Origin of the sequence: Roseivivax halodurans JCM 10272, from assembly GCF_000521785.1 — a bacterium.
Classification (GTDB): Bacteria; Pseudomonadota; Alphaproteobacteria; order Rhodobacterales; family Rhodobacteraceae; genus Roseivivax; species Roseivivax halodurans.
The window spans coordinates 280,480-394,816 of the sequence record NZ_JALZ01000001.1; the positions used below are offsets into that span (position 1 = coordinate 280,480).

The 114,337-nt window shown below is 67.7% G+C and carries 99 protein-coding genes and 2 tRNA genes (2 of these 101 running past the window's edge); 51 read left to right on the plus strand and 50 right to left on the minus strand.

All coding sequences use genetic code 11. The annotated features are described in order from the left end of the window. Nucleotides 1-3,252: the 5' portion of an efflux RND transporter permease subunit gene (locus tag OCH239_RS01320; RefSeq protein ID WP_037257523.1), read on the minus strand. It extends 555 nt beyond the left edge of the window; 3,252 of the gene's 3,807 nt are visible here — the first part of the coding sequence; it begins with the start codon at nt 3,250-3,252; its stop codon lies beyond the left edge, outside the window. Then, nucleotides 3,249-4,541, minus strand: coding sequence for an efflux RND transporter periplasmic adaptor subunit (locus OCH239_RS01325; RefSeq protein ID WP_037257525.1), 1,293 nt, complete (start codon nt 4,539-4,541; stop codon nt 3,249-3,251). The genes OCH239_RS01320 and OCH239_RS01325 overlap by 4 nt, the downstream gene beginning before the upstream one ends. Before the next feature lie 269 nt (nt 4,542-4,810). Between OCH239_RS01325 and OCH239_RS01330 the strand changes: the two genes are divergently transcribed. The 3 genes from OCH239_RS01330 (at nt 4,811) to der (ending at nt 8,370) form a co-directional block, all read left to right on the plus strand. After that, entirely contained in the window at nt 4,811-5,467 is a 657-nt protein-coding gene (locus OCH239_RS01330) for a tetratricopeptide repeat protein (RefSeq protein ID WP_037257527.1), read from the plus strand. Nucleotides 5,468-5,510: 43 nt separating this feature from the next. Further along, the gene (locus OCH239_RS01335) at nt 5,511-6,839 is read left to right on the plus strand and encodes a PQQ-like beta-propeller repeat protein (RefSeq protein ID WP_244430284.1); all 1,329 of its coding nucleotides are present in this window, start codon (nt 5,511-5,513) and stop codon (nt 6,837-6,839) included. A 73-nt stretch (nt 6,840-6,912) separates the two neighbouring features. Then, nucleotides 6,913-8,370 (plus strand): ribosome biogenesis GTPase Der, encoded by a 1,458-nt coding sequence (der, locus tag OCH239_RS01340; RefSeq protein ID WP_037257529.1) that lies wholly within the window; start codon nt 6,913-6,915, stop codon nt 8,368-8,370. Between the two features lie 78 nt (nt 8,371-8,448). Here der and OCH239_RS01345 read toward each other — a convergent pair whose 3' ends face one another. Genes OCH239_RS01345 through OCH239_RS01360 form a run of 4 tightly spaced genes read right to left on the minus strand, consistent with a single transcriptional unit; the run spans nt 8,449 to nt 11,423 of the window. Further along, a complete protein-coding gene (locus OCH239_RS01345) occupies nt 8,449-9,495 on the minus strand; it encodes a methyltetrahydrofolate cobalamin methyltransferase (protein WP_037257532.1) in 1,047 nt (348 codons plus the stop codon). Nucleotides 9,496-9,513: 18 nt separating this feature from the next. Beyond that, nucleotides 9,514-10,161, minus strand: a complete 648-nt coding sequence (locus OCH239_RS01350) for an HAD family hydrolase (protein WP_037257543.1) — start codon at nt 10,159-10,161, stop codon at nt 9,514-9,516. A gap of 9 nt (nt 10,162-10,170) precedes the next feature. Then, nucleotides 10,171-11,103 carry a methylenetetrahydrofolate reductase gene (locus OCH239_RS01355; RefSeq protein WP_037257546.1) on the minus strand — a complete coding sequence of 311 codons (933 nt, stop codon included), beginning with the start codon at nt 11,101-11,103 and terminating at the stop codon, nt 10,171-10,173. 14 nt (nt 11,104-11,117) lie between these two features. Then, nucleotides 11,118-11,423: a virulence factor gene (locus tag OCH239_RS01360; RefSeq protein WP_037257549.1), complete on the minus strand. Its 306-nt coding sequence runs from the start codon at nt 11,421-11,423 to the stop codon at nt 11,118-11,120. 197 nt (nt 11,424-11,620) lie between these two features. Between OCH239_RS01360 and OCH239_RS01365 the strand changes: the two genes are divergently transcribed. The 3 genes from OCH239_RS01365 to OCH239_RS01375 all read left to right on the plus strand — a co-directional run bounded on the left by OCH239_RS01365 (nt 11,621) and on the right by OCH239_RS01375 (nt 14,051). Beyond that, a complete protein-coding gene (locus OCH239_RS01365) occupies nt 11,621-12,733 on the plus strand; it encodes a Ppx/GppA phosphatase family protein (protein WP_037257551.1) in 1,113 nt (370 codons plus the stop codon). A 125-nt stretch (nt 12,734-12,858) separates the two neighbouring features. Next, the gene (locus OCH239_RS01370) at nt 12,859-13,611 is read left to right on the plus strand and encodes an RlmE family RNA methyltransferase (RefSeq protein WP_037257552.1); all 753 of its coding nucleotides are present in this window, start codon (nt 12,859-12,861) and stop codon (nt 13,609-13,611) included. After that, complete coding sequence (locus OCH239_RS01375) at nt 13,608-14,051, plus strand: hypothetical protein (protein WP_037257553.1); 444 nt, start codon at nt 13,608-13,610, stop codon at nt 14,049-14,051. Before OCH239_RS01370 ends, OCH239_RS01375 begins: the two co-directional genes overlap by 4 nt. On the opposite strand, the gene betI is transcribed toward OCH239_RS01375, so the two are convergent. Continuing rightward, nucleotides 14,021-14,623 (minus strand): choline-binding transcriptional repressor BetI, encoded by a 603-nt coding sequence (gene betI, locus OCH239_RS01380; RefSeq protein WP_037257556.1) that lies wholly within the window; start codon nt 14,621-14,623, stop codon nt 14,021-14,023. The two genes, OCH239_RS01375 and betI, sit on opposite strands and share 31 nt — an antisense overlap. 139 nt (nt 14,624-14,762) lie before the next feature. On the opposite strand from betI, the gene choW reads away from it, so the two are divergent. Next, nucleotides 14,763-15,599, plus strand: a complete 837-nt coding sequence (choW, locus tag OCH239_RS01385; RefSeq protein WP_037258093.1) for a choline ABC transporter permease subunit — start codon at nt 14,763-14,765, stop codon at nt 15,597-15,599. Then, entirely contained in the window at nt 15,596-16,627 is a 1,032-nt protein-coding gene (choV, locus tag OCH239_RS01390) for a choline ABC transporter ATP-binding protein (RefSeq protein WP_037257559.1), read from the plus strand. Before choW ends, choV begins: the two co-directional genes overlap by 4 nt. Nucleotides 16,628-16,687: 60 nt before the next feature. Here the strand turns inward: choV and OCH239_RS01395 are convergent, their stop codons facing one another. After that, nucleotides 16,688-18,058 (minus strand): M20/M25/M40 family metallo-hydrolase, encoded by a 1,371-nt coding sequence (locus OCH239_RS01395; protein WP_037257562.1) that lies wholly within the window; start codon nt 18,056-18,058, stop codon nt 16,688-16,690. Nucleotides 18,059-18,345: 287 nt separating this feature from the next. Here OCH239_RS01395 and hemA point away from each other — a divergent pair, with 287 nt between their 5' ends. From hemA to ispG, 3 genes are all read left to right on the plus strand, one after another. Beyond that, on the plus strand, nt 18,346-19,569 hold the full coding sequence (hemA, locus tag OCH239_RS01400) for a 5-aminolevulinate synthase (protein WP_037257565.1): 1,224 nt from the start codon (nt 18,346-18,348) through the stop codon (nt 19,567-19,569). Nucleotides 19,570-19,714: 145 nt separating this feature from the next. After that, nucleotides 19,715-21,397, plus strand: a complete 1,683-nt coding sequence (locus OCH239_RS01405; RefSeq protein WP_037257569.1) for a helix-turn-helix domain-containing protein — start codon at nt 19,715-19,717, stop codon at nt 21,395-21,397. 100 nt (nt 21,398-21,497) lie between these two features. Further along, nucleotides 21,498-22,631: a flavodoxin-dependent (E)-4-hydroxy-3-methylbut-2-enyl-diphosphate synthase gene (gene ispG / locus OCH239_RS01410; RefSeq protein WP_037257572.1), complete on the plus strand. Its 1,134-nt coding sequence runs from the start codon at nt 21,498-21,500 to the stop codon at nt 22,629-22,631. A 48-nt stretch (nt 22,632-22,679) separates the two neighbouring features. Here ispG and OCH239_RS01415 read toward each other — a convergent pair whose 3' ends face one another. The 3 genes from OCH239_RS01415 to OCH239_RS01425 are packed head-to-tail and all read right to left on the minus strand — an operon-like array spanning nt 22,680 to nt 24,789. Then, nucleotides 22,680-23,453, minus strand: a complete 774-nt coding sequence (locus OCH239_RS01415; RefSeq protein WP_037257573.1) for a transglutaminase-like domain-containing protein — start codon at nt 23,451-23,453, stop codon at nt 22,680-22,682. A gap of 38 nt (nt 23,454-23,491) precedes the next feature. Beyond that, the gene (locus OCH239_RS21595; RefSeq protein ID WP_051489126.1) at nt 23,492-24,037 is read right to left on the minus strand and encodes a glutaredoxin family protein; all 546 of its coding nucleotides are present in this window, start codon (nt 24,035-24,037) and stop codon (nt 23,492-23,494) included. Then, entirely contained in the window at nt 24,034-24,789 is a 756-nt protein-coding gene (locus OCH239_RS01425) for a DsbA family protein (protein WP_037257576.1), read from the minus strand. Before OCH239_RS01425 ends, OCH239_RS21595 begins: the two co-directional genes overlap by 4 nt. Nucleotides 24,790-25,163: 374 nt before the next feature. Here OCH239_RS01425 and OCH239_RS01430 point away from each other — a divergent pair, with 374 nt between their 5' ends. The 3 genes from OCH239_RS01430 (at nt 25,164) to prfB (ending at nt 30,291) form a co-directional block, all read left to right on the plus strand. Then, nucleotides 25,164-26,378: an N-acetylmuramoyl-L-alanine amidase gene (locus tag OCH239_RS01430; RefSeq protein ID WP_037257579.1), complete on the plus strand. Its 1,215-nt coding sequence runs from the start codon at nt 25,164-25,166 to the stop codon at nt 26,376-26,378. 83 nt (nt 26,379-26,461) lie between these two features. Beyond that, nucleotides 26,462-29,014, plus strand: coding sequence for a penicillin-binding protein 1A (locus OCH239_RS01435; RefSeq protein ID WP_037257582.1), 2,553 nt, complete (start codon nt 26,462-26,464; stop codon nt 29,012-29,014). 155 nt (nt 29,015-29,169) lie between these two features. Further along, on the plus strand, nt 29,170-30,291 hold the full coding sequence (prfB, locus tag OCH239_RS01440; protein ID WP_037257591.1) for a peptide chain release factor 2: 1,122 nt from the start codon (nt 29,170-29,172) through the stop codon (nt 30,289-30,291). Between the two features lie 24 nt (nt 30,292-30,315). Here prfB and OCH239_RS01445 read toward each other — a convergent pair whose 3' ends face one another. The 3 genes from OCH239_RS01445 to OCH239_RS01455 all read right to left on the minus strand — a co-directional run bounded on the left by OCH239_RS01445 (nt 30,316) and on the right by OCH239_RS01455 (nt 33,791). Next, a complete protein-coding gene (locus OCH239_RS01445) occupies nt 30,316-31,104 on the minus strand; it encodes a helix-turn-helix domain-containing protein (RefSeq protein ID WP_037257594.1) in 789 nt (262 codons plus the stop codon). Nucleotides 31,105-31,369: 265 nt separating this feature from the next. Beyond that, nucleotides 31,370-31,930, minus strand: a complete 561-nt coding sequence (gene ilvN, locus OCH239_RS01450) for an acetolactate synthase small subunit (RefSeq protein WP_037258098.1) — start codon at nt 31,928-31,930, stop codon at nt 31,370-31,372. A gap of 106 nt (nt 31,931-32,036) precedes the next feature. Then, entirely contained in the window at nt 32,037-33,791 is a 1,755-nt protein-coding gene (locus tag OCH239_RS01455) for an acetolactate synthase 3 large subunit (protein ID WP_037257598.1), read from the minus strand. Between the two features lie 405 nt (nt 33,792-34,196). Between OCH239_RS01455 and OCH239_RS01460 the strand changes: the two genes are divergently transcribed. Then, on the plus strand, nt 34,197-35,171 hold the full coding sequence (locus OCH239_RS01460; RefSeq protein WP_037257601.1) for a serine hydrolase domain-containing protein: 975 nt from the start codon (nt 34,197-34,199) through the stop codon (nt 35,169-35,171). On the opposite strand, the gene OCH239_RS01465 is transcribed toward OCH239_RS01460, so the two are convergent. From OCH239_RS01465 to OCH239_RS01475, 3 genes are all read right to left on the minus strand, one after another. Next, complete coding sequence (locus tag OCH239_RS01465) at nt 35,172-37,196, minus strand: ASKHA domain-containing protein (protein ID WP_037257603.1); 2,025 nt, start codon at nt 37,194-37,196, stop codon at nt 35,172-35,174. It abuts the gene before it with no gap. A gap of 104 nt (nt 37,197-37,300) precedes the next feature. Continuing rightward, nucleotides 37,301-39,163: an ABC-F family ATP-binding cassette domain-containing protein gene (locus tag OCH239_RS01470; RefSeq protein ID WP_037257605.1), complete on the minus strand. Its 1,863-nt coding sequence runs from the start codon at nt 39,161-39,163 to the stop codon at nt 37,301-37,303. Nucleotides 39,164-39,263: 100 nt separating this feature from the next. After that, entirely contained in the window at nt 39,264-40,718 is a 1,455-nt protein-coding gene (locus tag OCH239_RS01475) for an alanine/glycine:cation symporter family protein (RefSeq protein ID WP_051489179.1), read from the minus strand. A 190-nt stretch (nt 40,719-40,908) separates the two neighbouring features. Between OCH239_RS01475 and ndk the strand changes: the two genes are divergently transcribed. After that, nucleotides 40,909-41,331: a nucleoside-diphosphate kinase gene (gene ndk / locus OCH239_RS01480; RefSeq protein ID WP_037257608.1), complete on the plus strand. Its 423-nt coding sequence runs from the start codon at nt 40,909-40,911 to the stop codon at nt 41,329-41,331. Nucleotides 41,332-41,401: 70 nt separating this feature from the next. Here ndk and OCH239_RS01485 read toward each other — a convergent pair whose 3' ends face one another. Together OCH239_RS01485 and OCH239_RS21975 are read right to left on the minus strand one after the other, a co-directional pair. Then, nucleotides 41,402-41,809 (minus strand): DUF4112 domain-containing protein, encoded by a 408-nt coding sequence (locus OCH239_RS01485; protein WP_051489129.1) that lies wholly within the window; start codon nt 41,807-41,809, stop codon nt 41,402-41,404. Beyond that, nucleotides 41,809-41,982: a YqaE/Pmp3 family membrane protein gene (locus OCH239_RS21975; protein ID WP_037257610.1), complete on the minus strand. Its 174-nt coding sequence runs from the start codon at nt 41,980-41,982 to the stop codon at nt 41,809-41,811. Before OCH239_RS21975 ends, OCH239_RS01485 begins: the two co-directional genes overlap by 1 nt. 298 nt (nt 41,983-42,280) lie before the next feature. Between OCH239_RS21975 and cysS the strand changes: the two genes are divergently transcribed. From cysS to OCH239_RS01510, 3 genes are all read left to right on the plus strand, one after another. Then, nucleotides 42,281-43,645: a cysteine--tRNA ligase gene (gene cysS, locus OCH239_RS01500; protein ID WP_037257615.1), complete on the plus strand. Its 1,365-nt coding sequence runs from the start codon at nt 42,281-42,283 to the stop codon at nt 43,643-43,645. Next, complete coding sequence (gene cimA / locus OCH239_RS01505; protein ID WP_037257618.1) at nt 43,645-45,276, plus strand: citramalate synthase; 1,632 nt, start codon at nt 43,645-43,647, stop codon at nt 45,274-45,276. The genes cysS and cimA overlap by 1 nt, the downstream gene beginning before the upstream one ends. A gap of 108 nt (nt 45,277-45,384) precedes the next feature. Next, nucleotides 45,385-46,158: a squalene/phytoene synthase family protein gene (locus tag OCH239_RS01510; RefSeq protein ID WP_037257621.1), complete on the plus strand. Its 774-nt coding sequence runs from the start codon at nt 45,385-45,387 to the stop codon at nt 46,156-46,158. A gap of 4 nt (nt 46,159-46,162) precedes the next feature. On the opposite strand, the gene OCH239_RS01515 is transcribed toward OCH239_RS01510, so the two are convergent. Then, nucleotides 46,163-47,377: an MFS transporter gene (locus tag OCH239_RS01515; RefSeq protein WP_037257623.1), complete on the minus strand. Its 1,215-nt coding sequence runs from the start codon at nt 47,375-47,377 to the stop codon at nt 46,163-46,165. 85 nt (nt 47,378-47,462) lie between these two features. Here OCH239_RS01515 and OCH239_RS01520 point away from each other — a divergent pair, with 85 nt between their 5' ends. From OCH239_RS01520 to OCH239_RS01535, 4 genes are all read left to right on the plus strand, one after another. Continuing rightward, the gene (locus OCH239_RS01520) at nt 47,463-48,194 is read left to right on the plus strand and encodes a precorrin-6A/cobalt-precorrin-6A reductase (protein WP_051489131.1); all 732 of its coding nucleotides are present in this window, start codon (nt 47,463-47,465) and stop codon (nt 48,192-48,194) included. After that, a complete protein-coding gene (locus OCH239_RS01525; RefSeq protein WP_037257625.1) occupies nt 48,155-48,802 on the plus strand; it encodes a DNA-3-methyladenine glycosylase family protein in 648 nt (215 codons plus the stop codon). Before OCH239_RS01520 ends, OCH239_RS01525 begins: the two co-directional genes overlap by 40 nt. Then, the gene (locus OCH239_RS01530) at nt 48,799-49,464 is read left to right on the plus strand and encodes an alpha/beta hydrolase (RefSeq protein ID WP_037257632.1); all 666 of its coding nucleotides are present in this window, start codon (nt 48,799-48,801) and stop codon (nt 49,462-49,464) included. Before OCH239_RS01525 ends, OCH239_RS01530 begins: the two co-directional genes overlap by 4 nt. Before the next feature lie 277 nt (nt 49,465-49,741). Continuing rightward, nucleotides 49,742-50,326 (plus strand): HNH endonuclease, encoded by a 585-nt coding sequence (locus OCH239_RS01535; RefSeq protein ID WP_037257634.1) that lies wholly within the window; start codon nt 49,742-49,744, stop codon nt 50,324-50,326. A gap of 203 nt (nt 50,327-50,529) precedes the next feature. Here the strand turns inward: OCH239_RS01535 and OCH239_RS01540 are convergent, their stop codons facing one another. From OCH239_RS01540 to OCH239_RS01550, 3 genes are all read right to left on the minus strand, one after another. Next, complete coding sequence (locus OCH239_RS01540; RefSeq protein ID WP_037257636.1) at nt 50,530-51,078, minus strand: bactofilin family protein; 549 nt, start codon at nt 51,076-51,078, stop codon at nt 50,530-50,532. Then, on the minus strand, nt 51,068-52,375 hold the full coding sequence (locus OCH239_RS01545) for a M23 family metallopeptidase (protein WP_051489135.1): 1,308 nt from the start codon (nt 52,373-52,375) through the stop codon (nt 51,068-51,070). The genes OCH239_RS01540 and OCH239_RS01545 overlap by 11 nt, the downstream gene beginning before the upstream one ends. A 480-nt stretch (nt 52,376-52,855) precedes the next feature. Continuing rightward, nucleotides 52,856-53,317 (minus strand): peroxiredoxin, encoded by a 462-nt coding sequence (locus OCH239_RS01550; protein ID WP_037257638.1) that lies wholly within the window; start codon nt 53,315-53,317, stop codon nt 52,856-52,858. Nucleotides 53,318-53,443: 126 nt separating this feature from the next. Between OCH239_RS01550 and OCH239_RS01555 the strand changes: the two genes are divergently transcribed. The 4 genes from OCH239_RS01555 to OCH239_RS01570 all read left to right on the plus strand — a co-directional run bounded on the left by OCH239_RS01555 (nt 53,444) and on the right by OCH239_RS01570 (nt 59,783). Continuing rightward, entirely contained in the window at nt 53,444-56,686 is a 3,243-nt protein-coding gene (locus tag OCH239_RS01555; RefSeq protein ID WP_037257640.1) for a YhdP family protein, read from the plus strand. 6 nt (nt 56,687-56,692) lie between these two features. Continuing rightward, on the plus strand, nt 56,693-57,745 hold the full coding sequence (queA, locus tag OCH239_RS01560) for a tRNA preQ1(34) S-adenosylmethionine ribosyltransferase-isomerase QueA (protein WP_037257643.1): 1,053 nt from the start codon (nt 56,693-56,695) through the stop codon (nt 57,743-57,745). Nucleotides 57,746-57,830: 85 nt separating this feature from the next. Next, the gene (locus OCH239_RS01565; RefSeq protein WP_037257645.1) at nt 57,831-59,090 is read left to right on the plus strand and encodes an MFS transporter; all 1,260 of its coding nucleotides are present in this window, start codon (nt 57,831-57,833) and stop codon (nt 59,088-59,090) included. Between the two features lie 114 nt (nt 59,091-59,204). Beyond that, entirely contained in the window at nt 59,205-59,783 is a 579-nt protein-coding gene (locus OCH239_RS01570; protein ID WP_037257647.1) for a DUF924 family protein, read from the plus strand. 5 nt (nt 59,784-59,788) lie between these two features. On the opposite strand, the gene OCH239_RS01575 is transcribed toward OCH239_RS01570, so the two are convergent. Next, nucleotides 59,789-60,367 (minus strand): HD domain-containing protein, encoded by a 579-nt coding sequence (locus OCH239_RS01575; RefSeq protein ID WP_037257653.1) that lies wholly within the window; start codon nt 60,365-60,367, stop codon nt 59,789-59,791. A gap of 94 nt (nt 60,368-60,461) precedes the next feature. Then, entirely contained in the window at nt 60,462-61,115 is a 654-nt protein-coding gene (locus tag OCH239_RS01580; protein WP_037257656.1) for an alpha/beta hydrolase, read from the minus strand. Between the two features lie 186 nt (nt 61,116-61,301). Here OCH239_RS01580 and iscR point away from each other — a divergent pair, with 186 nt between their 5' ends. The 11 genes from iscR to OCH239_RS01635 all read left to right on the plus strand — a co-directional run bounded on the left by iscR (nt 61,302) and on the right by OCH239_RS01635 (nt 70,876). Next, nucleotides 61,302-61,763 (plus strand): Fe-S cluster assembly transcriptional regulator IscR, encoded by a 462-nt coding sequence (gene iscR / locus OCH239_RS01585; RefSeq protein ID WP_037257658.1) that lies wholly within the window; start codon nt 61,302-61,304, stop codon nt 61,761-61,763. 85 nt (nt 61,764-61,848) lie between these two features. After that, entirely contained in the window at nt 61,849-62,892 is a 1,044-nt protein-coding gene (locus tag OCH239_RS01590) for a cysteine desulfurase family protein (RefSeq protein WP_037257660.1), read from the plus strand. A 59-nt stretch (nt 62,893-62,951) separates the two neighbouring features. Then, the gene (gene sufB, locus OCH239_RS01595) at nt 62,952-64,496 is read left to right on the plus strand and encodes a Fe-S cluster assembly protein SufB (protein ID WP_037257663.1); all 1,545 of its coding nucleotides are present in this window, start codon (nt 62,952-62,954) and stop codon (nt 64,494-64,496) included. A gap of 68 nt (nt 64,497-64,564) precedes the next feature. Continuing rightward, a complete protein-coding gene (locus tag OCH239_RS01600; protein ID WP_037257666.1) occupies nt 64,565-64,879 on the plus strand; it encodes a heavy metal-binding domain-containing protein in 315 nt (104 codons plus the stop codon). 72 nt (nt 64,880-64,951) lie between these two features. Continuing rightward, nucleotides 64,952-65,704: a Fe-S cluster assembly ATPase SufC gene (sufC, locus tag OCH239_RS01605; protein WP_037257669.1), complete on the plus strand. Its 753-nt coding sequence runs from the start codon at nt 64,952-64,954 to the stop codon at nt 65,702-65,704. Next, nucleotides 65,704-67,005 (plus strand): Fe-S cluster assembly protein SufD, encoded by a 1,302-nt coding sequence (gene sufD / locus OCH239_RS01610; RefSeq protein ID WP_037257671.1) that lies wholly within the window; start codon nt 65,704-65,706, stop codon nt 67,003-67,005. Before sufC ends, sufD begins: the two co-directional genes overlap by 1 nt. 7 nt (nt 67,006-67,012) lie before the next feature. Next, nucleotides 67,013-67,495 (plus strand): hypothetical protein, encoded by a 483-nt coding sequence (locus OCH239_RS01615; protein ID WP_037257673.1) that lies wholly within the window; start codon nt 67,013-67,015, stop codon nt 67,493-67,495. Then, nucleotides 67,492-68,079 carry a hypothetical protein gene (locus OCH239_RS01620; RefSeq protein ID WP_037257675.1) on the plus strand — a complete coding sequence of 196 codons (588 nt, stop codon included), beginning with the start codon at nt 67,492-67,494 and terminating at the stop codon, nt 68,077-68,079. Before OCH239_RS01615 ends, OCH239_RS01620 begins: the two co-directional genes overlap by 4 nt. Further along, nucleotides 68,072-69,292 (plus strand): cysteine desulfurase, encoded by a 1,221-nt coding sequence (locus tag OCH239_RS01625; RefSeq protein WP_037257676.1) that lies wholly within the window; start codon nt 68,072-68,074, stop codon nt 69,290-69,292. Before OCH239_RS01620 ends, OCH239_RS01625 begins: the two co-directional genes overlap by 8 nt. A gap of 75 nt (nt 69,293-69,367) precedes the next feature. Beyond that, the gene (locus tag OCH239_RS01630) at nt 69,368-70,381 is read left to right on the plus strand and encodes a methyltransferase (protein WP_037257678.1); all 1,014 of its coding nucleotides are present in this window, start codon (nt 69,368-69,370) and stop codon (nt 70,379-70,381) included. A gap of 418 nt (nt 70,382-70,799) precedes the next feature. Continuing rightward, nucleotides 70,800-70,876 (plus strand) — tRNA-Arg (locus OCH239_RS01635). A gap of 226 nt (nt 70,877-71,102) precedes the next feature. Here the strand turns inward: OCH239_RS01635 and OCH239_RS01640 are convergent. Genes OCH239_RS01640 through OCH239_RS01660 form a run of 5 tightly spaced genes read right to left on the minus strand, consistent with a single transcriptional unit; the run spans nt 71,103 to nt 76,791 of the window. Continuing rightward, nucleotides 71,103-72,044 (minus strand): ABC transporter substrate-binding protein, encoded by a 942-nt coding sequence (locus OCH239_RS01640; protein ID WP_157577777.1) that lies wholly within the window; start codon nt 72,042-72,044, stop codon nt 71,103-71,105. 43 nt (nt 72,045-72,087) lie between these two features. Further along, nucleotides 72,088-73,086 (minus strand): ABC transporter permease, encoded by a 999-nt coding sequence (locus OCH239_RS01645; protein WP_037257686.1) that lies wholly within the window; start codon nt 73,084-73,086, stop codon nt 72,088-72,090. Beyond that, entirely contained in the window at nt 73,086-74,597 is a 1,512-nt protein-coding gene (locus OCH239_RS01650; protein ID WP_037257688.1) for a sugar ABC transporter ATP-binding protein, read from the minus strand. Before OCH239_RS01650 ends, OCH239_RS01645 begins: the two co-directional genes overlap by 1 nt. After that, nucleotides 74,594-75,736, minus strand: a complete 1,143-nt coding sequence (locus tag OCH239_RS01655; RefSeq protein WP_211241950.1) for a Gfo/Idh/MocA family protein — start codon at nt 75,734-75,736, stop codon at nt 74,594-74,596. Before OCH239_RS01655 ends, OCH239_RS01650 begins: the two co-directional genes overlap by 4 nt. Next, nucleotides 75,736-76,791 (minus strand): sugar phosphate isomerase/epimerase family protein, encoded by a 1,056-nt coding sequence (locus OCH239_RS01660; RefSeq protein ID WP_037257689.1) that lies wholly within the window; start codon nt 76,789-76,791, stop codon nt 75,736-75,738. Before OCH239_RS01660 ends, OCH239_RS01655 begins: the two co-directional genes overlap by 1 nt. A gap of 133 nt (nt 76,792-76,924) precedes the next feature. Between OCH239_RS01660 and OCH239_RS01665 the strand changes: the two genes are divergently transcribed. Together OCH239_RS01665 and OCH239_RS01670 are read left to right on the plus strand one after the other, a co-directional pair. Next, entirely contained in the window at nt 76,925-77,920 is a 996-nt protein-coding gene (locus tag OCH239_RS01665; RefSeq protein ID WP_037257693.1) for a LacI family DNA-binding transcriptional regulator, read from the plus strand. Nucleotides 77,921-78,320: 400 nt separating this feature from the next. After that, nucleotides 78,321-78,809: a LysM peptidoglycan-binding domain-containing protein gene (locus OCH239_RS01670; RefSeq protein ID WP_037257695.1), complete on the plus strand. Its 489-nt coding sequence runs from the start codon at nt 78,321-78,323 to the stop codon at nt 78,807-78,809. Between the two features lie 5 nt (nt 78,810-78,814). Here OCH239_RS01670 and OCH239_RS01675 read toward each other — a convergent pair whose 3' ends face one another. Beyond that, nucleotides 78,815-79,744 (minus strand): ornithine cyclodeaminase family protein, encoded by a 930-nt coding sequence (locus tag OCH239_RS01675; protein WP_037257698.1) that lies wholly within the window; start codon nt 79,742-79,744, stop codon nt 78,815-78,817. A 128-nt stretch (nt 79,745-79,872) separates the two neighbouring features. Here OCH239_RS01675 and OCH239_RS01680 point away from each other — a divergent pair, with 128 nt between their 5' ends. Beyond that, nucleotides 79,873-80,463, plus strand: a complete 591-nt coding sequence (locus OCH239_RS01680) for a hypothetical protein (RefSeq protein ID WP_037257701.1) — start codon at nt 79,873-79,875, stop codon at nt 80,461-80,463. 12 nt (nt 80,464-80,475) lie between these two features. Here OCH239_RS01680 and trpE read toward each other — a convergent pair whose 3' ends face one another. The 6 genes from trpE to fabI all read right to left on the minus strand — a co-directional run bounded on the left by trpE (nt 80,476) and on the right by fabI (nt 87,133). Next, nucleotides 80,476-81,990, minus strand: a complete 1,515-nt coding sequence (gene trpE / locus OCH239_RS01685) for an anthranilate synthase component I (RefSeq protein ID WP_037257703.1) — start codon at nt 81,988-81,990, stop codon at nt 80,476-80,478. A 2-nt stretch (nt 81,991-81,992) separates the two neighbouring features. Next, nucleotides 81,993-83,840 carry a peptidyl-prolyl cis-trans isomerase gene (locus OCH239_RS01690; RefSeq protein ID WP_037257705.1) on the minus strand — a complete coding sequence of 616 codons (1,848 nt, stop codon included), beginning with the start codon at nt 83,838-83,840 and terminating at the stop codon, nt 81,993-81,995. Between the two features lie 75 nt (nt 83,841-83,915). Continuing rightward, on the minus strand, nt 83,916-85,109 hold the full coding sequence (locus OCH239_RS01695; RefSeq protein WP_037257709.1) for an aminotransferase: 1,194 nt from the start codon (nt 85,107-85,109) through the stop codon (nt 83,916-83,918). An 89-nt stretch (nt 85,110-85,198) separates the two neighbouring features. Further along, entirely contained in the window at nt 85,199-85,702 is a 504-nt protein-coding gene (gpt, locus tag OCH239_RS01700) for a xanthine phosphoribosyltransferase (protein WP_037257713.1), read from the minus strand. A gap of 5 nt (nt 85,703-85,707) precedes the next feature. Further along, on the minus strand, nt 85,708-86,313 hold the full coding sequence (locus OCH239_RS01705; protein ID WP_037257716.1) for a LysE family translocator: 606 nt from the start codon (nt 86,311-86,313) through the stop codon (nt 85,708-85,710). Nucleotides 86,314-86,326: 13 nt separating this feature from the next. Beyond that, entirely contained in the window at nt 86,327-87,133 is an 807-nt protein-coding gene (gene fabI, locus OCH239_RS01710; protein ID WP_037257718.1) for an enoyl-ACP reductase FabI, read from the minus strand. A gap of 117 nt (nt 87,134-87,250) precedes the next feature. On the opposite strand from fabI, the gene pdxH reads away from it, so the two are divergent. The 5 genes from pdxH to OCH239_RS01735 all read left to right on the plus strand — a co-directional run bounded on the left by pdxH (nt 87,251) and on the right by OCH239_RS01735 (nt 93,239). Beyond that, nucleotides 87,251-87,856 carry a pyridoxamine 5'-phosphate oxidase gene (pdxH, locus tag OCH239_RS01715; RefSeq protein WP_037257723.1) on the plus strand — a complete coding sequence of 202 codons (606 nt, stop codon included), beginning with the start codon at nt 87,251-87,253 and terminating at the stop codon, nt 87,854-87,856. Between the two features lie 114 nt (nt 87,857-87,970). Next, a complete protein-coding gene (locus tag OCH239_RS01720; RefSeq protein WP_051489138.1) occupies nt 87,971-88,510 on the plus strand; it encodes a cold-shock protein in 540 nt (179 codons plus the stop codon). Further along, nucleotides 88,480-88,962, plus strand: a complete 483-nt coding sequence (locus tag OCH239_RS01725) for a DUF192 domain-containing protein (RefSeq protein WP_037257726.1) — start codon at nt 88,480-88,482, stop codon at nt 88,960-88,962. The genes OCH239_RS01720 and OCH239_RS01725 overlap by 31 nt, the downstream gene beginning before the upstream one ends. Before the next feature lie 47 nt (nt 88,963-89,009). Further along, nucleotides 89,010-89,086, plus strand: a tRNA-Pro gene (locus OCH239_RS01730). A gap of 481 nt (nt 89,087-89,567) precedes the next feature. Next, entirely contained in the window at nt 89,568-93,239 is a 3,672-nt protein-coding gene (locus tag OCH239_RS01735) for a vitamin B12-dependent ribonucleotide reductase (protein ID WP_037257729.1), read from the plus strand. A 150-nt stretch (nt 93,240-93,389) separates the two neighbouring features. Here OCH239_RS01735 and OCH239_RS01740 read toward each other — a convergent pair whose 3' ends face one another. The 9 genes from OCH239_RS01740 to OCH239_RS01780 form a co-directional block, all read right to left on the minus strand. Continuing rightward, nucleotides 93,390-93,977 (minus strand): c-type cytochrome, encoded by a 588-nt coding sequence (locus OCH239_RS01740; RefSeq protein WP_037257732.1) that lies wholly within the window; start codon nt 93,975-93,977, stop codon nt 93,390-93,392. Then, on the minus strand, nt 93,974-95,239 hold the full coding sequence (locus OCH239_RS01745) for a PQQ-dependent sugar dehydrogenase (RefSeq protein WP_037257735.1): 1,266 nt from the start codon (nt 95,237-95,239) through the stop codon (nt 93,974-93,976). The genes OCH239_RS01740 and OCH239_RS01745 overlap by 4 nt, the downstream gene beginning before the upstream one ends. A 252-nt stretch (nt 95,240-95,491) precedes the next feature. Further along, nucleotides 95,492-95,797: a hypothetical protein gene (locus OCH239_RS01750; RefSeq protein ID WP_037257737.1), complete on the minus strand. Its 306-nt coding sequence runs from the start codon at nt 95,795-95,797 to the stop codon at nt 95,492-95,494. Between the two features lie 97 nt (nt 95,798-95,894). Then, complete coding sequence (locus OCH239_RS01755; RefSeq protein WP_051489140.1) at nt 95,895-96,719, minus strand: universal stress protein; 825 nt, start codon at nt 96,717-96,719, stop codon at nt 95,895-95,897. Between the two features lie 55 nt (nt 96,720-96,774). Beyond that, the gene (locus tag OCH239_RS01760) at nt 96,775-97,191 is read right to left on the minus strand and encodes an Hsp20/alpha crystallin family protein (RefSeq protein ID WP_037257740.1); all 417 of its coding nucleotides are present in this window, start codon (nt 97,189-97,191) and stop codon (nt 96,775-96,777) included. 165 nt (nt 97,192-97,356) lie between these two features. Then, the gene (locus tag OCH239_RS01765) at nt 97,357-97,977 is read right to left on the minus strand and encodes a hypothetical protein (protein ID WP_037258117.1); all 621 of its coding nucleotides are present in this window, start codon (nt 97,975-97,977) and stop codon (nt 97,357-97,359) included. Between the two features lie 44 nt (nt 97,978-98,021). Then, a complete protein-coding gene (locus OCH239_RS01770) occupies nt 98,022-100,637 on the minus strand; it encodes an AAA family ATPase (protein ID WP_037257742.1) in 2,616 nt (871 codons plus the stop codon). Then, nucleotides 100,634-101,764 carry a metallophosphoesterase family protein gene (locus OCH239_RS01775; RefSeq protein ID WP_211241951.1) on the minus strand — a complete coding sequence of 377 codons (1,131 nt, stop codon included), beginning with the start codon at nt 101,762-101,764 and terminating at the stop codon, nt 100,634-100,636. Before OCH239_RS01775 ends, OCH239_RS01770 begins: the two co-directional genes overlap by 4 nt. 103 nt (nt 101,765-101,867) lie before the next feature. Next, nucleotides 101,868-103,022, minus strand: coding sequence for an AI-2E family transporter (locus OCH239_RS01780; RefSeq protein ID WP_051489142.1), 1,155 nt, complete (start codon nt 103,020-103,022; stop codon nt 101,868-101,870). Nucleotides 103,023-103,287: 265 nt separating this feature from the next. Here OCH239_RS01780 and purU point away from each other — a divergent pair, with 265 nt between their 5' ends. Beyond that, nucleotides 103,288-104,172, plus strand: coding sequence for a formyltetrahydrofolate deformylase (gene purU, locus OCH239_RS01785; protein ID WP_037257744.1), 885 nt, complete (start codon nt 103,288-103,290; stop codon nt 104,170-104,172). 32 nt (nt 104,173-104,204) lie between these two features. Here purU and OCH239_RS01790 read toward each other — a convergent pair whose 3' ends face one another. From OCH239_RS01790 to OCH239_RS01800, 3 genes are all read right to left on the minus strand, one after another. After that, complete coding sequence (locus OCH239_RS01790) at nt 104,205-105,260, minus strand: quaternary amine ABC transporter ATP-binding protein (protein WP_037257749.1); 1,056 nt, start codon at nt 105,258-105,260, stop codon at nt 104,205-104,207. A 10-nt stretch (nt 105,261-105,270) separates the two neighbouring features. Beyond that, nucleotides 105,271-106,308 (minus strand): ABC transporter permease, encoded by a 1,038-nt coding sequence (locus OCH239_RS01795; RefSeq protein WP_037257750.1) that lies wholly within the window; start codon nt 106,306-106,308, stop codon nt 105,271-105,273. Between the two features lie 105 nt (nt 106,309-106,413). Then, nucleotides 106,414-107,388, minus strand: coding sequence for an ABC transporter substrate-binding protein (locus tag OCH239_RS01800; RefSeq protein ID WP_037257752.1), 975 nt, complete (start codon nt 107,386-107,388; stop codon nt 106,414-106,416). A 342-nt stretch (nt 107,389-107,730) separates the two neighbouring features. Here OCH239_RS01800 and OCH239_RS01805 point away from each other — a divergent pair, with 342 nt between their 5' ends. The 4 genes from OCH239_RS01805 to OCH239_RS01820 all read left to right on the plus strand — a co-directional run bounded on the left by OCH239_RS01805 (nt 107,731) and on the right by OCH239_RS01820 (nt 113,499). After that, complete coding sequence (locus OCH239_RS01805) at nt 107,731-108,279, plus strand: PAS domain-containing protein (protein WP_037257754.1); 549 nt, start codon at nt 107,731-107,733, stop codon at nt 108,277-108,279. A 28-nt stretch (nt 108,280-108,307) separates the two neighbouring features. Continuing rightward, nucleotides 108,308-111,766 carry a chemotaxis protein CheB gene (locus OCH239_RS01810; protein WP_037257756.1) on the plus strand — a complete coding sequence of 1,153 codons (3,459 nt, stop codon included), beginning with the start codon at nt 108,308-108,310 and terminating at the stop codon, nt 111,764-111,766. Next, nucleotides 111,744-112,139 (plus strand): response regulator, encoded by a 396-nt coding sequence (locus OCH239_RS01815; protein ID WP_051489143.1) that lies wholly within the window; start codon nt 111,744-111,746, stop codon nt 112,137-112,139. The genes OCH239_RS01810 and OCH239_RS01815 overlap by 23 nt, the downstream gene beginning before the upstream one ends. A 79-nt stretch (nt 112,140-112,218) precedes the next feature. Then, complete coding sequence (locus OCH239_RS01820) at nt 112,219-113,499, plus strand: MFS transporter (RefSeq protein ID WP_037257758.1); 1,281 nt, start codon at nt 112,219-112,221, stop codon at nt 113,497-113,499. 6 nt (nt 113,500-113,505) lie between these two features. Here the strand turns inward: OCH239_RS01820 and OCH239_RS01825 are convergent, their stop codons facing one another. Beyond that, nucleotides 113,506-114,337 carry the 3' portion of a c-type cytochrome gene (locus OCH239_RS01825; RefSeq protein WP_037257760.1) on the minus strand. 266 nt of this gene lie beyond the right edge of the window, so 832 of the gene's 1,098 nt are visible here — the last part of the coding sequence; its start codon lies off the right edge, out of view — the gene reads right to left on this strand; the stop codon is at nt 113,506-113,508.

The following is a 114,337-nucleotide window of genomic DNA, read 5'->3' on the forward strand; positions in this document are numbered from 1 at the left end:
CTGTCCCATGACCAGCATTCCGATCAGCACGCCGGTGGTCGAAAGGACCACGGCGAGAAGGACCAGCACCGCGTTGTAGAGCGAGTTGAACTGCGCCAGCAGGATGATGAACATGAGGAAGAGGGCGGCTCCGAAGGCCTGGCCGAGGAAAGCCTCGCTTTCGGCCTGGTCCTCCTGATCGCCGGTCCATTCCCAAGCGATGCCGGGAGGGAGCTCCTGCGCCTCGAGCCAGCCGGTCAGCAGCGCGATGCGTTCGTTGGGGTTCACCGGGACGAGGTCGAGCGCGCCGGTCCGAAGGCCGGCGGTCACGCCTTCGAGCTGCGCGTCCTCGCCGAGCGCGACGAGTGCGAGGGGGCCGTCCGGCCCTTCGGTGGTCGCGTCGCCTCCGCCATCCGGAGCCGAGCGGAGCGTTGCGGCGACCGCGCCGTCCTCGTCCACCGCCTTGACGAGGTTCGGGAAGACATCGGCCTTCACATCGAAGTAGCGCTTCTGGTCGGTGCGGTTGATTTCGGCCAGTTTCTTGACCGGCTTGCGGGTGACGAAGTTCGAGAGCGGCACGAGACCGTCCGGGGTGCGGACCTTGAGCGTGTCGAGGGTCGAGAGCAGCCGCTCCTCCTCGGGCAGGCGCACGCGGATCTCGATCTCCTCGTCCGACGTGTCGACGCGCATTGTGTCCAGCAGGATCCCGCGCGTGACGAGTTGCACCATAGCGCCGACGGTGGCGACGTCGGCGCCGTAGCGGCCGGCCTTCTCGACGTCGACGTCGATCTCCCAGTCGATGCCGGGCAGGGGGCGCGTGTCCTCGACGAGGCGGAGGCCCGGTGTGGCGTCGAATTGCGCCCGCGCCCTTTCCGTCACCGCCAGAAGATCTTCCCAGTCGTCGCCGGTGATGCGCAGATGCACGGGCTTGGGAGAGGCGGGGCCCATCGCCAGGTTGAGGATCTCGGTCTCGATGCCGGGGATCGTCGCGAGCTCTCGCGAGAGCTCGGCGATCACCACGTCCCCGTCGAGGGCGGCGTCGCCGACGCGATCCTCCCACGGCACGGTCTCGAACTGGACCTGTCCGATCGTGTCCTTCGGAGCCTCGGCGCCGCCGGTATTGTTGTTGAGACCGCTCTCGCCGGCGAAGGCGAAGGCGGATTTCACGCCCGGATGGGCGAGAACGATCGCCTCGGCACGGGCGACGAGCGCGTCCTTTTCGGCGAGGCTGAGATTGCCGCGGGCCTTGACGTAGACGAGGGCGAATTCCGGCTCGCTTTCGACGAAGAACTCCACGCCGTTCTGGTTTTGGCCGTAATAGATGAAGACCGAGCCCACGAAGACGAAGATCGTGCCGATGGCGACGATCGGACCGAGCGGGTTGGTGGCGACGAGTGCGATGAACCGGCCGAAGAGCGAGCGGCGGTATCCTGCGGTCAGTCTCCCCGGCCGGCCGGGGCCGAGGATCCGCCGGCGCAGGCCGCGCGCGCCGTTCCCGATCCGTATGAACAGGGCCGCGAGCGCGAGGACGAGAAGCAGGCCCGCCGCGAGCGCCACCGCGACCGCGACGACAAACCCGAGGATCATCGCGAAGACGTGGGCGAAGGTCGGGATCACCGAGCCGAGCATGTCCGCGCCGTCGAGCGCGCCGAAACGGGCGACCATAGCCGCGGAGAGGCTGGGAGCCGTCCCGGCCCCGGCGGCGATTCCGAGCGCGGCAAGCGGCAGGAGCGCGAGATGGGCCAGAAGCGGCAGGCCGCCGATCTCGGCGGCACGGGTCTTGAGCCAGCGCTCGAGCCGGCCGACGACGCCGCCCATGACCGGCAGGTAGACGAGCGCGACGACGAGCGAGGCCGAGAGCACGAAGATCAGCGTGACCGGCAGCATGCCCATGAACTCGCCTGGGATTCCGGGCCAGAAGAGCATGGGCAGGAATGCGCAGAGCGTCGTCGCGGTCGATGAGACGACCGGCCAGAACATGCGTTTCGCCGCGTCGACATAGGCGTGCATCGGGCCGACGCCCTCGGCGATGCGCTTGTCGGCGTATTCGACCACGACGATGGCCCCGTCGACGAGCATGCCGACGGCGAGGATCAGGCCGAACATCACGATGTTCGAGACCGACACGCCCATGAGTGCGAGGAAGGCGAAGCAGAGCAGGAACGAGGTCGGGATGGCGAAACCGACGAGCAGCGCCGGGCGCAGGCCGAGCGCGGCGAGCACCACGATCATCACGAGCGCGACGGCGGTCAGGACCGAGCCCTCGAGCTGGCTGACCATCGAGGCGACCTGCCTAGACTGGTCGTTCGAGGTGCCGATCTCGACCGCGGCCTGCAGCTCGTGGGGCCAGCCCGCACGGGTCCCCTCGACGACGCGCTCGATCTCGGAGACGGTGTAGATGAGGTTGTAGCCCTTGCGCTTGACCACCTGCAGCGCGAGCGAGCTCTCGCCGTTGAAGCGCGAGGTGCCGGTGCGGTCCTCGAAGGTGAGGTTGATCGTCGCAAGGTCGCCGAGCGTGACGATCCGGTCGCCGTTCACCTTGACCGGCAGGTCGTAGACGTCGCGGGCGGTGTCGAAGGAGGACGGGATCTTGACCGCGAAGGTGCCGGTATCGGTCTCGACCTCGCCGGCGGCGATCAGCTGGTTGTTGTTCTGCACGACGCCGATCAGTTCGGCCGCGGTGACGTTGTAGCTCTCGAGCCGGAGGGGATCGATCAGCACCTCGAGCATCTCGTCGCGGTTGCCGGCGAGGCCCGCCTCGAGCACGGCGTCGAGGCCTTCGATGCGGTCCTGAAGGTCCTTGGCGATCCGCGTCATGGTGCGCTCGGGCACCGGGCCGGTGAGGTTCACGACGACGATGGGAAATTCCGAGAAGTTGATCTCGTTGATCGAATACTGCTCGGCGCCGGCGGGAAAGTCGGCCTGGGCGCGGCTCATGGCGTCGCGCACGTCAGCCATGATCTTGGTCTTGTCCCAGCCGAACTCGAATTCCAGCGAGACGCCCGCATAGCCCTCGGCCGCCGTCGCGCCCATGTCCTTCAGGCCGTCGAGATCCTGAAGCTCGGTCTCCATCGGCTTGACGAGAAGGCTCTCGCTGTCCGCGGCCGAGATGCCCGGGAAGGGGACGGAGACGAAGAGGGCGGGGATCTCTATGTCGGGCTCGCCCTCCTTCGGGAGCTGCCAATAGGCGAAACCGCCGACGACGAGGCTGAGCGCGATGAAGGCCATGACCATCCGCGCGCGCGCGGCGGCCCAGTCGACGATGCCGGTCATGGCACGATATCCTCGAAGGAGGGCAGGACGGCGACGCCGTCGGTGACGTATTCCTGTCCGAGCGTGATGACGTCCGCGGCCTCGGGCAGGCCCGAGACCCAGAGGCCGCGCGGCGTGTCGCGGATGATCTCGACCGGCACGAAACGGGCGGTGCCGTCGCCCGCGACGGTGCGCAATCCGAGCGCGCCCTCGTCGTTCAGCGTCAGCGCCGATTGCGGCACGAGATGCGCCAGGGCGCCGTCGCTCTCGATGGCGATCTCGGCGGTCTGCCCGGCGGAAACAGCAAGATCGGGGTTCGGCACCTCGATCTCGACCCGGAAGGTGCGGGTGGTCTCGTCGGCGCTGCGCGACACGAAGGTGACCTTGCCCGACACGGTGCCGCCCCCGGTAAGGCGGGCCCCGGCCGCGGCGCCGACCGTCACGCGCCCGATATCGGCCTCGGGCACGAAGCCCACGAGCTTGATCGGGTCGAGCTGCAGGATGGTCGCGCAGGCATCGCCGCCCATGCCGCCCGATTGCATCAGCGCGCCGAGTTCCGCGGTGTCGCTTTCGAGAAGTCCGTCGAAGGGCGCGCGGATCGTCAGCTTGTCGATCTCTTCCTCGGCGCGGGCGACCGCGGCCTCGGCCGAGCGGACGCGCGCTGCGGCGCCCTGAAGGCCCGACTTCGCCGCCTCGACACCGGCCCGCGCGGACGAGATCGCGGCCTCGGCGCTGCGCATCGCCGCGCGGGTGGCGGCGACGCGGGTCTGGGAGGCGAAGCCCGAGCCCGAGAGCGCGGTCGCGGCCTCGGAATTGATCCGGGCTTCCTCGAGCGCCGCCTCCGCTTCCGCGAGCCGGGCCTCCGCCTCGGGCACCCGGGCCTCGGCCTCTGGGCGGGAGGCGCGGGCCTCGGCCAGCGCGGCACGCGCTTCCTCGAGGCTGGCGGCGCGGGTGCCGGGATCGAGCTCGCAGAGGATCTCGCCCGCTTCGACGAAGGCGCCCTTGCGCAGGGGGGGCGACACGACCTTGCCGGTGGTCTCTGCCATCACGGTCACCTGACGCAGCGGCTGGGTCTCGCCGCGCAGGACCACGGCACTGTCGATCTCCTCGGCCGCGCTCTTCATCGCCATGACGCGGATCGCGGTGCCGGTTTCCGGCTCGGAGCCCGCCGTGGCCTCGGCCGGCACGGCATCCGCTGCGCCTGTGGCGCCCGGTCCGGCGAACAGTTCGGTCAGCCGGTCCCGCTCCATGACGAGTGCATAAAGGACGGCGGCGACGAGGGCGGCGAGGAGGATCGGAAAGAGGCGCATCGAAAGTCCTGTCCTATTGGCCGCGTGTCCCGGCCCGGATGCGGCCGCGCGGCCCCGGCGCTCCGGAGCGCCGGCAACGTCACTGTTACGCTAAACCGCCCGGTTTAGATGAGTGATCATCGGATTTTGTTCAATATGTCGCAACGTCATTTGGAACAATCGGAGTGATGCGGCCGCACGGCGATCGCTGTCTACACTGCTTGGCAGCGCTTCCACCCTCGGCTAAGAGGGCCCCGACGCTGTTTGCACTGGTTCGGAAGGGGGCGCGGGTGAGCAATCCCGACAGTTTCATCGACGAGGTCACAGAGGAGGTCCGCCGCGACCGCCTTTACCGATACCTCAAGCGCTACGGGTGGATCGCGATCCTCCTGGTCATCGTGATCGTCGGCGGCGCCGCGTGGCGCGAATACAGCGCCTCCCGCGAGGATGCGCGGGCGCAGGCCTTCGGAACCGCGGTGCTCGAGGCGCTCGATGCCGAGACGCCGACCGAGCGGGCCACGGAGCTTCAGGATATCGAGGCGCCAGAGGGCGGCGCGCAGGCCGTGCTCAAGATGCTGATCGCGGGCGAGCAGGCGGCGGCCGAGGATGCCGATCCCGAGGCGGCGCGGCAGACGCTGACCGAGGTCGCCACCAGCGGCGCGGCGCCGGTCTATCGTCAGATCGCCAGCTACAAGGCGCTCACGCGCGAGGGCGTGCCGGCCGAGGATCGCCGCATCGGCTTCGAGGCGATGGTGCAGGAGGGCGGCGCGCTCCGGCTCCTGGCCGAGGAACAGCTCGCCCTGCTCGAGATAGAGGCGGGGGATACCGAGGCTGCTCTCGAGCGCCTGGAGGCCATCCGGCAGGATTCGGAGGTGAGCCAGGGCTTGCGCCTGCGCGCCTCGCAGTTGATTGTCGCGCTTGGCGGATCGGTCGAAGAGGGCTCCTGAGAGAGACCCGGAACGTCTGATTGAGAAGAACGGGGACGGACACGTGCGCAAGCTCATGACACTCGCGGCGCTGACGGGCGCCACGCTCCTTGGGGCCTGCGGCGAGCGCGAGGTCATCCTGCCGGGCGAGCGCCTCGGCGTCCGCGAGGTCCTGCAGGGCTCGCCCGTCGATGCAGGGACGCCGGCGAACCGCGCGCTTTCGGCCGCCCTTCCGGGGCCGGTCGTCAACGGCGCATGGCCGCAAAGCCCGGTCAGCCCGCATGTGCGCACCGATCACGCGGCACTGTCGCTGCCGCTGGCACTGGCCTGGGCGACGGATATCGGTCAGGGGGACGTCAAGCGCCAGAGGCTCAACGTCAATCCGGTCACCGACGGTGCGCGGGTCTACACGATGTCGTCCGATTTTGTCCTGAGCGCGGTATCGGCACGCACCGGACAGGTGATCTGGAGCCGCACGCTGACACCGTCCCGCGACCAGAGCTATCAGGCGCAGGGCGGGGGGCTCGCGCTCGGCGGCGGCGCGCTCTTCGTCGCCTCGGGCTTCGGCGGGCTCTATGCGATCGACCCCGAGACCGGCGGCGAGAACTGGCGCCAGAACCTCGACGCCGGCGCGACCGGTGCGCCGAGCTACCGCGACGGCATGGTCTATGTGACCTCGGGCGACAGCATCGGCTGGGCGCTGCGCGCGACCGATGGCCGGGTGCGCTGGACGACCGAGAATGCCGAGAACATCGGCGGCGTTGCGGGCGCGCCCGCTCCGGCGCTCGGGTCCGAACGCGTCGTCTTCGGCTTCGGAGACGCCACGCTCCGGACCGCGTTCCGCGAGGGCGGCTACGCGCTCTGGTCCGAGAACCTCGCCGGGGGGCGCCGCGGCCGGGTCCTGTCGAAGATCGACGATCTCACGGGCGATCCGGTGATCGCCGGCGACACGGTCTATGCCGGCAACCATTCGGGGCGCTTCGCCGCCTTCTCGCTCGCGACCGGCGAGCGCCGCTGGGAGGCGCAGGACGGCGCTCTCGAACGCCCGGCGGTCGTCGGCAACTCGGTCTACTTCGTGTCCGATATCAACCAGCTCGTCCGGCTCGACCGCGAGACCGGCGCCCGCGTCTGGGCGCAGGAGCTTCCGGGCTGGCGTCCGAGCGCGCGGCCGTCGCGGCGGCGCGACAGTTCGGTCGCAAACCACGGGCCGGTCGTGGCGGGCGGACTGCTATGGGTGGCCTCCTCGGACGGAGCGCTGCGGGGCTTTGCTCCCGAGGACGGACGGCTGGCCGCGCAGGTGGCGGTGCCGGGCGGCGCAACCACCCAGCCGATCGTCGCGGGCGGCACGCTCTATCTCGTCTCCGCGGACGGGACACTGATCGCCTACCGCTGAGCGCGCGATCGCGGCTTTTCAGCGCCGCGCAAATCGGCTAACCCGTGCGCCTTCACCCAGGCGGAGCGATCCCATGTCCTTCACCCTCGCCATCGTCGGCCGTCCCAATGTGGGCAAGTCGACGCTCTTCAACCGGCTCGTCGGCCGGCGGCTGGCGATCGTCGACGACCAGCCGGGCGTCACGCGCGACCTGCGCGAGGGCGAGGCGAAGCTCGGCGATCTGACCTTCACGGTACTCGACACCGCGGGGCTCGAGGACGCGACCGACGATTCGCTTCCGGCGCGGATGCGGCGGCTGACCGAGCGCGCTGTGGACATGGCCGATGTCTGCCTCTTCGTCGTCGATGCCCGCACCGGGATCACGCCAACCGACGAGATCTTTGCCGAGATCCTGCGCAAGCGCGCCGGCCACGTGTTGCTTGCGGTGAACAAGGCCGAGGGGCGCAACACCGAAGGCGGCGTCCTCGAAGCCTGGAATCTCGGGCTCGGCGAGCCGATCCCGCTCTCGGCGGAGCATGGCGAGGGCATGCCCGACCTCTACGCCGCGCTGATGCCGCTGGCCGACGGTTTCGCCGAGGCGGCGGAGCGCGCGCCCGACGAGCCCGATCTTGGCCTGCCGGTCTCCGAGGAGGCGGACGAGGGCATGCAGGTGCCGACCCTCGAGAAGCCGCTGCAGATCGCCGTCGTCGGCCGGCCGAATGCGGGAAAGTCGACCCTGATCAACAAGCTCCTCGGCGAGGAGCGGCTGCTCACGGGACCCGAAGCGGGCATCACCCGCGACGCCATCTCGGTCATGATGGACTGGGAGGGCGTGCCGACGCGCATCTTCGACACGGCGGGCATGCGCAAGAAGGCCAAGGTGCAGGAGAAGCTCGAGAAGCTGTCCGTCGCCGACGGTCTGCGCGCGGTGAAGTTCGCCGAGGTCGTCGTGGTGCTGCTCGACGCCGCGATCCCGTTCGAGCAGCAGGACCTGCGCATCGCCGACCTCGCCGAGCGCGAGGGCCGCGCGGTGGTGGTTGCGGTCAACAAATGGGACCTCGAGGAGGACAAGGGCGCCAAGCTCAAGGAGCTTCGCGAGGCCTTCGACCGGCTTTTGCCGCAGCTGCGGGGCGCGCCGCTGGTGACGGTCTCGGCCAAGACGGGCCGCGGGCTCGACCGGCTGCGCGGCGCGGTGATCCGCGCGCACGAGGTCTGGAACACGCGCGTGCCGACGGCGAAGCTCAACCGCTGGCTCGGCGAGATGATCGAGGCGCATCCGCCGCCGGCGCCGGGCGGGCGGCGGATCCGCCTGCGCTACATGACGCAGGCCAAGACGCGCCCGCCGCATTTCGTGGTGATGTGCTCGCATCCCGACAAGATGCAGGATTCCTACACGCGCTACCTCGTCAACGGATTGCGCGCCGATTTCGACATGCCCGGCACGCCGATCCGGCTGGTGATGCGCGGGCAGGGCGCCCGGAACCCCTATCGCGGCAAGCGCGAGAAGAACGCGGGCGCGTTGCAGAAGCACCTCGACAAGCGCAAGGGCTGATCAAGCGGAGGGCGCTGGCGCGCGCGCTCTATGGCCGGGGGCAGGCCCCCGGACCCCCGTTGGCACCCAGCGTCGATCTCAGGCGCGGCGGCGGCGGCGTCCTTCGCGGCCGCGGGACGCGGTGTCGCCGGGGGCGCGGTTGTGCTGGATCCACGCCGCGCCGGACGGGTCGTTGTCGGTGAGGAAGTTGGCGGCCCGGATCGCCGTCATCTCGACGCCCGGCCGCGCCTCGGTCGAGCCGATCCCGAAGAGGCGGCAGAAGGTCTCGTCGTCCATGCCCTCGGGCAGCATCACGCCGGCCGCCTCGACCTCGGCGCGCTTCTCGGCGATCCTGGCCGGGGTCAGCGGCAGCGCGCAGGGGTTCATGATCGCCGAGGTCATGCCGCAGGCCATCGCCATCGGCAGGAAGGCGGTGTTGATGCCGTGCCGGTTCGGCAGGCCGAAGGACACGTTGGAGGCCCCGCAGGTGGTGTTGACGCCGAGCTCGTCGCGCAGGCGCCGCACGAGGGTGAAGACCTGCAGTCCTGCCGTCGCCATCGCGCCCACGGGCATCACCAGCGGGTCGACCACGATGTCGTGCGGCTTGATGCCGAAATCGGCGGCGCGCTCGACGATCTTCTTCGCGACCTGGAAGCGCACCTCGGGATCCTCCGAGATGCCGGTGTCGTCGTTCGAGATCGCCACCACGGGCACGTCGTATTTCGCGACCAGCGGCAGGACGTAGTCGAGCCGCTCTTCCTCGCCGGTGACCGAGTTGACCAGCGGGCGTCCGTTGCAGGCGGCGAGACCGGCTTCTAGCGCTGCGGGAACCGAGCTGTCGATGCAGAGCGGCACGTCGACGAGGCCCTGCACCAGCTCTATCATCTGCCGCATGAGCGGCGGCTCGGTCTCGTTGGGGTTGGGGTTCGAATTGTAGACGACGCCCGCGTTCACATCGAGAACCGTCGCGCCGCACGCGACCTGCGCCAGCGCGTCCGCCTCGACCGTGGAGAAATCCCCCGCCTCGAGCTCGACCGCGAGCTTTTTGCGGCCCGTCGGGTTGATACGCTCGCCGATCACGCAGAACGGCTGGTCGAAGCCGATGATCGCGGTCCGGGTCGCGGAGTGCAGCAGCGTGCGGGTCATGGGGCGGGCTCCCGTTGGTCAGAGGCGTTGGGCGATGAGGTCGTCGAGGGCGGGGCCGGAGAAATCGGCGATGGTGGCGTGCGCGCCTGCCTCGATCAGTCGGTCGTGCGGCAGGCTGGAGCGGAGCCCAATGGTGAAGGCCCCGGAGGAGCGGGCCGCGCGCAGACCCGAGGGGCTGTCCTCGAAGGCGATGCTGCGGCGCGGCTCCGTGCCGAGCTGTTCCATCGCGGTGGTATAGGGCAGGGGGTCGGGCTTCGAGCGCGGCAGCTCGTCGCCGATCACCATGACCTCGAAGCGGTGACGCTGACCGATCGCCGCCAGCATCGCCTCGGCGTTGAGGCGTGGTGCGTTTGTCACGACGCCGACCGGCCAGCCTTCCGCCTCGGCACGGTCGAGGAGGTCCGGAAGGCCTGGCATCGGCGCGACGCGTTCGGGAAGCAGGTCGCGGAAACGGGCCTCCTTCTCCTCCGAGAGCGCCTGTGAATCCTCGCCCGGAAAGTCCGTGCCGAAGATCGCCGCATTGTGCCGGCCGTGGATGTTGCGAAGGTAGTAGGCCTTGTCGATCTCGCGCCCGCGGCTCCTGTAGAGGTCGATGAAGACCTCGATATGGAGCGGGTCGGAGTGCAGGAGCGTGCCGTCGAGGTCGAAGAGAAGCGCATGTGTCATGACAGCGGGCTAGACGCCCGTCGCCCGGGCGGCAAGCGAGGCGTCGCCGCGCTGTTCTGCCATCCACTCCGCCGATGGCGCGATCCCGCCGAGCGGGAAGAGGTGGAATCCCGCGATATTGGTGCGCGGGTTTCCCGCCACGTGGCGGGCGAGGGCGCTCGCGACCTCTGTCGGGGCGTAGGGTTTCACGAGCTTGGTGACGTCCGCCGCGCGCCGTTGCAGCACCCGAAGCGAGGGACCGACGCCGCAGGCCACGGCAAAGCGGATCAGCGTCTGCAGCTTCGCCGGCCCCGCAAGACCGACATGGACCGGCAGGGTGATGCCGGCCGCATCCAGCCGCTCGGCCCAGGCGATGACCGGATCGGCCTCGAACGCGAACTGGGTCACGATGGCCATCTGCGCGTCGGTGCGGTTCGCAAAATCCTGTTTCCAGCGCAGCGCCTCCATGACGATCCGCTCGCCGCCGTCCCGGTCGATGTCGCGGTTGCCCTCGGGATGGCCAGCGACGTGGAGACGGGTGAACCCGGCCCGGTCGAAGAGGCCGGTCTCGGCAAGTTGCATCGAGGAGTGGAAGTCGCCCTTCGGTTCGGAGATGCCGCCTGCGAGGAGGAGCGCCTCATGCACGCCGGCCTCGCCCTGGTAGCGGGCGATCCAATCTTCGAGCGTCGCGGCATCGGCGATGAGGCGCGCGGGGATGTGCGGCATGACGGTGAAGCCGGCCAGCGAGAGGCGGCGCGCGGCGGCGACCATGTCCTCGATCGGGGTGCCGTCGATATGGGCGATGTAGACGCGCATGCCCGCGGGCAGCAGCGCGGCGGGATCCTCGATCTTGGCCAGCGTGCGCGGCATGACCTCGATCGAGGCGGTGGCACTCAGGGCCTGCAGCGTGGCGTCGGGGGCGGCGGGCGCGGCGGTGGTGCGGCGGAAGGGCAGGATGCGCATGTGGGGCTCTCCTCTCAGGTGCCGGCGCGGCCGCCGGCGGCGACGAGCGCGCGCAGGCTTTCGGCGTCGTAGATCGCGGCGATGCGGGCGGCTTCGGCATCGGCCGCATCCTCGTCGCTCGGGGCCTCGACGGGGTAGGGATCGCCGCGGCGCCAGTCTTCGAGATAGGCGTCGGTTCCGGTGGCGCCGGTGGCCATGGCGGCGCGGTCGATCGCCTGCTCGAACCGTTCGGGCAAGGGCCGCTTGATGGCGCGGCGCCCCCGGCCGAGAACGATCTGCGCGGGAATGTCGCGCCAGTAGACGATGCTGACCTCGGGCATGCGGGCCTCCTCGATCGGTTTCCCCAGCGATAGCCGAGCGAGGTTGACGCAAGGTGCCCGTTTCCGACTTTGTGCGATGCGCAGGCGACGCTGGCCCCCGGCCCGGGTCGCAACGTCGCGGGAGGGTCCGTCAGGCTTGCACGCCGATCCCCGCAAGCGTATCGTGAATTCAAGTTGATATCGGAAAGGCGCAAGTCATGGCGCCAGAGCGTCCCGGAGGTGCGGGCGCTTTCCCGAAACCGGTCGAGAGCCCCGCGCCCGCCAAGCCGGATCCGAGCGAGCTCTATGCAGCGCTGGATCTCGGTACAAACAGTTGTCGCATGCTGATTGCCCAGCCGAAGGGCAGCCAGTTTCACGTCGTCGACAGCTTCTCGAAATCGGTGCAGCTCGGCCACGGGCTCGAGCGTACCGGTCGGCTGTCCCGCGCCTCGATGGGCCGGACGGTGGCGGCCCTTCGTGTGTGCCAGCAGAAGATCAAGCGGCATCGCGTGCGCCGGATGCGGCTCGTCGCTACGGAAGCGTGCCGGCGGGCTCAGAACGCGCGCGCCTTCATGCGGCATGTGGAGCGCGAGACCGGGCTCACACTCGAGATCATCCAGCCCGAGGAGGAGGCGCGGCTCGCGGTCATCTCCTGCGCGCCACTCGTCTCGACCAAGACCGAGCAGCTGCTTGTCGTCGATATCGGCGGCGGGTCGACCGAGCTCGTCTGGATCGACCTCTCCTCGGTGCCGCACCGTGACCGGCCGAAGGCGATCATGCGGCTGCATGCAGGGTTCCATTCGGCTGAAACCCCGTTCCCGGCGGCCAAGGTCGTGGACTGGATCAGCGTTCCGCTCGGCGTCGCGACGCTGCGGGACCAGTTCTCGGACGTGGAGGACGACGCGGCGCGCTATGCGCTGATGTCGTGGTTCTTCGAGGAGAACCTCGCCGAGTTCGCGCCCTACAAGGACGAGCAGGAGCGGGCGGGCTTCCAGATCGTCGGCACCAGCGGCACCGTGACCACGGTCGCGGCGTCGCATCTGGGGCTCAAGCGCTACGACCGCACCAAGGTCGACGGGCTGCGCATGACCTCGGACCAGATCGAGACGGTGATCCGCGACTACCTCGAGATGGGGCCGGCGGGCCGGCGGCGCGATCCGCGCATCGGCCAGGACCGGCAGGCGCTGATCATGTCGGGGGCGGCGATCCTTCAGGCGCTGCTGCGCTGCTGGCCCACGGACCGGCTGTCGGTCGCCGACCGCGGCTTGCGCGAGGGCCTGCTCTACGCGCAGATGTCGGCGGACGGGGTGCTCGAGGACGGGCCGTTCTGAGGGATGGGCGCGGCGGAGCGAGGGCTCTGCCCTCGCGCTCCCGGAGTATTTTTGCCAAGAAGAAGACAGGACCGGTCCGGACGGCGCGAGGCGCCCGGAACGTTGCGCAAGAACGAGGTGGGGCGATGGCGAAGAAGCCGGACGGCAGGAACAATTCCGGGCGGGGGCAGCGGGATCTGTTCGTGAAGGTGAAGACGGCGCGCGGGCGCAAGCCTTCGTCGACGCGGTGGCTGCAGAGGCAGCTCAACGATCCTTACGTCAAACGCGCGAAGGCGGAGGGGTACCGCGGGCGTGCGGCCTACAAGATCCTCGAGCTCGACGACAGGTACCGGTTCCTCGTGCCGGGCGCGCGGGTCGTCGACCTCGGCTGCGCGCCGGGCGGGTGGTGCCAGGTTGCGGTCCTTCGCGTGAACGCGCTCGGGCAGAAGGCGGGCAAGGCGGAAGGCCGAGTGCTGGGGGTCGATCTTCAGGAGGTCGAGCCGGTGCAGGGCGCGGAGATCCACCAGCTCGATTTCATGGATGATGGCGCGGACGAGCGGGTCAAGGCCTGGCTCGGCGGCTCGGCGGACGTGGTGATGTCGGACATGGCGGCGGCTTCGTCGGGGCACAAGCAGACCGACCATCTGCGGATCGTCGCGCTCTGCGAGGCGGCGGCGGAGTTCGCTTTCGACGTGCTGGAGCCGGGCGGGACCTTCGTCGCCAAGGTTCTGGCGGGGGGCGCGGAGACTGGGCTGCAGACGCTCCTCAAGAAGCGCTTCGACAAGGTCGCCAACGTCAAGCCGCCGGCCTCGCGTCAGGATTCCTCGGAGAAGTTCGTGGTGGCGACGGGGTTCCGCGGGCGGGCCGTGCCGCCGGCGGACGAGGAGGAGGAGGCGTGAAGCGCGTTCTGATTTGCCTCGCGCTCGCGGGATGCGGCGCTGCCCCCGCGCCGGACACGCCGGCCACCCTGCGCGATCCTGCGGCCCCGGTCGGCGCGCAGATGGACGTGACGGCAGACCGGCTCCACGGGGAATGGCGGATCGTCGAGGGGGCGGGTGTGCCTCCGGGCGCCTCGGTCAGCATCGCGCCGGGCTGCATCGTGATCGCGGGAGACAGCTCGGATCTGGTCGAGGTGGCGCCGGGGCGGTTCTCCGCGGACGGCGCACCGCTCTGGGTGCACTGGCTTGATGCCGATGCGCGGACGGTCGCGATGGGCGATCCCGGCGGCGGGCGGGTCTTCGTCCTCGACCGCACCGGCGCTCCTGGCGAGCGGCTGATCGCGGCCCGCGAGATCCTCGACTGGTACGGCTACGACCTCGCCGCCCTGCGGGGCTCGTGACACTCGGTGGCGACAAGGGCTGCGTCGAGCGCGGCGCGGACCTCGTCCGCCGCGGCACCGGCATCCACATCGTGGCGGGTGAGCGCGAAGCGCAGGTAGAGCCCGTCGATCAGCGCCGCCAGGCGCCGCGCGATCGACTCGGCCGACGCGCCGGCAAGGGGGCGCAGATCGTGCATCAGGTTCGAATGCAGCCGTCGGTGATAGAGCGCCAGGAGCCGCGCCGCCTCGCCGGAGGACTGGGCGAGGACATAGAAATTGAGCCAGGCCGCGACCGCCCCGTCCCTGAAATGGCTGTCGGCGAAATTCGCGTCGATCACCGCGTCGAGCCTCTGCCTCGGGCCGGACGCGGCACCGAGCGCCGCGCGGACGTCGCGGCCGTAATCGCGCAGGATCGTGCGCATCGCGGCGAGGAACAGGGCCTCCTTGTCGCCGAAATAGTGGAAGGCGAGACCCGGCGAGACCCCGGCGCGTTTCGCGATCTGACCGACGGTCACGCCGAGCGTGCCGCGTTCGCCGATCTCGCGGATCGTGGCGGCGATCAGATCCCGGCGGCGGGTCAGCTCCTTGCTCATGGCTCTGGAAACCTTGGGAAGTATTCGGTTGCAGGATCGAGTCTAGTAGATCATTAATTGACCCGTCAATCAATTTTGCCGCGCCTTCGCGTCACATCCGCGTTGGCCCGGGCCAACACGGAAGGGGACGCGAGAGATGCTGGACTGGCTCACATCGTACAAGATCCCCGTGGGAGACGCCGCGGAGGTGATCTTCGACGGGATCCGGACCTATGGCGGATGGCTGCTCGACGGGGCGGCCGTCGCGATGGAGGCGCTGATCGACGGCGTGCTCTGGGTCATGGAGACGCCGCATCCCTTCATCGTCATCGCGGTCTTCGTCGCGATCGCCTATGCGCTGCAGCGCAGCTGGAAGGTGGCGCTCTTCGTCGCGCTCGGGTTCCTCTTCATCCTCAATCAGGGCTATTGGGAGGAGACGCTCGAGAGCCTGACGCTGGTTCTCTCGGCCTGCGTCGTCTGCATGGGCATCGGCGTGCCGATCGGCATCGCCGCGGCGCATCGGCCGAAGCTCTATACGGCGATCCGGCCCGTGCTCGACCTGATGCAGACGCTGCCGACCTTCGTCTACCTGATCCCGGCCATCGTGTTCTTCGGCATCGGCATGGTGCCGGGGCTCATGGCGACGGTGATCTTCGTCGTGCCCGCGCCGATCCGCCTGACCTATCTCGGTGTCTCCTCGACGCCGCAGCCGCTTCTCGAGGCGGCGCGCGCCTTCGGCGCGACGGGCAGCCAGGTGCTCTGGAAGGTGGAGATGCCGAGCGCCTTCCCGCAGATCATGGCGGGGCTCAACCAGACCATCATGCTGTCGCTGTCGATGGTTGTGATCGCGGCGCTCGTGGGTGCCGACGGGCTCGGCGTGCCGGTGGTGAGGGCGCTCAACCAGGTGAACACGGCACTCGGTTTCGAGAGCGGCTTCGTGATCGTCGTCGTCGCCATCATGCTCGACCGGATCCTGAACGTGGGAGCGCGCAAATGAGCACCGCCGTGAAAATCGACAACGTCTCCATCGTCTTCGGAGACGAACCGAAATCCGCCCTGCCGCTGATGGACGAGGGCCTCGACCGCGCCACGATCCAGAAGAGGACCGACCAGGTGCTCGGCGTGCACGACTGCTCGGTCGATGTGCAGGCCGGAGAGATCCTCGTCCTCATGGGCCTCTCGGGATCGGGCAAGTCGACCCTGCTGCGGGCGGTGAACGGGCTGAACCCCGTGGTGCGGGGCTCGGTCACCGTCAACGACAACGACTGGTCCTGCAACGTCACCACCGCGAGCGACGAGGACCTGCGCACGGTGCGCCGCGAATGCGTGGCGATGGTGTTCCAGCAGTTCGGGCTCCTGCCGTGGCGGAGCGTGCGCGAGAATGTCGGGCTCGGGCTCGAGCTTGCGGGCGTGCCGAAGGCGGAGCGGGGCGAGCGCGTCGAGCGGCAGCTCGGACTCGTCGGTCTCGACGGCTGGGGCGACCGCAAGGTGGCGGAGCTCTCGGGCGGCATGCAGCAACGCGTGGGCCTCGCCCGCGCCTTTGCCACGGACGCGCCGATTCTCCTGATGGATGAGCCGTTCTCTGCGCTGGACCCACTCATCCGCACCAAGCTGCAGGACGAGCTCCTGGAGCTTCAGCGCGAGATGCAGAAGACCATCATCTTCGTCAGCCACGATCTCGACGAGGCGTTCAAGATCGGCAACTGCATCGCCATCATGGAAGGCGGGCGGATCGTCCAGTGCGGCCGGCCGGAAGACATTTATGCCCATCCGGCAAACGATTACGTGGCGGAGTTCGTGGCCCACATGAACCCGCTCGGCGTGCTGCGGGCGCGCGACGTGATGGAGCCTGCGGCCGGCACGCCCGAGCACACGGTCGATGCCAATTGCCCTGTCGCGGACGTCATGGCGAGGCTCACCGAAGCCGGCGGACCGGTCGCGGTCGAGGAAGCCGGGCGGATCATCGGCCAGGTGAGCTCGGCCGGGATCGTGAAGCACCTCGCAGGGCCCGGCGCGGGCGGCTGAGCCGCAGGCCGGCCCCCTCGTCATTCCCGGGGCGCGGCGATCCCGCGCCCCCGGCGACGCTCAGGTCAGCGCGTCGAGGATGCGCGCCCAGCTGCGGATCCCGCGATGGAAGCTCTCGAGATCGTATTTCTCGTTCGGGGAATGGATCTGGTCGTCTTCCTTGGCAAAGCCGATCAGCATCGCGTCCATGTCGAGGATCGACTTGAAGTAGCCCGCGACCGGGATGGACCCGCCGGCGCCGACATAGGCGGCCTCCTGCGGCCATTCGAGGCTGAGCGCCTGCCGTGCCTGCTCGAAGGCCGGGTGATCTGTCGCCATGACCGATGCGGGCGAGGCGCCGTGCGCCTCGAACTCGACCTTGCAATCCTCGGGCACCTGCGTTCGCACCCAGTCGCGGAAGCTCTCGCGGATCGCGTGCGGGTCCTGTTCGCCGACGAGGCGGAAGCTGACCTTGGCCGAGGCGCGCGACGGCAGCACCGTCTTGAAGCCGTCGCCGGTATAGCCGCCGATGATGCCGTTGATCTCGCCGGTGGGGCGCGACCAGATCATCTCGAGCGGGGTGCGGTCCTGTTCGCCTGCCGGAGTGGCGAGCCCGACGCCGCCGAGGAAGGCCGCGTGATCGAAGCCGAGCCCCTCCCATTGCTGCCGCAGGCCCGGGTCGAGGTCCGGCACGCCGTCGTAGAAGCCCGGCACGACAACGCGGCCGCTCTCGTCGTGCAGCCCGCCGAGGATCCGCGTCAGCACGCGGATCGGGTTCATCGCCGCGCCTCCGAAGAAGCCCGAATGCAGGTCCTTCGTTGCGCCGGTGATGGTGATCTCCTCACCCAGAAGACCGCGCAGCATCGTCACGATCGCCGGTGTCTCGGCGTCGAAGAGGCCGGTGTCGCAGATGAGCGCGACGTCCGCCTTCAGCTCCTCGGCGTTCTCCTTGAGGAACGGCACCAGCGAGGGCGAGCCCGATTCCTCCTCGCCTTCGAGGAAGAAGGTGATGCGGCAGGGCATGCGGCCGGTCTCGGCGTGAAAGGCGCGGCAGGCCTCGATGAAGGTCATCAGCTGACCCTTGTCGTCCGACGCCCCACGGGCGCGGATCACGCGGCCCTTGTCCGTATCCTCCATCGCCGGATCGAACGGGTCGCGGTCCCAGAGTTCGAGCGGGTCCACAGGCTGGACGTCGTAATGGCCGTAGAACAGCACGTGGGGCCCGTCGCCGTCCACATGGCCCACGACCATCGGATGCTTCGGGGTCTCACGCAGCGAGGCGTCGACACCCATCGAGGTGAGATCCTGGACCAGCCATTCCGCCGCCCGGCGGCATTCCGGCGCGTATTTCGGATCGGTCGAGATCGAGGGCACGCGCAAGAGGTCGAAGAGGCGCTCGGTGGCGTTCGGCAGATCGGCGTCGATGCGGGATAGGACGGCGTCGAGCGACATGGGTGTCTCCTGTGATCGTTTGATCCTTAGGTACCAGCGCGCGCGACCGTGTCCAGCCGGGCGCGCGGGACTTGCCCGGTGGAAAGATGCGAATGTACCGATTACATCCAATGTTTCCGATGCGCGTCGCGGCCCCTTGATGTGGATCAAAGCTGCGACCAACCGTCATGGGTTAGGCGGTTGTTCGGAGCTTTGTGGCTCTATATGCATCGGGAACGCGGCGGAAGCGTGCTTGTGGAGGAGCGGGTCCGGCAATCCCGCGGGGTAAAGACCAAGGAGACGAGAGCGTGGACTACAACGCCGAGCTGGACCGAGCCATCGACCGCCTTTACGAAGAAGGACGGTACCGCACGTTCATCGACATCGAACGCAAGCGCGGCCAGTTCCCCCACGCCACCTGGCGCAAGCCGGACGGATCCGAGCAGCCGATCACGGTCTGGTGCGGCAACGACTATCTAGGGATGGGTCAGCATCCGGTGGTGCTCGAGGCGATGCACGAGGCGGTGGATGCCACCGGTGCAGGCTCTGGCGGCACGCGGAACATCTCGGGCACGACGGTCTACCACAAGCGTCTCGAGGCAGAGCTTGCCGACCTGCACGGCAAGGAGGCGGCGCTCGTCTTCACCTCGGCCTACATCGCCAACGACGCGACGCTTTCGACGCTGCCGAAGCTCTTCCCGGGCCTGATCATCTATTCCGACGCACGGAACCACGCCTCGATGATCGAGGGCGTGCGCCGCAACGGCGGTGCCAAGCGCATCTTCCGGCACAACGACGTCGCTCACCTGCGCGAGCTGCTCGAGGCCGACGATCCTTCGGCGCCCAAGCTCATCGCCTTCGAGTCGGTCTATTCGATGGACGGCGATTTCGGCCCGATCGAGGCGATCTGCGATCTCGCTGACGAGTTCGGCGCGCTGACCTATATCGACGAGGTTCACGCGGTCGGCATGTATGGGCCGCGCGGGGCAGGGGTGGCCGAGCGCGACCGCCTGATGCACCGGCTCGACATCGTCAACGGCACGCTCGCGAAGGCCTATGGCGTGATGGGCGGCTACATCGCGGCGTCGGCCAAGATGTGCGACGCCGTGCGGTCCTACGCGCCGGGCTTCATCTTCACCACGTCGCTGCCGCCGGCCGTCGCCGCCGGCGCCGCCGCGTCGGTGGCGCATCTCAAGCGCGATCGCGACCTGCGGCAGCTTCATCAGGAGCGGGCGAAGATCCTCAAGACACGCCTCAAGGGCATGGGTCTGCCGCTGATCGACCACGGCAGCCACATCGTGCCGGTGATCGTCGGCGATCCGGTGCACACCAAGGCGCTCTCGGACATGCTGCTCGACGGCTACGGGATCTACGTGCAGCCGATCAACTTCCCGACCGTTCCCCGCGGCACGGAAAGGTTGCGCTTCACCCCGTCGCCGGTGCACGGCCCGGACGAGATGGACCGGCTCGTGAGCGCCATGGACGAGCTCTGGTCCCATTGCGCGCTGAATCGCGCCGAACTCTCCGCCTAATTGCGATAAACGCTGTCGATTTGCTTGTTATGTGTTAGCTTGCCTCTGATAAGGAGCGTGACACGACTCGGGAAATCGCCCTGAGTCGATCGATACGCGCTCTCCAGGGCATGGGACGCAGGACGGTGAAATCGAGGCAGCCGCTATGAAGATGCGGGCAGCATCACTGCATGACGAATATGGCGACGGCGGATCCCCGCGCGGGTTCGACGATTTCGAACTGCGTCTGGGCGATGTCATGCGCGGTGAACGCGCGACGCTCGGAAAATCGCTTCTCGACGTGCAGCGCGAGCTCAGGATCAAGGCGAGCTACATCGCCGCGATCGAGAATTGCGATCCCGACGCCTTCGACACTCCGGGCTTTATCGCCGGATACGTGCGCTCCTATGCGCGCTATCTGGGAATGGACCCCGACGAGACATTCGCCGTCTTCTGCGAGGAGAGCGGGTTTTCGGTCGCCCATGGGATGTCCGAGAAGGCCTCCGTCCTGAAGCGTCCGGCCGAGCCTTCGCAGCAGTCCAGGACGCAACCTGCGCGCGATCCCTTCAAACATCCGAGCATGCCCTTCACCCCGGCGAACGAGGGGATGTTCTCGCGGATCGAACCCGGCGCGGTCGGCTCCATGCTGGTCCTGATCGCGCTGATCGGCGGCATCGGCTACGGCGGCTGGACCGTTCTCCAGGAAGTGCAGCGCGTTCAGGTCACGCCGGTCGACCAGACCCCGATCGTGCTGTCGGATCTCGACCCGGTCGCCGCCGCGCGTACGCCCTCGTCCGAAGGCGAAGAGGTCGAAAGCGCGGGCGTCTTCTCGCCGCCCTCGAACGAGGCACTCGACAGGCTCTACCGTCCGCAGGCGCTCGACGTGCCGGTGCTGGTGGCACGGGATGCGCCGATCTCGACCCTCGATCCGAGCCGGGTTGGCCTCTTTGCAGGCGACGCCTCCAACGATCTGCCGCAGGTGCAGACTGCGAACAACGCGACCTCCGCCATCGAGCAGACCCTGGCTGAGGTGCTCGGCGGCGCGGGGAGCCGCGATCCGATCATCGGACCGCGCGACGGCGTGACGCTGGTCGCTGTGCGTCCGGCCTGGGTCCGGGTCACGGATGCGAGCGGCGCAAAAGTGTTCGAGGGCATACTGAACGCGGGCGACACTTTCGCCCCCGAACAGACGGTCGAGGACCCACAGTTGCAGGTCGGCGAGAGCGGCGCTCTCTACTTCACCGTCGCCGGTCAGACCTACGGGCCGGTGGGCGCCCGCGGCGCCGTGACGTCGGGCATCGATCTCGGCGCGCAGGCCGTGGCGGATCGTTTTGCACGCGCGGATGTCGCGGAGGATCCCGACCTTCAGCGGGTCATCGCAGAGCTCGGCCTCGATCGCGAAGAGCGCGTGGCTAGCGCAGCGCCCGATGCGGAAGCCGCGCCGTCGGAAGAGCCGGTGCCGACGGTTCAGGTGCTCGAACGGGGAGCGCCGGGGGTCACCGTGGTCGCCGTTGCGGATACCTGGGTGCGGGTGCGTGATGCGGCCGGGGCCACGATCTTCGAGACCGTCATGTCCGCGGGCGACATCTACGAGGTGCCCCGGACCGAACAGGCCCCGACGATCCGTTCGGGCAATGCCGGCGCCGTTTATTTCGCTGTGGGCGGCCGGACCTACGGCCCTTATGGCAGCGAGGGTGCCATCGCCGACAATCTCGCGCTCTCGGTCGCGGATGTGACTGGCGCGATGTCGCCCGCCGATCCCTCAGGAAATGCCGCGCTCGGCAAGGTGGTGGCGGAGCTCGACATCGGCTCCGCCGGCCCGGAGGACGCCGGGTCCACGGATCAGTGAGGTCGCGCCCGGTTGAAGCGTGCCGCCCCCTCGGTTAGCTAGAGGCCAAGGACCGGCCCCGCAGCGGCGGGGCCCACGGCCACGCTCGATGGAGGGCTGAATGAGCCTCAATCACGTCCGCCCCTGGCGCAACATCTACCGCCGGAAGTCCCGGCAGATCATGGTGGGCAACGTGCCTGTCGGGGGCGATGCACCGATCTCGGTGCAGACGATGACCAATACCGACACCACCGACGTGAAGGCGACCGTCGATCAGGTGCAGCGCGCCGCCGATGCGGGCGCCGACATCGTGCGCGTCTCGGTGCCCGACGAGGCCTCCTCGAAGGCGCTGAAGGAAATCGTGCGCGAGAGCCCGGTGCCCATCGTCGCCGACATCCACTTCCATTACCGCCGCGGGATCGAGGCGGCCGAGGCGGGCGCCGCCTGCCTGCGGATCAATCCCGGCAACATCGGCTCCGAGGAGCGGGTGCGCGAGGTGATCTCGGCCGCGCGCGATCACGGCTGCTCCATGCGGATCGGCGTCAACGCCGGCAGCCTCGAGCGGCATCTCCTCGAGAAATACGGCGAGCCGTGCCCCGACGCGATGGTGGAAAGCGGGCTCGACCACATCCGGATCCTGCAGGACAACGACTTCCACGAGTTCAAGATCTCGGTGAAGGCCTCGGACGTCTTCCTCGCCGCGGCGGCCTATCAGGGTATCGCCGAGGCGACGGACGCGCCGATCCACCTCGGCATCACCGAGGCGGGCGGGCTGACCTCGGGCACGATCAAGTCCTCGATCGGCCTCGGCAACCTCCTGTGGATGGGGATCGGCGACACGGTGCGCGTCTCGCTCTCGGCCGATCCCGTCGAGGAGGTGAAGGTCGGCTACGAGATCCTCAAGGCGCTCGGACTGCGCCATCGCGGCGTCAACATCATCTCGTGCCCGTCCTGCGCCCGTCAGGGTTTCGACGTGATCAAGACGGTTGAAAAGCTCGAGGAACGGCTCGAGCACATCAAGACGCCGATGTCGCTATCGATCATCGGCTGCGTGGTGAACGGCCCCGGCGAGGCGCTGATGACCGATGTCGGCTTCACCGGTGGCGGCGCGGGCCGTGGCATGGTCTATCTCGCCGGAAAGAAATCCCACTCGATGTCGAACGACGAGATGGTGGATCACATCGTCGAGCAGGTGGAGAAGCGCGCCGCCGAGATCGAAGCGGGTGAGGTCGCCCCGACCGAAGCGGCGGAGTGATCGTCCCGCGTTCTTCTTGAACCAATTAAATCGGGAGGACGCCGGCGATCAGCTGGCGTCGACCCGGACGCTCTGCGTGACGAGTTCGGCGGGGCCGTAGCTGGTCAGGAAGGCCACGTCCGTCGCGTCGCGCCCGACGCAGATCCGCGCGTTGTCGAAAGGAATCGTCATGCGTGTCGGATCGACGAGGCGCCAGGCGCCGTCAAGCCAGACCTCCGCCACCGCGTGGAAATCGGGCGGCGTGACGTTGAGCCCGTAGGTGCTCGCGAAACGCGCCGGGATGGTGCCGGCGCGGGCGAGGGTGATCAGCAGATGCGCGAAGTCCCGGCAGACCCCCTGCCGCTGCACGAAGGTCTCGAGCGCCGAGGTCTCGGAATTCGACACGCCCGGCGTATAGGCAACATTCTCGAAGACGAAGTCCCGCATCGCGGCGATCTTCTCGCCCCCCGAGAAGCGGCCGAATTCCTGCGCGACGAAGGCGAGGAACTTGTCAGAGGGGCAGTACCGCGAGGGCAGGAGATATTTCACCACATCCTCCGGAAGCTCCGCCGGGGCGTGGCCCGACAGCGTCGCGATGTCGGAGGTGCTGCGCAGGATCTCGACGTCAGCCCGGTAGCGGCAGGTGAGCCGCTCCTCGGGCCGGCACCAGAGCCGCGTGCCAACCTCGTCCTCGGCCCTGTTCGTCCGCGTCACCAGCCCGCCGAGGTCGAGCTCCTCCGACAGGATGCGCTGATCCGCCATCGGAGCTGCGGAAATTTGCAGAAGGCAGTCCGTCGGCGCGTCGAAACGGTAATCGAGCGTGACGTCGATGTGCAGGGTCATGTCGGCTCCAGCCGGTTGAGATACGGGACGCGGTGCCCCTACTCCCCCAGATAGCGCTCGAGCACAATTGTCGGCATGTGACCGCGGATCATCTTGTCGGCCATGACGTAGGCGGGAACCATGTCGAGCGTCAGCCGCTCCATCATGGCCCTGTCCTCGGGCTTCTGAGAGACGTCGATCACCGTCGCGGCGATCTGCACGCGCTGCGCCAGTTCATCGAGGTCTCGTTCTGCGGCGGCGCAGTCGGGGCAGTCCTGTCCGACCAGAAGGGCGATCTTTACCGGTCCGTCCGCCGCGCCGATCAGCGGGCGGTCGCGAGAGAAGAGGGCGGCGGCCTCGCCCTCGATCCGCGCAAGGTCGCTGGCGATCTCGTCGGCATAGAGCCCTTGGGCGATCTCGGTGGCGAGGCCCGGGTCCGATCCGAGCGCCGGACCGACGAGTTCGGGCTCCAGATGAAACAGTTCTCTCAGCTCCTCGCCGAGAGCGGCCGTTTCCTCGAGGCTGTCTGCGATGACCTCTGCCGCCCCGGCGGGGACCGCAGACATCATCGCGACAAGGAGAGCGGCGCCACGCGCCGAGATCATCCCGCCTCGCGGGCGTCTTCGACGATCGCGCGCATCTGGTCGATGGTGACGTAACCGCGGATCAGCTCGTCGCCCATGACGAAGGTCGGCGTGCCGCGGATCTGGAGCTGCTGCGCCAGTTCGCGCACGCTGGCGATCTCCTCGGTCACGGCGTCGCTGTCCATCTCGTCCATGACCGCGTCGGCGTCGAGGCCGAGCGTGCCCGCGATGCGCTTCAGCGCCGTCTCACTGGGCTCTCCGGACATCGCCATGAGCGCGTCGTGCACGGATTTGTAGGCCTCGTCTCCGCCGACATTCTTGGCCGCGATGGCGAAGCGCGAGGCGGTCATCGAGGCCTCGCCGAGGATCGGGAATTCCTTGAGGATAAAACGGATGTTGCCGTCGCTCTCGACAAGCTGCTCAACCTCGTCCTTGGCGCGGCGGCAATAGCCGCAGCGGTAATCCATGAACTCGACGACGGTGATGTCGCCGTCCGGATTGCCGCCGACCCAGGAATAGCCGTCTTCGAAGATCGCGTTCGAATGGGCGGCGACGAGTTCGCCATCGGCCTGCGCCTGATCCGCCGCCTGCTGCTGCTCCAGCGCATCGACCGCCTCGAGGATCACCTGGGGGTTCTCCATGAGGTACTCGCGAACCTCGGTCCGGAACGCCTCGCGCTCGGCATCGGTCATGTCGGTGATGTCGAAGGCGGCCGCGGGGACGGCGGCGAATGCGAGCGCGAGGGCCGAGGCGGCGCTGCGGGCAAAGTTCATGCGGACATCTCCTTTTAACGTCGCGCGGAGAATGGCGGGAGCGGCCCGCGATCACAACCCGCACCCGCCGCGGTATCCCGTTTGTGATGGCGGCGCATCGCCTATGGGGCCGATGCCCCCTAACCGGACGGAGCCACATGAGGTAGGATCGAGGTCACGAGGTCGGGCAAACCGACCCGGAGCAGAGGCAGGAGCAGATCCATGTTCAATATGGCAGCGACAGTGGCGCTGGTCGCCGCGCTTGCGGCAACGATGGCGGTGGCCGTTCCCAAGACAGCAGAGCCGCCGAAGGTGGAACATTCCACGTCCGAGGGGTGAAAGGCACCCGCTGCTCGTGTAGGGTCGCCGCAAGGCAGAACGGCTCGGGCAGGGCGATGGGCAGATTTCGAAGATTGGCGGCTTTGGGCGCGTCGCTGCTCTGGGCCGGCGCAGCGCCTGCGCAGGATGCGGGCGGCGTCGCGCGGCTCGATCCCGATGCGAGCGCCGTTCGCGACATCTGGGGCGGTGCCCGGATCGACCTCGCTCTCAGCGAGGGGGTGCCCTGGCGTGTCTTCACCCTGACGGAGCCTCCGCGCCTCCTCCTCGAGTTCCGCGAGCTCGACTGGGGCGAGGGCGACCCGCAGAGCATCGTCAGCGGCGCGAAGGTGCGCGCCCTGCGGCCCGCGGTTCAGAGGCCCGGCTGGTCGCGGCTGGTGGCCGAGCTCGGCGGGCCGATGCGCATCTCCTTCGCGGATCTTCGCATCGATGGCAGCGGTGCGGCTAAGCTGTCGGTGCGCCTAGGCGATACCGACGCCGAGACCTTCGCGGCCCTGTCGGGCACAGCGCGCAACCCGCTGTGGGATATGCCGGAACCGGCCGGGATACGGGCGATGCCCGAACGGGACGGGGTTCTGCGCGTCATGCTCGACCCCGGACATGGCGGCGTCGATCCGGGCGCCCAGCATGGCGGGGCGACCGAGGCCGAGTTGATGATGACCTTCGCGCGCGATCTCAAGGACGTGCTGCTGCGCTCGGGCGGTTTCGACGTCGAGATGACCCGGAGCGGCGACGGCTTCATGTCGCTCGAGGGGCGGGTGGCCGCGGCGCATCGGGCGGGGGCGGAGGTCTTCGTCTCGCTCCATGCCGATGCGCTCGAGGACGGCGTCGCGCGGGGGGCCACCGTCTACTCGTTGGCCGACAGCGAGGCCGGCGCCGCGTCGGCTGCGCTGGTCGAGCGGCACGAACGCGCGGATCTCCTTGCCGGTCTCGACCTCTCCGGCGCCGACGACCGGGTGGCGGGCGTGCTGATGGATCTGGCACGGCTCGACACCCAGCCGCGGAGCCGCGCGCTCGCCGAGGCCATCGTGGCCGGCATCGCCGGGAGCGGCGGCAGTCTGCACAAGCGCCCGCTGCGGCAGGCTGGGTTCTCCGTGCTGAAGGCCGCGGACATTCCGTCCGTCCTCGTGGAGCTCGGGTTCCTGTCGACCGACGCGGAGCTGCGGAACATGCGCGATGCGGAGTGGCGGGCCCGCATGGCGCGGGGTATCCGCGACGGGCTGCGGGCCTGGCAGGTTTCGGACGCCGCCGCCGCGGAGCTGCGCCGCAAATGATGCCAGGGCGGATGAAGACGTGTTTTGACTGACCGGACGCAAGCGTTTATCGCGCGTTCACCTATCTCGTGGGAGCCTACGCCATGCTGCGTTTCATCATGTCCTTCTTCGGCGCCATCTTCTCGATGGTCACGCTCGGCGTGGGCATGCTCGCCCTCTCGCTCGGAGCGGTGTTCTGGATCTACGGATCGGACCTGCCGAGCCACGAGAGCCTCGCGCAGTACACGCCGCCGACGATCAGCCGGATCTATTCGACCGAAGGCCGGATCATCGACGAGTTCGCGCAGGAACGCCGGCTCTTCACGCCTGCGAACGAGATCCCGGACATGGTGAAGCAGGCCTTCATCTCGGCCGAGGACAAGAACTTCTACCAGCACTCGGGCTACGACACCCGCGGCATCGCGGCCGCCGTGATCGATGCGGTGAAATCCCGCGGCCAGGACGTGCGCGGCGCCTCGACCATCACCCAGCAGGTGATGAAGAACTTCCTGCTCTCGGGCGACCGCCGCGCCGAGCGCAAGATCAAGGAGATCATCCTCGCCACACGGCTCGAGGAGACGCTCTCGAAGGACAAGATCCTCGAGCTCTATCTCAACGAGATCTTCCTCGGGCAGAACAGTTACGGCGTGACCGCGGCGGCGCAGACCTATTTCAACAAGTCGCTGAGCGAGCTCGAACCGCACGAGGCGGCGTTCCTCGCTTCGCTGCCGAAGGCGCCGTCGGACTACCATCCCGTCCGCAACAAGGAGCGGGTCACGGCGCGGCGCGACTACGTGCTGCGCGAAATGTTCCAGAACGGCTACATCGCCGAGGACACCTACGAGGCGTCGGTGAACGAGCCGCTCCGGACCGTTCAGAACGGCGATTTCGAGCCGTTCCGTGCGAGCCTGCCGCCGCGCGGCTACTTCACCGACGAGATCCGCCGCCAGCTGTCCCAGGATTTCGGCGAGGAGAAGTTCTTCTCCGGCGGCTTCTCGGTCCGCGCGACGCTCGATCCCGAGATGCAGGTCGAGGCGTCCCGCGCCCTGCGCGAGGCGCTCGAGAACTATGACCGCTCCCGCGGCGTTTGGCGCGGCACCGGCAAGACCATCGAGGAGGCCCAGCTCGGCACGGAGGCGGACTGGCGCGCTGCGCTGCAGGGCGTGAAAGTTCCCCGCGACATCGAACTCGAGCGTCCCTGGCACCCCGCCGTCGTGCTCGAGGTCGGGGACAGCGCCGCGCGCATCGGCATCGAGGGTGTCGATGAGGATGAGGACGGCCACTGGATCCCGGCCGAAGACGTGACCTGGGCGCGCAAGTGGAACCGCGAGACCGAGCGGCTCGAGGACCGCGCGAACGTTGCGGGCGACCTGCTCGACGTCGGCGACGTGGTGCTCGTGCGCGAGATGACCTCGGACGACGACGGCAGCTTCATCCGGTGGTCCCTGCGGCAGGTTCCGGTGGTCGAGGGCGCCTTCATGGCGATGGACGTCAATTCCGGGCGCGTGCTGGCGATGCAGGGGGGCTTTTCCTACCAGCATTCCGTCTTCAACCGGACGACGCAGGCCAAGCGGCAGCCGGGCTCGTCCTTCAAGCCGTTCGTCTACGCGGCGGCCCTCGACAGCGGCTATTCCCCGGCGACGATTGTCGTGGACGCCCCGATCGAGATCAACACGCCGCAGGGGCTCTGGCGGCCCAAGAACTACACCAACCAGTTCTACGGTCCGACGCCGCTCCGCACCGGCATCGAGCGGTCGCGGAACCTGATGACCGTGCGCCTTGCGCAGGAGATCGGGATGAGCACGGTCGCCCGTTACGCGGAGCGCTTCGGCGTCTACGACGACATGGGGCTGCACCTCGCCAACGCGCTCGGGTCGGAAGAGACCACCGTCTTCAAGATGGTCGCCGCCTACGCGATGTTCGCCAATGGCGGCGAGCGGGTCGAGCCGACGCTCGTGGACCGCATCCAGGACCGCTACGGCAACACCGTCTACCGCCACGACACCCGCGATTGCGTGAACTGCGTCGATCCGAACCTGCCGACCGGCTACGGCCCGCGCATCGTCTCGGACCGCGAGCGTATCATGGACCCGGTGACGGCCTACCAGATCACCTCGATGATGCAGGGTGTGGTCGATCGCGGCACCGCCGCGGGCGCGGTCAACCTGCCGGTTCCGACCGCGGGCAAGACCGGCACCACCAACGATGCCAAGGATGTCTGGTTCGTCGGCTTCACTTCCAACATCGTCGCAGGCTGCTATATCGGTTACGACCAGCCGCGCACGCTCGGTTCCGGCGCGTCCGGCGGGGGCCTCTGCGGCCCGGTCTTCCAGTCGTTCATGGAGAAGGCGGTCGCAAAATACGGCGGCAGCGAATTCAAGGTCCCCGAGGCGTGCGAGTTCATCAAGATCGACCGCTTCTCGGGCTCGCGCCTGCCCGACGGCGCCAGCGGCGACAACGTGGTCTCGGAATGCTTCCGCGCCGGCGAGCAGCCGATCTTCGGCGTCCAGATGGACGGCGGCTGGGCCATGGGCTCGGGCTTCGAGGTGATCCAGCCCGACGGCCGTGCCAAGCAGGTCACGACCTCGACCGGCAAGAAGGCGGTGGTAGGACCGAAGGCGAGCTTCGGAACGATGTCCTCGGGCGGTCTCTACTGATCGGCGGGAACCAGGCCGGCTTGGCGGGAGCGAGGGGCCAGCCCCTCGCGCTCCCCGGGATATTTCGGTCAAGAAGAAGCGGGGGCCCGGTCCTTGCCCGTCTGGCGGCGCTGGGGTATCAGACCCGCCAGTCCTTTCGGAACATGGGTTAGACAATGCGGGCCGAGGCCGAGAACACCGTCGCGCGGATCGAGAAGTCGCTGGAGCTGCTGGGGCAGCGCCTCAACTGGGAGACCGCCGAGCACCGGCTCGAGGAGTTCAACGCCCGCGTCGAGGACCCCAACCTCTGGAACGATCCCGCGGCCGCACAGAAGCTCATGCGCGACCGTCAGGCGCTGGTCGACCAGATGGAGACCTACCGCTCGATCCGGCAGGACGTGGACGATCAGAAGGAACTGATCGAGATGGGCGAGGCGGAAGGCGACGAGGACATCGTCTCCGAGGCCGAGGCCGCCCTGAAGTCTCTAGCGGTGAAGGCCGAGGCCAAGGAACTCGAGGCGCTGCTCGACGGCGAGGCGGACGCCAACGACACCTTCCTCGAGATCAATGCCGGCGCCGGCGGCACCGAGGCCTGCGACTGGGCGCAGATGCTCCAGCGCATGTATGTCCGCTGGGCCGAGTCGAAGGGCTACGACGTCGAGCTGCAATCGGAAGAGGCGGGAGGCGAGGCCGGGATCAAGTCCTGCGCCTACAAGATCTCCGGCCGAAACGCCTATGGCTGGCTCAAGACGGAATCGGGCGTGCACCGCCTGGTGCGCATCTCGCCCTTCGGCAAGGGCACGCGCGAGACCTCCTTCGCGTCGGTCTGGGTCTATCCGGTCGTCGACGACAACATCGAGGTCGAGGTGAACCCCGCCGACATCCGGGTCGATACGTTCCGCTCGTCGGGGGCGGGCGGTCAGCACGTGAACACCACCGACTCGGCGGTGCGGATCACGCACCATCCGACCGGCATCGTGGTGACCTCGTCCGAGAAGTCGCAGCACCAGAACCGTGACATCGCGATGAAGGCGCTGAAGTCGCGGCTCTACCAGATGGAGCTCGAGCGCCGGCATGCCGAGATCAACGCCCAGCACGAGCAGAAGGGCGATGCCGGATGGGGCAACCAGATCCGCTCCTACGTGCTGCAGCCCTATCAGATGGTGAAGGACCTGCGTACGAGCGTGGAGACATCCGACACGTCGGGCGTGCTCGACGGCGATCTCGACCCGTTCATGGCCGCGACGCTGGCGCTGAAGGTTTCGGGCAAGGCCCGCGCCGACGCCCGCGAGGATTGACCGCGCACGACGCGGCGCGTCCGGTCAGCCGCGCAGGTAGGCCAGATCCTCGTCGTCGAGATCCCCGGCCTCGCACCAGCCGGCGCTGCGGGCCGCGGCCATCACTTTCGCAGGGTCGTCGCCGAGAAACTCGTGAAGCTGCCGCTCCTTGCGGCGTCGTTCCCCGTTCGGAACGTCCGGCCAGCTGACGAAGCCGCGCCACATGGTCCGCCGCCCCTTCACCGGTTCCATCACGTTATAGGCCATGCCGACGCCGTCGCGCCGCGCGGTGACCGCCATGTAACCTGCGCCCTGGGGCAGGAGCGCGCCGCGGAATTCGCGCGCCGCGGGCGACTTTTCCCGCCCCCCATCCGAAACGCTCCTCGCAGGGTCGTAGCCCCTGAGGAAGGCGTGACCGTCCTTGCGATAGACGAGGAACAGACCCCGGATATAGCTGTCCTGGTGGACCGCGCTTGGACGCACGAAGCGGAAGAGGCCGTCCGGAAGAACGACATCGAGCTGCTCCGGTCCCTTGTGGGGCAGGTATTCCCTGACCTCGGGGTGGAGGAACGGACCGTTCGCGGCCGCGGCGACGATCTCGACCGGTTCGAGGAGGATGCGCGCGTCCACCTTGAAGTAACGGCAGATGCGGTAGAGGACGTCCGGTCGGGGAAAGCTCTCGCCGGCCCGGTAGCGGTTGAACTGGGTCCGATTGATCCCGAGCTCGCGGCAGAGCGCCGAGATGGACGGGGAGGCCCGGGACAATTGCTGCAGATTTTCCCCAAGTCGTGTCCTGAGCTCCGCAGGGCTCGGATCCCGCTCTTGTAACGCCATGCTGCCTCCCCATTCGTTGGAGGCGTGAGCTTCGGTGCCTCGAGCGGGCTCCGTGAGCGCCCGCCCCGGTCTTGCGTCAGATTAACGGAGTCGAACGCATAGGATGCAAGGCATGTGACATGATTTTGTTCGATTTATCGGGCGCGCGGTAACATATTACGGTCTCTTTCGCGCTCCGGAAGGATGAAGCGGCACCGGCCACCACCGTGAGGGGTGCCTCGTGATCCATTCTTCCGAATCACGAAAAATTCACGGAGCAGGCCCGTCAGGCGCCGCGCGACAATGCCGCAACGCCGGTGCGCGCGATCTCGACGAGCCCGAGCGGACGCATGAGATCGGCGAAGGCGTCGACCTTCTCGACCGTGCCGGTGATCTGGAAGACAAAGCTCTCGAGCGTCGAATCCACCGCCTGGGCGCGAAAGATATCCGCGAGACGCAGCGCCTCGACGCGCTTGTCTCCGGTGCCCTCGACGCGCAGCAGCGCCAGCTCGCGCTCGACGGCCTTGCCCTCGACGGTGAGGTCGTGCACGTCGTGCACCGGCACCATGCGGCCGAGCTGCGCCTTGATCTGCTCGATCACCTGGGGCGTGCCGGTGGTGACGATGGTGATGCGCGAGCGGTGACCCTCGTGATCGACCTCCGCAACCGTCAGGCTCTCGATATTGTAGCCACGGCCCGAGAAGAGCCCGATCACGCGGGCCAGCACACCGGCCTCGTTGTCGACGAGCACCGCGAGCGTATGGCTCTCCTCGTGCTCGTCGAAGCTGGGGCGGAGGTTGTAGGCCGAATGCTTGGTCGAGCCCTTCTTGATGTTCAGTGCGCTCATGTCCTGTCCCTCATCGGGCGGGCGGCGGTTGTCCGCACCGCGCACCTGCCTTCTTCTTGATCCAAATATCCTCGGGGGTCCGGGGGCGGATAGCCCCCGGCGCTCCTTACACCAGAACCGCGCCGCCGGCCTTGATGGCGTCCTGCGTCGAGGCCTCGCCCAGAAGCATCTTGTTGTGCGGCTCGCCCGACGGGATCATCGGGAAGCAGTTCTCGTGCTTCTCGACGAGGCAGTCGAAGATCACCGGTCCGTCGTAATCGAGCATCTCCTGGATGGCGTCGTCGAGGTCGGCGGGATCGTCCACCTTGATGCCCTTCGCGCCGAACGCCTCGGCCAGGAGGACGAAATCGGGCAGGGCCTCGGACCAGCTGTGCGAGTAGCGCTCGCCGTGTAGCAGCTCCTGCCATTGCCGCACCATGCCGAGCCGCTCGTTGTTCATGATGAACTGCTTGACCGGCAGGCGATACTGCACCGCAGTGCCCATCTCCTGCATGTTCATCAGCCAAGACGCCTCGCCCGCGACGTTGATCACGAGCGCGTCGGGATGCGCGATCTGCACGCCGATCGAGGCCGGGAAGCCGTAGCCCATGGTGCCGAGGCCGCCGGAGGTCATCCAGCGATTGGGGCCCTCGAAGCCGAGATATTGCGCGGCCCACATCTGGTGCTGGCCGACCTCGGTCGCGATGTAGCGGTCGCGGCCCTTGGTGAGCGCTTCGAGCCGCGCCAGGGCGTGCTGCGGCTTGATCGTCTTCGGTGAGGGCTTGAAGGACAGACAGTCGGACTTCTTCCAGTCCTCGATCTGCGCCCACCAGCGCTGGATGCCCTCGCGGTTCACCTTGCGGCCGCGCGACTTCCAGAGCTTCAGCACGTCCTCGAGAACGTGGCCCACATCGCCGAGGATCGGGATGTCGGCACGGACGACCTTGTTGATCGAGGAGGGGTCGATGTCGATATGCGCCTTGCGCGAGCGCGGCGAGAAGGCGTCGATCCGTCCGGTGATCCGGTCGTCGAACCGCGCGCCGACGTTGATCATGAGATCGCAGCCATGCATCGCGAGGTTCGCCTCGTAGAGCCCGTGCATGCCGAGCATGCCGAGCCAGCTCCGTCCCGAGGCGGGATAGGCGCCGAGACCCATCAGCGTCGAGGTGATCGGAAAGCCCGTCGCCTCGACAAGCTCGCGCAGAAGCTGGCTCGCCGCGGGACCCGAATTGATCACCCCGCCGCCGGTGTAGAAGACCGGACGCTCGGCGGTCTCGATCGCCTCGACCAGCTCCTCGATCATGGCCATGTCGCCCTTGACCTTCGGCTGGTAGCGCGCAGTCTTGGCCTTCGCCTTGCCCTGATATTCGGCGCTCGCGAATTGCACGTCCTTCGGGATATCGACGAGGACGGGACCCGGGCGGCCTTTCGTGGCGACGTGGAACGCCTCGTGGATGACCGCCGAGAGGGATCCGGTGTCCTTGACCAGCCAGTTATGCTTCGTGCAGGGGCGGGTGATGCCCACCGTGTCGGCCTCCTGGAAGCCGTCCGAGCCGATCATGAAGGTCGGCACCTGGCCGGTCAGGACGACGAGCGGGATCGAATCCATCAATGCGTCGGTGATGCCGGTGACCGCGTTGGTCGCGCCGGGACCCGAGGTGACCAGCACGACGCCCGGCTTGCCGGTCGAGCGGGCATAGCCCTCGGCCGCGTGGACCGCACCCTGTTCGTGCCGCACGAGGATGTGGCGGATGTCGCTTTGCTGGAAGATCTCGTCATAGATGGGAAGTACCGCGCCGCCGGGATAGCCGAAGACCACCTCCACGCCCTGATCCTTCAGGGCCTGCACCACCATCTTCGCTCCGGTCATCGCCTTGGTCATCTCATCCGCTCCGTACTCAGGCGTCCATCACTTGCGCATAAAAAAGCCCCCGGACTGGTCTCCGGAGGCGCATGGGGTCAGAGAAGGGTCTCCGCTTACCGGCCCATGCGCCATTGTCCTACGAGGTCTACGAGAAGGGTCGTCATCCGCGGCGGTCCTTTCCTGCGCAACCGGTACCTACGGCGCTTGTCCCCGGGCGTCAACCACGATGGGGCGAGAAAAATGGCGCGAAGGCTGTGTCATTCTTTCCGATTGTTGCTTCCGGCGGAGTGGCGAAGGACATATTCGGCAATCGTCACATCAATGCGAGGCCTGGTCGGCACGGCACACGCAATGGTGAGCCGTCGCATGGTGACGGGCGCCACCTCGGGCGCCATGTCGGGGCCAAACGACAGGAGACCGATCATGCTGACCCGCCGTGCCCTCATCGGCACCGCCGCCGCGACGCTCGCCCTGCCGGCATACGCACAATCGCGTCCCGATTTTGCGACGCGCGCCGCGGAGCTCGACCAGATCCACGCCCTGATCGTGCGCCGGGGCGGGGCGGAGACCTTTGCCGAACGGTATGGCGGGGCCGGGCTCGACGGCATCGCAAACGTCAAATCGGTGTCGAAGACGGTTCTCGCCCTGCTGACCGGGATCGGGATCGAACGCGGCGTGCTCTCGGGTGTGGATCAGGCCGTGGTGCCGCTTCTGGAGCGCGGGCCCTACGGTGATACGCGCGACGAGATCACCGTCGGGGATCTCCTCTCGATGCGGGCCGGGCTCGCCAGCGTTTCGGGCGGCAATTACGGCTCGTGGGTGTCGAGCGGCGACTGGGTCGGATACGTGCTCGACCAGGAGCGCGTCTCACAGCCCGGCGGGCGATTCAACTACTCGACGGGCGGATGGCACCTGCTGGGCGTCGCGCTCTCGAACGCGGCGGATCGGTCGCTGCTGGAGCTCGCGCGGAGCTGGCTCGGGGAGCCGCTCGGAGTGGATTTCGCGCCTTGGGTTGCGGATCCGCAGGGCAATTACCTCGGCGGCAACGACATGGGGGTGAGCCCGCGCGGGCTGTCTCGGATCGGGCAGATGGTGCTCGATGGCGGCCGCTGGGAGGGCGAGCAGGTCGTGCCGCAGGACTGGATCGCCCGGTCGTGGGAGCCGAACGCCCGCTCGCCCTTCTCAGGCGACCGCTACGGCTACGGCTGGTTCCTGAGCGAGGTGGCGGGCACGCCGGTGCGGTACGGGCGCGGTTATGGCGGGCAGGTGCTCGCCGTCGCGCCGGAGCGGGACGTCGTGATCGCGATCACCTCGGACCCGACGCAGCCGGCCCGCTCGGGCGGTTATTTCGGCGACCTGAAGGACCTGATGGCCGCGATCCTGCGCGAAGACGTCTGATCAGGCCCGGCGGCGGCGCCGGGTCGTGGCCGCGCCGAAGCGCACCTCCGGGATGTCGACGACTCGCCGAAGCTCCGGAAAGGGCGCGCTCGCGTGGGGGATCGCATTGGCGGCGACGAAATGCTCCTGGAACCGCGGCTCGACCGCCGTCTCGACCTTGGTGATGGCGCGAACCAGCCGCTCGACTTCGGCGCGGGCTTCGACGTCCAGCAGCGCGATCCGCGCGCCGGTCCCGGCTGCGTTCCCCGCGCTCGTGACCTTGCCCAGCGGCGCGTCCGGGATCATGCCGAGGACCATCGCGTGCAGCGGCGAGATATGCGCGCCGAACGCGCCGGCGAGCACGATCCGGTCCACGCGGTCGACACCCATCTCGTCCATCAGGAGCCGAGCACCGGCGTAGAGCGCCGACTTGGCGAGCTGGATCGCCCTTATGTCGCCTTGGGTCACGGTCACCAGCGGCCCTCCGGCCTCGCACCCGTCATGCAGCACGTAGGAATGCGTGCGTCCGTCGGGTAGGATCCGCTTCGATCCGGTCTCCTCTGGCGAGCCGATGAGGCCGCCCGCGTCCACCAGCCCGGCAAGGCGCATCTCCGCCACCGCCTCGATGATGCCGGAGCCGCAGATGCCGGTGATGCCCTGCGCGCCGACCTTCTCCACAAAGCCCGGCTCGTCCGACCAGAGATCGCAACCGATGACCTTGAGGCGGGGCTCCTTGGTGACCGGATCGATGCGGATCGCCTCGATCGCCCCGGCGGCGGCACGCTGGCCGGACGAGATCTGCGCACCCTCGAAGGCCGGGCCCGTGGGCGATGAGCAGGCGAGGACGCGCCTGCGGTCACCAAGTAGGATCTCGGCATTGGTGCCGACATCCACGGTAAGGGATAGCTCGTCCGAGAGGTCGGGCCGCTCAGACAGCGCCACCGCGGCGGCGTCCGCGCCCACATGGCCCGCGATGCAGGGCAGGACATAGACGCGCGCCGCGGCGGGCAGGGCGGCGAGACCGATGTCATGGGCGCTGAGCGACAGGCTGTCCGAGGTCGCGAGAGCGAAGGGCGCCTGGCCGAGCTCGACAGGATCGAGACCGAGGAAGAGGTGTTGCATCACCGGATTGCAGACAAGCGTCATCTCGAGGATCAGCCCGGGCGCGATCCCGGCCTCGGCCGCGACGTTGCCGACCAGCGTGCCCATGGCGTCGTGCACCGCGGCAGTCATCTCGGTCGCGCCGCCCTCGTTCATCATCGCGTAGGAAACCCGGCTCATCAAGTCCTCGCCGAACCGGATCTGGGGGTTCATGATGCCGGACGAGGCCACCACCGCGCCGGTCGAGAGGTCGGTCAGATGCGCTGCGATCGTCGTCGAGCCAAGGTCCACGGCGAGCCCGTAGATGCCGCCCTCATGCAGCCCCGGCCAGATCGCAAGCAGCCGGTGCGCGCTATCGCGATGCCCTTTGTGGAGCGCGCAAGTGACGCGCCATTCGCCAGTGCGGAGTGCCTTCTGCAGCCCCGCCAGCACCGACGGGTCGATCTCCAGCCGCTCGACACCCCATTCTGCCCGCAGCGCCTCGGCGAGCCGTTCGGCATCGCCCGTTGGAGCGTGCATGTCGGGCTCGGCGACCTCCACGTAGGCCAGCCGGGTGGCGGGGTTCATGGCGATCTCGCGCAGAGCTGCGTCCTTGCGCACGACCTGCCGGTGCACCTGGCTCTCGGGGGGCACGTCGAGCGCCACATCGCCGAGGATCTTCGCCTGGCAGCCGAGACGGCGGCCCGTCTTCAGTCCGCGCTTCTCGTCGTAGCGCGCCTCGACCGCGTTCCACTCCGACAGCGCCTCGGGCCGCGAGACGATGCCATGCTTGGAGAAGTCTCCGAAGGCCGGGGCGATCTGGCATTTCGAGCAGATGCCGCGCCCGCCGCAGACGGAATCGAGATCGACCCCGAGCCGCCGCGCCGCGTCGAGCACCGAGGTTCCAGTCGGCACGCGCCCGCGCTTGCCCGAGGGGGTGAAGACGACGAGGGGATCATCGGCCATGAGGCGCTCCGTTCAAGCCCGCTCCCCATGGCATACGTATATGAATCGCAGCTTGACCGCCCGCCGCGCCGCCTCGCCGCCCGAAAACGACATGGGGGCCGAACTCAGGCGGTCTGGGCCTTTTCCAGCCGTTCGAGCGCGGTCATCCAGAGAGCCTCGGCCTTGTCGAGACCCTGCATGACCTCGGCGTATTTCTTGTTCCAGGTCTCGAGCTCGCCCGCCCGCGTGTCCTCGTAGAGTTCGGGATCGGCGAGCTTCTTGGCGAGCTTGTCGCGCATGTCGTTGAGCTTCTCGACCCGGGCCTCGCATTTGCGCACGTCCGAGCGCAGCGCGAGGATCGCATCGCGCGAGAGCTTCTTCGGCTTGGCCTCGGCCTTGGCCGCTGTCTTTTCGGAGCGCGCCGGCTTGTCGGGGGTGAGCAGCATCTGCCGGTAGGCGGCGAGATCGTCCTCGAAGGGCGCGACGGTGCCGTCCTTCACGAGCCAGAGCCGGTCCGCGACCATCTCCAGCAGGTGCATGTCGTGGGTGACGAGGATCACCGCGCCCTCATAGGCGTTGAGCGCCTCCATCAGGGCCTCGCGGCTCTGGATATCGAGGTGGTTGGTCGGCTCGTCGAGGATCAGCATGTGCGGCGCATGGAGCGTCGCGAGCAGGAGCGACAGTCGCGCCTTCTGACCACCCGAGAGACGCCCGACCTCGGTCTCGGCCTGCGCGGCGCCGAGCCCGAAACCGGCGAGCTGAGCGCGGAGCTGCGGCGGCGCGACGCCGGGCCGGGCGCGCGAGAGATGCTGGAGCGGGGTCTCTTCGATGCGCAGCTCGTCGACCTGATGCTGCGCGAAATAGCCGACGCGCAGTTTCGAGGCCGCCGTCATGTTGCCGTCCATCAGAGGCAGGCGATCCGACAGGAGCTTGGCCAGCGTCGATTTGCCCTGACCGTTCTTGCCGAGGAGCGCGATCCGGTCGTCCTGATCGATCCGCAGGTTCAGCCGCGACAGCACCACCGTCTCGCCGTAGCCGGTCTTGCCGCCTTCGATGTTGATGATCGGCGGCGACAGCTCGCCCGGCTGCGGGAAGGTGAAGCGCCGCGCCTCGGCCTCTTCCGGCAGGGTGATCGTCTCCATCTTCTCGATCATCTTGACGCGCGATTGCGCCTGCTTGGCCTTGGACGCCTTCGCCTTGAAGCGGTCGACGAACTTCTGCAGATGCGCGCGCCGGGCCTCCTGCTTCTTGGCCTGCGATTGCAGGACCGCGCGCTGCTCGGCGCGCTGGCGGGCGAACTGGTCGTAGGAGCCGACCCAGTAGGTGAGCTGCTTCTCCGACAGGTGCAGGATGCCGCCGACCGCGCGGTTGAGAAGCCCGCGGTCGTGGGAGATCACGATGACCGTGTGCGGGTATTTCGCAAGATAGCTCTCGAGCCAGAGCGCGCCCTCGAGATCGAGGTAGTTGGTCGGCTCGTCGAGGAGCAGAAGGTCCGGCTGCGCAAAGAGCACGCCCGCGAGAGCGACCCGCATCCGCCAGCCGCCCGAGAAGGCGGAGCAGGGCATGCGCTGCTCCTCGTCGTCGAACCCGAGGCCCTTGAGGATGTTCGCCGCGCGCGCCTCCGCCGACCAGGCGTCGATGTCGGCAAGGCGGGTCTGCACCTCGGCGATGCGGGTGGCATCCGTGGCGCTCTCGGCCTCGGCCATGAGCTCCGCCCGCTCGGTATCGGCCTCGAGCACCGTGTCGATCAGCGAGGTCTCGGACGAGGGCACCTCCTGCGCGACGCCGCCGATGCGGGCACGCGAGGGCAGGGCGATCTCGCCGCCGTCGAGCGTCAGCTCGCCCCGGATGAGGCGGAAGAGGGTGGTCTTGCCGGTGCCGTTGGCGCCGACGAGGCCCACCTTGTGGCCCGCGGGAATGGTGGCGGAGGCCCCGTCGAAAAGAGGCCGGCCTTCGACCGAATAGGAGATGTTCTCGATGCGCAGCATGCGCTGCGCTCTAGCAGAGGCGTCCGGCTTCGGAAAGCGGGTCCGGAAGGATTGTCCCCGTGCGGGACCGGGAGGGGGATGCGCCCCCTCCCGCAGCGCGTCAGGAGGGCGAGCCCGCCTTGTGCTCTTCCTCGACGTTGCGGTTCCAGATCGACTGGTCGATGCCGCGGTCGAGACCCTCGTGCTGGCGGATCCGGAAGAGCGGCTCCTCGCCGGCTTTCCGCTGCGCGAAGTAGTCCTTCGTCAGCCTGCGCACCGTGCCCGAGAGCAGCAGGAGTGCCACGAGGTTGATCGTCGCCATGGAGGCCATCGCGGCGTCGGCGAAGTTGAACACCTTGGTCACCGGCTGCACCGCGCCCCAGACGACCATCGCGAGCTGCATGCACTTGAAGATCGTCAGCGGCGTCTTGCCCGCGAGCCCGAGGAACTCGAGCACGTTCTCCGAATAGGCGTAGTTGCCGATGATCGAGGTGTAGGCGAAGAACAGGATCGCCACCGCGATGAAGAGCGGCCCCGCGGCACCGATATGCTCCGCCAGCGCGTTCTGGGTGAGCTCCATGCCCGTCACGCCGTCGGGGCCGTAATCAACCGCGCCCGAGAGCATGATCATCAGCGCCGTCGCGGTGCAGATCAGGATCGTGTCGATGAACACGCCGAGGCCCTGGACGAGGCCCTGCGACGAGGGGTGGTGCGGCTCGGGAACGGCGACGGCCGCGATGTGAGGCGCCGAGCCCATGCCCGCCTCGTTCGAGAAGAGGCCGCGCTTGACCCCGTTCAGCACCGCCGCGGTGAACCCGCCGGTGAAGCCGCCCACCGCCTGGTCGAAGCCGAAGGCCGCCTTCACGATGGTGGCGAGCGCGCCCGGAACTTCGGTGATGTTCATCGCGATGATCACGAGCGCGACGAGCAGGTAGAGGCCGGCCATGAACGGCACGACCTTCTCGGCGACGCGGGCGATCGAGGGAATGCCACCGAAGATCACGATGGCGACAAGGCCAGCGATGACGATGCCGGTGGCGAGCTTCGGAATGCCCATGGCGCCTTCGGCCGCATCGGCGATGGAATTCGACTGGACGGAGACGAAGATCAGGCCGAACGAGCACAGGAAGAAGAAGCAGAAGACATAGCCCAGCCATTTCGCGTTGAGCCCGTGCCACATGTAATAGGCCGGCCCACCGCGATAGCGGCCGTCGTGGTTGCGCACCTTGTAGAGCTGCGCCAGCGTCGATTCCGCATAGGCCGTGGCCATGCCGACGAGCGCCACCATCCACATCCAGAAGATCGCGCCGGGTCCACCGAGGTATATCGCCACCGCGACACCCGCCAGGTTGCCGGTGCCGACGCGGCTGGCGAGGCTGATGGTCAGCGCCTGAAGGGGGCTGATCCCGTCGGACCCGGTGTGCCTCGAGGAGGAGATGACTCGGAAGAACTCACCGAAATGTCGGAACTGCAGACCGGAGAGACGGAAGGTGAGGAAGATGCCCACCGCCAGAAGGCCCCAGACGAGGACGTATCCCCACAGGACCGTGTTCAGGAAATCGACGATGACGGACATGCACACCCCCATTCACGTTGTCGTTGAACATGTTGCAATCACGGATGTATTGCGGCGACGCCATGCGGCAACGCCGACGCCGGACCGGGGGGCGTCATCTCTGCGGTTTTCAATCCCCGAGGGCCATGCTACGGGAGCGCCGATCCGAGCGCCCGCCCTTGATGCGGGCCCGCAACCCGAAAGGCACATCATGGCGACCGAACGCACCCTGTCGATCATCAAACCCGACGCGACCAGCCGCAACCTGACCGGCAAGATCAACGCCAAGTTCGAGGAGGCCGGCCTGCGCATCGTGGCGCAGAAGCGCATCCAGCTGAGCAAGGAGCAGGCTGGCGAGTTCTACAAGGTGCACGCCGAGCGTCCGTTCTACGGCGAGCTGTGCGAGTTCATGGCATCCGGGCCGGTTGTCGTGCAGGTGCTCGAGGGCGAGAGCGCGATCACCAAGAACCGCGAAGTCATGGGCGCGACCAACCCCGCCGATGCGGACGAGGGCACGATCCGCGCCGAGTTCGCTGAATCCGTCGGCGAGAACTCGGTCCACGGCTCCGATGCACCCGAGACCGCAGCCGAAGAGATCGCATTCTTCTTCTCGGGTCTCGAGATCGTCGGCTGAGCGAAAAGCTGACAGCTGACATGCGAAACGGGAGCCCGGCGGGCTCCCGTTTTTCGTTTGTGCATCCGGTTCAGACGAAGGCGCCGCGTTCCGGGGCTAGGCGACCGCCGTGCTTCTTCTCGACGTGTTCCCGGATCAGCGCGGCGTTCTTGCGGTTCGACTTGTAGCCGACGTCGAACACCGTGCCGATCACCGGGATCGAGCCGATCACGTAGTCGATGCCCGAATTGAACGCCATCCGCCCGATCGTGTGCGAGGGCACGCCCATCTTGTAGGCCGAATGAAAGATATGCGCGGCCGGGATCAGGGCGATGGTGTCGCCGACCCCCGGCACGATGCTGAGGATACCGTCCCAGCCGAAGCGGATCTTCGTGCCGGGGATACGAAAAGCGGAATCCATCTGTGCGGCGAGCCGTTCGAGCCGTTCGACCCGGTGCAGATCCTCGATATGAAGCGGTTTTGCGTCTATTTCTGCCATCACACGGTGCGCGGGCCGGTGCGGGCAATGACCCAGATCGCGTGCACGATCCCGGGGATGTAGCCGAGGAGGGTCAGCAGGATGTTGATCCAGAAGTGCTTGCCGAGGCCGACCTGCAGAAAGACGCCGAGCGGCGGCAGGATGACCGCGAGGATGATGCGGATGAGGTCCATGGGGGTGTCTCCGGTGCTTGGATATAGCGTTGCAGACGGAACGCAGGCTCCGCATGCCGGTTCCGGCCCCGCACGTCGCCGGGGCGTGGAAGGCGGTGGCGGAAGCCGCCGTAGGCACGCACGTTTTGACGCTGGCGTGGGCGCTCCGCCCGTGTTACCAGCACCTTATGAGCATCGCAGCCATCATCATCTGCTGCATTACCTGCTGACATCCGTCGGCGGGCCGCTCTTTTCGTTTTCTCCAGAGACCGAACTTGGTAAGCCCGCCGCGAGCGAGAGAGGCCCGCGCGAGGACGCCATGGACATCCGTCTGACCAACACGAAGACCCGTGCGAAAGAGGTCTTCACGCCGATCGATCCCGAGAACGTGCGCATGTATGTCTGCGGCCCGACCGTCTACGACCGCGCCCATCTTGGTAACGCACGCCCGGTCGTGGTCTTCGACGTGCTCTTCCGGCTGCTGCGGCACGTCTACGGCGCGGACCACGTGACCTATGTGCGCAACTTCACCGACGTCGACGACAAGATCAACGCGCGGGCCGAGGCCACGGGGCGCGACATCGGCGAGATCACCGAGGAGACGATCGGCTGGTTCCTCGAGGACATGGGCGCGCTCGGCGCGCTCGAGCCGACCCATGCCCCGCGCGCCACGCGCTATATCGGCGAGATGGTCGCGATGATCGAAAAGCTGATCGCGGACGGGCATGCCTACGAGGCCGAGGGGCACGTCCTCTTCGCGGTCGAGAGCTTCGAGGCCTACGGCGCTTTGTCGGGCCGCTCGGTCGACGACATGATCGCGGGCGCGCGGGTCGAGGTGGCGCCCTACAAGCGCAACCCGATGGATTTCGTGCTCTGGAAGCCCTCGGGCGAGGGGCTCCCCGGGTGGGACTCGCCTTGGGGCCGCGGGCGACCCGGCTGGCATATCGAATGCTCGGCGATGGCGGATGCACTCTTGGGTGAGACATTCGACATCCACGGCGGCGGCAACGATCTGATGTTTCCGCACCACGAGAACGAGCTGGCGCAATCGTGCTGCGCGCATCCGGAGGGCGGTTTCGCTAAGGTCTGGCTGCACAACGAGATGCTGCAGGTCGAGGGCAAGAAGATGTCGAAATCCCTCGGCAACTTCTTCACCGTGCGCGACCTGCTGGACGAAGGCATCCCGGGCGAGGTGGTGCGGATGGTTCTCATGTCCGCGCATTATCGCAAGCCGATGGACTGGACCGCGCAGAAGCGGCGCGAGGCCGAGGCGGCGCTCCGCAAATGGTACGCGCTGGTGGCGGACGCACCGGATGGCGAAGGCCCCCATGCGGACGTGGTCGCGGCGCTGACGGACGATCTCAACACTGCCGGCGCGATCTCGGTGCTCCACCAGCTGGCGGCCGCCGAGGACGGACCGGCGCTGCGGGCGTCGATGAAATTCCTCGGCCTCATGAGCGGCGCGGTCCCGGACTGGGCCTCGGCACCGGGCGCGGATCTGTCGCGCTGGGAGGACCGCCTCGCCTCGGCCCGCGCGCAGGCGATGGAGAGCAAGGACTTCTCCGAGGTCGACCGGCTCAAGGGCGTGCTCAAGGACGCGGGCGTCGAGGTGCGGATGTTGAAGGCCGGCGTCGAGCTCCTGCCCGGACCCGATTTCGACGCGAGCCGGCTGGAGGAGGCGTGATGGCCGAACGGCTCTATCTCTACGACACCACGCTGCGCGACGGGCAGCAGACGCAGGGCGTGCAGTTCTCGGTGGCCGAGAAGCAGAAGATCGCCGCGGCGCTCGACGATCTCGGGCTCGACTATATCGAGGGCGGCTGGCCGGGCGCGAACCCGACCGACAGCGCCTTCTTCGAGGAGGCGAAGCCGACCCGCGCCACCATGACCGCCTTCGGCATGACCAAGCGGGCAGGACGGTCGGCGGAGAACGACGACGTGCTTGCGGGCGTGTTGAACGCTCGGACGCCGGCGGTCTGCCTCGTCGGCAAGACCCACGATTTCCACGTGACAGCCGCGCTCGGCATCGGGCTCGAGGAGAATGTCGAGAACATCTCGGCTTCGGTGGCCCATTGCGTCGCGCAGGGGCGCGAGGCGCTTTTCGACGCGGAGCACTTCTTCGACGGTTATGCCGCGAACCCGGACTACGCCCTCGAATGCCTGGTCGCGGCGCGAGACGCGGGCGCGCGCTGGATCGTGCTCTGCGACACCAATGGCGGCACGCTTCCGGACCGGATCGCGCAGGTCATCCGCGAGGTGATCGCCGCGGGCATCCCGGGCGAGCGGCTCGGCATCCACACCCACAACGACACGGAAACGGCGGTCGCGGGATCGCTCGCCGCGGTCGAGGCGGGCGCGCGGCAGATCCAGGGCACGCTCAACGGCCTCGGCGAGCGCTGCGGCAACGCCAACCTCATCTCGCTTCTGCCGACCCTACTGCTCAAGGAACCCTATGCGAGCGCCTACGAGACCGGGGTCAGCGCCGACGCGCTCTCGCGGGTCACGCAGGTGAGCCGGATGCTCGACGATGTCCTGAACCGCGTGCCGCTGAAGCAGCTCCCTTACGTGGGCGCGTCGGCCTTCGCCCACAAGGCGGGACTGCATGCGAGCGCGATCCTGAAGGACCCTTCGACCTACGAGCACGTCGAGCCGAGCCTCGTCGGCAACCAGCGGTTCATCCCGATGTCGAACCAGGCGGGGCAGTCGAATCTGCGCCGTCGCCTGATGGAGGCGGGGATCGAGGTCGCACCCGGGGATCCGGCTCTGGCGCGCATCCTCGAGCGGGTGAAGGAGCGCGAGAACGAGGGATATGCCTACGACACCGCGCAGGCCTCGTTCGAGATCCTGGCGCGAGAGGAGCTGGGCCGGGCCGCGGATTTCTTCGAGGTCAAGCGCTACCGGGTGACGGTGGAGCGGCGGAAGAACAAGTACGACAAGATGGTGACCTTGTCGGAAGCGGTGGTCGTCGTGAAGGTGGACGGCGAGAAGAAGCTCTCGGTGTCGGAATCGATGGACGAGACCGGATCGGATCGCGGTCCCGTGAACGCGCTCTCGAAGGCGCTCGCCAAGGATCTCGGACCCTACCAGGAGATCATCGAGGACATGCGCCTCGTCGACTTCAAGGTTCGGATCACCCAAGGGGGGACCGAGGCGGTCACCCGCGTCATCATCGACAGCGCGGACGGGCAGGGGCGGCGTTGGTCCACGGTGGGCGTGTCGCCGAACATCGTGGATGCGAGCTTCGAGGCGCTGCTCGACGCGGTTCGCTGGAAGCTGGCGCGCGACGTCGGCAGCGCGGCGAAAGCCGCGGAGTAGGTCGCCGTCGGCGGCGAGGGCTCTGCCCTCGCGCTCCCGGAGTATTTTCGCCAAGAAGAAGGGGGCGCGGGTCTTTCCTCTGGGCCGCCGGTTGCCTAGGTGCCGGTCATGGATTTCGATCAGGACCTCAACGCCTGCGCGGAGCTCGTCGAACGTGGCGATCCGGACCGCTTCCGGGCCGCGATGGCGGCGCCGGTCGCGGCGCGGGTCACGCTCTTTCCGCTCTATGCCTTCAATGTCGAGATCAGCCGCGCGCCCTGGGTGACCGAAGAGCCGCTCATCGCCGAGATGCGGCTGCAATGGTGGGCAGACGCACTTGCCGAGATCGAGGGCGGCGGCGTCGTGCGGCGGCACGAGGTGGTGACGCCGCTTGCGCATGTTCTTGATGCCGAAGGCGCGCGAGTGCTTGCTGCCGCGGTGGAGGCGCGGCGGGCGGACGCGGCCCGCGAGGATGTGGCGGACGAGGCAGCGCTCGACGGCTATCTCGCGGATACCGGGGGCGCGCTTCTCTGGGGCGCCGCGCGAGCGCTCGGGTCAAGACAGGAGGCGCGGGCTCGCGCGGTGGGTCTTCGGCTTGCCCGGGCGAACTGGTGCCTCGGCGCGGCGGAGCTGCAGCGCCGGGGCCGGCGGCCTTTCCCGCGCATGGAGGCGGCGGCGGTCGGCGCACTCGTTGCCCGCTGGCAGGACGACCGCGCGGATCTGGACGAGGCGCCCTCGAAGCCGCAGCGGCTTGCAGAGCTCTGCGCGTGGCGCGCAGGCGCGGTGCTGAAGGCGGCTGCGGGTGATCCCGCTTCGGTGATGGAGGGGCGGATCGGCGGGTCCGAGGTGGGCAAGCGGGTGAGCCTCGCGCTGCGGGCCGCCGGGATCGGCCGGGTCGCCTGAGCGCTTATGCGGCCGGGCGGGCAGCAGGGCGCAGCACCAGCCAAATGAGCGCCGCGCCGGCGAGGAAGACGAACGGGGCCATCGCGAGATTGACGCTCGACCAGCCTTCCTGAGCCGTCCCGCCCGAGCAGTTCATGAGGCCGCCCGAGGCGAGCGACGCCACCGTGACGCCGCCGAAGACGATGAGGTCGTTGAGGCCCTGCACGCGGCCGCGCTCTTCGGGGCCGTGGGCGGAGGCCAGCATGGAGGTCGCGCCGATGAAGCCGAAATTCCAGCCGAGCCCCAGCAGCACCAGCGCCCCGAAGAAGTTCGTGAGCTCGACGCCCGCGAGCCCGGTCGCCCCCGCCGCGGCGAGAAGGACAAGGCCGGCGGCGACGATCCGTTCCGCTCCGAAGCGGGCGATCAGGTGGCCGGTGAAGAAGGACGGCGCGAACATGGCGAGCACATGCGCGCTCACCACGTCGGCGGCGGTGTTCTGGGCAAAGCCGCAGCCGACCACGGCAAGCGGCGTCGAGGTCATCATGAGGTTCATGAGCGCGTAGGTGACCGTCGCGCAGATGATCGCGACCGCGATGCGCGGTGTGGCGAGCAGCTCGGCCACCGTTCGGCCGCGCGATGCGCCGGGCTCGGGCCGCGGCGGTCGCGGGATGTCGAGGAAGAGGAAGAGGACCGCACCTGCGAGGTTCAGGACGATCACAGCCGCATAGGCTCCGAGGAACGGAATCACGAAGGCGTCGGAGGTGACCTTGACCAGCTGCGGGCCGATCAGCGCCGCCGCGAGCCCGCCGGCGAGCACGTAGGAGATCGCCTTGGGACGGAAGCTCTCCTCCGCCGTGTCGGCCGCCGCGAAGCGGTAGAAGTTCTGCGCGGACATGTAGGTGCCCGTCAGGAGGCTGCCGAGAAGGAAGAGGCCGAAGGATTGCTCCCAGAGGCCCCAGGCGGAGACGGCGCCGCCGAGGGCACCCGCACCGGCACCTACGAAGAAGCCCGCGCGCCGTCCCGCCCGCTGCATGAAGCCCGACAGGACCGGCGCCGACAGCATGGAGCCGAGCACGATCAGCGAGATCGGAAGCGTTGCGAAACACGGGTTCGGGCTGAGCGATTGGCCGGCGAGCCCGCCGAGCGTGAAGATGATCGGCATCTGCGCGCCGAGCACCGCCTGCGCGAGCACCAGCACCATCACGTTGCGCCGTGCGCGGGTCTGAACGGTCGTCGTCATGCCTAACTTGCTAGGCCGCGGCGGGGGCCTCCGCAAGAGGCTGGCGGCACTGGGCAAGTCACGGTCGGGGCGATATGACCGGGCCATGAGGGATCTTGCAAATGCCCCGCCCGCCATCTTCGGCGGCACGGCCGAAGCGCTCGAGCTGGCGCGGCGGATCCCCGGGGCCGTCCTGCTGCTGCCGCCGGGCGAGCGGCGGCCTCCCGGCGTGCCGGGGAGCTTCGAGACGGCGGACATCTCGGCCGATTGGCTGGCCCGTACCGGCGTCTTCGGCCTGATCATCGCCCCGCATCCCTTCGGTGCGGAAAGTGCCCGCGCCGCCGCCGCGGCGGCCGATGAGCAGGGGGTGCCGCGCGTCTTCCTGCGCCGTCCGGGCTGGAGAGCGCCGCGCGGTGCCCGCTGGCACCGGGCGCGGTCGGCGGAGCAGCTTCCCCGCCTCATTCCGGCGGGGGCGAGGATCTTCGCCGCGACCGGGCGCGACGATCTCGCAGCATTGCGCAGATTGAACGCGCGGGTCTTCCTGCGCCGGATTTCGGGACCGCCGGAACCGATCCCCGGAGTGATCGCGGTTGCCGGAACGCCGCCCTTCACGGTGCGGGAAGAGATGCGCCTCTTCCGGCGCCTCGGCATCGATTGGCTCGTCCTGCGCGACGCGGGCGGGCCGGGTGCGCGCCCGAAGCTCGATGCGGCGCACCGCCTCGGCTTGCGCGTCGCGCTGATCGACCGCCCCGCCTGGCCCGACGGGCCTTGCGTCACCACAGCAGAGGAGGCCTTGCAATGGCTGAGCCGGACGATCCCGTCGGCCGCATCATCCTGAGCGACGCCTGCGTCGCCGAAGGCGCGGAATGGCTCGCACGGGCCGAGCCGCGCTTTGCCGAGGCACTTGCCCGGACGGGGCCGCTGCCGCTGAGGCGCAATCCCGACGGGTTCGGCCAGCTCCTGAGCGCCATCGTCAGCCAGCAGGTCTCGGTCGCGTCGGCACGAGCGATCCGGGCCAGGCTCGAGGACGCGGGCATGACCTCGCAGGCGGCGATCGCGCATGTCGACGAGGACCATTTGCGCTCCCTCGGCCTCTCCCGTCAGAAGGCCCGCTACGCCAAGGCCCTGGCCGGGGCGGGCATCGATTTCGACGCGCTGCGCACCGCGCCGACACCGGAGGTCGTGCGGACGCTGACCGAGGTGAAGGGGATCGGTGTCTGGACGGCCGAGATCTTCGCGATGTTCAGCCTCGGGCGGGCCGACGTCTTCGCCCCCGGGGATCTCGCGCTGCAGGAGGGCGCGCGGGTGCTCTTCGACCTGCCCGAGAGACCGAAGGAGCGGGCGCTCCGCGAGATGGCCGAGGCCTGGTCGCCATGGAGATCGGTTGCGGCGCGCGCTCTCTGGGCCTACTACCACGTCGCAAAGAACAGGGAAGGCATCGCATGACCCGCGTATTGCAAGCCGGCCGGCGGCCGCCCGTCTCCGGCGACACCCGCTCGGCCGTGGTGTTCCTCCACGGCTACGGGGCGAACGGCGCCGATCTTCTCGGTCTCGCCGACCCGCTCGGCGAGCACCTGCCCGACACGCTCTTCGTGGCGCCCGACGCACCCGAGGCCTGCGCCGTCAATCCGATGGGCCTGCAATGGTTTCCGATCCCCTGGATCGACGGATCGAGCCAGGAAGAGGCGGAAACCGGCATGCATGCCGCGGCGAAGGACCTCGACGCCTTCCTCGACGCGCTGATGGTCGACGAGGATCTGATGCCCGAGCAGGTGGCGCTCGTCGGGTTCTCGCAAGGGACGATGATGGCGCTTCATGTCGCGCCCCGCCGCGAGGATCCGGTGGCCGGGATCGTCGCCTTTTCCGGCCGGGTGCTTCAGCCCGAACTTCTCGCCGACGAGGCGATCAGCCGCCCGCCCGTCCTGCTGGTCCATGGAGATCAGGACGACGTCGTCCCGCCGCATTCGATGCAGGAAGCCGCCGAGGCGCTGCAGACCGCAGGCTGGCAGGACGTCTACGCCCACGTGATGAAGGGTACGGGCCACGGTATCGCACCCGACGGCCTGTCGGTCGCGCTCGCGTTCCTGCGCGACAAGGCGGGGTTCTGAGGCGCCGCCCCCGTCGTTCCATCCTCGGCAACAGTGGGGGCCGGTAGCCCGGCCTCCGCAGCCCTCGCACCGGAAATGTGGTCGCGACGCATCGTCGCCTCGCCTTATCCAGCCTGTCATGCACATGTTGCAGTCACCCGATATCCGATCGGGCGACACCGCATATTGCGGGACTTGTGGGAATCGGATCGCGATATATAGTTATCGAGAGGCTGGGGCGGGTTCCCCGTCCTGGCGGGCCGGAAGACGGGCAGGCAGGGCGAGGACCGAGTCGAAGATGGACGGTGACTTCAGGACACATTTCGTGCGGGAACCGGGTGCGCTCAAGCATCATCCGGCGCTCGTGCTCAATGCGGATTACAGGCCGCTCTCGTACTACCCGCTCTCGCTCTGGCCATGGCAGGAAGCGGTGAAGGCCTCGTTCCTCGACCGGGTCGACATCATCGCCGAATACGACGAGGTGGTGAGAAGTCCCTCGATGACGCTCAGGATACCAAGCGTCGTGGTGCTGAAAGATTACGTCAAACCCCAGAAGCGCGTGGCCTTCACGCGCTTCAATCTTTTTCTGAGGGACGAATTCCGCTGCCAGTATTGCGGATCGACCGGCGAGCTGACCTTCGACCACGTCGTGCCGCGCGCCTCGGGTGGGATCACCAGCTGGGAGAACGTCGTCGCCGCCTGCGCGCCGTGCAACCTGCGCAAGGGCTCGAAGAGCCTGCGGCGCTCGGGCCTCTCGCTGCGCAGGCCGCCGCGACAGCCCGGGGCGGAGGAGCTGCGCAACATGGGACGGAAATTTCCACCGAACCATCTGCACCACAGCTGGCTCGATTTCCTCTACTGGGACGCCGAACTCGAGCAGTAAGGCTTGGCGAGAGCCCGGGTCGATCGAAGTGATGAGATGTGGTCAGCGACCGGACAGCGGCACCGCCATGGGGGCTGACCGTCTGGAGATTGGCGGACGTGAGCATTGCGCCTCGGACGTCCCGACCGGCGCAATGGCTGTTTTCCCGCGCTGTCAGATCCCGCGATAGGCGTGCCCGGCATGCGCCGGGCCGCGATCCTATGTCAGCTCGGCTGCTGCTCCGCCTTCGCGGCTGCGGCCGGCTGCTGCGGCGTGGTCGAGGTGGTCTGGCTCGAGGAGGGGGCCGGTGCACCGCTCTTGCCGCGCTGCGACAAGGGATCGTCCTGACGCTGCACGGAGCCTTCGAAATGCGCGCCGCTCTCGATCGCGATGGTCTTGTGGATGATGTCGCCCTCGACCCGCGCGGTGGCGGTGAGACGGACCTTGAGGCCACGCACCCGGCCGACGATCCGGCCGTTCACGACGACGTCGTCGGCGATGCATTCGCCCTTGATCGTGGCGCTCTCTCCGACTGTCAGCAGATGCGCGCGGATATCGCCTTCGACGGTTCCCTCGATCTGGATGTCGCCGGTCGTCTTCACGTTGCCGGTGATGTGCAGATCGTTGGACAGGACGGAGGCCGGAGGCTTCGCCTTGGGAGCCTGCGGCTTGAAGTCCGAAGACTGCCGCGGTGTGGTCGCATTGTCTTGGGCTGCCGGCGTCTGATCGTCCGTCTTGGGAGCCGGATCGTTGATTTTGCTCTTAGAAAACATCTTTCGCAGCCTTGAGATAAGTCATGGGATTCACCGCCTTGCCGCCGACGCGAACCTCGTAGTGGAGGTGCGTGCCGGTGGATCGTCCGGTGTTTCCCATATCACTGATCTTCTGACCGCGCGAGACCTTTTGCCCAACCTCGACATGCAGCTTCGAGTTGTGTGCGTATCGGGTCTCGATCCCGAATTCGTGCCGGATCTTCACCAGCCGCCCGTAGCCCGACATCCAGCCGGCAAAGGTGACCACGCCATCGGCTGTCGAGTAGATCGGGGTACCGTGCGGCGCCGCGAAGTCGGTGCCTTCGTGCATCCGGCCCCAGCGGCGGCCGAAGCCCGAGGTGAAGCGGAAGGCATCCTTGAGCGGCGAGGCGAAGGGCACCTTCTGGGCCGCGATCCGGTACATGTTGAGCCGGTCCATCTGGCCGAGGATGTCGTTCGCGCGGCTCGCGTCGGGGCCGAGCTCCTCGCCGCGGGTCGAGAAGGACAGCGGCGTGAGCGGTCCGCCCTGTCCGGAATAGCCGCGGCGCACCTCGTTGATGATGCGGTCGGGATCCATGCCGGCATTCTCGAACATCTTGTCGAGCGGCTCGACGGAGACCTTCATGGCGTCCTCGAGCTGGCGGAAGATCATGTCGTTCTTCTCTTCCATCAGCCGGATCTCGGTCGCCATCTCGTCGGCGCGCAGGATCGCGTCCTCGGCGTCGGCGACGACCTTGTCGCGCTCTTCCGCCGTCTTGGCGAGGGCGGAGGCCAGGAAGTCCATCGTGCCGTCGTCTCCGGCGCCGGCAATTGCGGTGCCGCCGTCCTCGAGGCTCTGACGCAGGGCCGCATATTGTTCGCGGTAGCCCTCGCGCTGCTTCATCACGTCGCCGAGCGTCGCCTGCACGACGTCGAGGCCGGTGGCGAGCTCCTGACGCCGCGCCTCCGACTTGAGGAGCTGCGACTGCATCGCCGAGACCTGCGCGAGCGCGGAGTTGAAGCGCTCCTGCGCGGCAAGGGCCTCGGCGGCCCGGGCGTCGCGCTCGGCGGCCACGTCGTTGAGGCGCTGGCGGTAGGTGACCTGATCGCGGATCGCCTGTTCGCGGTAGGATCCCGCACCGATCGAATCCATCAGGAGGATCGCGGTGGTGACGATCGACCAGGTGATGATGGCGGTGGAACCGGCGAGGGCGATCGCCTGCGTCTCGGGCTTCAGCCGGATGAAGCGGGTATCGCTATCTGATCTCAGGAAGAGGCGGCGTTCTGGAAGATAGCGCTCTAGGAGCGCGTGTGTCTTGATCGCTAGGCGCGTTCTCACCTGGTCGTCCCCTGTCCCGTCTCAACATGTGGTACTCGGTTCAACTGACACCCGGCACCTTGGTCAAAGCCATTACGCGTGCCGGAAATGCGTTGCAACGATTTGAGGGGGAACCATCCTGCACGAGCGGGAAACCGCGCCAGACCGGCAAAAATCCGCCGATAAATCAACGACTATGCTGACGCTGGGTCAGATTTGCGGCGGCGACGGAACGGTCGCGCGGGGGCCATGAGGCGCGGGGGACCGGGTCTCGCCATTGCAGGTCTCGTCCCTATGCGGGTCGGCTTCAAGGCGTGCATGGGCTACCGCCGGACGCAGGCGACGGGGTGTGGCATCGGGCCCACATCGTCGCAACGCGCCCGGTCCGTATGCCCACGACCCAGGCATCGCCCGCTGCCGGACGTCGTGCGCGGGGATGCTGGAGCGGCCCTGATCTTTGGAACCGGGCGCCGGCGGGAGGACCCCGGCGCCCGTACTCGCTCAGAGCGCCTGTACCGCCTCGAGGACGTCCTGGGCGTGGCCCGGAACCTTCACCTTCGGCCAGACCCGGAGGATTTGCCCGTCGCCGCCGATCAGGAACGTCGACCGCTCGATGCCCATGAATGTCTTGCCGTACATCTTCTTCTCCTTCCAGACGCCGTAGCGCTCGCAGACATCGCCCTCCTCGTCCGAGAGCAGCCGCACGGTCAGGCTCTTCTTGGTCATGAACTTCTCGTGGCTTGCGATGCTGTCCTTCGAGATGCCGAACACCTGTGCGCCGGCGGCTTCGAAGTCGTGCAGGAGGGCGGTGAAATCCTCGTTCTCCTTGGTGCAGCCCGAAGTGTCGTCGCGCGGATAGAAGAACAGCACGACGGGCGCCGGGCGGAGCTCTGAAAGGGTCACTGTCCCGCCGCCGGTGGCGGGCAGGGTGAAATCGGGGGCGGGATCGGTCGTGTCGAGCATGTCGGAACCTCCTGGTGTCTCATCGGCTGTGGCCCGCGCATGGCAGACGCGGGATGTTGGCCTTCCGGGCAGATGCGCGCCATATAACGCGCGAGGCAAGCATAAGTCGGGAAGGCCGGGCATCCAGTGACAACGGCGAAAGGGCAGAGACGACGGCGCTGGCCGATATGGCTGGCGGGCAGTCTCGTCCTCGTCGCGATGCTCGTCGCTGTCGGCATCGGTGCGATCGTCGGCCGGCCGCTCGTCGCGCCGGACTGGCTCAGCGACCGCATCGAGACGCGGATCGCCGATCTCGTTCCCGGCGCACGTATCGGTTTCGGCGACCTCAACCTGCGGATCGGGCATGACGGGCTCGTCCATGTCGGGCTCGACGACGCGTCGCTCGTGGCCGTGGACGGGACAGAGATCGCGGCGCTTGCCGAGATCGAGATCGCCGCGGCCCTGGCGCCGCTTTTCGAGGGGCGGGTCGCGTTGCGCGAGGCACGGGCCTCGGGTGGTTTCCTGAGCATCCGGCGCGGCGCGGACGGTCGCATCGGGATCGGGCTCGGGGTCTCGGGCGGAACGCCCCCGTCGGTGCCCGATGCGGTCGCGGCGGTCGACGCCGCGCTCGAGGATCCGCGACTCGCCGGGCTCGACGAGGTCACGCTCGACAATCTCAATGTGCGCTATGCCGACGCGCGGGCGAACCGGACATGGCGCGCGGATGGCGGGCGCATCGTCGTGCGGCGGGAGGAGGGGACGCTGCGCCTGTCGGGCAGCGCCGCGCTCCTCGGTGCCGGCGACCGGGCCGCGACGCTCGAGGTCAGCGCCGAGAGCGCAATCGGCGAGACGGATCTGTCGTTCGGGATGTCGCTCGGGGACCTCTCGGCACGCGACATCGCCACCCAGAGCCCCGCGCTCGCCTGGCTCGATGTGCTGCGGGCGCCGATCTCCGGCTCGTTCCGCGGCTGGCTCGACGACGGCGGTGGCCTCGGCGGGCTCGACGCGACGCTCAGGATCGGGCCGGGCGTCCTGCAACCGACCGACGCTGCCGAACCCATCCGGTTCACCCGCGCCCAGACATACTTCTCCTACCTGCCCGAGACGGGCGTCATCGACTTCTCGGACATCTCGGTCGAGAGCGAGGCGGGTCGTGGCAGCGCCTCGGGACGTGCGCAGGTCCTGGGCGGAGACCGGGCCGAGATCGTCGGTCAGTTCATCGCCGGCGACATCGATACCAATCCCGCTGGCGCCTTCGTCGCTCCCCTGCAGATCGCCCGCGCCGAGATGGACCTTCGGCTGAAGCTCGATCCCTTCCGCCTCGATATCGGGCGGCTGCGCATCGCGGATCCCGACAAGACGCTTCGCGCGAGCGGCCATATCGACGCAGGTCCCGAAGGCTGGTCCTTCGCCGTGGACGCCTCCGCCGAAGAGGTTGCGCCGGAGACTGTCGAGAGGCACTGGCCTCCCGCGATCGCTCCCGGGACACGCGACTGGGTGGTCAGCCGGGTGATCGAGGGACGGGCCCGCGACGTGGTCTTTTCGCTCCGACGGGCGCCGGGCGCGGGGCCGGAGCTTTTCCTCGATCTCGGTTTCGACGGGGCCAAGGTCCGCTTCTCCGACGATCTCCCCCCGGCCGAGGGGGGCGCGGGGCGGCTCGTCATCGCAAACGACCGGATCGCCGTCAGCCTCGCCGAAGGGTATCTGACCGCGCCCGAAGGCGGCGAGATCGATCTCGCCGGGTCGGAATTCGTCATCCCCGACACCCGGCAGCAGCCGGCCACCGGCGATCTGCGGCTGGCTGCATCGGGACCCGTGACCGCGGCGCTTTCCGTCCTGAACCTGCCGCCGCTCTCGATCCTCGACAAGGCGGGGCAGCCGGTGGATCTCGCCGCAGGCACGGTCGAGGTGACCGGATCGCTGGTCCGTCCCCTCGAGGAGGGCATCGACTACGCGGATCTCGATTTCCGCTTCGAGGGGATCGCGCGGGACGTCGAGAGCAAGGTCGTGGTTCCCGGGCGCCGGCTTGCGGCCGAGGCCCTCGATCTCTCGGTCACGCCGGAGCAGGTCCGCCTCTCGGGCGCGGCGACGCTCTCGGGCGTGCCGTTCGACGGCAGCTGGACGCAGCCGATCGGGCCGGGATCGGGTGACGGCCGGGTCTCGGGCACCGCGCGGCTCAGCCCCGAGGCGGCCGACGCCTTCGGCGTGGGACTGCCCTCGGGCCTCCTGTCGGGTGGAGGTCCGGCGCAGGTCACGGTCGATCTGCCCTCCGGCGCGCCGCCCCGCTTCCGCCTCACCTCGTCGCTCGGCGGGATCGGCCTCGCGGTTCCGCAGATCGGCTGGCAGCTTCCGCGGGCCGGGCAGGGAGAGCTCGAGATCGCCGGGGTTCTGTCCGATCCCGCGCGGATCGATACGCTGCGCGTCGACGCGGGCGGGCTCAGCGCGTCGGGTCGCGTCGCGCTCCGTGGGGATGGCGGGCTCGAGGCGGTGACGTTCGACCGGGTGCGGATCGGCGACTGGCTCGATGCGCCGGTGACGCTCGTCGGCCGCGGCGGCGCGGCCCCTGCCGTCCAGGTCGGAGGCGGCAGTCTCGATCTGCGCGGAGCCGATTTCGGCGGCGGCGGATCGGGATCCGGGGGCGGAGCGGACGTTCCACTCGACGTCTCGCTCGACCGGCTGACGATTTCGGAAGGCATCCAGCTTCTGGACCTGAACGGCAATTTCAGTGCCCGGAATGGCGGCCTCGCAGGGAATTTCGCCGCGCGCATGCAGGGCACCAGCGCCGAGGTGCAGGGGCAACTCCTGCCCCAGGGCGGCGGCACCGCGCTGCGCCTGTCCTCGGAGGATGCGGGAAACGTGCTCGAATCGACCGGCATCCTCAAGACGGTCGCGGGCGGGCGGATGGTGCTGAACCTCAATCCCACCGGCACGCCGGGGACCTATGATGGCGCAGTGACGGTGACCGATGCGCGGCTCCGGGATGCGCCGGCCATCGGCGCGCTGCTCGATGCGATCTCGGTCGTCGGCATCATCGACCAGCTCGAGGGGCCGGGGATCTATTTCCAAGACGTCCAGGCCCAGTTCCGGCTCGAGCCGTCCCGCGTGGTGCTGACCCGGTCGAGCGCGGTCGGCCCCTCGATGGGCGTGTCGCTCGACGGCTATGTCGACCTCGCCTCGGGAGTCCTCGATCTTCAGGGCGTCCTGTCGCCGGTCTACGTGCTCAATTCCATCGGCGCGATCTTCACCCGGCGGGGCGAGGGTCTGCTCGGCTTCAATTTCAACATCGAGGGCACTGCGGACGCGCCCCGGGTTGCGGTCAATCCGCTTTCGGTGTTCACGCCGGGCATGTTCCGCGAGATCTTTCGCCGCCCGCCCCCGACAACCCGGTAGGACCGCATGCGCCTCGACGATTTCGACTTCGACCTGCCCGAAGAGCTGATCGCGACGCGGCCCGCGCGGCCCCGCTCCTCGGCGCGCCTTCTGGTGGCCGAGGGCGATCGGATCACCGATGCCGTCGTTTCGGATCTCGGGCAATGGCTGCGCCCGGGCGACCGGCTCGTGCTCAACGACACCCGCGTGATCCCGGCGCGCCTCTCCGGCGCGCGCACCCGCCTCTCCGCCGAGGGAGAGGTGCAGGCGCGGATCGAGGTCACGCTGCTCGAGCCCGGGGCGGACGGCACCTGGACGGCGCTGGTGAAGCCCCTCAAGAAGGTGCGCGAGGGCGAGACGATCCGCTTCTCGGACGCGCTTTCGGCCGAGCTCGTGGCCAAGGACGAGGGGCAGGGGCGGCTGCGCTTCAACCTCGCGGGCGAGGATTTCGATGCAGCGCTTGCGGAGGCGGGGGCCATGCCGCTGCCGCCCTATATCGCCGGACGCCGGCCCGCCGACGACCGCGACCGAGAGGATTACCAGACGATCTGGGCCGAGAAGCCCGGCGCCGTCGCCGCGCCGACCGCCTCGCTGCATTTCGACGACGCGCTCCTTGGCGATCTCGCGAAGCGCGGCATCGCCTTCAGCCACGTCACGCTGCATGTCGGCGCAGGCACGTTCCTGCCGGTCAAGGTCGAGGACGTGACCACACACAGGATGCACGCCGAATGGGGCGAGGTGTCCGACGCGGCCGCGGCGGAGATCGCCGAGACCCGGGCGAAGGGCGGCCGGATCATCCCCGTCGGGACGACCGCGCTCCGGCTCCTTGAGACCGCCGCGCGCGAGACCGGCGAGGTGCGGGCCTGGCAGGGCGAGACCGACATCTTCATCTATCCCGGCTTTCGCTTCCACGCCGCGGACGCGCTCATGACCAATTTCCACCTGCCGAAATCGACCCTGCTGATGCTTGTCTCGGCGCTGATGGGGCGCGAGCGGATGCTGGCGATCTACGCTCACGCTGTGTCCGAGCGGTACCGGTTCTTCTCCTACGGCGACGCCTCGCTGCTCATCCCCGGATGAGCCGCGGAGGATGATGGACGGAGCCTCGCGGGCGCTATAGCGAAGGCGCCGAGACGACTCGGTTATCAGTCAAAGGCCCCCGGTCATGATCAACGTGCTCGCCGGCTCCTGGCCGCTCTTCTTCGGCGTCCTCCTGCTGCTGCTCGGGAACGGCCTGCAAGGCTCGCTTATGGGGATCCGCGGCAATGCGGCGGGCTTCTCGCCCTTCGTGATGTCGGTGATCATTTCGGCCTATTTCCTCGGCTTCATGATCGCCTCGCGAATGACGCCGACCATGATCCGCCGGGTGGGACACGTGCGCGTCTTCGCCGCGCTCGGCTCGATGATCTCGGCCGCGCTGATCATGTTCCCGACGATCGAACATCCGGCGGTCTGGATCGCGATGCGGGTGCTTCTCGGCTTCGCCTTCTGCGGCGTCTACGTGACCTCGGAGAGCTGGATCAACAATTCGGTCACGAACGAACGGCGGGGTCAGGCGATCTCGCTCTACATGATCACCCAGATGCTGGGCATCATCGCGGCCCAGGCGCTGCTTCTGGTGCCCGACCCGTCGGGGTATCTCTTGTTCATCATCCCCTCGGTGCTGGTCTCGATCTCCTTCGCGCCGATCCTGCTCGCGATATCGCCGACCCCGGCCTTCGAGACGACGAAGCCGATGAACCTCTGGTCGCTCTTCCACACGACGCCGCTCGGCTTCGTCGGCATGAGCCTCATGGGGGCGGTCTTCGCGCTGCAATTCGGCATGTCGGCGGTCTTTGCCTCGATCGCGGGGATGACGCTGCAGCAGACCTCGATCTTCGTTGCGGCCTTCTACGTGGGCGCGCTGATCTGCCAATACCCACTCGGCTGGCTGTCGGACCGCATGGACCGCCGCGTGCTCATCGCCATCGTCGCCGCCGCGGGCGGGACCGCCGGCATCGGCGGGTTGCTCTTCACCGACAGCTTCACCGTGCTCGTCGTGGTGGCAGCGATCACCGGGGGCTCGGCCAATCCGCTCTATTCGCTGCTCATCGCCTATACCAACGACTTCCTCGCGCCCGAGGACATGGCGAGCGGCTCGGCCGGGCTGATGTTCGTCAACGGCATCGGCGCCATCATCGGCCCGCTTGTGACGGGCTACCTGATGCAGGCGATCGGGCCGCGCGGATACTTCATCCTGATCGCGGTGCCGATGCTCGCGCTCACGGGCTACGCGCTCTACCGGATGACGCGCCGCGCCGCTCCTTCGGTGGACGAGACGGGAAGCTACACCTACTACGCGCCGACGGGCACGGTGGTCGCGATGGAATACGCCCAGGAGGCCGCGCTCGAAGCGGCGGACGCGGATGAGGACCGGACGACGTGAACGGAACTCGGGTGGCGATCCTGTCGGAAACTGACATGAATTGTGACTGTCTCAATTCGCCGCGAAAGCAGTAACGTCCTAGCATTGATATTTGTGAATTAGATAGGTGCACCAATGGCAGGCCCGCAAGACATTCTGTCGTTCTGGCTCGACGAGGTCGGGCCCGAGGGGTGGTACAAGCAGGACGCGGAGATCGACGACGCGATCACCGCGCGGTTCTCGGGTCTCTGGTCCGAGGCGATGGAGGGGGGCCATGCCCTGTGGCTGACCCATGCCTCCGGCGCGCTCGCCTATATAGTCCTGCTCGACCAGTTCTCGCGCAACATGTTCCGCGGCGAGGGCCGCGCCTATTCCGCCGACGCGGTCGCGCTCGCCGCCGCCAAGCAGTCGGTGCACAAGGGATGGGATTTCAGGATCGACGAGCCGGCACGGCAGTTCTTCTACCTGCCGCTCATGCATTCCGAGAACCTTTGCAATCAGGACCGCGGCGTGCGCCTCATCAAGGAGCGGATGCCCGAGACCGGCGCGGAGAACCTTCTCCACGCCAAGGCGCACCGGGACGTCATCCGCCGCTTCGGTCGATTCCCGCATCGCAACGAGGAGCTCGGCCGGGCGACCACGGCGGAGGAGCGCCGCTTCCTCGACGAGGGCGGTTACGGGCGTGTGGTCCGGGAACTTAAGGAACCGGCCTGACCGGCTCAGAGGCGTGAGAGGAAGGCGCGGACGCGCGGCAGCAGCCAGTCCCAGAGGGTCGGTGCGCCCCGCGCGATGGGCGGGCCGATCCGGGCCTCGAAGGTCTCGACCGTGACGCCATAATCGCGCCAGGATCCGCCATCGGAGGCGAGGTTCTGGTTCGGGGGCTGGAAGCGGTCGAGCGCCTTTGCGAAGCGCGCATCGGCGCTCTCCGCGGCCTCGAACTCCTCCCAGAGCATGCGCAACTCGGCGGCCTGATCGTCGGGCAAGAGGCCGAAGATCCGACGCGCGGCGGCTTCCTCGTCGGCCGCGGTCGTGCTCGCGTCGTGGCTGCCGAAGATCGGTGCATCTCCGGCGTCGATCTCCACCAGATCGTGCAGCAGCAGCATCCGGATCACCCGGTCGCGGTCCACGCCCTCGGGTGCATGGTCGCCGAGCGTCAGCGCGTAGAGTGCAAGGTGCCAGGAATGCTCGGCGGAATTCTCGAACCGGGCGCCGCCTAGGACTCGCGTCGCGCGCTCGATCCCCTTCAGGCGGTCGGCCTCGGCGAGGAATGCCATCTGACGGTCGAGGCGATCGCTCACGACGCGCCTCGCGCCGCCCGCGGATGCGCCCGAACGGGACGCCGGCCGCCAGCGTCCCGCGGGTAAAGCGCATCAGCCCGGGACATCGCAGCGCTCAGCGGGTGCTCTCGGTCAGGCGGCGCTTCACGTAATCGGACACGGTGCCGATCATCGTGTCCATGTGCGGTCCCTCGAAGAAATGGCCGGAGCCCTCGATCTGCTCGTGGGTGATCGTGATGCCCTTCTGCTCCTTGAGCTTGTTCACCAGCGACGTCGTGTCGGCGGGCGGCGCGACGCGGTCGCCGGTGCCGTTGATGATCAGGCCTGAGGAGGGGCAGGGGGCGAGGAACGAAAAATCGTACATGTTCGCTGGCGGCGAAGCCGAGATGAAGCCGGTGATCTCGGGGCGGCGCATCAGGAGCTGCATCCCGATCCAGGCGCCGAACGAGAAGCCCGCGACCCAGCAATGCTTGGAATTGGCGTTCATCGATTGCAGGTAGTCGAGCGCCGAGGCGGCGTCGCCGAGCTCGCCCACACCCTGGTCGTACTCGCCCTGGCTGCGCCCCACGCCGCGGAAATTGAACCGCAGCACGGTGAAGCCCATGTTGTAGAAGGCGTAGTGCAGGTTGTAGACGACCTTGTTGTTCATCGTCCCGCCGAATTGCGGGTGCGGATGAAGCACGATGGCGATCGGGGCGTCGCGGTCCTTCTGCGGGTGGTAACGGCCTTCGAGGCGGCCTTCGGGGCCGGGGAAAATCACCTCGGGCATAAGCGGGCGGCTCCTTTGCGGCCCCGGCTCTCGCGTCGTCATTAGTTGACGCAATCCGTAAGGCTCTTTAGAACTCTTCTAAATCCCGGGCGACGTTGTCCCGGGCACGACGTCCGAGGCAGATAGGCAATTGCCCGGACAAGGTCAATTGCCGTCCCTGCCGGACGGCCAGGTTCGGAGATGGCGATGAAGCTCAGCACGAAGGGCCGGTACGCGATGGTGGCGCTCGTGGATATCGCGCTGCAGCCGCAGGGCGCGCTCGTCACTTTGGGCGAAATCGCCGAGCGGCAGGACATCTCGCTGCCCTATCTCGAACAGCTCTTCGTGAAGCTGCGCCGCGCCGGACTGGTGACCTCGGTGCGGGGGCCTGGGGGCGGCTACCGCCTCGCCAAGTCCGCGACCGAGATCCGGGTGGTGGACGTGCTGGCCGCAGTCGACGAGACGGTGAGCGCGATGCATACGGGCGCGGGCGCCTCGGGCGGGCTCTCGGGCTCCAAGGCGCAGTCGATGACCAATCGGTTGTGGCAGGGTCTCTCGGCCCATGTCTATGTCTTCCTGCATCAGACGCGGCTTTCGGACATCGCCGGCAACGGGCTCGTGCCGTGCCCGGCCGTGCCGTCGCTCTTCGCCGTGGTGGACGAGGCATGAGACGACGGGATCCGGATGTGGCTGCCGGACCGGGGCTCTGCCCCGGACCCCGGAGTATTTCCGCCAAGAAGAAGCAGGGGCGCGGATGAGCCGGGTCTATCTCGACTGGAACGCGACCGCGCCGCTCCGGCCCGAGGCGCGCGAGGCGATGATCGCGGCGATGGATGTCGTCGGGAACCCGTCCTCTGTGCATGGCGAGGGGCGGAGCGCAAAGCGGATCGTCGAGACGGCGCGCGCGCAGGTGGCCGAGGCCTTCGGAGCGGAGGGGGCGGACGTCGTGTTCGTCTCGGGCGCGACCGAGGCGGCGGCGCTCGCCTGCGCGGGGCGGGGCCTCAAGGGTGCCGATATCGAGCACGACGCGGTCGCGGCCTGGATCGATCCGGCGCTGCCGGTGGACGGGCAGGGGCGCGTCGACGTCGCGGATCCCGCGCACTCGGTGCTGCAGGCGGCCAACTCCGAGACCGGCGTGGTGCAGGATCTGCCCCAGGGTCTCGCCGTGACCGACGCGACGCAGGCTTTCGGCAAGTTGCCTGTCGCCTTCAACTGGATGGGCGCGGAAATGGCGCTCCTCTCGGCGCACAAGATCGGCGGGCCGAAGGGCGTGGGTGCGCTCGTGTTGAGGCGCGGCACCGACCTTGCCGCGCAGATCAGGGGCGGCGGTCAGGAGATGGGGCGTCGCTCCGGCACCGAGAACGTGATCGGCATCGCCGGTTTCGGGGCGGCCGCGGCGGCCGCGCAGCGCGATCTTGACGCGGGCGTCTGGTCTCGGGTGGAAAAACTTAGAAACGTTCTAGAATCCTCCATTGCAGACCGGGCTCCGATGACTATTTTTGTCGGGAAAGATGCGGCCCGGCTCCCCAACACCAGCGCCTTTGCGGTGCCCGGCTGGAAGGGCGAGACGCAGGTGATGCAGATGGACCTTGCGGGCTTCGCGATCAGCGCAGGCTCCGCCTGTTCCAGCGGCAAGGTCCGCGAGAGCCGGGTGTTGCGGGCGATGGGATACGACGGTGCGACGGCCTCGGGGGCGATCCGCGTGAGCCTCGGGCCCGACACGCAAGAAGACGACGTGAGCCGCTTCGTCGAGGCATGGCTCGCAGGTTACGAGAAGTTTCGCGCGAAGGCCGCCTGAGCGGCGGGCGCGATGACAGCGGCCGCGATGGCGGCGCGATCAGGAGAGGACGATCCGGCATGACAGCTCTGGACCAGACCGAAGCGAAGGAAGGCGTCGACCAGGAAACGGTCGACAAGGTTCGCAATCTCGGCGGCAAGTACAAGTACGGCTGGGAAACCGAGATCGAGATGGATTACGCGCCGAAGGGCCTCTCGGCCGACATCGTGCGTCTGATCTCGGAGAAGAACGAAGAGCCGCAGTGGATGACGGACTGGCGGCTGGCAGCCTACGAGCGCTGGCTGCAGAAGTCGGAGCCCGATTGGGCGATGGTCGAATACCCCCAGATCGACTTCCAGAACCAGTATTACTACGCCCGGCCGAAGAGCATGGACGTGAAGCCGAAATCGCTCGACGAGGTGGATCCGAAGCTGCTCGAGACTTACGCGAAGCTTGGCATTCCGCTGAAGGAGCAGATGATCCTCGCGGGTGTCGAGGGCGCCGACGAGGCTCCGGCAGAGGGCCGCACGGGCGGCGGCGAGGAGCGGCGCGTCGCGGTCGACGCGGTGTTCGACAGCGTCTCGGTCGGCACGACCTTCCAGAAGGAACTCGAGAAGGCGGGCGTGATCTTCTGCTCGATCTCCGAGGCGATCAAGAACCATCCCGAGCTGGTGCAGAAGTACCTCGGCTCGGTCGTGCCGGTGTCGGACAACTACTACGCCACTCTCAACTCGGCGGTCTTCTCGGACGGGTCCTTCGTCTACATTCCGCCGGGCGTGCGCTGCCCGATGGAGCTCTCGACCTATTTCCGCATCAATGCCGAGAATACCGGCCAGTTCGAGCGGACGCTGATCATCGCGGACAAGGGCTCTTACGTCTCCTACCTCGAGGGCTGCACCGCGCCGCAGCGTGACACCGCGCAGCTGCACGCGGCCGTGGTCGAGATCATCGCCGAGGAAGATGCCGAGGTGAAGTATTCGACCGTCCAGAACTGGTTCCCCGGCGACGAGGACGGCAAGGGCGGCATCTACAACTTCGTCACCAAGCGTGCCGATTGCCGTGGCGACCGGTCGAAGGTGATGTGGACCCAGGTCGAGACCGGCTCCGCCGTCACCTGGAAGTATCCGTCCTGCATCCTGCGCGGCAACGAGAGCCAGGGCGAGTTCTACTCGATCGCGATCACCAACAACCACCAGCAGGCCGATACCGGCACCAAGATGATCCATCTCGGGAAGAACACCCGCAGCCGGATCGTGTCGAAGGGCATCTCGGCGGGGCAGGCGCAGAACACCTATCGCGGTCTCGTCTCGATGCACCCCAAGGCCAAGAACTCGCGCAACTACACCCAGTGCGACAGCCTGCTGATCGGCGACAAGTGCGGGGCGCACACGGTCCCCTATATCGAGGTCAAGAACAACTCGAGCCGGGTCGAGCACGAGGCGACGACATCCAAGGTCGATGACGACCAGATGTTCTATTGCCGTCAGCGCGGGCTCGACGAGGAAGAGGCGGTGGCGCTGATCGTGAACGGCTTCGCCAAGGAAGTGCTGCAGGCGCTGCCCATGGAATTCGCGATGGAGGCCCAGCAGCTCGTGGCGATCTCGCTCGAAGGCTCGGTTGGCTGACCGGGGGCTGCCCCGCCCGGAGCGGCGGGGCGCTTTCAACTCGATATCATCAGCAGAGGCTTGGCGCGATGATCGTGACCACGACGCAGAATGTGGAAGGCCACCGCATCACCGATTACCGCGGCATCGTCGTGGGTGAGGCGATCATGGGCGCGAACGTCGTGCGCGACTTCTTCGCCCAGGTGACCGACATCGTCGGCGGGCGCTCCGGCGCCTACGAGGCCAAGTTGCAGGACGCCCGCGAGATCGCCTTCCGAGAGCTCGAGGCCCGGGCCGAACGGCTCGGCGCGAATGCCGTGGTGGGCGTCGATCTCGATTACGAGGTCGTCAGCGACTCGATGCTGATGGTCTCCGTCTCGGGCACCGCGGTGGTGCTCGACTGACCATTTCCGCCCCTCGCGACGGGGCGACCGACAGACATGCGGCCGAGGCCGCGACAGGACCAAGAGGAAGACATGCTCGACATCAAGAACCTTCACGTGAAGCTCGAGGACGAGGACAAGCAGATCCTCAAAGGTGTGGACCTGACCGTCGAGGCGGGCAAGGTGCACGCGATCATGGGGCCGAACGGCTCGGGCAAGTCGACGCTGTCCTACGTGCTCTCCGGCCGCGAAGGCTACGAGGTCACGGACGGCTCTGCGACGCTGCTCGGCGAGGACATCCTCGAGCTGGAGCCCGAAGAGCGCGCCGCCGCCGGCATGTTCCTCGCCTTCCAGTATCCGGTCGAGATCCCCGGCGTCGGCAACATGACCTTCCTGCGCTCGGCGGTGAACGCGCAGCGCAAGGCCCGCGGCGAGGAGGAGATGTCCTCCTCCGAGTTCCTCAAGGTGATCCGTGAGAAGGCCAAGGACCTGAAGATCGACCAGGACATGCTCAAGCGCCCGGTGAACGTCGGCTTCTCGGGCGGCGAGAAGAAGCGCAACGAGATCCTGCAGATGGCGATGCTCGAGCCCAAGCTCTGCATCCTCGACGAAACCGATTCCGGCCTCGATGTCGACGCCATGAAGCTGGTCTCGGACGGCGTGAACGCGCTGCGTAGCCCGGATCGCGGCTTCCTCGTCATCACCCACTACCAGCGTCTTCTCGACCACATCGTGCCGGACGTCGTGCACATCATGTCGGACGGCCGCATCGTGAAGACGGGCGGGCCGGAGCTTGCCCGCGAGGTCGAGGCAAACGGCTACGCCGAGTTCAAGGAGACCGCATAATGGCGATGCTCAAACCCAAGACGCCCGAGCCGCGGGCGCTGGATCTCGCCGAGACGCGCATTTCCGCGATGACGCTGCCCGAGGGCGGCTGGGCCGAGCCCGCCCGCCGCGAGGCTCTGGAGCGCGTCCGCAAGACCGGGCTGCCGATCTCGCGGGACGAATACTGGAAATACACCAAGCCCGACACGCTGACCGCCGTCGAGGCGCCTGCCGCATCGGTCTTCGACGGCAAGGAACCCCCGGTCTTCGACCAGTTCGACCGGCTCAAGATCGTGTTCGTGGACGGCGTGTTCGACGCCGAGCAGTCGGATGATCTGTCCCTCGAAGGGATCGAGATCGAGCGGTTGGCCGAGTCCCAGGCCGACATCCACTGGGCCAAGGAGGTCTACGGCAGGCTCGAGGCGCGCGGCCAGTCGCTGGTGCAGCGCCCGCTCGCGGCGCTCAACACCGCGTTCGCGACAGACGGCGTTCTGATCCGCGTGACCGGAAAGCCGTCCAAGCCGGTCAGCCTCTTCTACGTCCACGAGGTGGAAACCTCGGACGCGATGTTGCACCACGTCGTGAAGGTCGAGGAAGGTGCGGAGGTGACGGTTCTCGAAGCCGGTCCCGCCGCCGCGCGCTTCAACCAGTGCATGGAGGTCGAGGTCGCCGACCGGGCCACCTTCCGCCACATCCGGGCGCAGGGCAGGGACCACGAGCGTCGCGCCGCGACCCATCTCTTCGGACGTCTCGGCGAGGAATCGACCTTCAAGTCGTTCACCCTCACCGCCAACGGCGTGCTGACGCGCAACGAGGCGGTTCTGGAGCTGACCGGTGACAACGCCGTGGCGCATGTCGCGGGCGCCTGCATGGGCGACGGCGATTTCCACCACGACGACACCGTCTTCGTGACCCATGACGCGGTGAACTGCGAGAGCCGCCAGGTCTTCAAGAAGGTCCTCCGCAACGGGGCCGTGGGCGTCTTCCAGGGCAAGATCCTCGTCGAGCCCGGCGCGCAGAAGACCGACGGCTACCAGATCTCGCAATCGCTGCTGCTCGACGGCGACAGCGTCTTCGAGGCGAAACCCGAACTCGAGATATACGCCGACGATGTCGCCTGCTCGCACGGCTCCACCTCCGGCGCGATCGACGACGAGGCGCTCTTCTATCTGCGCTCGCGCGGGATCCCCGAGGCCGAGGCGCAGAACTACCTCACGCTCGCCTTCCTCGCCGAAGCGGTGCAGGAGATCGACGACGCGGACCTTCAGGAGGCCATCGTCGAGCGCATCTCGCAGTGGCTCTTCCGCCGCATGGCGACGTGAGGACGTCTTGCCGGTCACGAGTGACATTGTCGCCACCTACCGGGGGCCGGGTGCCGTCATGCGGCGCCTGCTCTCGGGCGGCCCGCGAGAGGATCGCGCGCTTGCCGTCCTCATGGGCGCCTGCGCGCTGATCTTCATCTCGCAATGGCCGGCGCTCTCTCGCCGCGCGCATCTCGAAGGTCAGGAGCTCGATCCGCTGCTCGGCGGTGCGCTCTTCGCGTGGCTCTTTGTCGCGCCCTTGCTTCTTTACGGCCTTGCCGCGCTGAGCCACCTCGCGGCGAAGCTCGCGGGCGGCAAGGGAACATGGTTCGGCGCCCGCTTGGCGCTCTTCTGGAGCGTCCTTGCCTCCACGCCCCTCATCCTGTTGAACGGGCTCGTCGCGGGGTTCCAGGGACCCGGTCCGGCGCTGAGCCTCGTCGGGGCCCTCTGGTTCGCCGTGTTCCTGTGGTTCTGGATCCGCAGCCTGATGGTCGCCGAGGAGGGCGCATGACACTCAACGGGTTTCTCTCGCTTGCCTGGCAAAGCGTGACCGCCCCGCGCGACGTGGCGCGGCTCCTGCTGTCGCTTCGGCTCGGGACCGAGGTCGTGCTGACGGCGTTCGCCCTCGTCGTCGTGCTGCAGACGATCTTCGTCGCGCTTTCGGCGCAGATCATGCCGCCCGATCCTGCCGTGGCCTCCATCCTGTCGCAGCCGATCGTGTTTCTCGCGATCCTCTCCACCGTGCTGTGCGTGATGATCCTTGCGCTGACCTTTGCCGGGCGCGGCCTCGGCGGCGTCGCGCAGGTGCGCGACGTGGGCGTGCTGATCGTCTGGGTGCAGGGGCTCGACGTACTCGTGCAGGCGGTGCTTGTCGTGACCGCGCCGCTTCTTCCGGGGCTGGCCGCGATGATCTCGCTGCTGGCCACCGGTGTCGGCCTCTGGATCCTTATCAACTTCCTCGCCGAAGCTCAGGGCTTCGAGGGCGTGGGCAAGGCCGCGCTGTCGGTGCTGCTTGCGGTGACCGGGCTCGCGCTCGGCGCCTCGCTGTTCCTGTCGCTCACCGGTGCCACCACGGGGATCGTTCCCAATGTATGACGTCACAGCCATCCGCCGCGACTTCCCGATCCTGTCGCGCGAGATCAACGGCAAGCCGCTGGTCTATCTCGACAACGGGGCATCGGCGCAGAAGCCGCAGGTTGTCATCGACGCGGTCACGCGCGCCTATTCCGAGGAATACGCGAACGTTCACCGCGGCCTGCATTATCTGTCGAACCTCGCGACGGAAAAGTACGAGGGCGTGCGCGGTACAGTCGCGAACTTCCTCGGCGCGCCCTCCGAAGAGGAGATCGTGCTCAATTCCGGCACCACCGAGGGCATCAACCTCGTCGCCTATGGCTGGGCGATGCCGCGGATGGAGGCTGACGACGAGATCGTCCTGTCGGTCATGGAGCACCACGCCAACATCGTGCCGTGGCATTTCCTGCGGGAGCGTCAGGGCGTGGCCCTGCGCTGGGTCGATACCGAGCTCGACGGCTCGCTCGACACCCAGAAGGTCATCGACGCCATCGGCCCGAAGACCAAGCTTGTCGCGATCACCCATCTTTCCAACGTCTTGGGAACCGTCGTTGACGTGAAGGCGATCTGCGAGGCGGCGCACGAAAAGGGCGTGCCGGTGCTCGTCGACGGCAGCCAGGCTGCGGTGCACATGCCGGTCGACGTGGCCGATATCGGCTGCGATTTCTACGCGGTTACCGGCCACAAGCTCTACGGGCCGAGCGGGTCCGGCGCGATCTACATCAGGCGCGAGCGGATGGAGGAGATGCGCCCCTTCATCGGTGGCGGCGACATGATCAAGGAAGTCCACAAGGACGAGATCACCTGGAACGACCCGCCGATGAAGTTCGAGGCCGGCACGCCCGGCATCGTCCAGACCATCGGCCTCGGGGTCGCGCTGGATTACATGACCGACCTCGGGATGGAGAACATCGCCGCTCACGAAGCTGGTCTCGCGGACTATGCGCGCCAGCGTCTCGACGGGCTCAATTGGCTGCAGGTTCAGGGCAACGCGCCCGGCAAGGCCGCGATCTTCTCGTTCACGCTCGAGGGCGCGGCCCATGCCCATGACATCTCGACGATCCTCGACAAGAAGGGCGTCGCCGTCCGCGCAGGCCATCACTGCGCCGGCCCCTTGATGGATCATCTTGGAATTTCAGCGACATGCAGGGCGTCTTTCGGGCTCTACAATACCGAAGGCGAGGTCGATGCCTTGGTCGAGGCCCTGGAGCTGGCGCAAGAGCTCTTCGCCTGACGATCCCCCTCATGTTCCCATTCCGGAAAGTGGATGCTAGCTTCGCTGCACCTGCAAACATTCCGGAGAGACCACATGGGCCCGATCACCGAGGCGGATCAGATATCGGACATCGCGTTCGGCTTCATGGGATCGAAGACCCTCTTTGTGGCTCTGGATCATCAGATCTTCACGCATCTGTCGAAAGGTGCCGGGGATGCCGATGAAATCGCTGTAAAAACCGGTCTGCACCGGGACCGTGCCGAAACGCTCCTGACCGGCCTCGCCGGTCTCGGGCTGCTGACCGTCGAGGAGGGCCGCTTTGCCAATGCGCCCGGGGCGGAGGCGTTCCTGGTCCACGGCGCCAAATACGATTTCGGCGACTATCTCCGGCTTCAGGTGGGCCAGCAGATGTACGCCCTGATCCACCAGCTCGGGGCCGCGATCGCCGGCCGGATGCCCGCAAACGCCACGGCGTCCTACGAGGACTGGTTCGAGGACGCCGAGGAGGCGCGGCTCTATTCCGAAAGCCAGCATGCGGGCTCGCTCGGTCCCGCGCGGCAGGTCACGCGCAAGGTCGATCTTTCCGACGCGAAGACGCTCCTCGACGTCGGCGGCGGCACCGGGGCCTTCGCCATCACGCTCTGCGACGCTTTCCCCGAGCTCACCGCGACGGTCGTGGACTTCCCGAACGTCGCAAAGCTCGGTCGCGGCTATGTCGAGGAGGCCGGTCTCTCGGACCGCATCTCCTATGTCGACGGCAATGCGCTCAGGACCGACTGGCCGGGCGGGCAGGATATCGTGATGATGTCCTATCTGCTCTCCGGCGTGCCGGGCGCAGAGCACGAGACCCTGATCCGCCGCGCCTACGAGACGCTCGCGCCGGGGGGGCGACTTCTCGTGCATGACTTTGTGGTCGAGGCTGACCGATCCGGCCCCAAGCTGGCGGCGCTCTGGCAGCTGCAGCACACCGCGTTCACGCCCGAGGCGCGGTCGGTCGATGTCGCGGGGCTCGAACACCTGCTCGGGGCGAACGGTTTCGCCGAGGTCGAGACGATCGAGATGATCCCCCAGATGACCAAGCTCTGCGTCGGACGCCGGTCGGCCTGACGTAATGCGCGGCGCCCCCCGGGGGACAGTGGGGGCGCCGCGTCCGCGCAGTGATCCTCACCGGCCGACAGGGAAGCGGCCGCAGGGGACGTGAGGATCCGCGCAGATCTCTCAGGGTCGACGGCGCCCGGACAGCGCCGCTTGCAGGCCACTTCGCGGGGAGCACAGCCGAACAAGGACCGGTCCCGGTTGTCGGCGCGGCCATGTCCACAAGAGCGGAAGCGCCGCAAGGCCTGCGTCATGAAAAGCTAAGTTGTTCAATAAGCTCGCTGTGAATGGGCAAGGGTTGTGCGAAGTCCAGGTCACGCTACCAAAGGGTGTGTGTGATGTCCCGACCGATTTTGTGTCCGCTGCCCGCATCATCCCGGGTTTCCGGCTTGCGTATCGCCGCATGGCCCGGTAGGAGGCATCTTGCGACGCACCCATAGCTCAGCTGGATAGAGCGCTGCCCTCCGAAGGCAGAGGCCTCAGGTTCGAATCCTGATGGGTGCGCCACTTGATCCCAAGAAAAAAGTGACGGAATGGCCGTTCTCGGCCCAGTCGCTACGGGTTTGCACCGCTCGCGCGAATGATCGGATGTCGGGCCATGTGCAGAGCATGGACATCGGACGTACCCTCTGTCGGCCTCCGGCTTGCGTCGCGCGACAGGATCCCGGGGCGCACGATGTGCGCCCCCGGAGTTATTTGCGTCAGATACCGTTCCGAGTGGTCCGCGAGCCGCTCAGAAGGGGCTGTCGGGATAGTAGTACTGCTCGGCGTTCTCTTCGGTGATGAGCACGGAGCCGATCGTGAACGTCCCCGAGACCGGCGCATTGGACACGAGGCCCACCGCAGTCATCTCGATGGCCGTCGCGATCATGGCCGGCGGGTAGGTCACGTCGGCGGGGATCATCTCGTCGCCCTCCATGACGCGCTGCACCATCTCCTTCATGCCGGCGCCGCCGAGCACGAACTGGATGTCGTCGCGTCCCGCCGCTTCGATCGCGGCCAGAACGCCCACGGCCATGTCGTCGTCCGAGGCCCAGACAGCGTCGATCTGGTCATGCTTCTGCAGGAAGTCCTGCATCACGTTGAAGCTGTCATCCCGATTCCAGTTGCCGTGCTCCATGTCGAGAATGTTGATGCCGGAGCCCTCGATCGCGGACTGGAAGCCTTCCACGCGCTCGTTGTCGATGGTGGTCGGAATGCCGCGCAGCACGACGATGTCGCCGCCGTCCGGCATCTGCTCGACCATGTATTCGCCCGAGACGCGCCCGAAGCCGGGGTTGTCGCCGGCCACGTAGAGATCCTCGACTCCCTCGACCGACAGGCCGCGATCGACGACCGTGACCCAGGTGCCGCTCTCGGCGACGGACTGGATCGGCGGCGTCAGCGGATCGGATTCGAATGGCAGCACCACCAGCGCGTCGATGCCGCGGGTCGCGACCATGTCCTCGATGTCGTTGACCTGAGCGCCCGCGTCGGACGCGGCCGTCAGCACGAAATCGAGCTGCGGATAGGCCTCTTCGAGGCGTTCCACGGTCTGCTGCGCGTGGAAGTTCATGCCCCCGGCCCAGCCATGGGTCGCGGCGGGGATCGACACGCCGATCACCATCGTATCGTCCTGCGCCCAGGCTGCGCCGGACATCGCCAGCATGGTGCAGCCCATCAGTGCGGTCTTCATGTAACTCATCTTTTTTTCCTCCCTTTTTCGGTCGGCTGGGCGGTCAGCCCTTGGCCTTGGCTTCCCGCTGCAGAATGACGGCGAGAATGATGATGACCCCCTGGATGGCGCCGTTGAGATAGGGCGACACGAGGTCGGTCAGATTCAGGATGTTGTCGATCAGGCTCAGGATCAGGACACCGATCACCGTGCCCCAGACCCGTCCGAACCCGCCCTTGAGGACCGTGCCGCCGATGATGACCGCGGCGATCGCCTCGAGTTCCCAGAGAAGGCCGGTGGAGGCGGAGGCCGAGCCGAGGCGCGGCACGTACATGATCGTTGCGACGCCAACGAGGACGCCGAGCATCGCGTAGGTCAAGAGCCGCGTGCGGTTCACGTTGACGTTGGAATAATGGGCCACGTGCTCGCTCGAGCCGATGGCGGCGCAATGGCGGCCGAACCGGGCGCGGCTCATCAGGATCTCGCCGCCGATCACGACCAGGGCGAAGACGATGATGGGCCAGGAGATGCCGAGGATGCCGTCGAAATAGACCGGTCTGTAGAAGGTGCGGAGCCCGAAATCGAGCGACAGCGTGCCGCCATCGGCGAGCCACGTGACGAGGCTGCGGTAGATGCCCATGGAGCCGAGCGTGACGATGAACGCCTCGATCCCGAGCGTCGTGATGAGAAACCCGTTGAGGAGCCCCGCGGCCAGCCCCGCGAGAAGCGCAACGAGCATCCCCAGGAGGATGATCGGCACCCCGACCCCGAGCGTGGGCAGGGCCGCGTTCATCACGAGGATCATGAGACCCGCGATGAAGGCCGCCATGGAGCCGACCGAGAGATCGAGCCCGCCGGCGGTGATCACGAAGGTCATGCCGACCGCGATGATGCCGATGAAGGCCGAGCGCGCCAGCACGTTGGTGATGTTGGCGGCGCCGAGGAAGTTGGAATTGAGCGACGCGCCGATCGCCACGAGCACGATGAGGGCCAGTATGGGGCCGAGCACGCTCATCGAGGGCAGGGCGCGGCGGGGGCGCGTGTTGGTGGTCTCGGTCGTCATCAGGCCACTCTTTCGGTCTCTGCGGCGCCGAGGCCCATGGCCAGGCGCACGATGGCATCTTCGGTGATCTCCTGGCCCGTCAGCGTTCCGGCGACCCGACCCGTCCGCATGACGAGGACCCGATCGGCGAGGCCGATCACCTCCTGCATCTCCGAGGAGATGACGATCACGGCGTGTCCCGAGGCTGCGAAGTCGCGCAGGAAGGCGTAGATCTGCTGCTTGGTGCCGATGTCGATGCCACGCGTCGGTTCGTCGGCGACGAGGATCCGCGGCTCGGACATCATCACCTTGGCGAGCAACAGCTTCTGCTGGTTGCCCCCCGAGAGGTTGCCGACGCGCATGTCGCGCCGCCCGGATCGGATGTCGAACTCCGAGATCGCGCGATCGAGTGCCCGCTCCTCGGCGGTGCGGTCGATGAGGACGCCGCCGAACTTCTCCAGCGATTGCAGCGTCAGGTTCTCCCACATCGGCTTGTCGAGGAGAAGCCCGCGCAGCTTGCGGTCTTCGGTCAGGTAGCAGAGGCCGTGATCGAGCGCGTCGGACGGCCGCCTGATCGTCACCGCGTCGCCGCCGATCTCGATCCGCTCGGCACTTGCGGTGCGGAGGCCGCAGAGCCCCTCCATCGCTTCCGTGCGGCCCGAACCGATCAGTCCCGCGATCCCGAGGATCTCGCCGTGCCGGAGCTCGAATGACACCGCTTCGGCCTGACCCGGGACGTCGAGACCCTGAACCCGCAGCATCACCTCTCCGGACATTCCGGCCTTCGCGGGGTAGAGGTCAGACACGTCCCGCCCGACCATCGCGGTCGCCATTCCGTCTTCGTCGATCCCGCCTGCGCGGCCGTCATGCACCACCGCGCCGTCGCGCAGCACCGTCACGTGGTCGGCGATCTCGGCCACCTCGCCGAGCTTGTGCGAGGTGAAGAGGATTGCGGTGCCCTCGGCCTTGAGCGCGCGGACACGCTCGAAGAGCGTCCGTGTCTCGGAGGCGGTCAGGACGGCAGTCGGCTCGTCCATGACGAGCACGCGCGCGTCGCGGCTGAGCGCCTTGGCGATCTCGACCATCTGCTTGTCGGAATTCGAGAGCTTCGCGACGGGCGTGTCGGGATGGACGTGGCAGTTCACCCGGTCGAGATATTCGCGGGTCAGCCGCCGCATCCGCGCCTTGTCGAGAAGCCAGCCCCGATGCAGCTCGCGGCCGAGAAAAATGTTTTGCTCGACAGTGAGTTGCTCGGCGAGGTTGAACTCCTGATGGATCATCACGATCCCGGCTTCCTCGCCCTCGTGAAGGGAGCCGAAGGTCACTTCCTCGCCGTCCAGAAGGATACGGCCCGAGGTCGCGGGCTGGTAGCCCGCGAGGATCTTCATGGTCGTGGACTTGCCCGCGCCGTTCTCTCCGATGAGCGCCAGCACCTCGCCCGCGCGCAGATCGAGCGTCACGCCGTGAAGGACCTCGACCGGGCCGAAGCTCTTGCTGACGTCCCGAAGGCTCAGCACGGGCGTTCCGGTCATAGCGTCACCCAGGCCGCATCGTCCCTGGCCGAGGTGACGCAGGCCCGGATGAAGGCCATGCCCTCGAGCCCCGCGGCGAGGCCCGGAAGCTTGCCCATGACCGCCTCGCGGTCTTCTCCCGACTGCACCGCGCGGATGGCCTCGGCCGCCTCGGAATAGAGCGTCGCGAAGGCTTCGAGATAGCCCTCGGGATGCCCCGGTGGGATGCGGCTGACGGCGGTCGAGGCGTCGGTCGCCCCGGCACCGTTCCTTGTGATCCGCTGCGTCGGCTCACCGTGACGGGTGTACCAGAGGACGTTCGGATCCTCCTGCGCCCATTCGAGCCCGCCCTTGTCGCCGAAGAGCCGCAGCCGCAGCCCGTTCTCGTATCCCGGCGCCACCTGGCTGCACCAGAGCATGCCCCGCGCGCCGCTGTCGTAGCGCAGCATCACGTGGGCATTGTCGTCGAGCGCCCGGCCCGCGCCGAAGCTCTGCAGGTCGGCGGCAAGGCGCGTCGGCGTCTCTCCGGTGACGAAGGCGGCGAGGTTGAAGGCGTGGGTGCCGATATCGCCGATGGATCCGCCGGCGCCCGAGCGTTCGGGGTCGGTCCGCCATTCGGCCTGCTTCACGCCCGAATTCTCCACGGCGTCGGTCATCCAGTCCTGCGGGTATTCGACCTGAACGACGCGCAACTGCCCGAGGCCCCCTTCGGCGACCATCGCCTGCGCCTGCCTGACCATCGGATAGCCGGTGTAGTTGTGGGTCAGGACGAAGAGCGCCTTGCTGTCCCTGACGGCGGTCGCCATCGCTTCGGCATCGTCGAAGGTGGCCGTCAGGGGCTTGTCGCAGATCACGTGGATGCCGCGCTCGAGAAACGGCTTCGCCGCGGCGAAGTGGACATGGTTGGGGGTGACGATGCTGACCGCCTCGATCCCGTCCTCCCGGGCTGCCTCGGCCTCCGCCATCTCCTCGAAAGAGCCGTAGGACCGGTCCGGATCCAGCCCCAGCGCCTCGCCGCTCTTCTTCGCCTTCTCGGGCGTGGAGCTGAGGGCGCCCGCCACGAGATCGAAATGCCCGTCGATGCGGCTCGCGATCCGGTGCACACCGCCGATGAAAGCGTCGGCGCCGCCGCCGACCATGCCGAGTCCGATCCGTGCCATCAGTCCAGTCCCAGAAGCTTGCGGTTGGTCGCGTCGTCGATGTCTCCGCCGGCGAAGTCGTCGAAGGCGTGCGGGGTGACGCGGATGATGTGGTTGCGAACGAAGGCCGCGCCTTCGCGGGCGCCGTCCTCAGGGTGCTTGAGGGCGCATTCCCACTCGACGACCGCCCAGCCGTCGAAATCGATCGCCGCCATCTTCGCGAAGATGGCCCCGAAATCCACCTGTCCGTCACCCGGAGAACGGAAGCGGCCCGCGCGGTCGATCCAGGGTTGGTAGCCGCCATAGACGCCCTGCCGACCGGTCGGATTGAACTCCGCATCCTTGACGTGGAACATCTTGATGCGCTCGGCATAAATGTCGATGTTGTCAAGGTAATCAAGGCATTGCAGCACGTAGTGGGACGGATCGTACAGCATGTTGCAGCGTGCGTGCCCGCCGAGGCGCTCGAGGAACATCTCGAACGTGACGCCGTCGTGGAGGTCCTCCATCGGGTGGATCTCGTAGCAGACATCGACGCCGCATTCGTCCGCGTGATCGAGGATCGGCCGCCAGCGCGCCGCAAGCTCGTCGAAGGCCGTGTCGACCAGACCCTGCGGCCGCTGCGGGAAAGGATAGACAAACGGCCAGGCGAGCCCGCCCGAGAAGGTGACATGCTGGCCGATGCCGAGATTCTTCGACGCGGTCAGCGCCTTCTTGACCTGCTCGACGGCCCAGGCCTGGCGCTCCTTGGGTTTACCCTGAACCTCCGGTGCGGCGAAGCCGTCGACCCAGGCATCATAGGCGGGGTGCACCGCGACCAGCTGGCCGAGGATGTGCGTCGACAGGTCGGAAACCTCGACGCCGTTCTCGCGCGCCGTTCCGACCCATTCGTCGCAATAGTCCTTCGACGTCGCCAGCTTGTCGAGATCGACGAGGCGCGCATCCCAGACCGGGACCTGCACGCCCTCGTATCCGCATGTCGCCGCCCATCGGGTGATGCCGTCCCAAGAATTGAACGGCGCTTCGTCCCCGGCGAACTGCGCCAGGAACAGGCCGGGGCCCTTAATCGTCTTCATGTGTCCTCCCTTGACCGGACCGCGCACCGTTCCTCCTCGGCGCATCGACCCAGCGTAATGTAATCGATTACATCAAAGCTATACCTTGTGCGCAAGCCCTGTGTCAGCATTGAGCGTGGATAAGGAAGGGGTCATGGAAACAAGGGTCCGCATCGCCGATGTCGCTGCCGCAGCCGGGGTCTCCACGGCGACGGTGAGTCGCACACTGTCGTCTCCCGATGTGGTGGGCGCCGAGACGCGTGCCCGGGTGATGGCTGCCATCGACGCGACCGGCTACCAGATCAACGCCGCGGCGCGGGACCTTCGCCGGCGCAGGGCGCGGACGATCCTCGTGCTCGCGCCGAACCTCGCCAATACCTTCTTCAGCAGGATCGTCGCCGCCATCCAGAACGTGGCCGGAGAGGCGGGGCTTGCGGTGCAGATTTCCGACAGCCGGACCAGCAAGGAGGTTCTCGCGCGGCTGGGTCGGGAAGGGCGCGCCGACGGTATCCTGCTGCTCGACGGCTCGCTTCCGCCCGACATCGTCCGCGGCTGGCGGCTGCCGGTGATCCAGCTTTGCGAATGGAACGAGGAATATGGGCTGCCGAGCCTGCGCATCGACAACGCGGCCGCGGCGCGGATGGCCGTGGACCACCTCGTGGAGCTCGGGCATCGAACGCTGCTGCACATCTCCGGTCCGGCGGGAAACATTCTCGGACGGGTCCGGAAGGCGGGCTTCCTCGAGGCGGCCGCCGAGACAGGCGTCGACGCGCAGGTGGTGAACGGGGATTTCACGATGGGGTCGGGCGTAGCGGCCGCGCGCGCCTGGGCTGCGATGACAGACCGGCCGACGGCCATCTTCACGGCTTCAGACGAATGCGCCTTCGGGTTCGTATCCGAATGCAACGCGATGGGTATTCGCGTGCCATCAGACGTGTCGGTCATCGGCTTCGACGACGTCGACTTTGCCGGTCACTACATCCCGGCGCTGACGACGATCCACCAGCCTCGCGCGCGCCTCGGTCGCATGGCAGCCGAGCGCTTGATCGACGCGTTGCAGTCAGGAGAGCCGCTAGGACGGGACGACATCTTCATCGACCCGCATCTCGTCATTCGCGGCAGCACAGGCCCGCATTCTACACGCAGATAGGCGGGCCGGTCGTCTTGGTCGGTCCGGCGGGGCGGGACCTCAGCGGATCACGGATACCGGACGATAGAACATCTTGGCGAAGCTCGGGCCGTAGATGGCGACGATCGTTTCGTAGACGGCAAGGGTGACAGGCATGGTCTCGTCCTTCTGAGGGCGGAGATACCACCACATGATGTGGTGGTATGTAGCGTCAACTCTACGATGCAAAATCCGGTTCCCGCATGCGACCTTGGTCGGTGGCAGGGCCCGGGTCGATTTTCGGACTGACGTCAAGGCGCTGCACCTCGTGTGCACAACCTCAGCGAGACCTTCGATGACGGTCCGGGACGAATTCGTGGTATCCTCACCCTTGCGGGCCACGACATTTCGGCCCGTTCGATTCTCCCGAAAGGACTTTTCCATGTTCCCCACGCTCGACATCCAGCAGCCGCGGCCCTTCGATCTGGTCGGCTCGACCATCCTCATCGCCGGCAACGCGGCCGGCTTCGAGGGCACGCTCAGCATCACAGTCTCCGAAGGCCATGACGAGGTCACCGGCATCGCCAGCGTCGGCTCGCTGGGCCTGCGCCAGTTCCAGGCCTCGATCTACATCCCCGACGCCACTGCCTTTCAGCTCACCCGCATCTTCGTGACGATCGCCGACGACACGGGCAACGAGAACGGCCCGTCGGTCGTGATCCCGGTCCTCTTCGGGCCGCGCATCCTGGCGGGATATTCCGGCTGGCAACCCTACACCGTGAGGGCAGGCGACACCCTGACCGGCATTGCGCAAAGCCAATACGGCAATGCCGACTTTCAGCCCATTGCGGACGCCAACCAGAACACGCTTGCGAACCCTGACCTGATCTTTCCCGGCCAGATACTCCGCATACCCCGCAACGATATCTGACCGGATCAGCCTGCGCTGCGGGCGATCCAGTCGGCGATCATCAGGTCGAGATGCGCGCCGCCGCCGTTCTTGTAGACGGTGATCTCGTCGTCGCCGCGTCGCCCTTGCGACGTGCCGGGGACGAGGTCGTAGAGATCGCCCCGCACGTCGGCTTCCGAGATCACGCCCGCCTCGAGCGGGATCTTGAGCTCGCCGATGTGGCCGAGCGTCGTGTCGCGACTGTCGACGAACAGCGTTCCTTTCGCGATGAGCGCATCGTCCGCTTCGCGCATGTCCGACTTGAATGCGCCGATGAGGTCGACATGGGTTCCGGGCGCGATCCAGTCTCCGCGCAGCACGGGCTCGCGCGCCATGGTCGCGGCGGCGACGATGTCGGCGCGGCCCGCAGCCTCCGCGAGCTCGCCCGCGACCGAAAGCTCGACGCCCGGCACCGACAGATCGTCGACGAGCGCCTTTGCCTGCTCGTCGCGCCGCGCCCAGATCTCGACATGCTCAAGCTCCGGAAAGATCGCCGTATAGGCCGATACGAGGCTCCGCGCGACCACGCCCGCTCCGACGATGAGGAGCCGTCTGCTGTCGGGCCGCGCAAGCAGCGACGCTCCCAGCACGGAATCCGCGGCGGTCTTGAATTCGGTGACGAGGCGGCTTTCGATCACGGCGCGGAGCTCGCCGGTCTCGGGTCCCATGAGCATCATGGCGCCCTGCACGGTGGGCAATCCGCGGACGGCGTTTCCGCCCATCACCGTCACCGACTTCACCCCGCAGCCGAGCCCCTCGATCCGCGCCGCCCGGGTCAGGAGCGTCGCGTCGGCGGGCCCGAGAAAAAGGTCGCCGATCTCCGCACGGGGGAGGTGATGCCCGGAGCGCAGCGCTTCCACCGCGCCCGGCCAGTCGAGCTTCGGGGCGAGGGCGTCGTAAGTCAGAAGATCGGTCATGGAGCCTCCGGGTCACACAGGGCCGAGTGCTAGCGCATCGGGCGCCCACGGGAAACGCCCGTGGTCTCGACAGCGGCCGGGCCCCGCGCTAGCACGCTCGGAAAGACAAAAAAATACGGGCAGGCCCAATGCGAACATTCCGATCCCTCGGCGCGCTTCTCCTGGCGCTGGTGACCCTCTCCGCATGCGGGCCGAGCTACGAGAACGGGCCGCCGAGCCCGGAGCCGGGCGAGATCCGGGCGCTGGAACAGGCGATCCTAGATCTCGGTGGCGGCATTGCCGAGCAAGAGGCTGCGGCGACCGCCCGGATCGCCTTCACCTATCCGCTGGACCTCGCCGAGAGGTACATGATCACCGACCCGCCGCTCATCCACAACATGAAGGTGAATGCCGGCCGCAAGCCCCGGGGGCTCTGCTATCAATGGGCGGACGATCTCGAGGCGCGCCTCGAACGGGAGGGCTTCACCTCGCTCGAACTGCACCGCGCCATCGCCAATCACGACAAGCCGCTGCGCATCGAGCACAGCACCGTCATCGTGAGCCGTCGCGGCGCGCCGATGGAGGAGGGCATCGTGCTCGATCCCTGGCGCTGGGGCGGCAGGCTTTATTGGGTCCGGGTGCCCGAGGATCCCAAATACGACTGGTGGCCGCGCGGCGAGGTCTTTGCCTGGAAGCGCGGGCAGGAGGGCGAAATGCGGGGCGAGATCCCGGCCTATTGAGGCCGGCGACGCTCAGCTGTTGCCCGACCCCGTGAACCGGGCCGCATCGGCGGCGGCTCGGCGGATCGCGTTCGATTTGTGCACCGTCTCCTGGTACTCCGCCTCGGGATCGCTGTCGTAGACGACGCCGCCACCCGCCTGGATGTAGAGCTTTTCGTCCTTCACGATGGCGGTACGGAGCGCGATGCACATGTCCATGTCGCCGCCGGCGCTGAAATAGCCAACGCCGCCGCCATAGACGCCGCGCTTCTCGGGCTCGAGCTCGTCGATGATCTCCATCGCGCGGACCTTGGGCGCGCCCGACACGGTCCCCGCAGGGAGACCCGCGAGCAGGGCCGACAGCGCGTCCTGATCCTCGGCCAGCTCGCCCACCACGTTCGAGACGATATGCATGACGTGGCTGTAGCGCTCGATGACGAAGCGTTCGGTCGGGCGCACCGTGCCGATCTTCGCGACGCGGCCGGTGTCGTTGCGTCCGAGATCGAGCAGCATCAGGTGTTCGGCGAGCTCCTTCTGGTCGGACAGCAGGTCCGCCTCGTTCGCCGCGTCCTCCTCCGGCGTCGCCCCGCGGGGCCTCGTGCCAGCGATGGGACGGATCGTCACCTCGCGGCCGAAGACCCGCACGAGGATCTCGGGGGAGGCGCCGATCACCTGGAAGCCGCCGAAGTTGAAATAGAACATGAAAGGCGAGGGATTGGTGCGGCGCAAGCTGCGGTAGAGCGCGAAGGGCGGCAGCGGGAAATCCTGCGTCCAGCGCTGCGACGGCACCACCTGGAAGATGTCACCCGCGCGGATGTAGTCCTTCGCCGTCTCGACCGCGGCGCGATAGGCCTCGGGGGTGAAGTTCGAGACCGGCGCGCCGACCTCGCGCGCCTCGCCAAGCGAGCGGCTCGCCTGCGGCACGCTGCGTTCGAGATCGCGCACCGCGTCCATGACCCGTTCGGCCGCCTGCGCATAGGCCGCCCGCGCCGATTGCCCGTTGCCGGCCCATGCGGGCGCGACCACGGTCACTTCGCCCTTCACCCCGTCGAGCACCGCGATCACCGAGGGGCGCAGCATCAGCGCATCGGGCAGGCCGAGCGGGTCGGGGTTCACATCCGGCAGGCGTTCCACCAGCCGGATCATGTCGTAGCCGAGATAACCGAAGAGCCCCGCGGCCGATTGCGGCAGATCGTCCGGCAGATCGATCCGGCTTTCCTCGATCACCCGGCGCAGCGCGGTGAGCGGATCGTCCGCCTGATCCTCCCAGGCGCCCGGATCGAAGCGCGCGGCACGGTTCACGCGGCTTGTCTCGCCCCGGCATTCCCAGACGAGATCGGGCTTCATGCCGATGATCGAGTAGCGCCCGCGCACCTCGCCGCCGGTCACGGATTCGAGCAGGAACGCGTCCTGCGCGTTGCCCGCGAGCTTGAGCATCAGCGACACCGGCGTGTCGAGATCGGCGGCGAGGCGGGCATAGACCACCTGGCTTCGCCCCTCGGCATGGACCTTCGCGAAGCTGTCGAAATCCGGGGTCAGCGTCGCCATCGTCACTGCATCTGGCTGTGCACGGCGTTGAGCGCCTGCTGGTTGATCTCGACGCCTGCACGGCGCTGGATGTCCTCGACATAGGCCGAGGTCAGCGCGTTGGCGATGTCGCCCGCCGCGCGGCTGCGCAGCTGCTCGGCAATCTGCGCTGCCTGGTCGCTTTCGAGATCAGCGGGCACGATTTCATCGAGCCGCACGATCGCGACCCGCCCCTGACCCGGCAGGACGACCACGCCGCCCTCGTCGAGTGTGAAGATCTCCTCGACCGAGCCCTCTGGAAGGCCGTCGAGCGGCGTCGTCCGGGAGACCGCGTCGAGCGTGCGCGGCTCGAGCCCGGCACCCTCGAAGGTCGCGCCCTCGCGCAGGCGCTCCGCAATGCGCGTCGCGTTGCCTTCAAGCGCTTCGGTGATCCGGGCGCGCTCCCAGCCGGTCAGGACCTGATCGCGGACCTCCTCGAAGGGGCGGGGCGCCTCCGGCAGCACTTCGTCGACCCGGGCGGCGAAGAGGCCGCCATCGCCGGTCTCGACGATGGCGGGATAATCCCCGGGCTGCATGCTCCGGACGGCCTCGCCGAAAGCGGGGTAGGATGTGATGCCGTCGCCGGATTCGCCCGCGTAATCGACCTCGCCGAGCTCCATGTCGGTCTCGCGCGCCAGATCCTCGAGGGTCGCCCCGCCGACGAGGCGGTCGTCGTAATCGCCGGCCTGACGCTGGATCACCTGCCGCGCCTCGTCGAGAACGAGGCTGTCGCGGAGCGCGGGCTGGGCCTCCTCGAAGGGGGTCTCCTGCGCGGCGAGCTGGGCGTTCACCCGGAAGAGCGCGGGGCCGAGCGGCGACGGCGCAGGGCCCGCGACCTCGCCCGTCGAGATGTCGAACACCGCATCCGCCGCGTCGCCGAGATCCTCGCGCGTCACGACGCCGAGATCGACGTCCGACAGGTCGAGACCGCGCGCCTCCACGAGGTCGTCGAAGCTGGCCTCGCCGCTCTCGATCCGGGCCGCGGCGTCCTGGGCCGCCTCCTCGGAGGAGAAGACGAGGCGCTCGACGATGCGACGTGCGGGCATGTTGAACTCGGAATTGCGCTCCTCGTAGGCCTCGCGCAGCCGCTCCTCGCTGATCTCGACGGTGTCGACGAGCATGTCCGGCGTCACCCAGGCATAGGTGATGCGCTTGGTCTCGGGCCGGGTGTAACGCTCGATATTCTCGTCGTAATAGGCCTGGAGGTCCTCGTCGGAGGGCTCCGGGATGCCCGATTGCAGGTCGGAATTGTCGAGAATGGCGAAGGTGAAGTCGCGCGTCTCGGCCGCATATTGCACGATCGTGTCGACATAGGCCTCGGGCATCCGGTTGCCGGACGCGATCGCGCCCTGCAGGAGCGAGCGGGCGATGTCGTCGCGCAGCTGCATCTCGAACTCCCGCTCCGACAGGCCGGCATTGTCGAGCGCAAAGGCATAGGCCTCGCGGTCGAACTGCCCGTCGGGACCCTGGAAGGCGCCGATGCCCTGAAGCTCCTGCGCCAGGACCTCGTCGCCGACCGAGAGGCCGATCTGGTCCGCCTCCCAGTCGAGCGCGGCCTCGGTGACGAGCTGGCCCAGGATCTGCCGGTCGAGGCCCGAGGATTGCAGCTGGGCCACCGTCATCGGCTCGCCTGTCTGCTGCGTCATCCGCTGCATCTGGTTCTGGAGCGCCCGGGAATAGGCGTCGATCCCGATCTCCTCGTCGCCCACGGTCCCGACGGAGCGGGCGTTGCCCGAGAGGTTCGTCGCCCCGAAGCCGATGAGACCGATGAAGAGAAGACCCATCAGGGCCCAGACGAAGGCCTTCGAGAGGCCTTTGGCCTTCAGTGCCATATGCGGGTGTCCTTCCTGCCGGAATGTCGTCGCGCGTGGCCGCTGCCCGCGGGGGCAGAGCCGGTCCGCGGCTGTCTATGCGCTGGTCTGCCCGCTCGCAAGGGGCCGGTCCACCGCGGCAAGGCGGCGGAAGAGCTCCGCGATCTGCTCCTCGTCCACATTGGCGAAGGCGAGGCGGATCTGGCGGGCGCCGGAGGCGTCGCCCTCGGGCATGAATATCGTGCCCGGAAGGCAGAGGACGCTCTGCTCGGCGACGAGATCGCGGGCGAGCGCATCGGACCGCGTCTCGAACGGATGCTCGAGATAGGCGAAATAGGCGCCGAGCCCCATGAGCCGCCAGCCGCGCGCCTCGAGCACGGGCATGTTCGCCTCGATAGCGGCGCGCCGGCGCAGAATCTCGTCGCGTTCCCCGGCGACCCACTGGTCGAGATGGCGCAAACCCCAGAGCGCGGCCCGCTGACCGATCTGCGGGGCGCAGATGGCGACCGTGTCGAGGAACTTCTCGACTTCCGCGAGAAGTCCCGGATCGGCGACGATCGCCCCGACGCGGTGACCGGTGAGGCGGTAGGCCTTCGAGAACGAGTAGAGCTGCACGAGCGTCGGGTCCGGCCCCTCGGCGCGCAGATCGTGTGGCGCGCCAGAGCGGCTGTCGAAGTCGCGGTAGGTCTCGTCGACGATGAGCCGAAGCCCGTGCTCCGCCGCGAGATCGCGGAAGGCGCTCAGGGTCGCCGCGGGATATTCCACCCCGCCGGGATTGTTCGGGCTGACGAGGGCGATGGCCTTAGTGCGCTCGGTGACGAGGGCGCGGGCCGCCTCGGCGTCCGGGATCAGGTCGGCGCCGGTGGCGAGCGCAACGGCGCGGACGCCCTCCATGTCGAGCCACATCTTGTGGTTGAAGTACCACGGAACCGGCAGGATGACCTCGTCACCCTCGCCGCAGAGCGCAGCGATGACTGCCGCGAAGGCCTGGTTGCAGCCTGCGGTGATGGCGATCTCGTCTGCACTGACCGCGCCGCCGTAATGGCGTGCCCACGCCACTGCGAGCTCCTCGCGCAGGTCGGAATTACCCAGCACGGGCCCGTAGAGATGCGTCGCGGGATCGTTCAGCGCCTCGGCCATCGCCGCGCGCAAGGGCTCCGGCGGTGGATCGACCGGCGCGGCCTGGCTCACGTTGAGGAGCGGCCGGCCAGCGGGAAAGGTCACCCCCTCGAGCCAGCGGCGCGCCTCCATCACCGGCGGGGCGAAGGTCGTCTCGGTGCGGCTGGTCATGGCGGGCGTCACGCTCTTTTCTGGGGGTGGGACCGGGGCGCTGCCCCGGTCCCCGGGATATTTCCGTCAAGAAGAAGGGCCGGGGCGGATCAGTCGTCGGCGCCGTGATAGGGTTTGACGTATTGCAGCGCCATGTCCCAGGGGAAGAAAATCCAGGTGTCCTGGCTCACCTCGGTCACGAAGGTGTCGACCTGCGGCTTGCCTTGCGGCTTGGCGTAGACGGTCGCGACATGGGCCTTGGGCATGGCAGCGCGCACCACCTCGAGCGTCTTGCCGGTGTCGACGAGGTCGTCGACGATCAGAACGCCGGTGCCGTCGCCGACGACGTCCATGTCGGGGGACTTGATGATCTGAGGCTCGGCCTGGGTCTGGTGGTTGTAGGACTTGACCGAGATCGTGTCGACGGTGCGGATGTCGAGCTCGCGGCTGACGATCATCGCCGGGGCCATGCCGCCGCGGGTGATCGCGACGACCGCGCGCCAGCCGCCTTCGCCGGCCCCCTGATCCTGCAGGCGCCAGGCCAGCGCCCGTGCGTCGCGATGGAGCTGGTCCCAGCTCACGTGAAAGCCTTTCTCGTGCGGCAGTCGGTCCATATGGGTCACCTGTCGATCAGAAGTTTGAGCCCCAGCGCCGCCAGCACCGCCGCTGCGACCCGGTCGAGAACCGGCTTCAGGGCGAGATATCCCGAACGGGCCGGGGGAGTGGCGAGAGCGAGAGCGAAAAGGGAGCAGAGCGTCCATTCGACCGCGAGGTGATTGGCGACGATGAGGGCCTTCTCGTGCGGGGCAAGGCCCGCCGGAAAGATCACCAGCAGCACCGAGGCGGCGAAGAGGACGGATTTCGGATTGGCGAGATTGACGAGCAGCCCGGTGCGGAAGGCCTGGCCGCCCGCCGACCTTCCGCTCTCGGACAGCGGCGTCCGCGCATCGCGCCAGAGCGCCGCCGCGAGCCAGAGCAGGTAGAGCGCGCCTGCGACCTTGAGCGTGAGATAGGCCCAGGGGACCAGCGCGAAGATCGCTTCGAGGCCCAGCAGGGCGGCCGCGGTCCAGGCCGCCGCCATGGTCCCGAGGCCGAGACCCGTCGCGATCCCGGCGCGCGGCCCCTGCACCAGCGAGGTGCGCAGCGCGAGGAGGAGCGCAGGGCCGGGGCTCGCCATCGCGGCGAGAAGCGTCAGGTTGAAGGCGAGGAGATGCGGCCAGTCCATGCCGGGCGGCCGCTCAGGCCTTCTCGATGTCGGGGGCGTCGGGGGCCTTCATGCCGACGATATGGTAGCCCGCGTCGACATGGTGCGTCTCGCCCGTGACCCCGGAGCCGAGGTCCGACAGAAGGTAGAGCGCCGACTTGCCGACATCCTCGATGGTCACGTTGCGCCGCATCGGCGAATTGAGCTCGTTCCACTTCATGATGTAGCGGAAATCGCCGATGCCCGAGGCCGCGAGGGTCCGGATCGGACCGGCCGAGAGTGCGTTCACCCGGATGCCGTCGCGGCCGAGATCCTCGGCCATGTAGCGCACGGAGGCTTCCAGAGCCGCCTTGGCGACGCCCATCACGTTGTAATGCGGCATGACCCGCTCGGCGCCGTAATAGGTCAGCGTCAGGGCCGAGCCGCCATCATTCATCATTTCGGCCGCGCGCTTGGTCACCGCGGTGAAGGAATAGACGGAGATGTCCATGGTCGACAGGAAGTTGTCGCGCGAGGTGTCGACGTAGCGGCCGCGCAGCTCGGTCTTGTCCGAATAGCCGATGGCGTGGACGATGAAGTCGAGACTGTCCCACTGCTCGCGCAGGCCCTCGAAGAGCGCATCGATGGAATCCCAGTCGCCCACGTCGCAGGGCAGCACGATCGTCGAGCCGAGGCTTTCCGCCAATGGCGCGACGCGCTTCTTCAGCGGCTCGCCCTGGTAGGAGAAGGCCAGTTCCGCGCCCGCATCGGCGCAGGCCTTGGCGATGCCCCAGGCGATGGACTTGTCGTTCGCAAGGCCCATGATGAGACCCCGCTTGCCTGCCATCAGATTGTTTGACATCCACGCCCTCCAGCCGACATTGCACCACGCCGTCCTTTAGGGGATGGACGGGGGACCATCAAGGGCTGCCGCCCGACAGCGGACCTGCAACCATCTTGACTTAACGGGAGGCCGCGCATGGCCGAGAGAACTGGCATTTTCGCCGGGGAAGACCCCTTCGAGATCGCGCGCGCCTGGCTCGCGGAAGCCGAGGATCGCGAGGTCAACGACCCCAACGCCATCGCCCTGTCGACGGTGGACGAGACCGGCATGCCGAACGCCCGCATGGTGCTGCTGAAGGAGATCGAGGTTGCGGCCTTCGTCTTCTACACGAATTACGGCAGCGCCAAGGGGCGCGAGATCGCCGGCGCCGGCAAGGCGGCTTTCGTCTGGCACTCGAAATCTTTGCGGCGGCAGATCCGCGTCCGCGGCACGACCGAACGGGAGGACGGGCCGCAGGCGGACGACTATTACGCCTCCCGCTCGCTCAAGTCGCGCCTCGGCGCATGGGCGTCCAAACAGTCGGAGCCGCTCGAGAGCCGGGCCGCGCTGATGGCGGAAGTCGCCCGGGTCACCGCCCGCTTCGGGTCGAATCCCCCGCGGCCGGACTTCTGGGGCGGGATCAGACTCGTGCCTCAGGAAGTAGAGTTCTGGGCCGACGGCGCATTTCGGTTGCACGACCGCTTTGCATGGCGTCGGCGTGATCCCGCCGAACCCTGGACCGTACAGCGCCTAAACCCGTGAGGAGGCGCATTTGACGGATTTTTGCGGCAGCAGGCAGACTTGCGCGTATGTTTTGAATGTGACCTGCTCGCGGCCATGTTATGATGCGGATCATTCGTTAACGGCAGGTGCTGCGTGATACAGGAAGATCGCCCGCTCGACGGAGAACGGGTTCAGGGTCGGGTGAAGTGGTTTGATCCCAACAAGGGTTTCGGATTCGTCATCGCCGATACTGGCGGGCCGGACATTTTGCTGCATGCCAACGTGCTTCGCAATTTCGGCCAGAGTTCCGTGGCCGACGGCGCGCGCATCGAGATCGGCGTCCAGGAAACCCCGCGCGGCGTCCAGGCGGTTCAGGTCTTCAGCATCGCACCGCCGGTCGAGGCATCGACCGCTCCGCTTGCGGATTTCGAGACTATGGACCCCGAACTCCTCGCCAATGCGGAGCTCGAGCCGGCGCGGGTGAAATGGTTCGACAAGGCCAAGGGCTTCGGTTTCGCCAATGTCTTCGGGCGGACCGAGGACATCTTCATTCACATCGAAGTGCTCCGCCGCTCGGGTCTCGCGGAGTTGCAGCCGGGCGAAGCGCTCGCTATCCGTTCGGTCGAAGGGCGGCGCGGCCGCATGGCGACCGAGGTGATGGCATGGGAAGCGGCAATCTCAGACGAGTCGTAACGGGGGTGGCGCTCGCGGGGCTGCTGCCGGCAGCCGCGCAGGCGGCATGTTCCGAGGATCGCGTGGGTCTGCGCGGCGAGTTCGGCGAGGTCAGCTTCCGCGTCGATGTGGCCGACACTGCCGACGAACGCGCGCAGGGGCTCATGAACGTGCCCGAGATGCCGCGATTTTCTGGAATGCTCTTCGTCTACGAGCGGCCCCAGCCGGTGGCTTTCTGGATGAAGAACACGCTCATCCCGCTCGACATGATCTTCGCGGACGAGGCGGGCGTCGTGCAGCGCGTCCATGCCGAGGCGGTGCCGGGGGACCTGACCGGCATACCGGGGGGCGACGGCATCCAGTACGTTCTCGAGGTCAACGGCGGGCTCGCCGCCGACCTCGGGATCGCGCCCGGCACCGAGATGCGGCATCCGTCGATCGATGACGCTGCGTGGCCCTGCGACGCGGGCTGAGATCGGGCCTTTTCAAAGCTGCACTGCGGCGCTAGAGGAGAGCCGTTCGGGGCGTAGCGCAGCCTGGTAGCGCGACGGTTTTGGGTACCGTAGGTCGGAGGTTCGAATCCTCTCGCCCCGACCACCTTCTAAAGAGCATCGGTGAGGGCGCGGGACCGTAGGGTCCGAAGCCAAGTGCATGACCAAATGTTGTGCATCGACCCTTGATCCATTCCGGGCTTGATCGTGGCGCGCGTGTCACGGCGCAGAAATGTGCACGCTCTGATGGCTCTGTGGAAAACCTGTGTGGAAGAGCGTTTTTCCCCGGATTCGCAGAGGGTGCTTGCCCGGAGCGCTCTGTGCACATCTTCCATTAGTGGTGCTGATGCTTCGGGTTTGCACTACATTTGGTGAAAAAGCCTTTGACTTCAGCCCCCGAGTCGCGCCAGATTGTATGGGCCGGCCTTGAAGCCCACAATATATAGTGGGCTCGGCAGGGGAGGCATACACAGCGTCATCCAAGCTCGGATCAGCACCGCCACACCGGCGTGGCGGGGCAGGGACGTTCGTGTCGCCGACCGACCGGGGCGGGGCAGTGCAGAGCGATGAGACAAACGGGGCTCCAGATGAAGATCGAACGTCATTACACGCGTGCCGGCGAAGACGCCTATGCCGGCATCGAATTCGTCTCCACCACGTCGGAGATTCGCAATCCCGACGGGCGGGCGGTCTTCAAGCTCGACAATGTCGAGGTCCCGGCCGGATGGAGCCAGGTCGCCGCGGACGTCATCGCGCAAAAGTACTTCCGCAAGGCCGGCGTTCCGACCGAGGTGAAGCGCGTGAAGGAAGCCGACGTTCCGGAGTTCCTGTGGCGTTCGGTTCCCGCCACTGCCGAGACCGAGAAGGGCGGCGAGACCTCGTCGAAGCAGGTCTTCGACCGGCTCGCCGGCGCCTGGGCCTATTGGGGCTGGAAGGGCGGCTACTTCACCACCGAAGAAGACGCGCGCGCCTATTACGACGAGATGCGCCACATGCTGGCGAGCCAGACCGCCGCGCCGAACTCGCCCCAGTGGTTCAACACTGGCCTGCACTGGGCCTACGGCATCGATGGCCCGGGGCAGGGCCATTACTATGTCGATTACAAGACGGGCAAACTGACCAAGTCGAAGTCGGCTTACGAGCATCCGCAGCCTCATGCGTGCTTTATCCAGTCCGTCTCCGATGACCTCGTGCAGGAAGGTGGCATCATGGACCTCTGGGTCCGCGAAGCGCGCCTTTTCAAATACGGATCCGGTACCGGCACGAATTTCTCCTCCCTTCGTGCCGAAGGGGAAGCCCTGTCGGGCGGGGGCCGCAGCTCCGGCCTGATGGGCTTCCTCAAGATCGGCGACCGGGCGGCCGGCGCGATCAAGTCTGGCGGCACCACGCGCCGCGCGGCCAAGATGGTCATCTGCGACGCCGATCATCCGGACATCGAGGAATTCGTGAACTGGAAGGTGCGCGAGGAGCAGAAGGTCGCGAGCATTGTGGCCGGCTCCAAGATGCACGAGCGGATGCTGAACGGCATCTTCGCGGCGATCCGCGCATGGGACGGCGCCGAGGCGGACGCCTACGAGCCGACGAAGAATGCCCAGCTCAAGACCGCCCTGCGTGAGGCGAAGAAGGTCCAGATCCCCGAGACCTACGTCAAGCGCGTGCTGGATTATGCCAAGCAGGGCTATGCCTCGATCGAATTCCCGACCTACGACACCGACTGGGACAGCGAGGCCTACGCCTCGGTCTCGGGCCAGAACTCGAACAACTCGATCCGCGTGACCGACGCCTTCCTCAAGGCGGTCAAGGACGATGCCGACTGGGAGCTGCTGCGGCGCACCGACGGGACGGTCGCCAAGACCATCCGGGCGCGTGATCTCTGGGAGCAGGTCGGCCATGCCGCCTGGGCCTGCGCCGATCCCGGCATCCAGTTCCACGACACCGTGAACGCCTGGCACACCTGCCCCGAGGACGGCGAGATCCGCGGCTCGAACCCGTGCTCGGAATACATGTTCCTCGACGACACGGCCTGCAACCTTGCGTCGATGAACCTGCTGACCTTCCTCAAGGACGGTGCGTTCGACGCGGAAACCTACGTGCACGCCACGCGCCTCTGGACCCTCACGCTCGAGATCAGCGTGACCATGGCGCAGTTCCCCTCGAAGGAAATCGCGCAGCTCTCCTACGACTTCCGCACGCTCGGCCTCGGCTATGCCAACGTCGGCGGCCTCCTGATGAATCTCGGCCTCAGCTACGACAGCCAGGAGGGCCGTGCGCTCTGCGGCGCGCTGACCGCGATCATGACCGGCGTGGCCTATTCCACCTCGGCCGAAATCGCCGGCGAGCTCGGTGCCTTCTCGGGCTACGAGCGCAACCGCGAGCACATGCTGCGGGTGATCCGCAACCACCGCCGCGCCGCCTACGGCGAGACGGACGGCTACGAGGGGCTGGCGGTCAAGCCGGTCGCGCTCGATCACGCGGGCTGCCCCGACGCGAAGCTCGTCGCGCTCGCCAAGTCGTCCTGGGACGAGGCACTGAAGCTCGGCGAGAAGAACGGCTACCGCAACGCCCAGACCTCGGTGATCGCGCCCACGGGGACGATCGGCCTCGTCATGGATTGCGACACGACCGGCATCGAGCCCGACTTCGCGCTTGTGAAGTTCAAGAAGCTCGCGGGCGGCGGCTACTTCAAGATCATCAACCAGTCCGTCCCGGCGGCGCTCGAGAAGCTCGGCTATAAGTCCAGCCAGATCGAGGAGATCGTCTCCTACGCGGTCGGCCATGCAAGCCTCGGCAACGCGCCCGGCATCAATCACACCGCGCTCATCGGCCACGGCTTCGGCCCGGCGCAGATCGAGAAGGTCGAGGCCGCGCTCGCCTCCGCCTTCGACATCCGCTTCGTCTTCAACCAGTGGACGCTGGGCGAGGAGTTCTGCACCGGCGTGCTCGGCATACCGGCGGAGAAGCTGACCGATCCGGCCTTCGACCTGCTGCGCCATCTCGGTTTCTCCAAGGCCGATATCGAGGCGGCGAACGACCATGTCTGCGGCACCATGACCCTCGAGGGGGCGCCGCACCTGCAGGAGAAGCACTACGAGGTCTTCGACTGCGCCAACCCCTGCGGCAAGCGCGGCAAGCGGTTCCTGTCGGTCGAGAGCCACATCCACATGATGGCGGCGGCGCAGAGCTTCATCTCGGGTGCGATCTCCAAGACGATCAACATGCCGAGTGATGCCACGATCGAGGATTGCCAGAAGGCTTACGAGCTCAGCTGGTCGCTCGGCACCAAGGCGAACGCCCTCTACCGCGACGGCTCGAAGCTGAGTCAGCCGCTGGCGTCCGCGCTGGTCGAGGACGACGACGAGGCCGCCGAGGTGCTCGAGACCGGCTCGACCCACGAGAAGGCGACCGTGCTGGCCGAGAAGGTGATCGAGAAGATCGTCATCAAGGAGGTCGAGAAGGCCACCGCGCGCACCAAGATGCCGGAGCGCCGCAAGGGCTACACCCAGAAGGCCATCGTCGGCGGGCACAAGGTCTATCTCCGCACCGGCGAGTACCAGGACGGCGCTCTCGGCGAGATCTTCATCGACATGCACAAGGAAGGCGCGGGCTTCCGGGCGATGATGAACAACTTCGCCATCGCGGTGTCGGTCGGCCTTCAATACGGCGTGCCGCTCGAGGAATTCGTCGACGCCTTCACCTTCACCAAGTTCGAGCCTGCGGGCATGGTGCAGGGCAACGACAGCATCAAGAACGCGACCTCGATCCTCGACTACATCTTCCGCGAGCTGGCGGTGTCCTATCTCGACCGGACCGACCTCGCCCATGTCAAACCCGAGGGCGCGACCTTCGACGACATCGGCCGCGGCGAGGAGGATGATCCGTCCAACCTCACGGAGGTTTCCGAGAGCTCGGCATCGAAGTCACTCGAGGTGCTGAAGCAGATCAGCTCCACCGGCTATCTGCGCAAGCGCGTGCCGCAGGACCTCGTGGTGCTGCAGGGCGGCTACGGCGCGACCGGCTTCGCCGGTCCGAACGATCCCTCGTCGGCCTTCTCGGCGGTCGTCGGCGACGGCGAGACGAATGTCGCGGTCGCGCAGCGGGGCAGTGCCAAGCCCGCGCCGAAGCCGGTCGACCCGGCACTCAAGGCGCGCATGCAGGGCTTCGAGGGTGATCCCTGCGGCGAGTGCGGCAACTACACGCTGGTGCGCAACGGCACCTGCATGAAGTGCAACACCTGCGGCGGCACCTCGGGCTGCAGCTGACGGAACCGGCTTGTGCCGCCGGTCCGGGCAGGGGTCCCCAACGGGTCTCATCTGCGCCGGATCGGCGGCAACGGCATGTCCGGTGCCCGCGCTCCGATACGCATGTCCAGGGTTCAGAAAAATGCGGGCCGAGCCACGATGGCCGGCCACTCACTCGGCCGGCGCGTCGATCTCCAGCGTGATCGCTGCATACCAGTCGGCGATCTTGCGAATCTCCTCGTCCGAAAGACCGGCGGCGACCTCGGACATGATCGCGTGCGTGCGCTGACCGCGCTTGAACGCCTTCAGCTGCGTGTCGATGTAGATGTTGGTCTCTCCGGCGAGGTTCGGGGCATCGAGCAGGAGTGAGATGCCGTCCGCGCCGTGGCAGGAGACGCAGGCCTGGGGGGCGTCTCCTTCGCTGACGCCCTCGGGCAGCGACGCGTGCGCCGAGTGACCCGCATACCACGCGGCCACGTCCGAGATCTGCTGCGCGCTCAGCCCCGCGGCGACCACGCTCATCATCTCGTGCTCGCGACGGCCGGTCTTGAAGGCCATGAGCTGCGCCTCGAGATATTCTGCCGGCTCTCCCCCGATATGCGGCGCGATCGGAACGACGGCATGACCGTCGATGCCGTGGCACGTCCGGCACATGCCCGCGACCTGCCGGCCGGCGGCGGGATCACCCGCCTCGGCCGGCGCCGACACTCCCCCGGCGAGCGTCAGCCCGCCGAGGATCGTCGCGAAGGCCCGCCTCATTCCACCACGGGCGCGGGATTGTAGGCGATGCGCCAGATCGCTCCGGCGAAATCGTCGGAGACCAGCATCGAGCCGTCCGGCAGGAAGGCGATGTCCATCGGGCGCCCGCGATATTCTCCGGTTGCCTCGTCGAGCCAGCCCTCGGCAAAGACCTCGGCTCCGGTGGCATTGCCCTCCTCGTCGAGGCTGGTGAACATCACCCGCGCGCCGACTGGCGTCGTGCGGTTCCACGAGCCGTGCTGCGCCCAGAAGATGCCGCCCCGGTACTCTTCGGGGAAGCTGTCGCCGGTATAGAACCGCATGCCGAGATCGGCGGCATGGGCCTGGAGCTCGAGCTGCGGCGGCGTGAACTCGACGCCCTCGGGCCGCTCCACGCTGACGTAATCGGGGATCTCCACCGACCCGTTCACCCACGGAAAGCCGAAATGCTGGCGCGGTTCGGTCTGGCGGTTGAGCTCTCCCGGAGGCATGTCGTCACCCATGCCGTCCACCTGGTTGTCGGTGAACCAGAGCGAGCCGTCGGCCGGGTTGAAGTCGTGACCGACCGAGTTGCGGATGCCGCGGGTATAGACCTCGCGGCCGGTGCCATCGGTGTTGATCCGGATGATGCCGCCGATGCCGAGCTCGTCGTACATCAGGTGCTTGTCGACCGGCTGCACGTTGTGCGGCTGGCCGAGCGAGACGTAGAGCTTGCCGTCCGGACCGATCCGGCAGACCCGCGCGGTGTGGTTGAAGCTCTCCTCCTCCTCGGGAATGAGCTCGCCCTTGGCGACGACCACGCTGACCGCGGGATCCGGGCCCTCGAAGAAGAACTCGGCGGCAGGAAAGCTCAGGATCCGGTTGCGCTCGGCGATGTAGAGGAACCCGTCGGGCGAGAAACACGGGCCGTTGGGGATGTCGAAGGCGATCGAGGGCGCAAAATCCTTCACCTCGTCGGCGACGCGGTTGCGGTCGCGGTCGACGACCGACCAGACCTTGTCCTTGCGCGTGCCGGCGAAGACGACCGTGCCCTGCGGCGCGACGGCCATCGACCGGGCATCCGGCACCACGGCATAGAGGCTCACCTCGAAGCCCTCCGGCACGCTGATATGCGGCACGATCTCGCGGAGCGCCTCCGCGCTGCCGGTCTCCTGATCGACATAGGTGAAATCGGCATCGGTGCGCTGCATGTTGCCGAGCTTTTCCATGTTGTCCTGCGCCAGAGCGGGCGCGGTCAACATGGTGGTCAGCGCAAGCGCCGACACGAGTTTGGTCCTGTGCATTGAAGTCCTCCCGATAATTATTTTATTTAATCATGACGTAGCGTCATCCTGCCGCGCTTGCGGGCGGCTGGCAATATTCGATCTGATGGAGGAAGTCGCGCGACACGACGGAAAATGCGCTCGCCGTACCGATGCGGGGGAGGAGCCGCTCGGCCAAAAAAGGCGCAAACGCCACGAACACTCATGTCGCGCCGGAAGACCGACACATGATCCTTCGAGACCGGCGCCGCGGCACCGGTCTCGAGGGGCAGTTCAGCCGCGTGTCGTGAGGCGCTTCTGGTTGGCGCGGGTCGCGCTGCCGATCGGGCGCAGGCCCGCCATCGAGGCCGCGGCGAAGCCCTTGTTCCCGGCGAGCGCGCGCGAGGTCAGCTCTGCCGATTTGGCGAAGACGGCGGGCTTCTCGAAGATCATCCGCGCCGCTTCCGCGGGGTTCATGATGCCGAGGCTCATCTGCATCGTGCGGATCTGGATGACGGCCCCGGCGCTCATCATCATCTGCATTCCCTGAAAGCCGGCGCGCTGCCAATCTTGCGCCGCCTTGAACATGTCTGCGATCATCTGGTCACTGTCCTTGCCCTTTGTGATGGAGGAAGCCGCGGAACGAGACCGCGGTTCCTCCACCATGGCGGGCATGCGCCGCAGGCATGGCCAAGTATCAGTGCGCGACGAGCAGATCCACGGGCGCGCGATCCAGCATCTCGCGGGTGACGCCCCCGATCAGCCGCTCGCGGAGCCGCGAATGGCCATAGGCGCCCATCACCACGAGCCCAGCCCCTAGGCTCTTCGCGCTCGCCACGAGATCGCGGGCGATGCTCGGCATCGACCCCGACAGCGTGTCCACCTCCGCATGGATGCCGTGGCGCGAGAGGAACGTCGCCGCCTCCTGCGCCCGCTCGAAGAGGCCCTCGGTGCCGTTCTTCGGCTCCGAGACGACCAGCGTCACCGCTTCAGCATCGGAGAGGACGAGCAGGGCGGCCCGGATCGCCGCCATGGCGACCGCGCTGCCGTTCCAGGCGACCATGACGCGCCGGTAATCGGGCGCAGCGTCGCCCCGCGGGACGAGAACCGGCAGATGGGCGTCGAAGAGCGCGGCGTCGAAGATGGCGCTGTCCCAGGTGGTGGCGTCCGGCCCGAGAGGGGCGGGCAGGACCGCCAGATCGGCGTAGCGGGCGGTCTTGGTGAAGGCCCGCGACGCGCCCTCGGCCAGCGCGACCTGCGTCCGGATTGTCCAGGCCACATCCTCGCGTGCGAGGCGCGCGCGGGTCGCCGAGGCCAGCGCGTCGACCCGGTCCTGTGCGGTCTCCGCCGGCCGCACGAGCACTGCAGTCCCGTAGAGGCCGAGCCCCGGATCGATGTCCTCCTCGGCAAGGCAGCACGCGTCGAGATGCGCGGTCCAGTAGCGGGCCCTTTCGATCGCGGCATCGAGGACGCTCGTCCCCCTGCGGTCGACGAGGGCGGTTGTGATGGTGCGGTAGGGCATGTCGGGTACTCCCCTGAAAACGTCCCGGCCCGAGAGGAGCCGGTCGGTGTGACACTCAGCGTCGGATGATGGGTATGCGGCGCGGCTCGGACCTCGAGTTCGCCGCCCTCGGAATGGACAGCGTCAGAACGCCGTCCTTCAGCACCGCGGACACGCGCGTGCCGTCGGCATCGGGAGGCAGGCGGAAACTGCGGGCGAAGCTGCCGAACTGGCGCTCCCGGAAATACCAGTGCTCGCCGCGCTCCTCGTGCTCGGCGCTCTTCTCGCCCGTCACCGATAGCACGCGGTCATGGACCGAGATCTCGAGATCGTCCTCCGCGACGCCCGGAAGCTCCAGCGAGATCTCGTAGGCGTCCTTCGTGATGGCGGCGTCGGAGGCGGGCGCAAACCAGTCCGCGACCCGCCCCGCAAGCGTGCGGAAGGGCTCGAGGCGGGGCGGCCAGAAGCCCTGAAGATGCGAAGTCTCGACCATGGATTCCCTCCGGGCAGCGAGTCGTGCCGGCAGTTTCGGCAATCCCGAGGGCCGGGTCCTTGATCCGGATCAATCCCCGCCCGGCGGCGACCGCACTCCGATCCTCGCTCAACAAGCCCCTCGCAGCGTGTCACGCCCCGTCCGCGATCCCGACCGGGAGCCGGATCACTCCGGGTAGGCAATTCCTCGGAACGGAGGGAAGTCGGCATAGCGCCTCCGCCGATCCTCGAGCGGCTCCGATGGCTCCTCGCCGAAGCGCAGCAGGCTTCGCGTCGGACCGATCCAGCTCGATATCCCGCGCTCGGGTGCCTCGCGCCAGGTGAGGTTGAACGCCGCCCGCCGCGCGAAGAAGGTGATCGCGTGGTAGTCGAGATGGTCGTGCAGCCACCACGCGAGGTCCCGCCAGTCGCGGCCCGCCTCGAAGCGCCCGGCGAACCACGGGATCACGATACAGGCGCAGGCGCCCATCCGCCCCTCGGCATCGAGCGCGTCCCAGGTGTGGCCCGCGCGGTTGGCCTCGGTCGAGGCGCAGTTGAGCCCGTGCCTGTTGCCGAACTCGTTGACCGCGGGCGCGCGGTAGGACGAGCGGACCTCGATCGGTCCGAATGTCTCGACGAGTGGCTCGAGGAGCGTCGTCGCCAGCATCCGGCCCGCCGTCAGAGCTAGGGTCGGATCGTCCGGCACGTTGCGGATGCCCTCGATGGCGCCGATCTCGGAATAGAGGAAGTTGCGCATGTAGAAGTGTTTCGAGAGCTGCTCGCGCCCCAGCCGCTCGAGCGTCCGCACGCTGCGCGGTCTGCCGGTGTAGCGACCGAGGGGCGGCAGGTCGGTCACCGCGCGACATCTCCGGCACTCACCTCCGCGAGCCGCAGCGTCTGACCGCCGAGCGCCCGGAACGCCCGCTGCCGGCAGGAGAGGACGATGATCTGCAGATCCGCCGCCTGCCGGTGCAGCGCGGTGAACATCTGCTCGATCCGGTCGTCGTCGGTGAAGACGAGCGCATCGTCGAGGATCACCGGCGCGTGCCGTCCCGCCGCCGCAAGCATTCGCGCGAAGGCGAGCCGCACCAGCAGCGCGACCTGCTCCTGCGTTCCGCCGGAGAGAATCTCGACCGGCTCAGCCTCGCCCTTCCGGACCAGCGCCGAGGGAAGGAGATCGCCGTCGTCCCAGGTCAGCTCCGCATCGGGCCAGAGGAGGTGAAGGAGCGGCTTCAGCTCGCGCACGACCGGTTCGAACAGCAACTCGCGGGACCCGGTCTTCGCCGCCTCGAGCGCCGCCTCGAGCCGTTCGAGGACCTTCACCTCGTGGGCGATCCGCGCGAGGTCGGCCTCGGCCAGCGCAAGCTCCGCCTCGGTTTCGGCGAGGCGCTCCTCGACCGCGTCACCCGAGCCGCGCGAGATCCGCTCCTCCAGCGTCGCGAGCTCCGGGCGCAGGCGCGCGATGTCGGCGCGGGCTTTCTCGTCGACCGAGCGTGCGCGGGCGAGCGCTGCCTCCGCCCCGGCGAGATCGGGCGCTTCGCGCGCGGTCTCGGCATGCAGCGCCTCCGCCGTCTCGAGCGCCGCGCGCGCCTTGCCGAATTCCTCTTCGAGCTGCGCCTCGGTCACATCTCCCAACCGTTCGACCGAATCCTCGGAACGCGCGCGCCGATCCTGCGTCGCCCCGAGCGCGGTTTCCGTACGGGCCGCATGGGTGCGGGAGTCCGACAGCCGCTCCGCCGCCGCATCCCGCGCCGCCTGTGCCGCGACCCGAGCCGTACCTGCGTCATCGAGCGCAGCCTCCGCCTCCGGCAGGTCGGGGCCGTCCGAGTCCTCAGACACCTCCGGGATCGCCGCCAGCGCCGCGCGCAACGGCTCGATCCCGTCCACCGCGAGGGATGCGAGCACCGCCTTCGCTTCGCCATGCCGTCGTTCCGCCTCGGTCCGGGCGGCCGAAGCCTCCCGCGCCTCGGCCATGGTTCCCGCGCCGATCCGGTCGAGGGCGCCGCGCAACGCGGCCTCGGCCCTCTCGACGCGGCCGTCATCGGGACCGGCCGCGGGGCGCAGGTCCAGCTGTCCCACACCCTCGATCTCGAGCGAGACGTGCCGGGTGACGGGAACTGCGCGGCCGTCGTCCAGCGGCTTGCCTCCCATGCGCACCGTACCGTCACGCCCCGCCGCGTAGCTCATCGTCACCTGCGTCGCTGCGGCATCGCGCGTGGCCTTCGCCGTGGCGACCTCCGAGAGCAGCTTTTCGAGCTCCCGCAACGCCTCCGGATCGGGCCCGCGTTTCGCTGCGGCCGCCGCGCTCTCCATGTCGCGGCGCGCCGCCTCGGCCCGCTCGATCCGAGCCGCAAGCTCCTTGCGCCGCTCCGCCCCGTCACGGGCGGCCTGAAGCCGCGCGGCCTCCCGCCGGGCGGTCTCGCATTCCGTGACGCGGCGCTTCGCCGCCTCCAGCGCGTCCTCGGCCACGTCGAGCGCGTCCTGCGCCGCGTCCCGCTCCGCCGCCGCGGCCGCGGACGCTTCGGCGGCGAGGCTCGCCTCGTCCGTCGCCTCCTGCCGCTCCGCCAGAGCCGCCCGCAACGTCTCCAGCCGGCCACGCACATTCGACACCGAAATGCGCGCGGCCTCGACCTTGCGCGCCTCGGCCTCGACCGCCTCGGCATGGCGCCGTGCCGCGTCGAACGCCTCCGTCGCGCCCTTCAGCCGCTCCTGCCGGTCCGCGACCTCGTCCGGATCTTCAAGCTCGTCGAGCGCCCGTTTGGCACGGCGCCGCGCGTCGAGCGCCTCGTGCAGCCGTCGAGCGGTCTCCGCGAGGTCGTCCCGCTCCGCGGTCAGTATCTCCACCCTGTCGAGCGCCGCCTTCCACGGGCCGCTCTTCCTTGGCGTGCGGTTCTTGCCGGTCGCGTAGAGCCCGAGCTCCTCGCGGCAGCGGGTCAGCGCGTGATCCATGCGCCGCCCGCCGGTCATCGTCTCCACTTCCTCGCCGACCGCGTGCATGAGATCGCGCCGCGCGACGAGGGCGGCATCCTGATCCTTCTTCGCCGCGCTGGCGAATTGCGTCATGCCCTGTCGGACCCAGACGAGCCCCGAGGGCTCGCCCTCTCCGCCGCCGAGCAGCGCGCCGATCCAGTCCTCCGCCGCATCCGCCTGCGCGATCAGCCGTCCGTCCTGCGTGACCGTCGCCGAGGGTTTCGAGAGCCAGCGCTTGGCCAGAACGAAACGGCCCTCATCGGTCTCGACCTCGACGCTGACCTCGGGCGCGCCGCCCGCATGGGGCCGCAGCGCGACGATGTCCCGCGCCCGCGATCCGTGCGGCGTGAAGAAGAGCGCCTGCACCGCGTCGAAGAGCGTCGACTTGCCGAACTCGTTCGGCTCGCAGAGCACGTTGAGCCCGTCGGTGATCCCCTCGACGCGCGCCGCCGCGGTGAAGCGCCGGACGTTGTTCACCTCGATCGCGCGGAGCCTCATGACGCCGCCTCCCGGACATAGCCGTAGAGCCGCGCGAGGGCGTCGCCCGCGATCTCCCGCTCGGAGGCCGAGAGAGTGTCGGACATCGCCTCCTCCCTCAGCGCCTCGGCCGCCATCCTAAGCGCCCCGGCGCGGTCGATCTCGTCGATATCGGTCGTCTCGTAGCGCGTGCCGAGCTCCGCGGTCACGAGCTCGAACCGGGCGAATTCCGGCCCGTGCCGCGCCGCCGCCGCGGCAAGGTCCGCCTGTTCCGCGAGCCCGGTCCAGCCCGTCGCGCGCACGCGCAGCAGCGTGTCGCGCCGGTCCTCGACCGGCAGCAGCGCCTCGAGCGAAGCGCCCGCATCCTGCCGCGGGGCGAGCGCCAGCTCCATCTCGGCCCAGAGGAACTGCCCGGTCTCGACCTCCGCGACCTGCGGCGCGGCGCCGGGCTCGAGCGCCACCGCAAGGCACACGCCGCGGCGGGAATGCTTGAACCGGTCCTGTTCGGGCGTGCCGGAATAGTGGACGCGCTGGGAGACCTCCATCCGCCCGTGCCAGTCGCCGAGCGCGAGGTAGTCGAGCCGCGCCGTGCAGTCGCGGTCGGGTGGAATGCTCTCGCCGCTCTCGGTGAAATCGGTGATGCCGCCATGCGCGAGGCCGATCCGCAGGTGGCCCTCCGCGCTCGGCATCGTCGCGAGCGGCGCGCTCGGATCGGTGCCCGAGGACCGCCATGCGACCGGGCAGGGCAGGAGCGTCGCGCCCTCGGCGATCACCACAGGTTCCGCAGACGTCAGCGGATGCACGTTCTCCGGCGCCTCCGCGCGTATCCTCTCCCAGAGCGGCTCCGCATCCCGAAGGTTGTCGTGGTTGCCGGGCAGGATCCACCAGTGGATATCCCGGTCGCCCCCCATCGCGGCAAGCGCCTGCCTCCAGATGGCGGGCGAAGGCGTCGCGGTGTCGAACGTGTCCCCGGCCAGGAGGACATGGTGCGCGCCATGATCCCGCGCGGCGCGCGCGATCCGCCCGATCGCCCCGTGCCGCGCCTCCATCAGCCGCCCGCGCACGTTCCCGTCGGGCGGCTCGGGGATGTTCGCGAAGCGCCGCCCGAGATGGAGGTCGGAGGCATGGATGAAGCGAAAAATCGGCATCGGAAATCCGGTCTGGTGAACCAGCGCAAGCGCGCCGCTTCACCAGACCAGATCGGCCGGAGCGGGAAAAGCCCGGGCGCGCCGGCTCCCGGCCTACGTGGCGTCAGGCCTCCTGCGCCTCCTCGCGGCCGGGGCGGTAATCCGTGCGGTCGGAGAGGAACTCTCCGAGATTCTGCAGGCTGTCCACGTGACGGCAGATCGTGCGCATCGCGATCAGCACCGGGATCGCCACCACCATGCCGACGACCGACCAGGTCCAGGCGAAGAAGGACACAGACAGGAACACCACGACCGTGTTAAGCCGCAGGCTGCGGCCGACGAAGGTCGGCGTCACGAATTGCCCCTCGATGAAGGTCGCCATGAAATAGGTGCCGCCGACGATGACGCTCCACCAGATCCAGTCGAAGGTGACGAGCGCGACGCCCGCCGAGATCAGGACGCCGGCGAGGGCGCCGGCATAGGGGACGAAGTTGAAGATGAAGGCGACGAGGCCGAAGACCCACGGCATGGGCATGCCGTAGAGCCACATCGCGAGGCCGACAGCGCATCCGAGGGCGGCGTTGATGATGGTGATCGTCAGCAGGTACCGCGACAGCTTGGCCTCGAGCTCGCGCACCACCTCCATCGCCCGGCGCTTGTCCCGGAAGGTCGGCAACACGTGCACGATCTTCTGGTAGAACATGTCGCCCGTGGCGAGCAGGAAGAACAGCAGCACGATGGTGAAGACCACCTGCGCCAGCATCCCGGGAAGCAGCAGCATCATGTCGAGCGCGGGGCTGCCGCCTTCGAGCTTCACGCGCTGGACCTCGGGATCGCTCGACCCGAGCAGCCCCTGAACGCGGTCGAAGGCGCCGAAGACCGATTCGAGCGGCCGTGAGACCTCGGCGAGCTTCGTGCGGATCTGCGACATGATCTGCGGCGCGTCCTCGACCCAGGCGGTGACCGGCATCGCCAGCGCGCCGGCCAGCAGGAAGAGGCCGGTGAAGAGCACGATCATGATCAATAGCGCGGTCGCCCAGGCCGGAATGCCGCGCCGGTCGAAGACGCGCCGGATCGGCGTGAAGATGAGCGACAGGAGCAATCCGAGGAGGATCGGCACGATCAGCGTCTGGGCGTAGGTCAGCGTGAAGATCGTCGCATAGATGAAGACGCCCACCATCGCCCATTTCGGGATCCGCGCCCGAAGTGACCACAGCCAGGATGACAGCGTATCGGCATGCCTCGTGTCGTTCGCCCGCTGCTCATCCGGGTCCGCCATTGATCGCTCCTTTATGGGGTTTGAAACACAACAACGGGGCCGGGCTATGGTTTCGGCGTCGCGGATTACCTATGCGCAACGTGCGAAATGTCATCTCTGGGCGCGGATTGTCCCGGGCGGTATGGGAAGGCGGTCCGAAAAGCCGCGTTCCCCCGCCGGAACGTCGCGGACGAACGAGACCGGAGCGTCCTCAGTGACCACTCCAAAGACCGAGTCCCACGCGTCCCGGCCGACCCCGTGCCGGTGCCAGACAGAAAGACGCCGCATGTCCAAGTACGCCCTGACCGTCACCTGCCGCTCGACCCGCGGGATCGTTGCCGCGGTCTCCACCTACCTGGCCGAGAACGGCTGCAACATCACCGATTCCGCGCAGTTCGACGATACCGAGACGGGCAGGTTCTTCATGCGCGTGAGCTTCGATTCCGAGGAGGGCAGGGACCAGGGCGAGCTCGAGGCCGGGTTCGGCCCGGTCGCGGACGAGTTCGGCATGGATGCCGCCTTCCACGACGCCGCGGTGAAGATGCGCGTCGTCATCATGGTCTCGCGCTTCGGCCATTGCCTCAACGATCTGCTCTATCGCTGGCGCATCGGCGCCCTGCCGATCGAGATCGTGGCCGTGATCTCGAACCACATGGATTACCAGAAGGCCGTGGTGAACCACGACATCCCCTACCACACGATCCGCGTCACGCCCGAGAACAAGCCCGAGGCCGAGGCCGCGATCATGCGGGTGGTCGAGGAGACGGGCGCCGACCTCATCGTGCTGGCCCGTTACATGCAGATCCTCTCGGACGAGATGTGCCGCAAGATGTCGGGCCGGATCATCAACATCCACCATTCGTTCCTGCCGTCCTTCAAGGGTGCGAACCCCTATAAGCAGGCCTTCGAGCGGGGGGTGAAGCTGATCGGCGCGACCGCGCATTACGTGACCGCCGATCTCGACGAGGGGCCGATCATCGAGCAGGACACCGTGCGCATCACCCATGCGCAGAGCGCGTCCGACTACGTCTCGCTCGGCCGCGAGGTCGAGGCGCAGGTGCTGGCCCGCGCCGTCCATGCACACAGCCACAACCGCGTCTTTCTCAACGGCAACAAGACCGTGGTCTTCCCGGCCTCGCCCGGCGGATACGCCTCCGAGCGCATGGGTTGAGACGTGCCGCCCCGCGGAGGGGCGGCACCCGTTCAGGACGCCTTGCGCATCCCGTCTTCGGAGGCGTCGGTCGGCACCAGCGCCTTCACGACGTCGGTCATTGAGATGACGCCGATCATCCGGTCTTCTTGCGTCACCCGGTAGGAACGGCCCGTCTCGCCGTCGGCCCGCGCGATGATGTCCTCGAGCGTCGCGTTGGCCTCGACCGCGCCGGAAAGCCCGCCGGGATCCTGCGTCGTCTCGGTCATCACGGTGCGGGCGCGCAGGACGCGGGCGCGGTTGATGTCCGAGATGAAGTCCACGATGTAGGGATCGTTGGGGTTCATCAGGATGTGCTGAGGCTCGCCCTGCTGCACGACTTCGCCGTCCTTCAGGATCACCAGGTGATCGGCAAGCTTCAGCGCCTCGTCGAGGTCGTGGGTGATGAACACCACCGTCTTCTGCAGCTCGCGCTGAAGCTCGATCAGCAGGTCCTGCATGTCGGTGCGGATCAGCGGATCGAGCGCCGAGAAGGCCTCGTCCATCAGCATGATGTCCGAGTTCGAGGTCAGCGCCCGCGCGATGCCGACGCGCTGCTGCATCCCGCCCGAGAGCTGGTGCGGGAACTGCTCGCCCTGGCCCTCGAGGCCGACACGGTCGAGCCATTTCCTCGCCTCGGGCTCCCATTCCGAACGCGGCCGCCCGTCCACCGTCATCGACGTCGCGGCGTTCTCGAGCACCGTGCGATGGGGCAGGAGCGCGAACTTCTGGAACACCATCGACATGTGCTTGCGGCGCATCTTCCGAAGCTGCGCGTCGGAATAGTCCATGATGTTCTCGCCGTTGACCCAGACCTCGCCGTCGGTCGGATCGATCAGGCGGTTGAGGTGGCGGATCAGCGTGGACTTGCCCGAGCCCGAGAGGCCCATGATCACGGTGATCTCGCCCGGCTTCATGTCGACATTGATGTCGCGCAGGCCGAGCACGTGGCGGTGCTCATCGAGGAGCTCCGCCTTGTGCATGCCGTTCTTGGCGTGGGCGAGGGCTCCCTGAGGGTCCTCGCCGAAGATCTTGTAGAGGTTGCGGATCGAAATCTTGGGATCGGCCATGGTCGCTCCTTCAGGTCTTCTGCGCGGCGTTGACGCGGGCGAGCGCCGCCTTGGTGGAGCGGTCGAGGATGACCGCGAGAAGCACGATGCCGAGGCCCGAGATCAGGCCGACGCCGAGCTCGAGGTTGCGGATGCCGCGCAGCACCAGCACGCCGAGGCCCGGGGCCGAGACGAGCGAGGCGATCACCACCATCGCGAGCGACATCATGATCGTCTGGTTCACGCCGGCCATGATGTTCGGCAGCGCCAGCGGGATCTGCACGCCGTAGAGCTTCTGGCGCTTGGTCATCCCGAACGCGTCCGCGGCCTCGATCACCTCCTTGTCGACGAGCCGGATGCCGAGATTGGTCAGACGGATCACCGGCACGATGGCGTAGAGGATGATGGCGATGCCGTAGAGCTTGGGCTCGGTCACCGAGAAGAGGAAGATCAGCGGGATGAGGTACACGAAGGGCGGCAGCGTCTGCAGCATGTCAAGCACCGGGATCATGATCCGCTGGAGCTTGTCCGAGCGCGACATGGCGATGCCGATGGGCACGCCCAATAGGACGCAGATTACCGCGCAGACGAAGATGATCGCCAGCGTCTGCATCGCGTAGTCATAATAATCGATGAAGGCGAGCGCGGCGAAGCAGCCCGCGACGAAGGCCATCAGCTGCCACGAGCGGCTGACCACCAGCACGATCAGCGCAAGCGCCGGGATCATGATCCACCACGGCGTCTCCTGGAAGAGCCAGAGCGCGTTCGCGAGCGCCCAGCTCAGCGGCTGGGTGATCGGATCGAGCACGTAGGAAAGCGCGTCCTTGATGTCGAGAAAGCCGCGCTCGAGCCCCTGCGTGACCTCCCGCGATTGCGGGAAGGACGCGCAGGCGTCGTTGAGGGAATCCATCGAGGGGAAGGGCGTGTCCCAGAGGGAGGTCTCGGGTGCGCCGCCGCCTGATTGTCCGACGAGATCGGCCATCGACATCGGGGCGGAGCCGCCCGAGCCGTCGCCGTCGCACCAGTCGCGCAGCCCGAGGCTGTTGAAGACCCAGTCATAGGTGGCCATGGGGTATCCTGTCCTGTTGAGGGGCCGGGCGCGCCGGGGCGCACCGTCCGGAAACGCAAACGGCGGCCCCGGAATGCCGGGGCCGCCGCGCGCCGTGTCAGCCGATCACTGCTCGAGCACGCTCGCGAGGTTCTCGCGCGCGCTGTCGCTGATCCAGTTCGACCAGGTGTCCTGGTAGTTGGTCAGGAAGTAGACGGCCCCTTCCTCGCCCGATGCGGAGTTCTCCTCCATCCAGGCCACGATGGAGTTCATCGTGTCGGTCTCGAAGGTCATGTTCGTAAGGAACTCGGTCAGCTCGGGATATTCGCCCGAGAAGTCCGTGGTGACCGCGGTCTTGATCTCGGCCGGCGGGAAGGAGGTGCGGCCCACATCGGTGGCGTCGGGGTTCTGCGCCGCCTCGTGCGCCTCCTGATCGTACTCGCCCATGTCGACCTGCACGAGGTCGTAGCGGCCGATCACGGCCGTCGGGGCCCAGTAATAGCCGAACCAGGGCTCCTCGCTCTCGAACGCCGAGGCGATGGAGGTGGCGAGCGTCTCGCCCGAGCCGTGGTTGAAGATCTCGATGCCGGCTTCCTCGACGCCGAAGGCCGGCAGGAGGTTGTCGTTGAAGACGCGGCAGCCCCAGCCCTCGGGGCAGTTGTGGAGGCGTCCGCCGACCAGCTCGGGGTTCTCGAGGATCCCGTCGATAGTCTTCAGCTCGGGATGTTCTTCGGCAAGGTAGGCCGGGATCCACCACGCATCGATGCCGCCGGGATCGAGCACGGCGCCGAGCTCCTCGACACGGCCCTCTTCCTTGAGGTTTTCATAGACGTTGCCGGTGGCGTTGACCCAGAGCTCGGTCACGATGTCCGGCTCGCCGTTCTCGGCGACCGAGGTGATCGCGGGCACGGTGTCGGACGGCACGATCGAGACGTCGCAGCCATAGCCCTGTTCCATGATGAAGTTCGCCACGTTGGTGACGACGGACGCGGAGGCCCAGTTCATCTCGGTGATCGAAACCTCGCCGCAGCTTCCCTCGTCCTGAGCGAATGCCGGTGCGGCAAGCAGAGTGAGTGCTGTCGTGAGCGTCAGTTTCCGCATGGATTTCCCCTGTTTCCACGGTCTCCGGGGGCCTCGCGCGCCATGCGGGTCGGTCGTGCCGACGGCGGCACGACGCGAAGGTTGGGCGGCGCCGTATCGCGCCGCCGATGCCCCGGAACTTGCGGTGGCGGACCCTAACGGCGGATCTCCGCCGCTGTAACCGTGAAAGATGCAATGATGACGTTGCATAAAAAGACGTCCGGATATGCCGTCGCGTCAATGTCTTGGACGTTCCGGGAAAACGATCAACATGTGACTATCGGCCCGTGCGGCCCCATTGTCATTTTGCAATCTCCATGCATCTTGATGACCGAATATTGACTGCGTCCGAAAGACTGCTCCGTGACTGAAACGACCGACCTGCCGGCCTCGCTGCGCGACTATCTCTACCGGACCTCCGTGCCGCTCGCCGTGTCGGACATCGCCGGCGACGTGCCGCTGGTGCTCGTCAACACGGCGTTCTGCGACCTCACCGGCTATTCCGAAGACGAGGTCGTCGGGCAGAATTGCCGCTTCCTGCAAAGTGAGGGCACCGCGGAGGAAGACCGCACCGCGCTGCGCGACTTCGTGCGGGGCAGGGGCGCCGACAACAGCCGCTTTCCGATCCTGAACTACAAGAAAGACGGAAGCGAGTTCCACAATTTCGTCTTCATGACGCGGTTGCGCGACAGGTCAGGAGAGGTCAGGTTCGTTCTGGCCTCTCAGTTCGACATGACCACCGCGGTGCAACGCACGAAGATCGAAACCAACGACGAAACGCTGAAGCGCACATTGTCCGACGTCGAGCAGATCGGACGCGAGTTCGGGCTCGCGATGATCGGTTCGGCGCAGATGATCTCGGACTCGGTCGCCACGATGGCGCGGCTGACCCTCGACGACGATCGGCCATAGGCGCCGCAGGCTGTACGGTAGACGAGACATGAGAGACAACGAGACGGATGCGGACAAGGTCCGGTCCGCCACCGAGGAACGCGAACGCATGTGCATCGTCGGGATCGGTGCCTCGGCCGGAGGGCTCGAGGCGATCCGCGAGATGCTCACCGAGGCGTCGCCCGAGAGCAACCTCGCCTATGTCGTCGTCCAGCATCTCGATCCCAACCACGAGAGCCTGCTGGCCGAACTCCTTGGCCGGCACACCGCGCTCAATGTGCGTCAGGTGGCGGGCGGCGAGAAGATCGAGCCCGGCAACGTCTACATCATCCCGCCGGGCCACGGTCTTTCGGTGACGAACGGCGTGCTGCAGACCACCGAATTTTCGCAGCCGCGCGGTCTGCGCCGCCCCATCGACGACTTCTTCGAGAGCCTCGCCATCGACCAGGGCCGGTTCGCGGCCTGCGTGATCCTCTCGGGCACCGGCGCCGACGGCAGCGCGGGCCTGCGTGCGATCAAGGAACATGGCGGTCTCTGCATCGTGCAGGACCCGTCGACCGCGAAATACGACGGCATGCCCACCTCGGCGCAGAGCACCGGCCTCGTCGATTTCGTGCGCGCGCCCTCGGGCATCATCGAGGCGATCCGGCAGTTCTACGCCCACACCCTCGTCGACACCGCCGATCAGCAGCTCAAGCAGACGGTCGAGCAATCGATCAACGACATCTGCGGGGTGGTGCGCAACTTCGTCGGGCACGATTTCTCGGGCTACAAGCAGTCGACCCTGGTGCGGCGGGTGCAGCGGCGCATCCAGGTGCTCGATCTCGGCGACGCGAGCGCCTATCTGCAGCACATCCGGTCCGATCCCGACGAATGCGAGACGCTCTTCCGCGAGCTGCTGATCAACGTCACGCGCTTCTTCCGCGACAGCGATCATTTCGACGCGCTCCGCGAGCATGCGGTTCGCCCGCTCGTCCGCAACGCCGGCAATCAGGACGAGATCCGCGTCTGGGTTCCGGGCTGCTCCTCGGGCGAGGAGGCCTATTCCATCGCCATGATGTTCGCCGAGGAGGTCCGGCTGCAGCGCCGCTCGGTCAACATCCAGATCTTCGCCACCGATATCGACGAGCAGATGCTGCGCCTCGCCCGCGAGGCGATCTATCCGCAGGCCGCGCTCGCCGACATCCCCGAGGAGATGCGCGAGCTCTACACCATCGCCCGCGACGGCAAGTTCCAGGTCTCCGCCAAGATCCGCGACATGATCCGCTTCTCGGTCCATTCGATCGTGCGGGATCCGCCGTTCTCGAACATCGACCTTCTGTCCTGCCGCAACCTGCTGATCTATTTCGGCGACCAGCTTCAGGCCTCGGCGCTGCCGATCTTCCACTACGCGATCCGGCCGGGCGGGCTGCTGTTTCTCGGCCCGTCCGAAACCGTCGGACGGTACGATCACATGTTCCACGCGGTCGATCAGTCCGCGCGCATCTTCCAGCGCAACGACAGCCGCCCCGAATATCCGCTGCACCTGCGCGGCCAGACGAGCACCGGCAGCACGGCCCGGCGCAGCACCCGCGAACGGGACGCGCCCTCGACCCGCGTCGAATGGAGCGACGGAGGCGCGGCCGAGCGCGTCCTCGCCGCCTACGCGCCGCCGACGCTTCAGGTCAGCGCCAAGGGCGAGATCCTGCGCTCGACGGGCAGGCTCGGGAAGTATCTCGATGTCACGCTCGGGGAGGACGGCAGCAAGTTCGCCCCCTCCGTCGCGCGCCCCGGCGCCCGCGAGGCGGTCTCGGCGATCATCCGGCAGGTGACAAAAAGCGGCAAGCGCACGATCAGCCGCGATCTGACCGCGCAGTCCGAATTCGGGCGGCAGGCCTTCGACCTCGTCGCCGACCCGCTCGACGACGGCTCGATCCTGCTCGTCTTCCGCGAGCGCGACCGGTTCGAGGCACTCGACGACGACGAGTTCGAGGAGGTCGATCCGTCGGACAGCCACGTGCAGAGCCTCGAGGACGAGTTGCGCTCGACCCGCCAGCGCCTGCACACCACCGTCGAGGAGCTCGAGACCGCAAACGAGGAGCTGAAGAGCTCCAACGAAGAGATGATGTCGATGAACGAGGAGCTCCAGTCTACGAACGAGGAGCTCTCGACCGTCAACGACGAGCTCAAGGGCAAGGTCGACGAGCTCTCCATCGCCAATGCCGATCTCTCGAACTTCTTCGCCTCGACCGCGCTGCCGCTCGTGGTGGTCGACGCCGACATGGCGATCCGGAACTTCACCGACGCGATCCAGTCGATCTATCCCTTCCGGGGCACCGACCGGGGCCGCCCGCTCGCCGAGGTCACCAGTACCCTGCGCGGCAACGAGGAGGTTCTGGGCGCCATACGTGACGTGATGACGACGGGCGAGGTCCGGCACCTGCGCGTCAGCGACCGCGCCGAGGACCGGACCTGGAGCCTCGTCGTCACGCCCTACCGCACCCGCGAGGGACAGCTCGACGGCGCGACGCTGGTCTTCAACGAGCTGACCGACGCGCTCCGGCTCGAAGAGGCACTGCGCCACGAGGGCGAGCGCCTGCGCCTCGCGCTCGACGTCACCGGCCTCGGCGTCTGGGAATGCGACCCCGAGGCTCAGACCGTGAGGCTCGACGACACCGCCGCCCGCATGCTTGGCATCGACGAGACGACCGCAACCTTCGACACCTTCCTGCGCAACATGCCCCAGGTCGATCGCGACCGCGTGGCGGCGGAGCTCGACAAGGTCACCGCAAACGGCGAAGGGATCGAGGTGACCTGCATGGTCGAGGGGCCGGACGGGGAGAGCCGCGCGGTCCAGATGGTCGGCCACCGGGTCGAGAGCAACCGCGCCGCGCGCATCCTCGGCGTCCTCTTCGACGTGACCGCCGAACACGAGGCCCGTCACGTCCGCGAGATGATGCTGCGCGAGATGAACCACCGCGTGAAGAACATGTTCTCGATCATCTCCGGCATGGTCCGGATGGCCGGCCGCACCACCGACAGCGTGCCCGACCTCATCGAGAGCATCGAGAACCGCGTCACCGCGCTCGCCCGGTCCCATGATCTCACGCAGCGCGCGCCGAGCGACGGCAACCTGACGCTCGAGGACGTGGTGAGCGCCTCGCTCGAACCCTATGCGGGCAACGCCGCGGTCCGCATCACCGGGCCGAAGGTCACCGTCGGCACCCGCGATTTGACCGCGCTGTCGCTGCTCCTACATGAATGGGCGACGAACGCAGCCAAGTACGGTGTGCTCGGGCCGCTCGACGGGCGGCTGGATGTGACCTGGGAGACAGTGGATGACGGCGTTGTCGAACTTGCATGGAACGAAATTTACGCCGCGCCGATTGAGCCCGAGGATGGGCCCTCCGGGTTCGGCTCGACGCTCGTGCAACTCTCGGCGGCGCAGCTCAGGGGAAGTGTCTCGGTCGATCCTGGCGAGCGCGAAAGAAGAACAGTGTTGACCTATGAACCTCAGACCGAAACTTGATCCGGTGGCGCGACCGCGCGTTCTGATCTGCGAGGACGAGCCGATCGTGGCGCTCGACCTGCAGTTCCTCGTCGAAGGTTACGGCTTCGACGTGCTCGGGCCCCATTCGACCGTCGCCCGGGCCCTGTCCGCGCTGGAGCGCGAGCGGCCCGACGCCGCGATCCTCGACGTGCGTCTTGGCGATGGTGAGGTCTTTCCGGTCGCCGAGCGTCTGCAGGAGATGGGCGTGCCCCTCATCTTCCATTCCGGGCACACCTACGACGACGAGATCCGGGCCCGCTTTCCAGGCGCCGCCTGCTGCCAGAAACCCATCGTGACCTCGCGTCTCGAGGACGAGTTGCGCCGCGTGACCCAGCGAGCGTCCGTCGAATAGCCCCTCGCGTCTCCGCGCCAGCGGGACGATGCACATACCCCAAGTCTAGAGGCTGGTTTCAGCCTCTCCGGAGAGCCCGATGATCCAGCTTCTGTCGAGCGTCTGGGCGCTGCTCCTCGGCATATTCCTCCTGATGGTCGGCAACGGCATGCAGGCGACGCTCATGGGCGTCCGCGGCGACATCGAGGGCTTCTCGACCTTCGAGCTATCGCTCGTCACGTCGGGCTATTTCATGGGCTTCCTCGCGGGTTCGCGCATGACGCCCGAGATGATCCGCCGGGTGAGCCACGTGCGCGTCTTCGCCGCGCTCGGCTCGCTCATGTCGGCGGGCCTCATCGCCTTCCCGATGCTGACCGATCCCTGGTCCTGGACGCTGCTGCGCCTCCTGCTCGGCTTCTGCCTCTCGGGCATCTACGTGACCTCCGAGAGCTGGCTCAACGACCGCGCCACCAACGCGACGCGCGGCACGCTCCTGTCGGCCTACATGGTGGCGCAGACGCTCGGCATGGTTGCCGCGCAGGGTCTTCTCAACTTCGGCGACGCGGCCGGCTACGGCCTCTTCATCGCCGCCTCGATCCTCGTCTCCGTCGCCTTCACGCCGGTGCTGCTGTCGGCCGTGCCGGTACCCGCCGCCGAGGCGATCAAGCCGATGAGCCTGCGCCAGCTCTACGAGCGCTCGCCGCTCGCCTCCGTCGGAACGCTCATTCTCGGCGGCGTTTTCGCGGCGCAGATGGGCATGGCCTCGGTCTACGGCGCCAAGGCCGGCCTCTCCGTGCAGGAGATCTCGGCCTTCGTTGCCGCGCTCTTCATCGGCTCGTTCCTGTTCCAGTTCCCCGTCGGCTGGGCGTCGGACCTGATGGACCGCCGTCTCCTCATCCTGACGCTCGCGGCCGCGGGCGCGGTGTCCTGCGTCTTCGGCTTCCTCTTCCAGTCCTCGCTCACCGCGCTCCTCGGTGCGGCGCTCTTTCTCGGCGGCACGGCGAGCCCGCTCTATTCGCTCTTCATCGCCTATACCAACGACTATCTCGAGCCTGACGAGATGGCCGCCGCGGCCTCCGGCATGGTCTTCGTCTACGGCGTCGGCGCGATCCTCGGCCCGATCGTCACCGGGCAGGTCATGGACCTCTACGGCCCCGAGCTCTTCTGGGCGGTGCTCGGCATCCTCTTTCTCGCCATCGCCTGCTGGACCGCCTGGCGCATGACCCGGCGCGCCGCACCCGCGGGCGACGGCTCGGCCTATCTCAACGTTCTGCCCAACTCCTCGACCGTCGCGGTCGGGGCGGCCTACGAATGGTACGCGGACGCCGCCGAGGAAGAAGGCGATGCGGACGAGAAGGAAGAGGACGAGAGGGCGGGCTGACGGCCGTTACGGCCGCTCCGCCGTCTCGTTCAGCGTCGCGGGCGCAAGCGCCGCGTAATAGGCCGCGAGCGCGGCGATGTCCTCGTCAGACAATTCCCGCGCCGCGCTGTGCATCAGCTCCTGCGTCGGCCCGCCGCCGCGCGCGCCGTCCCGCCAGAGCTTCAGCTGCGCCTCGAGATAGGGTGCGTGCTGGCCCGCGAGCGCCGGAAAGCTCTCCTTGATCGGCTCAGGCCACGGTCCGTGACAGGCGCGGCACGAGGGTACGTTGCTGTCGCCGCCCTCGGCATAGGCCAGCGTCCGGCCTTCGCCCGCCAGCTCCGACATGTCGCCCGCGTCGCCCGAAGGCTGGTACTCCGCGAAGCGCGCCGCGAGATCCGCCAGCGTCTCCCGCGGCACCTCGCTCGCGGCATGCTCCATGAACCCGCTGTCGCGCGCGCCCCGCGCATAGGCGTCGAGCGCGACACTCATGTATTCCGCGGACAGGATGTCGAGGCGCGGGATATGGGGGTTATCCGTTGCGCCGCGCTCGCCATGGCAGGCGGCGCAATACTCGAAGCCCTCGGCGCTCCCGCCCTCCATCCGCGTCAGCGCCTCGTATTCCTCGCCGGTCATGCCGTCCTGGACGTCCATCAGGAACGCCACCACCGGCCACACCTCGGGTTCGCGGTCGGCGGGCCAGGCGGGCATGCCCGACATCTTCACGCCCTCGTCGACGATCCAGTGGAATTCCTCGGGATCCCAGTTCCGCGACGCCACCTCGATATGTGGCGGCACGGGGTTCATGACCTCCATCGTCGCGGTGCGGTTGCGCCCCGGCGCCGAGTGGCAGACGGCGCAG

Coding starts and splice junctions, on each gene's coding strand:
- ispG (WP_037257572.1), top strand. CDS start 21,498: ATGAGCCTCAATCACGTCCGCCCCTGGCGCAACATCTACCGCCGGAAG.
- OCH239_RS01645 (WP_037257686.1), bottom strand. CDS start 73,086: ATGACGACCGAGACCACCAACACGCGCCCCCGCCGCGCCCTGCCCTCG.
- OCH239_RS01810 (WP_037257756.1), top strand. CDS start 108,308: ATGAGAGACAACGAGACGGATGCGGACAAGGTCCGGTCCGCCACCGAG.
- OCH239_RS01675 (WP_037257698.1), bottom strand. CDS start 79,744: ATGACCGATCTTCTGACTTACGACGCCCTCGCCCCGAAGCTCGACTGG.
- purU (WP_037257744.1), top strand. CDS start 103,288: ATGTCCAAGTACGCCCTGACCGTCACCTGCCGCTCGACCCGCGGGATC.
- OCH239_RS01405 (WP_037257569.1), top strand. CDS start 19,715: ATGAAGATGCGGGCAGCATCACTGCATGACGAATATGGCGACGGCGGA.
- OCH239_RS01670 (WP_037257695.1), top strand. CDS start 78,321: ATGTTCCCCACGCTCGACATCCAGCAGCCGCGGCCCTTCGATCTGGTC.
- OCH239_RS01655 (WP_211241950.1), bottom strand. CDS start 75,736: ATGGCACGGATCGGACTCGGCATGGTCGGCGGCGGCGCCGACGCTTTC.
- OCH239_RS01355 (WP_037257546.1), bottom strand. CDS start 11,103: ATGCGCATCCTGCCCTTCCGCCGCACCACCGCCGCGCCCGCCGCCCCC.
- OCH239_RS01510 (WP_037257621.1), top strand. CDS start 45,385: ATGGATTTCGATCAGGACCTCAACGCCTGCGCGGAGCTCGTCGAACGT.
- OCH239_RS01815 (WP_051489143.1), top strand. CDS start 111,744: ATGAACCTCAGACCGAAACTTGATCCGGTGGCGCGACCGCGCGTTCTG.
- OCH239_RS01640 (WP_157577777.1), bottom strand. CDS start 72,044: ATGAAGACCGCACTGATGGGCTGCACCATGCTGGCGATGTCCGGCGCA.
- OCH239_RS01820 (WP_037257758.1), top strand. CDS start 112,219: ATGATCCAGCTTCTGTCGAGCGTCTGGGCGCTGCTCCTCGGCATATTC.
- OCH239_RS01365 (WP_037257551.1), top strand. CDS start 11,621: ATGGCGCCAGAGCGTCCCGGAGGTGCGGGCGCTTTCCCGAAACCGGTC.
- OCH239_RS01455 (WP_037257598.1), bottom strand. CDS start 33,791: ATGACCAAGGCGATGACCGGAGCGAAGATGGTGGTGCAGGCCCTGAAG.
- OCH239_RS01515 (WP_037257623.1), bottom strand. CDS start 47,377: ATGACGACGACCGTTCAGACCCGCGCACGGCGCAACGTGATGGTGCTG.
- prfB (WP_037257591.1), top strand. CDS start 29,170: ATGCGGGCCGAGGCCGAGAACACCGTCGCGCGGATCGAGAAGTCGCTG.
- OCH239_RS01740 (WP_037257732.1), bottom strand. CDS start 93,977: ATGAGGCGGGCCTTCGCGACGATCCTCGGCGGGCTGACGCTCGCCGGG.
- OCH239_RS01565 (WP_037257645.1), top strand. CDS start 57,831: ATGATCAACGTGCTCGCCGGCTCCTGGCCGCTCTTCTTCGGCGTCCTC.
- queA (WP_037257643.1), top strand. CDS start 56,693: ATGCGCCTCGACGATTTCGACTTCGACCTGCCCGAAGAGCTGATCGCG.
- OCH239_RS01790 (WP_037257749.1), bottom strand. CDS start 105,260: ATGGCCGATCCCAAGATTTCGATCCGCAACCTCTACAAGATCTTCGGC.
- OCH239_RS01625 (WP_037257676.1), top strand. CDS start 68,072: ATGTATGACGTCACAGCCATCCGCCGCGACTTCCCGATCCTGTCGCGC.
- sufB (WP_037257663.1), top strand. CDS start 62,952: ATGACAGCTCTGGACCAGACCGAAGCGAAGGAAGGCGTCGACCAGGAA.
- OCH239_RS01620 (WP_037257675.1), top strand. CDS start 67,492: ATGACACTCAACGGGTTTCTCTCGCTTGCCTGGCAAAGCGTGACCGCC.
- OCH239_RS01680 (WP_037257701.1), top strand. CDS start 79,873: ATGCGAACATTCCGATCCCTCGGCGCGCTTCTCCTGGCGCTGGTGACC.
- OCH239_RS01445 (WP_037257594.1), bottom strand. CDS start 31,104: ATGGCGTTACAAGAGCGGGATCCGAGCCCTGCGGAGCTCAGGACACGA.
- OCH239_RS01690 (WP_037257705.1), bottom strand. CDS start 83,840: ATGGCACTGAAGGCCAAAGGCCTCTCGAAGGCCTTCGTCTGGGCCCTG.
- OCH239_RS01350 (WP_037257543.1), bottom strand. CDS start 10,161: ATGACACATGCGCTTCTCTTCGACCTCGACGGCACGCTCCTGCACTCC.
- cimA (WP_037257618.1), top strand. CDS start 43,645: ATGGCCGAACGGCTCTATCTCTACGACACCACGCTGCGCGACGGGCAG.
- cysS (WP_037257615.1), top strand. CDS start 42,281: ATGGACATCCGTCTGACCAACACGAAGACCCGTGCGAAAGAGGTCTTC.
- OCH239_RS01660 (WP_037257689.1), bottom strand. CDS start 76,791: ATGAAGACGATTAAGGGCCCCGGCCTGTTCCTGGCGCAGTTCGCCGGG.
- OCH239_RS01775 (WP_211241951.1), bottom strand. CDS start 101,764: ATGCCGATTTTTCGCTTCATCCATGCCTCCGACCTCCATCTCGGGCGG.
- sufC (WP_037257669.1), top strand. CDS start 64,952: ATGCTCGACATCAAGAACCTTCACGTGAAGCTCGAGGACGAGGACAAG.
- OCH239_RS01780 (WP_051489142.1), bottom strand. CDS start 103,022: ATGGCGGACCCGGATGAGCAGCGGGCGAACGACACGAGGCATGCCGAT.
- OCH239_RS01540 (WP_037257636.1), bottom strand. CDS start 51,078: ATGTTTTCTAAGAGCAAAATCAACGATCCGGCTCCCAAGACGGACGAT.
- OCH239_RS01525 (WP_037257625.1), top strand. CDS start 48,155: ATGGCTGAGCCGGACGATCCCGTCGGCCGCATCATCCTGAGCGACGCC.
- OCH239_RS01430 (WP_037257579.1), top strand. CDS start 25,164: ATGGGCAGATTTCGAAGATTGGCGGCTTTGGGCGCGTCGCTGCTCTGG.
- fabI (WP_037257718.1), bottom strand. CDS start 87,133: ATGTCAAACAATCTGATGGCAGGCAAGCGGGGTCTCATCATGGGCCTT.
- OCH239_RS01800 (WP_037257752.1), bottom strand. CDS start 107,388: ATGCGGAAACTGACGCTCACGACAGCACTCACTCTGCTTGCCGCACCG.
- OCH239_RS01345 (WP_037257532.1), bottom strand. CDS start 9,495: ATGACCCGCACGCTGCTGCACTCCGCGACCCGGACCGCGATCATCGGC.
- OCH239_RS01435 (WP_037257582.1), top strand. CDS start 26,462: ATGCTGCGTTTCATCATGTCCTTCTTCGGCGCCATCTTCTCGATGGTC.
- OCH239_RS01695 (WP_037257709.1), bottom strand. CDS start 85,109: ATGACCAGCCGCACCGAGACGACCTTCGCCCCGCCGGTGATGGAGGCG.
- OCH239_RS01600 (WP_037257666.1), top strand. CDS start 64,565: ATGATCGTGACCACGACGCAGAATGTGGAAGGCCACCGCATCACCGAT.
- OCH239_RS01770 (WP_037257742.1), bottom strand. CDS start 100,637: ATGAGGCTCCGCGCGATCGAGGTGAACAACGTCCGGCGCTTCACCGCG.
- OCH239_RS01470 (WP_037257605.1), bottom strand. CDS start 39,163: ATGCTGCGCATCGAGAACATCTCCTATTCGGTCGAAGGCCGGCCTCTT.
- gpt (WP_037257713.1), bottom strand. CDS start 85,702: ATGGACCGACTGCCGCACGAGAAAGGCTTTCACGTGAGCTGGGACCAG.
- OCH239_RS01465 (WP_037257603.1), bottom strand. CDS start 37,196: ATGGCCGATGATCCCCTCGTCGTCTTCACCCCCTCGGGCAAGCGCGGG.
- OCH239_RS01750 (WP_037257737.1), bottom strand. CDS start 95,797: ATGATCGCAGACATGTTCAAGGCGGCGCAAGATTGGCAGCGCGCCGGC.
- OCH239_RS01755 (WP_051489140.1), bottom strand. CDS start 96,719: ATGCCCTACCGCACCATCACAACCGCCCTCGTCGACCGCAGGGGGACG.
- OCH239_RS01485 (WP_051489129.1), bottom strand. CDS start 41,809: ATGGCAGAAATAGACGCAAAACCGCTTCATATCGAGGATCTGCACCGG.
- choV (WP_037257559.1), top strand. CDS start 15,596: ATGAGCACCGCCGTGAAAATCGACAACGTCTCCATCGTCTTCGGAGAC.
- der (WP_037257529.1), top strand. CDS start 6,913: ATGTCCTTCACCCTCGCCATCGTCGGCCGTCCCAATGTGGGCAAGTCG.
- OCH239_RS01570 (WP_037257647.1), top strand. CDS start 59,205: ATGGCAGGCCCGCAAGACATTCTGTCGTTCTGGCTCGACGAGGTCGGG.
- OCH239_RS01630 (WP_037257678.1), top strand. CDS start 69,368: ATGGGCCCGATCACCGAGGCGGATCAGATATCGGACATCGCGTTCGGC.
- OCH239_RS01650 (WP_037257688.1), bottom strand. CDS start 74,597: ATGACCGGAACGCCCGTGCTGAGCCTTCGGGACGTCAGCAAGAGCTTC.
- OCH239_RS01665 (WP_037257693.1), top strand. CDS start 76,925: ATGGAAACAAGGGTCCGCATCGCCGATGTCGCTGCCGCAGCCGGGGTC.
- OCH239_RS01325 (WP_037257525.1), bottom strand. CDS start 4,541: ATGCGCCTCTTTCCGATCCTCCTCGCCGCCCTCGTCGCCGCCGTCCTT.
- OCH239_RS01475 (WP_051489179.1), bottom strand. CDS start 40,718: ATGTCCGTCATCGTCGATTTCCTGAACACGGTCCTGTGGGGATACGTC.
- betI (WP_037257556.1), bottom strand. CDS start 14,623: ATGAGCAAGGAGCTGACCCGCCGCCGGGATCTGATCGCCGCCACGATC.
- OCH239_RS01415 (WP_037257573.1), bottom strand. CDS start 23,453: ATGACCCTGCACATCGACGTCACGCTCGATTACCGTTTCGACGCGCCG.
- OCH239_RS01530 (WP_037257632.1), top strand. CDS start 48,799: ATGACCCGCGTATTGCAAGCCGGCCGGCGGCCGCCCGTCTCCGGCGAC.
- OCH239_RS21975 (WP_037257610.1), bottom strand. CDS start 41,982: ATGGACCTCATCCGCATCATCCTCGCGGTCATCCTGCCGCCGCTCGGC.
- OCH239_RS01360 (WP_037257549.1), bottom strand. CDS start 11,423: ATGCCCGAGGTCAGCATCGTCTACTGGCGCGACATTCCCGCGCAGATC.
- sufD (WP_037257671.1), top strand. CDS start 65,704: ATGGCGATGCTCAAACCCAAGACGCCCGAGCCGCGGGCGCTGGATCTC.
- iscR (WP_037257658.1), top strand. CDS start 61,302: ATGAAGCTCAGCACGAAGGGCCGGTACGCGATGGTGGCGCTCGTGGAT.
- OCH239_RS21595 (WP_051489126.1), bottom strand. CDS start 24,037: ATGATCTCGGCGCGTGGCGCCGCTCTCCTTGTCGCGATGATGTCTGCG.
- OCH239_RS01580 (WP_037257656.1), bottom strand. CDS start 61,115: ATGCCCGAGGTGATTTTCCCCGGCCCCGAAGGCCGCCTCGAAGGCCGT.
- OCH239_RS01735 (WP_037257729.1), top strand. CDS start 89,568: ATGAAGATCGAACGTCATTACACGCGTGCCGGCGAAGACGCCTATGCC.
- OCH239_RS01550 (WP_037257638.1), bottom strand. CDS start 53,317: ATGCTCGACACGACCGATCCCGCCCCCGATTTCACCCTGCCCGCCACC.
- ilvN (WP_037258098.1), bottom strand. CDS start 31,930: ATGAGCGCACTGAACATCAAGAAGGGCTCGACCAAGCATTCGGCCTAC.
- OCH239_RS01460 (WP_037257601.1), top strand. CDS start 34,197: ATGCTGACCCGCCGTGCCCTCATCGGCACCGCCGCCGCGACGCTCGCC.
- OCH239_RS01760 (WP_037257740.1), bottom strand. CDS start 97,191: ATGGTCGAGACTTCGCATCTTCAGGGCTTCTGGCCGCCCCGCCTCGAG.
- OCH239_RS01520 (WP_051489131.1), top strand. CDS start 47,463: ATGAGGGATCTTGCAAATGCCCCGCCCGCCATCTTCGGCGGCACGGCC.
- OCH239_RS01425 (WP_037257576.1), bottom strand. CDS start 24,789: ATGAACTTTGCCCGCAGCGCCGCCTCGGCCCTCGCGCTCGCATTCGCC.
- OCH239_RS01705 (WP_037257716.1), bottom strand. CDS start 86,313: ATGGACTGGCCGCATCTCCTCGCCTTCAACCTGACGCTTCTCGCCGCG.
- OCH239_RS01535 (WP_037257634.1), top strand. CDS start 49,742: ATGGACGGTGACTTCAGGACACATTTCGTGCGGGAACCGGGTGCGCTC.
- OCH239_RS01725 (WP_037257726.1), top strand. CDS start 88,480: ATGGGAAGCGGCAATCTCAGACGAGTCGTAACGGGGGTGGCGCTCGCG.
- OCH239_RS01370 (WP_037257552.1), top strand. CDS start 12,859: ATGGCGAAGAAGCCGGACGGCAGGAACAATTCCGGGCGGGGGCAGCGG.
- pdxH (WP_037257723.1), top strand. CDS start 87,251: ATGGCCGAGAGAACTGGCATTTTCGCCGGGGAAGACCCCTTCGAGATC.
- OCH239_RS01590 (WP_037257660.1), top strand. CDS start 61,849: ATGAGCCGGGTCTATCTCGACTGGAACGCGACCGCGCCGCTCCGGCCC.
- OCH239_RS01745 (WP_037257735.1), bottom strand. CDS start 95,239: ATGCACAGGACCAAACTCGTGTCGGCGCTTGCGCTGACCACCATGTTG.
- ndk (WP_037257608.1), top strand. CDS start 40,909: ATGGCGACCGAACGCACCCTGTCGATCATCAAACCCGACGCGACCAGC.
- OCH239_RS01795 (WP_037257750.1), bottom strand. CDS start 106,308: ATGGCCACCTATGACTGGGTCTTCAACAGCCTCGGGCTGCGCGACTGG.
- trpE (WP_037257703.1), bottom strand. CDS start 81,990: ATGGCGACGCTGACCCCGGATTTCGACAGCTTCGCGAAGGTCCATGCC.
- OCH239_RS01395 (WP_037257562.1), bottom strand. CDS start 18,058: ATGTCGCTCGACGCCGTCCTATCCCGCATCGACGCCGATCTGCCGAAC.